The following is a 113565-nucleotide window of genomic DNA, read 5'->3' as shown; positions in this document are numbered from 1 at the left end:
CGACGATGGTCGCGGGCTTGCGCTCCTTCACCACGTCGCGGGCGGCGGGCGTATAGTCGTTGACCGGCAGCAGCGAGGCGAAGACGACGGCGATCCCGTGTGCGTCGGCGAGATCGGCCATCGCCTCCCAGTTCGCCTCGATCTGTTCGGGCGTTTCCTGTTGCAGAAATCCCTGAATGTCGTTGATGCCGGCGAGGATCACGACGGCCGCAGGCTTCAGCCCGACCACGTCCTGATGGAAACGCAGCAGCATCTGCGCGGTGACCTGGCTGCCGATGCCGCGATTGACATAGGACCGGCCCGGAAAGCTGGCCGCGAGGTTCCACTTGTCGGTGATCGAGTCGCCGAGGAAGACGACGCGGCGCTCCCCGCGTCTGGGAGCGGCCAGTGCTGCATTGGCGGGCGCGTAGAGATAGCGTTCGCCGAAATCCTGCATCAGGCTGGGGACCAGCCTGGCGCGAAACGGGCCGAGCCACGGGCCCCAGTCCCGTTCCGCCACGATGCGGCGTTCGGGCGAGCTTTGATAGCCTTGCGCGGCGGCGGGCGCCGCCGACAGGGCGGCCAGCAGGGCAATCGCGGCGCGTATCATGCCGGGAAGATGCCCTGACCCGCGGCAAAGGTGGCAAAGAGCGACGGCCATGCGCTGGCCGAGCGCGTCGCGGGCAGGCGCACCCCGAAGCCGTGTCCGCCATCCTCGAAGATGTGCAGCGCAGCCGGACGGCCGGCGGCGCGCACCGCCTGATACAGGGCGATGCTGTTGTCGGGCGGGACCAGCCCGTCGTCGCTGGCATGGACCAGCAGGATCGGCGGGGTGGCCGCATCGACGTGCGTTTCGATCGACCAGTCGAGGCGCTGAGCGGGCGTCTGTTCGGGGCCGAGCAGCATGTCGCGCGAGCCGGCATGGGTGAAGGACGCGGAGAAGCTGATGACCGGATAGACGAGGCCGGCGAGATCGGGCCGCGCGCTGAGCCGGTCGGCGGCGTCGACCGGCGCATAGGTGGCAAGCGCGTGGCGGGTGGCGAGCGAGCCGGCCAGATGCCCGCCGGCGGAGAAGCCCAGCACCGCGACGCGGTTGGCCGCGATGCCGAAGCCTGCGGCACGCGCGCGAATGACACGCATCGCCCGCTGCGCATCCTGAAGCGGGACAAGCGCGCGGCTTGCCCAGCCTTCGTTCGGCAGGCGGTAGAGCAGGATAAAGGCGGTCACCCCCGCGCGTTCAGCCACGCCGCCTGCGACGTGCCTTCATTGTCGTAGGACAGGAAGCCATAGCCGCCGCCGGGACACAGCAGCACCGCCGCGCCATTGGGGCGCGCCGGGCGGCGGACGACGAGGATGGGGCGGGCGATACCCGTCACCCAGCGATCGGGCGTAGCGGCCCCGCGCGATTGATCCGCGATCTTGCGCACGATGCGCGCACCGGTGTCGCCGGGCGGCGGCCCGGGCCAAAGCTCGACGATCTCGTCTCCGGGGCCGGTCTGCGCCGCGGCGGGCATCGCAGACAGGGCGGCGGCGCCGCCGATCAGGGTGCGACGGGACAGGATGGGCAGGGTCATGCCGGTAACTCGCATGTCGGAAGGGCGTGGACATCGGCGGGGTTCTGATTCGCCAGCCGCCGGAAAACAGCTTTGACCGACCGCTGCGCGACCGGCCGGATAATGTCGGACATAGGGGCCAATGGCAGGGTGACATTCGATGCACAGGACGCCGGCTTCATCCTGCCTGGCGTCGGCACCTGATACCCTAGCGGCTGTGTCATCGCTCTCCCCGAACCGCGTGGTATCGTTCCCTTTGCGGTGACCGACAAAGTGACGCCGATCACCGACGAAATCAAATTTTATCTTCATAGTGGCTATTCCTCAACACCTTATCTGCCGCTATGCAGGCCTAGCGTTAGCGCTCTCACAGAGAAGTGCTGCAAGGTTTTAGGAGGGATACTCGATGGACGCCTGCGAACCCGCGCGCCGGAATGATCGGATGCGCTTGTACTCGACCGCTTCGATGGCCGCATTGTTGATGGCATGGACCGTGCCGGCGGCGGCGCAATCATCCGACAATAGCCAGACCCCTGCCGAGCAGAGCGGTACCGTACCCCCCAGCGGCGATGCCGGAACGGCGAGCCCGCAGGGCAGCGGTGCGGCCACCGATACCGAGGCAGCGGACATCGTGGTGACCGGCGTGCGCGCCAGCCTGTCGACCGCACAGGGCATCAAGCGTAACGCGTCGCAGATCGTCGATTCGATCGTGGCGGAGGACATCGGCAAGCTGCCCGACCGCAACGTGGCGGAGGCATTGCAGCGCATCACCGGCGTGCAGATCCAGCGCAGCTTCGGCGAAGGCAGCTCGGTGGCGATCCGCGGCCTGAGCCAGGTGCGGACCGAGGTGAACGGGCGCGACGTGTTCACCGCCAGCGGCGGGCGCACGCTGAGCCTGGAGGATGTGCCCTCCGAACTGCTCGCCGGGATCGACGTCTACAAGAACCCTTCGGCCGACCTGATCGAGGGCGGCATCGGCGGCCTGATCAACCTCAGGACGCGCAAGCCCTTCGACTTCAACGGGCTGAAGATGTCGGCGAGCGCGACCGCCAACTATTACGACCTGCGCGACACCACGACGCCGCAAGCCAACCTGCTCATCTCCAACCGCTGGAACACGGGCATCGGCGAGATCGGCCTGCTGGTCGACCTGGCCTATCAGAAGACGGCGTTCCGCCAGGACCAGATTTCGAGCCAGCCCTTCTTCCGCCTGGACCCGGCGACCGAGGTGGGTGCAGCGACGCTGGCCGGACTGGGGCGGTCCGGGCAGGAGACGTTCCTGCCGCACGGCGTGGGCATCGGCCAGTATCTGGGCGACCGGCGGCGCATCGGCGTGGACGTGGCCCTGCAATGGAAGCCGACCGACACGCTGTTGCTGACCGGCGAATATGTGCGGTCGGACTACAAGTTCCAGTATGGCGATTACAGCTTCTTCGCCTTTACCGGCGATACGCCGATCACGCCGGACTTCACCGCGCCCTTCACCTATGATGCGGACGGCAATTTCCGCAGCGGCACCTTCGTCAACGTGCCGATCAATTCGAACACCAGCCTGGAGCGGCGCAAGTCGGTGACCAGCGACTATTCGCTGAACGCCCGCTGGACGCCGACCGACCGCCTGACGATCAATGGCGACTTCCAGTATATCCGCGGCACGACCGACGGACAGCGCTCGATCGTCATCCTCAATTCCAATGCGGAGCGGCTGTTCCAGCAGGTCGGCAGCGGCGTGCCGACGATGATCATCACCCCCGACAACGATCCCACCAATGGCGATGGCCTGTTGCTGAACCCGGCGAACTATGCGGTGCCGGGCGGCTATCTGGACAATGTCAGCCGGTCGGTCGGCAAGCAATATACCGGGCGGCTCGACGTCAATTACGAGTTCGACACCGGCTTCCTGAAGTCGATCGCGGCGGGCGTGCGCTACACCGACCGGTCGGCGGTGAGCGACAACAGCATCTATGCCTATTACGGGCTGACCGAGACGCCCTATGCGCTGCTGGAGCCGCGCATCTTCGGCGGCGACCTGTACCGCGGCTATCGCGGCATTCCCGAGGGCGTGATCGCCTTCAACCGCAACATCGTTCTGGACTATGACGCGACCCGCAACGCGCTGGCGCCGTTCGTCGGGGCGGAACAGCGGCAGGCTTTGCTCAACGGCGTCACCTATGCGCCCAACGACCGCAACACGCAGGGCGAGAATACCTACACCGCCTACGGCCTCGTCAAGTTCGGTGCGGACGACCTGTCCATTCCGATCGACGGCAATGTCGGCGTGCGCGTCGTGAAGACCAAGGTGAGCACCGCGGGCTTCTCCGCACAAACGCCGCAGGCGCAGACCGGGGTCGATCCCGCGACCGGGCTGCCCATCTTCGGCAACGGCCCGATCAGCTTCGTGCCGCTCGGGGCGGATTCCGATTATACCAAGGCGCTGCCCAGCCTGAACCTGCGCTTCCGCTTCACGCCGCAGCTGCAACTGCGTCTGGCGGCGTCCAAGGCCCTGACGCGGCCGGACTTCACCGCGCTCAACCCGAACATCAACATCGTCGAGAACAATCCGGGCGGTGGCCTGCGTACGGCGACGACCGGCAATGCGAACCTGCGGCCGCTGACCGCGGACCAGCTCGACGCGTCGCTGGAATATTATTTCGCGCGCACGGGTTCGGTATATGGTGCGGTGTTCTACAAGAAGGTGGACGGCTTCATCGCCAACATCACCTCGACCGAGACCTTCAACTTCGGCAACGGTCCGTTCACCGTCGACGTCACGCGGCCGCTGAACGGCGACAACGGCAAGATCAAGGGCTTCGAAGTGGGCGGCAACACCTTCTTCGACTTCCTGCCGGGGGTGCTGTCGGGCTTCGGCGTGCAGGCCAACTTCACCTATGTCGACAGCAAGGCCCCGAGCCCGGATGCGCAGGACACGACCGGCGCGCAGCTGACGGTGCCGCTGGAGCAGCTGTCCAAGTACAGCTACAATCTGGTCGGCATCTACGACAAGGGACCGTTGTCGGCGCGCGTCGCCTATAACTGGCGCTCGAAATATGTGGTCACCACGCGCGGGAACGGCAGCGGCAACCTGCCGATCTTCAACGATGCGCGCGGACAGGTGGACGCATCGATCACCTATACGGTCACGCCCAATTTCGGCTTGACGGTGGACGGGATCAACCTGACCAATACCGAGAACCGCACCTATTACGGGATCGCCAGCCGCCCGCAATCCGCGGTACTGAACGACCGGCGTGTCAGCATCACGGCGCGCTTCACCTATTGACGATCGTGCAGGGCCGGCGGTGCCGGCCCTGCCACCTATCATCCGGGGCCATCATGACCAGCCAGCCACTTCCCATGATCGGCCGAACCCTGGCCACCCTGTTGGCCACGATGACGATCGCGAGCGGAGCCGTTCGCACGGCCGAGGCACAGGCGCCGGTTCGCACCATCGACATCGATCTGGCACGGGCGGGTGAACCGCTGAACCGCTCGTTCGACCTGTCGGTCGGGTCGGATTACCCAGGCACGCTGATCCGGCCGGACAGCCTCGCGCAACTCGACACGGCGGTGAAGGAACTGGGGTTCCGCTACGTCCGGTTCCACGACATCTTCACCGATGCGCTGGGCACCGTGCGGAACCGCGACGGCAAAATCGTCTATGACTGGACGAAGATCGACCAATTGTACGATGCGCTGCTGGCGCGGGGGATCAAGCCGTTCGTGGAACTGGGCTTCACCCCCGGCCTGTTGAAGACATCGCCGCAGACGATCTTCTACTGGAAGGGCAACACGTCGCATCCGCGGATCGACGAATGGGGCAGGCTGGTCGACGCCTTTGTGCGGCACCTCCGCGACCGCTACGGTGCGGAGGCGGTGCGCGGCTGGTTCTTCGAGGTGTGGAACGAGCCCAATCTCGCCGGCTTCTGGGAGAAGGCCGACAAGGCGGCCTATCTGGAGCTGTATGAAACCAGCGCGCGGACGATAAAGGCGATAGACCCTGCACTCAGGGTCGGTGGACCGGCGACGGCGGGCGCGGCCTGGGTGCCGGACCTGCTGGACCATGCCGCGGCCAGAAACATCCCGATCGATTTCGTCACCACCCATACTTACGGCGTGGACGGCGGTTTTCTCGACGAGAAGGGCGAGGACGACAACAAGCTGTCGACCAACCCGGATGCGGTGGTGGGCGACGTACGGCGGGTACGCGAAGAGATCGCGGCGTCCAGATTTCCGAAGCTCCCGCTCTATTTCACCGAGTGGAGCGCAAGCTACAATCCGCGCGACCCGGTACACGACAGCTATATCAGCGCGCCCTATATCCTGACCAAGCTGCGCGCGACGCGCCCCTATGCGCAGGGCATGAGCTATTGGACCTATAGCGACCTGTTCGAGGAAGCGGGGCCGCCGCCGACGCCCTTCCACGGCGGCTTCGGCCTGATGAACCGCGAGGGCATTCGCAAGCCGGCATGGTTCGCGTACAAATATCTCCACATGCTGCAAGGCCGCGAGGTGCCGAGCGCGGACGACCAGGTATTGGCGACGACCGACAAGGGGCGGACGGGCGTGCTGCTGTGGAACTGGCAGCAACCGGCGCAGACGATCAGCAACCGGCCGTTCTTCACCAAGCGGCTGCCCGCCACGCCCTCGGCCGATGCGGAGATCCGGTTGTCGCACCTGACGCCGGGACGCTACCGGTTGGCGGTACGGCGTACCGGCTATCAGGCGAACGACGCGCATTCCCGCTATCTGCAGATGGGATCGCCCCGGTCGCTGACCGCCGCGCAGATCGCCGAGTTGCAGGCGCTGACCAGCGATACGCCGGAGTTGCAGCGGACGGTGCAGGTCGGACGCGACGGTCGCCATGTCCTGCGCGTGAAGATGCGCAGCAACGATGTCGTGCTGGCGACGCTGGAGCCCGAGAACGCTCAGCAGAAATAAACGGGAATTACCATGCAGCTTCGATCACGCCTGTCGTGCCTGCTCGCGCTGGCGCTTGTCGGTGCGGCACCGGGCGTGCTGGCCGAACCGCCAGCGGCGACGCCATATCAGTGGAGCAACGTCACGGTGGGGGCGGGAGGCTACGCACCCAACATCGTCTTCAGCCCCGCCGAGCGCGGCCTGGCCTATCTGCGCACCGACATGGGCGGGGCGTATCGCTGGGACGCGAAGGACCGGCATTGGGTGCCGTTGCAGGACGACAATGCGGTATCGAGCCATATGGGGATCGAGAGCATCGCCCCCGACCCGCGCGATCCGAACGTCGTCTATATGGCCGCAGGGATGAACGCGCGCGAGCCGGCCGCTATCCTGCGCTCCGCGGACCGCGGTGCGACCTGGCGGGTGGTGCCGGTGCCGTTCGCGATGGGCGGGAACGAGCCCGGTCGCGGCCTGGGCGAGCGGCTGGCGGTGGACCCGGGCGATCCGCGCACCTTGTTCTTCGGGTCGCGGCATGACGGCTTGTGGCGCAGCGACGATGCGGGCGCACGCTGGCGCAGGGTGCCGGGCTTTCCGGTCAAGGGTCTTGGTCTGCCCAAGGGACGCGAGGGGCATGGCGGCGTCTCCTTCGTGGCGATCGATCCGACGGGCGCGCAGCCCGGCAAGCGGTCGCAGCGGATTTGGGCCGGCGTGGCGCAGACGGGCGCCGGCGCCTTGTGGCGGTCCGACGACGGTGGGGAAAGCTGGACGGCGGCCGACGCACCGCCCTTGTTCGCGGCCAAGGGCGTGGTGGACAGCCGCGGCGTGCTGTGGGTCGGATATTCCGATGGCATCGGGCCGAGCGACGCCAAGACGGGCGCGGTATGGCGCTATGGCCGTGACGGTAGCGGGCGTGACGTCACGCCGCCGGACTGGCGCGCTACCGGCGCCGAGGGCGGCTTCCTGGGCGTCGCGGTGGCCCGGTCAGCGCCCGGCACTGCCGCGGTGTCAACGATCGACCGGCGCGGGGCGGGGGACTCGCTATGGGTGACGCGCGATGATGGGGCGCATTGGGAGGATATGGGCCCGCGCAGCCGGCGTGACGTGTCCGCCTCGCCCTTCCTGTCGCATGAAGGGAAGGGGGCCGATTTCGGGCACTGGATCTCTGGCTTGGCGATCGATCCGTTCGATGCGGGGCATGTCGCCTATACGACCGGGGCGACGGTCTATGCGACGGCGGGGATGAGCGGGAAGGGGGCGATCGACTGGGCACCGTGGGTGCGCGGGATCGAGCAGACCGCGATCATCACGCTGATCTCGCCCAATGGCGGCGCACCGCTGGTGTCTGGGTTCGGCGACCTGGCCGGGTTCGTCCACCGCGACTTGGCCAGCTCGCCCGAACCCAGCTTCATCAACCCCTATCTGTCGAACACCAACACGCTGGATTATGCCGGGCGGGCGCCGAATGTGATCGTGCGGAGTGGCAGCCTGTATGTCGACCGGGCGCGGGATGCGTCGTTGGGGCGGTCGGAGGATGGCGGGGCGACCTGGGTGCCGGTCCGGGTGCCGCCGCAAGGGTCGCCGCCGGCGCGCGACGACCTGATGGGGGAGGCAGCGATCAGCGTGTCGGCGGACGGCGCCACCATGCTGGTTTCGACCAGGATCCCGCAGATGACGCGCGACGGCGGCCGATCATGGCAGGCGGTGCGCGGCCTGCCCGGCCGGACGCGGACGGTGGCGGACAAGGTCGATCCGCGCGCCTTCTGGGCCGTAGACACACAGGGCGGACGTTTGCTGGCATCGCGCGACGGTGGCGCCAGCTTTGCGCCGGTCGCGGGGCGGGGACTGCCCAAGGACCTGATGCCGGCAGGACGACAGGGGCGCGAGGCGCAGAGCGCGCTGCTCGCGACGCCGGGGCGCAGCGGCGACCTGTGGTTGCAGGCGGGAACGCGGCTGTTTCACAGCAGCGACGGCGGGGCCGGTTTCGTGCCCGCCAGCGGCGCGCTGTCGGTCGAATTGTTCGGGCTGGGGCGCGAGCATCTGTTCGCGATCGGCACGCTGGGCGGCGTGCGCGGCATCTGGCGCTCGGCCGATCGCGGCACGTCGTGGACACGGATCGATAACGATGCGCATCGCTGGGGCGGGCGATACCGGGTGATCGCGGGCGATCCCCGGCGCGCCGGCCGGGTCTATGTCGGTACCGACGGCCGGGGGCTGTTCTATGGCGATCCGGTGTCCGGACGCTGAGGCGTCACGCCCCGTCCAGCGTGAAGATGCGGGTCATCGGCGCCCATTTGTCCGGCGATCCGGCGATACGCTGCTGGAAACGGTCCATCGCCGCCTGCCAGCGGTCGTCGGTGGCGCGCAGATGGTCGGGGATCGCGCGCGGCCAGTCCGCCGATACCTCCGCGACCATGAACAGGCGGGGACCGAAGCGCCAGATCTCCATCGCCTCGTAGCCGGCGGCGCGGATGCCCTCCACCACCTCCGGCCAGACGGCGCCGGGGGCGTGCGCGGCCTCATAGGCGGCGATAAGCTCGGCATCGTCGACCAGATCGAGCGCGAAGCAGATGCGTTGGGCCATGTGCAATCCTCATCCCGTTGACCGGGCGGCACTATGGACATGGCCCGGCGCCGTCAAACCAGCGTCGTTGCGGGGCATCGGCGGAACGCCTACCCGAGAAAACACATGGCAGGAGGATGCGCAACGATGGCGGAGCGAAAGGAACGCAAGGGCAGCTATGCCGCGCCGGCGCTGGACAAGGCGTTCCTCGTCATCGAACTGCTGGCGGACCATCCACAAGGATTGCTGGCCAGCGAGATGGCCACCGCGCTCGGGCGCTCGCTGGGCGAATTGTTCCGCATCGTGGTGGTGATGGAAGAGGCCGGCTATCTCCAGAAGTCGCCGGTGACCGACCGCTATACCATCACCTACAAATTCCTCGACATCGCGTACCGGGCGACGCCGACCCGGCAACTGACCGCGGCGGCGGTGCCCGAGATGCAAGCACTGGCACGCGCGACGGAGCAGTCCTGCCACCTGGTGGTCGCCAAGCATGCCGAGGGGCTGGTGATCGCGCGCGAGGAAAATCCCGGCGTACGCGGCTTCGCATTGCGGCTGGGCGCATCGATCGACCTGCTGCGCAGTTGTTCGGGACAGGTGATCCTGGCATTTTCAGCGCCGGCCGCAGCGGAGCGGTTGCTCGACAGGATCGAGGCGACGCGGGGTGCGGAGATCGACCGGGCGGCGCTGTCGAAGCGACTGGAAGAGGTGCGGGCCAAAGGCGGCGACATGCGGGAAAGCCCGGTCGCGCGCGGGGTAACGGATGTCAGCTATCCGGTCTTCGGCTTTGGCGGCGAGGTGATGGCCGCGCTGACCATTCCCTTCCTGGAACTGATCGACGGATCGCAGGCACTCGGCGTGGATGCGGCCCGCGAAATGCTGGCGGCGGCGACGCTGCGCATCTCGCGGCTGCTGGGACATGTGGCGGAAGAATGAACGCCGGCGGGTTGCGCCGGTTCGCACATCCCGCTAACTTTCACGCATAAAAGTGAAATATCATGGAGAGGCGCGATCATGGTTGGAGATAGTCGGCATCATCTATCCCGTGGCCCCTTCATGGCATCTGCACCGTACCTGACGGGAGTGCGTAGCTGATGGCGATGCCGGTCATGCCGGCGGCGGGTGCGCCGCAGGCGGGCGCCACGCCGTATCGCGGGCAGCGCTATCTGCCGGCGCTGATCATCACGGTCAGCCTGTTCTTCCTGTGGGGTGTCGCCAACAACCTGAACGACATCCTGATCGCGCAGTTTCGCAAGGCGTTCACGCTGTCCGACTTCGGCACGAGCTTCGTGCAGCAGGTGTTCTATTTCGGCTATTTCCTGCTGGCGGTGCCCGCATCGATGGTGATGCGCCGGTTCGGCTACAAGGCGGCGATCGTAACCGGCCTGATGCTCTATGCGGCGGGCGCACTGCTCTTCTACCCGGCGGCGCAGGCCAGCCTGTACCAGTTGTTCCTGCTCGCACTGTTCGTGATCGCCGCGGGCCTCGCCTTTCTGGAGACCTCCGCCAATCCGCTGATGACCGAACTGGGCGATCCGGCGACCGCGGCGCGGCGGCTGAACTGGGCACAGGCGGCCAACCCCCTGGGTGCGATCACCGGCATCCTGATCGGGCGCTTCTTCATCCTGTCGGGCATCGAGCATGACGAACAGGCGCTGGTGACGATGGACGCCGCGGCGCGCGAAGCCTTTTACCGCAGCGAGGTACAGGCGGTGGTCGGCCCCTATATGTGGATTGCCGCCATCGTGCTGGCGTTTGCGGTCGCCGCGCTGTTCGTCGCCTTTCCGAAGAACCCGCCGCGCGAGGCCGGTGACACGACGCAGGGCGGGCGCTTTGCCGATGTGCTGCGCCATCCGCGGCTGATCGGGGCGGTGGTCGCGCAATTCTTCTATGTCGGCGCGCAGGTCGGGCTGTGGAGCTATACGATCCGCTACGCACAGGCGAATGCCGGGTTTGGCGAGCGGGCGGGCGCGGACGCACTGTTCGTGTCGCTGGTGCTGTTCGCGGCCGGTCGGTTTGCCGGTGCGGCGTTGATGGCGCGGATGGCGCCGGTTCGGCTGCTGGCGCTGTTCGCGGGCATTTCGCTGGCGCTGGCGGCGGTGGCCGGGCTGATCGGCGGCACGATCGGGCTGTATGCGCTGGTCGCTTCCAGCTTCTTCATGTCGATCCAGTTTCCGACGATCTTTGCGATCGGCATCGATGGCCTGGGGCCGCTGCGCCGGATCGGGGCCTCGCTGATCGTGATGGCGATCATCGGCGGCGCCGGGCTGACCGCGCTGATGGGGCTGGTATCCGATCTGGCGGGGATCACCCATGCGGTGCTGGTGTCGGCGGCGAGCTTCGCGGTGGTGCTGGCCTTCGCGATCATCGTCGGCCGCGGGTCGGCCAAGGCCGGCTGAGAGACAAAGCAGGAGTAGCAGAGTGGACAGGTTGAAGGGCAAGCGTGCGATCGTCACCGGCGCCGGGCAGGGTATCGGCCGGGCGGCGGCGGAACGCTTCGCACAGGAAGGCGCCAGCGTCGTCGCGGTCGATCGCAATGCGGACGCGCTGGCGACCCTGACGGGGTGCGAGACGCGGCTGCTGGACCTGACCGATGCGGCGGCCATCGCCGCGTTCGGTGCCGAGGCGGGCGAGGTCGACGTGCTGTTCAATTGCGCGGGCTATGTCGATGCCGGCACGCTGCTGAACAGCCAGGATGCCGGTTATCGCCTGTCGTTCGACCTGAACGTCCATGCGATCACCCATATGCTGACGGCGCTGCTGCCCGGCATGATCGCGAGGGGCGGGGGGTCGATCATCAACATGGCCTCGGTCGCGGGGCCGGTGATCGGCGTGGCGAACCGCTTCGCCTATTGCGCGTCCAAGGCGGCGGTGGCGGGGATCACCCGGTCCGTGGCGGTCGATTATGTCGGCGACAAAATCCGCTGCAACGCGATCTGCCCGGGCACCGTGCAGTCGCCGTCGCTGGACGAGCGGTTGGCCGCGACCGGGGACGAGGCGGGGGCGCGGGCGGCGTTCATCGCCCGCCAGCCGCTCGGCCGGCTGGGCACCGCGGACGAGGTGGCGGCGCTGGCGCTGTACCTGGCGTCCGACGAAAGCGCGTACACCACCGGGCAGCTGCACGTCATCGACGGCGGCTGGTGCATGGCCTGATCTTTTTCTGAAGTTTTGAAGGTATTCGATATGAAGCTTTGTCGGTTTGGTGCTCCCGGTGCGGAGCGTCCCGGTGTGATCGATGCGGATGGCCGTATCCGCGACCTGTCCGCGCATGTCGGCGACATCGGCCCCGATGCGCTGGGCGCGGACACGCTCAAGCGGCTGGCCGCGATCGATCCGGCGAGCCTGCCGCTGGTCGAGGGTGAGCAGCGCTACGGCGCGTGCGTGACGGGCACCCGCCATTTCGTTGCGATCGGCCTGAACTACGCCGACCATGCCGCGGAGTCGAACCTGCCGATCCCGGAGGAGCCGGTGGTGTTCCAGAAATGGGTAAGCTGCATTCAGGGGCCGAACGATCCGATCGTGATCCCCAAGGATTCCAAGAAGACCGACTGGGAGGTCGAGCTGGGCGTGGTGATCGGCAAGCGCGCCAACCATGTCGCGGAGGCCGATGCCCTGGATCACGTCGCGGGATATTGCGTCATCAATGACGTGTCGGAGCGCCACTGGCAGATCGAGCGCGGCGCGACCTGGGACAAGGGCAAGGGCTTTCCGACCTTTGGCCCGATCGGCCCCTGGCTGGTGACCGCCGACGAGGTGGGCGACCCGCAGAACCTGTCGATGTGGCTGTCGGTGAACGGCACGCGCGTACAGGACGGCCACAGCCGCACCATGATCTTCGGCGTTGCGCAGATCATCGCCTATCTGTCGCAGTTCATGACGCTGGAGCCCGGTGACGTCATCACCACCGGCACGCCGCCCGGCGTCGGCCTGGGGCAGAAGCCGGAACCCTGGTATCTGAAGGCCGGCGACGTGGTGGAGCTAGGTATCGAGAAGCTGGGCGAGCAGCGGCAGGACGTTGTCGCCTGGACGGCGGCGGCCTGACGCGCATGACGGCGCGGCCGCCCTTCGTGGATGCACACCTGCACATGTGGGATCGGGGGCAACTGCGCTATCCGTGGCTGGACGAGGCGGACAAGGCGCCGATCGCGGACAGCTACCTGCCGGCCGACTACACCCACGAGGCGGCTGCGTGGAACGTCGTCGGGGCCGTGCATGTCGAGGCCGGGGCGCATCCGGGCGATGCGGCAGGCGAGACGCGGTGGCTGGACGAGCTTGCCGCCGATACCGGGCTGCCCACCGCCATGGTCGCCTATGTCGCGCTGGACGATCCGGAGGTGGAGGCGAAACTGGCCTTTCACGCGGGCCATGCGCAGGTTCGCGGCATCCGCCACATGGTGAACTGGCACCCGACCGACCCTGGGCGGGCGGCGCACCCTCGTGACCTGACGCGGGGCGATGCGTGGCGGCGGGGCTATGCGCTGCTGGCGCGCCATGGCCTCAGCTTCGACTATCATGGCTTTCCGCCGCAGCTGGCCGGCATGGCGGAGGTGGCTGCGCTCCACCCCGACACGCCGGTAATCGTCGACCACCTGGCCTTGCCGATCGTGGCGGATGGGCTGGAGGCGTGGCGCGACGGCATTACGCGGCTGGCGGCGATGCCGCATGTGGCGATCAAGCTGTCCGGCGCGGGGTTCGTCGGCGCGCCCTTTGCCGACATCGTGCGCGAGGTGATCGACCGCTTCGGCACGCGCCGGGTGATGGTGGCGAGCAATTTTCCCACCGACCGCCTGTTCGCGACGATGGACGAGACGCTGGGCGCCTATGAGGCGCTGCTCGCCGATTTTTCCGAGGATGAGCGGCGCGACCTGTGGGGTCGCAACGCCAATACCCTTTACCGATTGGGACTGACGCTGTGAACGATATCGCTCGCCGGACGGTGGGACGCACCGGCCTGACCGTGACCGAACTGGGGTTCGGCGCGGCCTCGCTCGGCAATCTGTATCAGCCGGTCGCCGACGTCGATGCGCGGGCCGCGATCGACGCGGCACTGGATGCCGGCATGACCTATGTCGATACCGCACCGCATTACGGGCGGGGCCTGTCGGAACGACGGGTGGGCGACGCGGTGCGCACCCGCGCGGACGTGGTGGTATCGACCAAGGTCGGGCGGCTGATGGACCCCGATGCCAGCATCACCGACGACCGGGAGCGTGACGGCTTCCGCTCGCCGATGCCCTTCCGCATGCGCTACGATTACAGTCATGACGGCGTCCTGCGCAGCCATGAGCACAGCCTGCAACGGCTCGGGCTGGGGCGGGTGGACCTGCTGTATGTTCACGATATCGGCGGCTACACGCATGGCGATGCCGCCGGGGAACATTGGGAGCAACTGACCCGTGGCGGCGGCCTCAAGGCGCTGGCGCGGTTGCGGGACGAGGGGGCGATCGCGGGCTTCGGCATCGGTGTCAACGAGATCGCGGTGTGCCTGGACGTGATGCGCGAAATGCCGCTGGACGCGATCCTGCTGGCCGGGCGCTACACGCTGCTGGAACAGGATGCGCTGGACACGCTGCTGCCCGCCTGCGCCACGGCCGGCACGTCGATCGTGATCGGCGGGCCCTATAACAGCGGCATCCTGGCCACGGGGACCAAGGGGGGCGGGGTGCTGCACCATGATTATGGCCCGGCGTCGGACGCAGTAGTCGCCAGAGTGCGCGGGATCGAGGCGGTGGCCGACCGCCACAACGTGCGGCTGCCTGCTGCTGCGTTGCAGTTCGTGCTGGCCCATCCGAGCGTCGCCAGCGTCATTCCGGGGCTCGGCAGCGCGGCGCGCGTCACTCAGACGATGGACCTGTACCGCGCGGTGATTCCGGCCGATTTCTGGGCCGAATTGCGCCATGAGGGATTGCTGCGCGCCGACGCGCCGATCCCCGCCACCACCAAGGAGACCACCGCATGATCCCGCCGGCCGCCATCCGCCTGTCGCCCAGCGACAATGTCGTCGTCTGTTGCCGGTCGATCGAGGCGGGGGAGAGCTTCGTCGTGGAGGGCCAGACGCTGAGCGTGACGCAAGCCGTGCCGATCGGCCACAAGCTGGCGCTGTTTGCGCTCAATCCGGGTGACAAGGTCTTGAAATACGGGATGCCGATCGGATCTATGACGGCAGCGGCCGATCCCGGCGGGTGGGTCCATATGCACAACATGAAAAGCGATTACATGCCGGCACATCTGCGTGACGCGGCGGGAGACCAAGCATGATCGAGGCATGGCTGCGTGCCGACGGGCGCAAGGGCATTCGCGACGCCATCGTCGTCGTCTATCTGGTGGAATGCGCGCACCATGTCGCGCGCCGCATCGTGGACAAGGTGGATGACCCACGGGTGCAGTTGATCGGCTTTCCCGGCTGCTACCCCAACGACTATGCGCTGGCGATGATGAAGGCGCTGATCGTCCATCCCAATGTCGGTGGCGTGGTGCTGATGTCGCTGGGGTGCGAGAGCTTCAACCGCGAGGCGCTGGCACGCCACGCACAGGAGAATGGCCGCCCGGTCGAGACGGTGGTGATCCAGCAATCGGGCGGCACGCGCGGCGCGATCGATGCCGGGCTGGCGGCGGTGGCACGCGTCGGCGCGATCGCCGACGCGCAGGCGGTACGGGTGCCAATGGCGATGTCCGAACTGGTCGTCGGCACGATCTGTGGCGGCTCCGACGGGACGAGCGGGATCACCGGCAATCCGGCGGTGGGCCGTGCCTTCGACACACTGGTCGATGCCGGTGCGACCTGCATCTTCGAGGAAACCGGCGAGATGATCGGTTGCGAGGGCCACATGGCCGAGCGCGCGGCCAGCCCGGCGGTGGCCGACGCGCTGATCGCGTCCGTCCAGCAGGCCGAGCGTTATTACCGCGCGATGGGCTATGGCAGCTTTGCGCCCGGCAATGCCGAGGGTGGCCTGTCCAGCCAGGAGGAGAAATCCGCCGGCGCCTATGCCAAGTCGGGCAGCCGCGCCATCGACGGGGTGATCCTGCCGGCCGAACAGGCGCCGGGGCCGGGGCTGTACCTGCTCGACGTGGTGCCGCCGGGCGATCCCAAGTTCGGCTTTCCCAACATCGTCGATAATGCCGAGATCGGCGAGCTGATCGCATGCGGGGCGCATATCAACCTGTTCGTCACCGGACGCGGATCCGTGGTCGGGTCCGCGATCTCGCCGGTGATCAAGGTGTGCGCGAACCCGGAAACCTATCGCCGGATGGAAGGGGACATGGACGTCGATGCCGGCCGTATCCTGGAAGGCCGGGCGACGCTGGACGAGGTGGGGGCCGAGATCGTGTCGCTGATCGCGGCGGTGTCCGCCGGCGCACAGACCAAGTCCGAAGCGCTGGGACATCAGGAGTTCGTGCTGACCTACAAGGCATCGGCGCCGGCCGGACCGGCCTGCATGCCGGTCGCGGCCTGAACGCCGCGCTCAGGAGGCGGGCACACCCTGTGCGGCGGGCAGGTCGACGATGTCGGACGACCCCGCCCACAGGTTGATGCCGCCATCCGCTGCGGCGTCGTCGATCGCCGACAGTTCCTCGGGTGTAAAATCGAGGCGGTCGGCGGCTCTCAGCGAGTCGTCGAGCTGATCGACGGTACGCGCGCCGATCAGCGCGGAGGTGACCCGGGGATCGCGCAGCACCCAGGCGATCGCCATCTGCGCCAGCGTCTGACCGCGGGCATGGGCGATGTCGTTCAGCTGGCGGATCGATGCCAGGTTCTGTTCGCTCAGCAACTGCGTGGACAGCGACCCACCACGGCTGGCGCGGGCGTCCTTGGGAACGCCACCCAGATATTTCGACGTGAGCATCCCCTGCGCCAGCGGCGAGAAGGCGATGCAGCCGGTGCCCAGATCGTCCAGCGTCGCCAGCAGGTCACGCTCGATCCAGCGATTGAGGATCGAATAGCTCGGCTGATGGATGAACAGTGGCACGCGCTCTTCCGCCAGGATCGCCGCGGCCCGCCGGGTCAGGCCGGGGTCGTAGGAGGATATGCCGACATACAGCGCCTTGCCCTGCCGGTGGAGCTGCGCCAGCGCGCCCATGGTTTCCTCTAGCGGCGTGTCCGGGTCGACCCGGTGCGAGTAGAAGATGTCGACGTAATCGAGGCCCATCCGCTTCAGGCTCTGGTCGCAGCTTGCGATCAGATATTTCCTGGACGAGCCGATATCGCCGTACGGGCCGGGCCACATGTCCCATCCCGCCTTGGACGAGATGACCAGTTCGTCGCGGTGAGTGCGGAAGTCGGAGGCGAATATGCGCCCGAAATTCTCTTCCGCCGAGCCATAGGGCGGACCGTAATTGTTCGCGAGATCGAAATGGGTGACGCCGCGATCGAATGCACGTCGCAGGATGGCGCGGCCGACTTCGTACACGTCGTCACCGCCGAAATTCTGCCACAGGCCCAGGCTGATCGCGGGCAGTTTCAGGCCGCTGCGCCCGGTCCGGCGATAGGGCATGCCCTGATCATAACGGGCGGCATCGGCGGTGTAGGGAACGGAATAGGGCATCGGCACCTCCACGGATAAGGCTGGACCATCGAACCCCATCTCAGGTTCCGACGGCAAATGGTTGAAACGTCGCTACAAAGCCCGGAGCGATGCGGCAGGCCGGGCACGCAGCACCGGCAGCGTTCCGGCAATACCGATGCCGATCGTCACCGCCGCGCCACCCGCCAGCGTCGCCAGGATCACGATCCAGTTGGGCATCCAGTCGAACCCGAACACCTGCGTCACCACGAACCAGCCGCCGCCGACGCCCAGCACGAGTGCCACCGCACCGACGATGCCGGCCAGCACCGCATATTCGATCGCCTGCGCCAGCAATATCTGGCGGCGCGTGGCCCCCAGCACCTTCAGCATGACCGCGTCATAGGTACGTGCCGCGCGCGCGGCGGCGATCGCACCGAGCAGCACCGCGATGCCCGCCAGCACGGCGATGCCGGCGGCAACAGTGATCGCGGTCGCCATCTGGCCGACCACGTCCTGCACCTGTTGCAACACGCCGCCCACCTCGACCACCGAGGTGGAGGGGAAGCGGGGGAGCAGCGCCCTGGTCACCGCCGGCGCCTTGGCCGCGGGCATGTCGATCGTCGCGGCCAGGTTGTGCGGCACATCGGCCAGCGCGCCGGGCGAGAACACCATCACGAAGTTGAAGCCCAGCGTGTCCCATGCAATCCGCCGGAACGACGCGATGCGCGCCGTGCGCTCCAGTCCCAGAACCGAAATGGTCAGCGGATCGCCGATCTTCAGCTTCAATGCCTCGGCAAGACGCGTGTCGATCGAGACGAGGCTTTGTCGTGCCTCCGCCGCGTTCCACCATCGTCCCGCCGTCAGCGTGCTGCCTGCGGGCAGGGTGGTCGCAAAGGTCAGGCCGCGCTCGCCGCGCAGCGCCCAGGCCCCCTCCGGAATCGTCGCCAGATCGGCGACGCGGGTCGTGCCATAGCCGGTGATCGTGCCGCGCATCAGCGGAACGGTGGCAATGACGGCTTTGGGGGCTACCGCGATGACGGTGCGTCGGAACTCGCCTTCGCGATCGGGTGGCACGTCGAGCGCGAACAGGGCAGGGGCGCGCTCCGGCACCGAGCGACGGATATTGCCGTCGATGCTGGTGCGGATGCTGGCGAGCAGCACGAACAAGGTCAGGCCAAGACCGAGCGCGACGACCAGCGACACGGTTCGCGATCCCGGCCGGTGGAGCGCGGCAAGCGCAAGCCGGGCGAGCGGCCTGCGGGGGCGGGGCAGGCGCGCCGCCGCCATCCGGATCACGGTGCCGATGCCGACCAGTGCGGCCAGTGTCGCTGCCGTCGCCCCGAGGAAGGCCGCGGCAAAGGCAGGGCGATCGGTGGTCAGCAGGGCCAGCACCGCGACCGGGATGCCCGCCGCCACCGCCCAGAGGCGGCCACGCCATCCACCGCCGGCTCGCGCGTCCAGCGCACCGCGCAGCAATGCCGCGGCCGGCACGCGCCCGGCGGCGACCAGCGGCGCTGCGCAGAAGGCGAGTGCGATCAACAGGCCATAGGCCGCCGCCAGCGCGAGCGCGGCGGGGGCAAAGGTCAGTCCTGGCGCGACCGGCAGCACCGCGCCCACCGCCATGCCGACCAGCGGCACCGCGACGATGCCGGCGGTCAGGCCCAGAAGGATGCCGACCCCGGCAACGGCAAGAACCTGCAGCAGATATATGCGCGCCACCATGCCCGATGTCGCGCCCAGCACCTTCAGCATCGCGATATTCTGGCGCCGCGCATCGAGATAGGAGGTGACGCCGTTGCCGACGCCGATCCCGGCGATGACCAGCGCCGCCAGCCCGACAAGTGTCAGGAACTCGCCCATGCGCGCAATGAAGCGGCTGGCGCCGGGTGAGGCACGGTCGCGGGTGCGGGTTTCCCAGCCCGCAGTGGGGAAACGATGCTCGAACCGCCGGACGGCGCTGGCCGGATCGCCGGCGGTGGCGATGCGGTATCGGGTGTCGTACAGGCTGCCCGGCTGGATCAGGCCGGTGCGATCCAGCCCTGCACGTGCGATGATCGCGACGGGGCCGAGCGTGAAGCCCTCGCCAAGCCGATCCGGCTCGTCGGCGATGATCCCCCCGACCCGAAAGCCCGCAGTGCCGAAACGCAGCGTATCGCCGGGGCGCACCAGCAGCCGCTCGGCCAGCGCCCGGCCGATCCAGACCTCGTCACCCGCCGGTGCCCGTACCGTGCGCCCATTCCGAAGGGTAAGCCTGCCGTAAAGCGGATAGGCGGCATCGACGGCCTTCAACTGAACGGGGGCGGTGGCACCAGCAGCGGTGACCGCCATCGACTGCATCCGGATGGTCTCCGACACCCGTCCGATCGCCCGCATCGCCGCCTGCTCCGACGGCTCGGCCAGACGCTGCGACAACGACAATTCCAGATCGCCGCCGAGCAGGACCCGGCCACGCGCGGCAAGCTCGCCGCCGATTGCCTCGCCCAGACTGCCGATCGCCGCCAGCGCGCCCACCCCCAGAAACAGGCACAGCAACAGCAGCCGCAGTCCCCGGAACCGCGCCGACACCTCACGCCGGGCGAGCCGCCAGGCCAGCGCCCAGCTGCTCACGCCGCGATCCGCCCATCAATCAGTTCGATCACCCGGTCGCAACGCCGGGCAAGGGCGGGATCATGGGTGATGATGACCAGGGTCGCTGACGTGGCGGCGCGACGGTCGAACAACAGGTCCATCACGCGGGCGCCGGTGGCGGCGTCGAGATTGCCGGTCGGCTCGTCGGCGAAGACGATGCGGGGACGGGGGCCGAGTGCGCGGGCGATGGCGACGCGCTGTTGCTCGCCACCCGAAAGCTGTGCGGGGTAATGGTCCAGCCGGTGGGACAATCCGACCGCGGCGAGTTCCGCCTCGGCACGGGCGAAGGCGTCGCGCTCGCCGGCCAGTTCCATCGGCACGGCGACATTCTCCAGCGCCGTCATCGTCGGCAAAAGATGAAAAGCCTGAAGCACGATGCCGATCCGGCCGCGGCGTGCGATCGCCAGACCATCCTCGTCCAGCGTGCCGAAGTCGGTGCCCGCCACCTCGACGCGGCCGGAGGTCGCGCGCTCCAGCCCGGCCAGAACCGCCATCAACGACGATTTGCCCGAACCCGATGCCCCGAGCAGCGCCAGGCTCTCGCCATCCGCGACCGCAAGGTCGATACCCTTCAGGATCTCGACCGGCGCTGCGCCGCCAAGCGTCAGCCTTACATCCGCGGCCCGGATGACCATATCGCGTGCGACCATGTTTTCGGGGAATCCAGAATAAAGATGACGAAGACGCCATATGTGGCAGGCGCCGCCCTTATCCAAGCCGCGCTGCTGTCGGCCTGCGATGCGCAGCGCGACGAGGCGCTGCCGGTCACCAATGTCGCGGCCCCGGCGCCGACGGCTGCGGCGGCCCTGCCGGTGTCCGGGCCGAAGCGCACGGTGCTCGCCTTTGGTGACAGCCTGTATGCGGGGTATGGCCTGAAGCGCGGCGAGAGCCTGCCCGATGCGGTTCAGGCGCGGCTGCGCGGGCAGGGGATCGATGCGACGGTGGTCAATGCCGGGGTGTCGGGTGACACCACCGCCGGCGGACGGCGTCGCCTGGCCTATACCCTCGATCGGCTGAAGACGCCGCCCGATCTGGTGCTGCTCGGTCTGGGCGGCAACGACGTGCTGCGTCAGGTCGACCCGGCCGAAACGCGCGCGAACATGGCGGCCATGCTGGAGGAACTGGCGCGGCGAGGCATCCCGGTCATCCTCACCGGCATGATGGCACCGCCCAACCTCGGACCGGATTTCGCTGGTCGCTTCAACCGCATCTGGCCCGACCTCGCGCGCGAACATGACGCCGTGCTGGACCCGTTCATCCTGCAAGGCGTGATCGGCAATCGCCAGCTGATGCTGCCCGACGGGGTGCATCCCAATGCGGTGGGCGTCGGTCGCATGGCGGATCGGGTGGCGCCGCTGGTGGCCAGGCGATTGGCGACCTTGCCGGCTGCGTGATCCACGGTGCTTCGCGATTGCAATGGCGTCCGGAATGGTGCGGCGTTGGGGGAATTAGGGGGTGCGTTCGCCCCCCGGCGCCTTCAATCCAAACGACCGATAATAGAAATTATGTAAAACTAGGACGCTTTTTCCGGGGTCAGTATTAGCTCACCCTTTTCCACCGACCACGATCCCAGCCGCGACAGGAAGTTCATGCCAAGCACATCCTGATCGCCGAATGCCGGCGATACGACGACGCTCAGGTCGTGCGTGGTGATGCTGCCCACCGTCATCGTTCCGACCGTCGCCTTTCGCGCCGCCACCGGGCCGTTCGCGGTCTGCAGCATGCGCGGAAACGGGCTTTCCTCCAGATCGAGCCCCGCGGCGCGCGCCGTAGCGTCTGACAAGGCGGTGATCGTAGCCCCGCTGTCGATCAGCATCGAGCGGGTCACGCCGTTGACCGACACATCGGCATGGAAATGACCATCGTCACCCATGCGGATGCGGGTCTGCATGCCCTCGACACGCTGATCGGTGAACAGGCCCGTCACATGGTGGCGCTGGCTGACCAGGATCAGGCCCAGCGCGAAGATACCGACCCACGCCGCCGCCATCTTCAGGGTCGGCCCCAATTTCGGACGCCGCACGATCAGCGCGGACAGCGGCAGGATCAACATGATCCCGTACAGCATGATCCCGTACAGGAGGATATTGGCGACCCGGTCGTCGCTCACGCGACCAGTTCCAGCCCGTCATAGCCCGGCTGCACCCCTGGCGGCAGTTCGGCGCACAGCGTCGCGTAATCCATCGTCTGGTCCATATGGATCAGCGCGGCCTCGCGCGGTCGCAATGTCTCGACCCAGCCCAGGACCGCGGACAGTTCGGGATGCGAGGGATGCGGCCAGCGGCGCAGCGCATCGACCACCCACACGTCCAGTCCGGTGTACAGCGCGGCCATCGCAGCCGTCAGTTCATGGAAATCGGTGGCATAGCCGATGCTCTTGCCATCCGCTTCGAAGCGAAGCCCGGCCGAGCGCGTCCCGCCATGCGGTTGATCGACGGTCCGCACGCTGATGTCGCCGATCGTGATCGCGTCCGGCAGTTCCTCGATCGTTGCGGTCGGCGGATAACCGCGCTTGCCATGAAAGACATAGGCGAAGCGCGCCTCCAGCGTCTGCCGCGTATCGGCGCGCGCCAGCCCGCGCACGGGATGACCCAGCTGGTGGAATATCTGGCGCAGATCGTCGATGCCGTGGCAGTGATCGGCATGGTCGTGCGTCCAGATGACCGCATCGACCCGGCCGACATTCGCGGCCAGCAACTGAGCCCGCATGTCGGGGCTGGTATCGATCAGGATGCGGGTGTCGCCATGTTCGACCAGCGCGGAGGCACGGGTCCGCCGATTGCGTGGTTCGGCCGGATCACAGTCGCCCCATTCGTTTCCGATCCGCGGCACGCCCGACGACGTGCCGGAGCCGAGGATGCGGATCTTCACGCGCGCGTCTTCGCGAACAGGCGGTGGAAATTCTCCGCCGTGGTCCGGGTCAGCGCCGCGACATCCTCGCCGCGCAGATCGGCCAGGAACGCCGCGGTATCGGCAACGAAGGCCGGCTCCCCCTGCTTGCCCCGATGCGGCACGGGCGCGAGGAACGGCGCATCCGTCTCGATCAGCAAGCGGTCCTTCGGCAGACGCTTTGCGGTGTCCTGCAGATCCCTGGCGTTCTTGAACGTCACGATGCCGGAGATCGATATGTAGAAGCCGAGCGCCATCGCCTTGTCGGCAAAGTCGCCGCTGGCGGTGAAGCAGTGGATGACGCCGGGATAGGCCCCCTTCCCCATCTCCTCGCCCAGAATCGCGATCGTATCCTCCTCGGCATCGCGGGTGTGGACGATCAGCGGCAACTGCGTCTCGCGACAGGCCGCGATGTGCGCCCGGAAACTCGCCTGCTGGCGCGCCCGGTCGCTATGGTCGTAGTGATAATCGAGCCCGCTTTCGCCGATCCCCACCACGCGGGGGTGCGCGGCGCGCGCGACCAGCCGGGCCGTATCGACATGGCCGTGCTGATCCGCCTCATGCGGGTGGATGCCCACCGACGCCCAGACATCCGGCTCGCGCTCGGCGGTCGCGATCACCGCATCCCACTCGCTTTCGCGGGTCGAGATGTTGAGCATCGCGGTGACGCCGCGCGCCCGGGCGCGGGCCAGCACCTCGCCCTGCTGCTCGGCGACGCCCTTGTAGTTCAGGTGGCAGTGGCTGTCGGCCAGCATCAGGCAGCCGCCTCGGCCGGCATCTCCAGCCGCGGAAAGGCCGGGGTCGGCGGCGCCAGGCGGAAACCGCTGGCGGCATGCGCATCGTACCAGCCGTCATCGTCGATCGCGGTGTGGTCGCGCGCCTCGGCACCCAACTGGTCCAGAACCTTGCCCGCCGCCACCGGCACCACCGGCAGGATCGCGATCGCCAGCATGCGGATCGCGCGGACCAGCGTGCGCAGCACCGCGTGCATCCGCTCCGGATCGGTCTTGCGCAACGCCCATGGCGCGGCGGTGTCGATATACTGGTTGCAGGCATAGACGCCGCGCATCCATGCCTCGATCCCCTGGCTCAGCATCAGGTCGTCGAACGCGGTGCGCAGGCCTGCACAGGCGACCACCACCTCCTCGATCAACGCGCCGTCCATGTCTTCCGCGCGCCCGGCCTCCGGCAAAGCACCGTCCAGGTTCTTGGCGATGAACGACAAGGTACGCTGCGCCAGATTGCCGAAGCTGTTGGCCAGTTCGGCGTTCACCCGCGTCACGATCGCCTCGGCCGAATAGGAGCCGTCCTGCCCGAAACTCACTTCGCGCAGGAAGAAGTAGCGCAATGCATCGACCCCGAACGCATCGGCCAGCTCGCCCGGATCGACGACGTTGCCGAGCGACTTCGACATCTTCTCGCCGCGGTGAAGCAGGAAGCCATGCCCGAACACCGACCGGGGCAGCGGAATGTCCGCCGACATCAGGAAGGCCGGCCAGTAGACGGTATGGAACCGCACGATATCCTTGCCGATCAGGTGCAGGTTCGCCGGCCAGAAACGCGAGCGTTCGCCGTTCCTGTCGGGATAGCCGGTGCCGGTCAGATAGTTGGTGAGCGCATCGACCCACACATACATGACATGGCCGGGGCTGCCGGGCACCGGCACGCCCCAGTCGAAGCTGGTCCGCGACACCGACAGGTCGGACAGGCCACCTTCCACGAAGCGCATAACCTCGTTGCGCCGGCTTTCCGGCCGGATGAAGTCGGGATTGGCGGCATAGAGCTCGAGCAGCGGCTGCTGATATTTGGACAGGCGGAAGAACCACGTTTCCTCCGCGGTCCACTCCACCGGGGTGCCCTGCGGCGACAGCTTGGTGCCATCCTCGCCCACGCTCAGTTCCGCCTCGTCGTAGAACGCCTCGTCGCGGACCGAATACCAGCCCTCGTAACGATCCAGATACAGGTCGCCCTTGTCCGCCATTGCCTGCCAGATCGCCTGGCTGGCGGCATAATGGTCGGTGTCGACCGTGCGGATGAACCGGTCGTAGGAGATGTTCAGGCGGTCGGCCATAACGTGGAAATGGCTCGACATTTCGTCAGCGAAGTCGCGCGTCGCCAGCCCGCGTGCACGCGCGGCCTGCGCCATCTTCAGGCCATGCTCGTCGGTGCCGGTCTGGAACAGCACATCGCGGCCCGCCTGCCGCTGGAAGCGCGCGATCGCGTCGGCGGCGATCATCTCATAGGCATGGCCGATATGCGGCTTCCCGTTGGGATAATGGATCGCGGTGGTGATATAGAATGGGTCGGCCATGGCACGGGTCCCTAGACCATCGCCGTGGGCCTCTCAACTACCCCGATCAGCCGCGCACGCTCCACGCCAGCCACAGCCATCCGACGATCAACGCCGCCCCGCCAATCGGAGTGACCGCACCCAGCCAGCGCGTGCCCCCGATCGCCATCAGGTAGAGCGTGCCGGCAAAGATCGCGCCGCCCACCACGAAGGTCACTGCCGGTCCTCGAGCATCCAGCCGGAGTGCGATCAGCGCCGCCACGGCATGGACGAGTTGATAATGCGATCCGGTTTTCAGCCACTCGACCGCCTTGCCCTCGGCACCATGCGCACCGAATGCTCCCGCGGCCACCGCAACGGCACCGGACAATGCCGCCAGTATCGCAATCCAGCCCATCACGCCCCTTCCCGTTCGCCTTGCACGATGATCCGGTCGCTCGCCGCGCGCAGGTCGCCGCTGGCATATTGCGCGGCCAGCCGCTCCTTGTCGCGGGCCCGGTACATCGCCTCGGTCCGGTCGATCTCGCCGATATCGACCTTCAGGCTGGTCAGCGCCAGCCGCGCCATCTTGACGGCCGATTCCAGCACTTCGCGAACGACATAGGCCGCCGGACTACCCTTCAGCTTCAGCAAGGCTCGGCGGTCATAGGCGCGAACAAGGATGGTCGCGTTCGGAAAGGCGGCATGGACGTTTTCCAACAGGTCTGCGGTGATCTGGTCGTCGTCCAGGCAGAACAGGATCAGCTCCGCCTCCGCCGCACCCGCCTGCCGCAACAGGTCCAGCCGCGTGCCATCGCCATAATAGACCTTGGCGCCGAAATCGGCGGCGATGTCGATCATCTGGGTATCGCGGTCGATCAGCGTGACGGGAATGTCCTGCGCGATCAGCATCTGCGCCACCGTCTGGCCGAAACGGCCATAGCCGACGACCAGCGCATTGGCGCCATCGGTCACGGGGCCGTCGCGCTCGCCGCCGGCGATCACCGGCTCCTCACGGATGCGCCGGGTGGCGGCCATCAGGAACGGCGTGGTTGCCATCGACAGCGTGATGATCGCGCCGAACAGACTGGCCGCCTCGGGTGCGATCAGGAACCCGTTCTGCGCCTGCGCGAACAGCACGAAGCCGAATTCGCCGCCCTGGCTCATCAACAGGCCCAGCGCGAACGCCTGCCGCCACTTCATACGGAACGCCAGCCCGATCAGGAAGATGACGCCCGCCTTGGTCACGATCAGCGCCGCCGCCATCGCCGCTACGAACAGCGGGCGCTCCGCGATTGCGGGCAGGTCCAGCATCATCCCCACCGCCAAGAAGAACAGGCCGAGCAGGATCGAGCGGAACGGCTCGACATCGGCCTCCAGCTCGTGCCGATACGGGCTGTCGGCGAGCATCACCCCGGCGATAAAGGCGCCGAGCGCCGTGGAAAGCCCGAGCAGCTCCATCACCGCGGCACTGGCGATCACGGTGAACAGCCCGGCGAACACGAACATCTCGCGTTCGTTCCAGTTGCCGATCAGGCGGAACAGCGGGCGCAGCAGGAAGCGCCCGGCCAGGATCAGCCCGACGATCGCCGCTACCGTTTGCAGCGCCAATATCCATCCCGGCGGCCCGGCATGATCCGCCGGGTTGCGCGACATCGCCGCCACGATGGTGATGAGCGGCACGATCGACAGGTCCTGGAACAACAGGATCGAGAAGGCCCGCTCGCCAAAGGGGGTGCGCAGTCGCCCCGAAGATTGCAGCATCGGCAGCACCTGCGCGGTGGAGGACAGTGCCAGCGGCAGGCCAAGGGCCAGCGCCGCCTCCGGCGAGAATTTGGCGAGCAGCACGATGCCGGTGATCGCCAGCCCGCAGGCGACGACCTGGATCAGCCCCAGGCCGAAAATCTCCTCCTTCATCCGCCACAAGCGGCTGGGCTTCAACTCCAGCCCGACGATGAACAGCAGCAGGACGATGCCGATTTCGGCGATGCCCATCTTGGTCTCGGCATCGCCGACCAGCCCCAGCAGGTGCGGCCCGACCACGGCACCCGCCACCAGATAACCCAGCGTCGCACCCAGCCCCAGTCGCCGGAACAGCAGCACGAAGCCCAGGCCGAACCCGAGCAGGATCGCGCCGTCGCGCAGCAGCGAAACCTCTGCGTGCATCAGCGCACGGGCAGCCGGGCGGCGGCATCGGCCGCGGCATCCGCCGCCGCCTCGAAGGCCAGCCGGATCGAGGCATGCCGCGCGGTATAGCCGAGCGCCGGCTCGAACACCGCAAGCCCCGGCCATTCCGGCGGCGCACCCTCTCCCGCCGCCAGCCATGCGCCCAGCGCATCGCGCGCCGTCGCCAGTTCGGCAGGCGTCCGGCCCAGTATCTGCGCGGCGAGCAGCGACGAGGACGCCTGGCCCAGCGCGCAGGCGCGGACCAGCATCCCCAGCTCAGTCACCCGGCCATCGTCGTCGACATTCACGTCCACCGTCACCCGGCTGCCACAGATGGGGGAGCGCTTCTCGGCCGTGCCCATCGGGTCGGTCAGGCGCTCGTGATGGGGAATGCTGGTCGCCAGCCGCAGGATCTCGGCATTGTAGAGGGGCGCGTTCATGGGGCAGGATCGCCTATGTTGGACGGGGCCGGCGCGGTCGCCGCCCCAAAGACCGGCAGCCCGCGGCGGCGCCGGTCGACGAAATCCGCGATCCCCGCACTGGTGGCGTTGAGCAGCGGATAGGTGCGGCTCGTCACCATCCATTCGGGCCGCCGCGCCGGGCCGCCGCCGACGGTATCGACCAGCAGGGCGACGACCAGGAACAGCAGGCTCGCCAGGATCAGCCCCTTGAGCGCGCCGAAGCCGAAGCCCAGCGCCCGGTCCACCGGCCCCAGTACCGAGGTTCGCGTCCGCTCGCCGATCATCCGCGCGACGAGCTTGCCCCCGAAATAGGTGGTGCCTGCCAGGATCGCAAAGGCCAGCACCGCCGCGCCCGATACGGTGCCGACCATGCCGGTCAGCGCCTGGGCCAGCGGGATATGGAACAGCTTGAGCGCGGCCACGATCGCCACCCAGGCGAACAGCGACAGCACCTCGGTCACGAACCCGCGGGAAAAGCCCAGCACCGCCGATCCGATCACGGCGAGCAGGACGATGATATCGAGCGCGGTCAAGGTCGTGGCCGTCCGTTCCTGTGGTCAGGCCCTCTCGCTACCCGCGCCCCAGCATATGGTCAACGAAGCCGGCCAGCGTCTGGAAACCGGACAGCGTCAGCCCGCCCTTCTCCCCGGTCATCGCCGCGGGCACCAGCGCCCGTTCGAACCCCAGCTTGCCCGCCTCCTTCAACCGCAGCGGGCCGTGCGCGACCGAGCGGATCTCGCCCGACAGCGCGATTTCGCCAAAGGCCACCGCATCGGCCGCCACGGGGCGCTCGGACAATGCCGAGACCAATGCGGCGGCGACGGCGAGGTCCGCCGCCGGGTCCTGCACCCGGTAACCGCCGGCGATATTCAGATACACCTCCGCCGACGAGAAGCTGAGCCCGCAACGCGCCTCCAGCACCGCCAGGATCATCGCCAGCCGCCCGGAATCCCAGCCGACCACCGCGCGCCGCGGGGTCGCGCCCGACGCCAGCCGCACGGTCAGCGCCTGGATCTCGACCAGAACCGGCCGCGTGCCCTCAAGTGCCGGAAAGACGGTCGCCCCCGTCACCCCCTCGTCCCGATTGGTCAGAAAAAGCGACGACGGGTTGGCGACCTCGCTCAGGCCTTCGGTCTGCATCGAGAAGACGCCGATCTCGTCCGTCCCGCCGAACCGGTTCTTGATCGCGCGCAGGATGCGATACTGATGGCTGCGCTCGCCCTCGAACGCCAGCACGGTGTCGACCATATGCTCCAGCACGCGCGGGCCGGCAATCGATCCGTCCTTGGTGACATGGCCGACCAGCACCAGTGCGGTGCCGCGGTCCTTGGCGAAACGGATCAGCTCCTGCGACGACGCGCGCACCTGGCTGACCGTGCCCGGCGCCCCTTCGATCAGGTCGGAATGCATCGTCTGGATCGAATCGATCACCAGCAGCGCGGGCGGCGGTCCGCTCGACAGCGTGGTCAGGATGTCGCGGACCGAGGTCGCCGCCGCCAGCTGCACCGGCGCCTGCCCCAGCCCCAGCCGCCTCGCCCGCAGCCGCACTTGGTCCGCCGCCTCCTCCCCCGACACATAGGCGACACTGCGCCCCGCCATCGCCAGCTTCGCCGCCGCCTGCAACAGCAGCGTCGATTTCCCGATCCCCGGATCGCCCCCGATCAGCGTCGCCGACGCCTCGACGAACCCGCCCCCCAGCGCCCGGTCCAACTCGGCGATCCCCGTCGTCATCCGCTCGGGCAGCGCGATATCGGTATCCAGCCCGACCAGCTGGAAGGCCCGCCCCCGCCTTGCAGATTGTGCTTGGCCGCGAACGGGGTCACGACCTTGGGTGCTTCCTCGACCAGCGTGTTCCATTCGGAACAGTCGACGCATTGCCCCTGCCACCGGGACGCGACCGATCCGCAAGCCTGACAGACGTAGCGCTTCTGAACCTTTGCCATGCCGCCGATATAGCAGGGCAAGAACGATTGGGGAACATCTACACGGCGGTGGTCTTGTCCGCCGTGTCAAGCTATGGCGCGCGCTCCATGGCCCCGAATGCACTCCGCGTCGCCTTGTTCAGCGGCAACTACAACTATACCCGCGACGGCGCGAACCAGTCGCTGAACCTGCTCGTCGGCTATCTGCTTGCCCGCGGCGTCAACGTCCGCGTCTATTCGCCCACCCTGCCCCGTCCGGCCTTCGCGCCTACCGGCGATCTGGTCGATGTGCCTGCTTTGCCAGTACCTTTCGGCCGCGCGGAATATCGCATCGCCCGCGGCCTGCCCGCCGCCGTCCGCCGCGATCTGGAAGCGTTCGCCCCCAACATCGTCCATGTCTCCGCCCCCGAACTGCTCGGCCACGCCGCACTGCGCTGGGCGCGGCGCGCCGGTGTGCGAACCGTTGCCTCGTTCCACACGCGATTCGAGACCTATCCCCGCTATTACGGCCTCGGCATGCTGGAGCCGGTCTTTATCCGCATCATGAAACGCTTCTACGATCGCTTCGACCGGGTACTGGTGCCCAGTCCCAGCATGGTCACCCTGCTACGCGAATGGGGGGTGTCCGCGCCGATCTCCATCTGGTCGCGTGGCATCGACCATGACCGCTTCAGGCCGGCACGGCGCGACCTCCAGTGGCGCCGCAGCCTCGGCATCGCCGATGAAGACGTGGCGATCGGCTTTCTCGGCCGGCTGGTGAAGGAAAAAGGTCTGGACGTCTTTGCCGCCGTGCTGAAGCAGCTTCGCGCTCGCGGCGTGCCGCACAAGGTGCTCGTCGTCGGCAAGGGGCCCGCGCAGGGCTGGTTCGCCGAACAGGCGCCGGGCGCGATCTTTGCCGGCTATCAGACGGGCGACGACCTTGGCCGCGCCGTCGCCTCGATGGACATATTCTTCAACCCCAGCGTCACCGAGACCTTCGGCAACGTCACGACCGAGGCGATGGCGGCCGGCGTGCCCGTCGTCGCCGCGCGTGCCACGGGGGCGGTCGATCTGGTGGCGGACGGGGCGACCGGCTATCTGGTCGACCCTTGCGACATCGCCGGCTATGCGGACGCCATCGCCCGCATCGTCGCCGACCCCGATCTGCGCCGCCGTTTCAGCGAGGCGAGCCGCGCGCGCGTCGATGGCTATCGATGGGACACCGCCAATCAGGCGGTGCTGGACGCTTATCAGGAATTGATGGCCTGACGGTGCCTACCCGCTTGGCAGCGCCATGATGTCGTCATGCAGCGCGCGCGGGATGACCACGCCGTCGCGCAGGCTCTCCGCCCGCGCGGCATAGCGCCTCGCGGAGGGCAGACGCGCCCCCTGCCCCTCGATCGCCGCGAACATCGCCTCGGCGCGCGCCAGATGGTCCGCCACCGCATCGCCCAGGAAACCCGCCGGGTCGATCGCGATCACCAGTTCGCCGCCGATCGGCGAACCGCCGCGGCCGCCATCGGCCCTGATCGACTCCGCGCTGGTCATGTCGCCGATCAGCGGTCCGGCGATCAACTCCACCATTGCCGCCAGCGCCGATCCCTTGTGCCCGCCAAAGGTGCGCATCGCGCCGTTCAACACCGCCGCCGCATCGGTGGTTGACCGGCCTTGCGCGTCATATCCCCAGTCCTCCGGCACCGGGCGGTCCGCACGTCGGTGAAGTTCGATCTCGCCGCGCGCGACCGCACTTGTCGCGAAATCGAACACGAACGGATCGCGCCCCGGCCGCGGCCAGCCAAAGGCGATCGGGTTCGTGCCGAACACCGGCTTCGTGCCGCCTGCGGGGGCGACCCAGGCATGGCTGGGGGTAAAGGCCAGCGCAACCAGCCCCTCCTGCGCCAGCGCCTCCACCTCCGGCCACAGCGCGGCGAAGTGCACGACATGGTTGATCGCCATCGCAGCGATGCCGCAGGCGCGCGCCCGCTCGATCAACAGCGGCTTGCCGCGCTCGAAGGCCAGTTGCGCAAACCCGCCGCCGCCATCCACCTTGACCAGCGCCGTAGCGGGCGATCGAACGACCGGCACCGCATCCGGCACCACCACGCCGCGCGCAATCGAATTGGCCGCGATCAGCAGGCGGTAGATGCCGTGGCTGGCGCACCCGTCGCGCTCGCCCGCCACCATCGTCTCGGCCACCGCATCGGCGTGGTCGGGCGCCAACCCCGCGCCACGCAGCTTTTCGCGAGCCAGATCGCGCAGCGCGTCCAGCGTCATCGCCACGCCGTCCGCCACTGGCGTCATGCCACCGCGCCGGGCTTGGCCGTGTACATCCGCACCCCAAACACCGGGCCTGCCGAATTCCGATCATGCGGCACGAAGCGGACGCGGACCGACTTCTTCCCCTTGGTCAGCGCCTCCGGCAGCGGATAGTCCACATCGAAGAACTTGCCCGGCCGGTCATTGTCCAGCCGCTGCGTCGCGACCTTCACATTGTCGATCAGGATGTCGAAGTCGCGCGACCGCTCGCTGCCCCAATAGGTCGCCTGCAGGACCAGCGGTCCCGGTCGCACCGCCATCGAAAACTCGATAAACCCGCCCGAGCGCGCATCGCGGCCCTGCCGCCCGCGATAGGTGACCGGATAGGATATCTCGGAGACGAGATTGTGGTCGCGCTCCGGCTGCATCTCACCCAGGTGCATGACGTCGACCGAGCGCGCGGTGATGTCGCGCAGCCGCGCCTGCTCGGCGGTGAAGGCGGCTTCCTCCGCCGTCCAGGCGGCATCGCTGAACGTCTTGAAATACACCGCACTGCGCCGCTGATACTGGCGATAGAAGGGCACAAAGCTCATGTCCGCCGGCCGGACGATGCCGCGCGTGGCATAGTGCGCCGCCGCCGCATCGGTCGGAGTGAAGGCGGCCAGCAGGTCGCTGCCGACCAGCGCCGGGTCCGCCTGGTCCCACTTCTGGTCGACCGGCCCGAGATCGGCCGCCAGCACCAGCGGGCCGCGTACCACCGCCACCGTCTGCGCATCGCCGGGCGTCGCCTCGATCCGCAGGTCGAGCGGCAAGGTGATCGCCACCGCGTCCCCGCTCTTCCACCGCCTGTCGATGATCGCATAGCCACGCTCGATCCGCGGCGTCGTCGCCTCGCCATTGACCGTAACGGTCGCCTTGCCGTTCGCCCATCCGGGGATGCGCAACGCCACCGGGAAGCGGCCGCCCTTCACCCGGTTGAAGGTCAGGGTCGATACCGGCTCGAACGGATAGCGGGTGTCCAACGTCACCGCCGCCTTGCGCGCATCCCACCGCGCATCGGCGGGAATATACAGATTGACGAAGAAGGTGCCGTCATCCCCCTCCCAGAAAATCGACTCGCCGTGCTTGGCATGGCTTTCCATCCCCGACCCGACGCAGCACCAGAAGGCATCGTCATCGACCGTGGAAAACCCGCGCTCCACCCCGGTCATCAGCGGCGTCATATAAGTGAAGCCGCCCGTAGCCGGGTCCTGCGCCGACATCACATGGTTCAGGTGCGCGCGCTCGTAAAAGTCGAACAGCGCGCCCTCGGGCTGCCAGGACCAGAGCTGCCGCGTCAGCTTGAGCATGTTGTAGGTGTTGCAATGCTCGCACGTCTGTTCGGTGATGTGCTGCGCGATCGTGTCGGGTTCGGAGAAATATTCCCGGTCCGCGTTTCCGCCGATCACATAGCTGTGATGCTGCGTCACCCGGTCCCAGAAGAAGCGCGCCGCCTGCGCCCGCGGCTGATCGCCGCCCGTCACCTCGTGGATGCGCGCCAGGCCGATCAGCTTGGGCACCTGCGTGTTGGCGTGGAAATTGGCCAGCCGGTCCTCGCCCTTCATCAGCGGATCGAGCACGCGATTGTCGTAGATCAGCCGCGCCATCTTCAGCCAGCGCGGATTGCCCGTCCGCGCGTACATTTCGGCATAGCTTTCGTTCAGTCCGCCATATTCGCAGTTCAGCACATCCTGCACCTGCTCGGGCGTCAGCGCGGCGAACATACGCTCGAAATAGCCGCCCAGCCCCTCGACGACGGCCAGCGCCCTGGCGTTGCCCCAGCCATCATGCACGTCCAGCAGCCCGGCGAACAGCTTGTGAACGGTATAGAGCGGCGACCATGATCCGTTCAGGTCGAACCCGCCCGACTTGATCTCCCCCTTCATCACCTCACGGAAGATCTCCTCGCCATCGACGACGGTGCCATCCTTCCGCTTGCGTTGCAGCGCCCCGACATAACCGGTGCCGCGCTTGGCCTGCGCTTCCGCCAGTTCGTCGACGATGTAATCGGCGCGGCGCTTCATTTCCGCGTCGCCGGTCTGCTGCCAGGTCAGCACCAGTGCGGTCAGGTAATGGCCCAGCGTATGGCCCGCGATCGTGTCGCTTTCCCACCCGCCGTAAATCTCTGCCTTGGGCTCCAGCCCGGCATATTTGCGGAAGTTGTGCAACAGCCGGTCGGGTTGCAGGCGGTGAAGATAGGCCCGGTTCCGCTCCACGGCGGTCGCATAATCCGACGGACGCAGTCGGGTCGCCGCCAGCGGAAGCGGCCTGGCACGCTTCGTCTTCATCTCCGACGTGGCGGCAAGGGCGCCGGCGGCCGGCAGGAGGGCGCACGACGCCGCCCCGATCATCAGCATACGGCGGTTCGGGGCCAGAGTCGTCATCTGCGGCATCTCCTAAATACCGTATACGGTTATGCCGCGTCGTTGGTCACGTCAATGGTGTGCGAGGTTGCATAAGGATCCCGCGTTAACCGAAATTCGTCCCGACCCGGCCACGTTTCATCGACTGGCCTTTGACCCGCCGCCGCGTTTCAAGAATGAAAGCCTCGGTCCAGCCGAAGCGACCTTCCTCCGCCGCAGGGACGCAGGATGCCGCGAATGGCGAGACGTAGGGGGACCTCGACCGCTATTTGTTCCGGATTGCCTCGGCGGGCGACGAACACCCTTGCGCATGTGCAGTGAGCGGGAATGACCAAGCGGCGTTCGATCGTGATGCGCGTCCTTATCGTCGCAGCCGGTGTCTTCGGAGCCCAGACAGCGACCGCCGCCGTACCGGCAGCCGACACGCCGCCCATCACCACCGCCGCCGCGACCGACCCGCAGGAAGTGGAATGCATGGCCAAGGCCATCGTGCGCGAGGCGGGCAACCAGCCCGAACGTGGTCAGGTTGCCATCGCCCAGGTCATTCGCACCCGCATGAAAAGTGGCCGCTTCGCCCCCAGCGCCTGCGGCGTCGTCAAGCAGCGCGGCCAGTTCTTCGATCCGGATGCGTATAATCCTTCCCGCACCACCAGCCGCTGGACCAATGCGATCCGCATCGCCACCGAAACGCTGAACGGCCTCGGCGAAGAGGTGGCGCCCGGCGCACTCTTCTTCCGTTCGGCCCGCGCCACGTTGAAGCAGCGCATCCGCATCGTGCAGATCGCCGATCACATCTTCTACCGTTAAGGGCCGGCTCAGCCCTCGCGCCAGTCGAAGGTCAGCGGCGCCTCGCGAAAGGCGAACCGGTCCAGATGGCTGGACACCACCTCGCGCATCCGGTCCCGATCCTCACCCTCCGGCACGCTCAGCATCACGTCCAGCGTCTCGCTGTCGGCGCGCATCTCCAGCCGCGATCCGTTGGGGAACTCGATCGTCCCTTCCTCCGCGGTGAACGCCACCGTCATCTTGTGCGCCCAGTGCTTGGCCAGTTGCTGCAGATAGCGGCTGGCGGAGTTGGTGGGTACGCGGGCGACGGATATGCTCATCACTTCATCCTCTCGATCTTGCGGGCCGCCTCGTCGATCAGCGCCGCCACCTCGTGCAACGTGTCCTCGCTGACGTCGTCGCGCATCAGGCGATGCTGCAACACCTGACGCAGATTGCCCATTGCGCGGCGAATCGGCGCACCATCGGTCCGCTCGCGATGATCCGCCAGTTTGCGCAGCCGGGCGAACAGTTCATCGACCTGCGCCGCCGCCTCGGCCAGATGGCCACGCCCCGCCTCGGTCGCCGCAAAGCGCTTCTTCGTTCCCTCCGACCGATGTTCCTCGATCAGCCCCATCTCGTCGAGCAGGGTCAGCGTCGGATAGACGACGCCGGGACTGGGGGCATAGCTACCGCCCGACAATCCTTCGATCTCCCGGATCAGGTCATAGCCGTGCCGCGGTGCATCCGCGATCAGCTTCAACAGCACCAGCTTCAGTTCGCCGCCATCGAACACGCGCCGCCGCCCGCGTCCGCCCTCATGCTCGCCGCGCCCCGGCCTACCATGCCGACCGCCGCCGCCGAACGGGCCGTCCGTCCATGCGCCATATCCCATTCCAAATCGCATCGCGACCTACTCCGATATATCTTGATGCGTCAGATATATCTTGAGCCAATCTGATTTCAAGAGGCATGACGTGCCCCGCGGTCACGCCTATCTTTGCCGCATGGCCGATCTGTTCGCGGGGCTGGACCCCGCTCCTCCTCCCGCGCCCGATGCGCCGCTCGCCGATCGTCTTCGTCCCCGGGACCTCGGCGCGGTCGTCGGCCAGGAACATCTGACCGGCCCGGACGGCGCGATCGGGCGGATGGTCGCGGCCGGCCGCCTGTCCTCGATGATCCTGTGGGGCCCGCCCGGCACCGGCAAGACCACGATCGCCCGCCTGCTCGCCGACGCGGTCGACCTGCGCTTCGTGGCCATCTCCGCCGTCTTTTCCGGGGTGGCCGATCTGAAAAAGGCGTTCGCGGAAGCGCGCGACCATGCCCGCACCGGCCGCCGAACCCTGTTGTTCGTGGACGAGATCCATCGCTTCAACCGCGCGCAGCAGGATGGCTTCCTGCCCTATGTCGAAAACGGCACGGTCACGCTGGTCGGTGCCACCACCGAGAACCCGTCCTTCGAACTGAACGCCGCACTGCTCAGCCGTGCGCAGGTGCTGATCCTTCACCGTCTGGACCGGGAGGCGCTCGGTCGACTGCTCGATCGTGCCGAGGTCGAGATGGGCCGCCCCCTGCCCCTGCAACCCCAGGCGCGCGAGGCGCTGGTGGCAAGCGCGGATGGCGATGGCCGCTTCCTGCTCAATCAGGCGGAGACCCTGTTTTCGGTCGGCCTTGCCGAACCGCTGGACGCCGCCGGCCTGTCCGCTTTTCTGCAGCGTCGCGTCGCGGTGTACGACAAGGATCGCGAGGGGCATTACAACCTCATCTCCGCGCTCCACAAATCGATCCGTGGTTCCGATCCGCAGGCCGCGCTTTATTATCTTGCGCGCATGCTCACCGCCGGCGAGGAACCGCTGTTCCTGCTCCGCCGCCTCACCCGTGCCGCGGTCGAGGATATCGGTCTCGCCGATCCACAGGCGCTGCAACAATGCCTTGCCGCCAAGGAAGCCTATGATTTTCTCGGCAGCCCGGAGGGCGAACTGGCGATCGTGCAGGCATGCCTTTATCTGGCCACCGCACCCAAATCGAACGCCGCCTATATGGCACAGAAAGCCGCCTGGCGCTCGGCGAAGGAAACCGGCTCGCTGATGCCGCCGGACAATATCCTGAACGCCCCCACCAAGCTCATGAAGCAGATCGGCTACGGCGCCGGCTACCAATATGACCATGATGCGGAGGACGGCTTTTCGGGCGCGAACTACTGGCCGGACGCGATGACGCCGCAACGCTTCTACGAGCCGACCGGGCGCGGGCTGGAAAAGCGCATCGCCGAGCGCATGGCGTGGTGGGACGCACGACGCCATGAACGCGAGGGCTGACCCGCCCGTCCATTTCCGCCGCTTCGCCGCGATCGACTGGTCCGGCGCGCGCGGTCATTGCCACCGCGGCATCGCGGTCGCCGTGGCGGAGGCGGGCGTGGCCGCGCCGAGCCTCGTGCCGCCGCCCGGTGGCTGCTGGTCGCGTCAGGCGGTTCTCGACTGGGTTGCCGCCCATGCCGATACGGCGACGCTGATCGGCTTCGACTTCAGCTTCTCCGCGCCGTTCCTCGACCGCGGCGCCCATCTTCCCGGCGAGCCGGCAACCGAAGACGCGCCCGCGCTATGGCAACGGGTCGACGCGAGCAGTACCGACGCCGATCTCGGGGCCGCCACCTTTGTCGACGCCCGTCGCGGCATCCATGTCTATGGCCGTGCGGCCGACGGTGCGAAGGCCGGGTATCTCCGCTACCGCCGCTGCGAAACCGCCATCGCCGCCATCGGCGGCCGCCCGTCCAGCATCTTCGACGCGATGGGGGCCGCACAGGTGTCGAAGGCCAGCTTCGCCGGCATGCGCCTCCTCCACCGGCTGCACGGCACAGTGCCCGTCTGGCCGATCGATGCCCTTCCCGTCACTGGCGCACTGGTCGTGGAAATCTACCCGGCCCTGGCCGCCCGGGCCGCCGGAATGGGTCGCGGCAAGCTGCGCAGCGCCGCCATGCTCGATCAGGCCCTCGCGGCCATGGGAAGCGCGCCCCACGCCGCCCTTGTCCGCTATGACGACCACAGCACCGATGCCCTGCTGACCGCCGCATGGCTGCGCGCCAATGCGGCCAAGCCATCGCTCTGGAACCCGGCCGGGCTCACCCGCGAGATTGCCCGAACCGAAGGCTGGATTTTCGGCGTGGAGTAAGGCAAGAGCCCGCGCGACCAGGACGTGCCGGTTTAGCTCAGATGGTAGAGCAGCGGTTTTGTAAACCGAAGGTCGCGGGTTCGATCCCTGCAACCGGCACCATATTCCGGCGTTACCCACCCGGAATGATAAAAGTCGCCAGCTACAATATGCGCAAGGGGATCGGCACAGACCGACGGCGCAATCCGGAGCGGATCCTGGAAGTCCTGCGCGAGGTGGACGCCGATGTGATCGCGCTGCAGGAGGCCGATCGCCGCTTCGGCACGCGCGAAGGCGTCCTCCCGCTCCATCTTCTGGCCGAACATAGCGACTGGAAGCCGGTCCAGTTCGGCATGCGTGCCCTGTCGATGGGCTGGCATGGCAACGCCATCCTCGTGCGCAAACAGGCCGAGATCCGTCATCACGAGGCGATCCACCTGCCCGCGCTCGAACCGCGCGGCGCGGTGGTGGCGGAGATCCGGTGCCGGGACACCCATCTGCGCGTCATCGGCATGCATCTCGACCTGTCCGGTCTGTGGCGCCGTCGTCAGGCCGCGGCGATCCTGAACCATGTCGATGCCTATCCGGACCGGTTGCCGACCGTCATGATGGGCGACCTGAACGAATGGACCGCCGCGGCCGGCTGCCTGCGCGATTTCGGGCGCGACTTCGCCTTTGCCGGCACCGGCCCCAGCTTCCACGCGCGGCGGCCGATCGGGCGGCTCGACCGGATCATGGTGTCGGCCGATCTGCGCATCGCGGAGTGCGGCGTGCATCTCAGCCCGGCCTCGCGCAAGGCATCCGATCACCTGCCCATCTGGGCCAATCTGGTGCCCGCATGATGCGTCGCGGGTGATGCGCGAAAAGGAGCTTCGCCTCGCACTCGTCTGCTATGGCGGCATCAGTCTTGCCGTCTACATGCACGGCATCACCAAGGAGATCTGGCACCTCGCCCGCGCCAGCCGCGGCTTCCATGACGGCGATCCGCCCCCACCGGCAGCGCCGCCGTTTATCGCACGCTGCTGGAGGAAATCGCCGAACAGGGCGGCTGGCGTATCCGTATCCTGCCCGACATCATCGCCGGCGCCAGTGCGGGCGGCATCAACGGCATTTTCCTGGGCCAGGCCATCGCCACCGGCCAGTCGCTCGATCCGCTCACCGATCTCTGGCTGACCGCCGCCGATGTGGAGGCATTGATCGATCCCGCCGCCGCACCCGCGTCACGCTTCTCCAAGGTCTGGGCGCTGCCGCTCGCCTGGATGGCCGCCGGTCGCAGCGCGGATTCAGTGGAGGCGCTGGACGACACCACGCGCGAGGAGGTCCGCGCCAAGCTGTCGCATTTCGTTCGCTCGCGCTGGTTCGAGCCCCCCTTTGGCGGCACCATCTTCACCGGCCTGCTGCTCGATGCCTTCGACGCCATGGCGGCGGCGCCGCGTGGCCCCCGATTGCTGCCCGATGGGCAACCACTCGATCTCTACGTCACCGTCACCGACTTCACCGGCCACCCCGAACGCCTGCAACTCCATTCGCCGGCGGAAGTCGTCGAAACCGAACACCGCATCGTCATCGACTTCAGCGATGGTGGCGAACAGGTCCACACGCTCGCCCCCGCCGCCGAACTCGCCTTCGCGGCGCGGGCCACTTCCAGCTTTCCCGGCGCCTTCCCTCCATTCAGCGCAGGCGAGATGGACCGGGTGCTGGAGACGCGCGGGAGCCGCTGGCCGACCCGCCGCGCCTTTCTGCGCCGTGTGCTGCCCCGCCATCATGCCGCCAACGCCGCCGACCGCGCGGTGCTGATCGACGGGTCGGTGCTCGCCAACGCACCCTTCCGCCCCGCGATCGATGCCTTGAAGCAGCGTCCGGCCCGGCGCGAGGTCGACCGCCGCTTCGTGTATATCGATCCCTCGCCGGGCACGAAGTTCCGTCTGGGCGGCAGCGGCGCCGAGCCCGGTTTCCTCCAGACCATTCTCGGTGCGATCAGCGAGCTTCCCCGCCAGCAGCCGATCCGCGACAATCTGGAGGCCATTGCCGCCCGGTCGGAGCGGATCGACCGCATGCAGGGCATCGTCGCGGCGATCCGCGGCGAGGTGGAGGCGGAGGTGGAGCAGCTGTTCGGCCGCACCTTCTTTCTCGATCGCCCGACGCCGGCCCGCCTCGCCGCCTGGCGTCAGCGTGCCCATGCCGGCGCTGTCGCCAAGTCGGGCTTCGGTTTCGCCGCCTATGCCCATCTGAAGCGTGCGGGTGTCCTGGATCACCTTGCCGCCATGGCGGCGGAGGCGGCAGGCGACACCGGCGCGCCACGCCGCGCGCGCATCCGCGGGGCGCTTGCCGCCGCGCTGGACGAGCGGCTGGCGGACGACGACACCGCGATCGTCGATTTCCTGCGCAGCTTCGACCTCGGCTTTCGTATCCGCCGCCTGCGCCTGCTCGCCCGGCGGCTGGCGGAGGTCGAGGCGGATCCCCCCGATCCCGCGATCACTGCGATGCGGCGCGCCATTTATGAAACGCTGGCCGCGCATCTCGATCGGCAGCGCGGCACCGCCCATCCGGCGCTGCGCCCCGCAGTGCGCTCGTGGCGCGGCGAGGCGGAACCGCTGCTGGGTGCGCTGGCCACCGCGCTCGACTGCCGCCGCCTTGATGATGAAACCGACGCCCGGCTGGCCGAGGCGCTGGCCGCCCTCCCGCGCGAGCCGCGTCGCACGCTGCTGCTCAGCTATCTCGGCTTTCCCTATTTCGACGTCGCCACGCTCCCCTTGTTGCAGGGCGAGGGACTGGATGAGTTCGATCCGGTCAAGGTCGATCGCATCTCGCCCGACGACGCCGTCGCGATCCGCGCCGGTGGTGCCGAGGCGACGTTGAAGGGCATCCAGTTCAACAGCTTCGGCGCCTTCTTCAGCCGGGCCTACCGCGAGAACGATTACCTGTGGGGGCGCCTCCACGGCGCGGAGCGGATGATCGACATCGCCGTGTCCACCCTGCCCCCCACCATCCGCATGCGCCCGGGCCGCGTCGCCGCCATAAAGCGCGCCGCCTTTCTCGCCATCCTCGACGAGGAAGAGCCGCGGCTGACCGCAATCACGGCGCTTATCGCCTCGCTTCGTCGCGAGATCGGCTGAAGGCTGGCCTTGCCCCCCGATCGCGGCTAGACCTCGGCATGAGTATCGTTACCCGAGGACCCGCATGCAGTTCCTGAAGATCCTGTTCTGGTGTCTGCTGGCGTTTCTCGCCGCGGCGTTCACCATGGGCAACTGGACCACCGTGCCGATCCGGCTGGTCGGCGGGCTGATCGCCGACGTGAACCTGCCGGTCCTCCTCTTTGTCACCTTTCTGCTCGGCCTCGTGCCCACCCTCATCTGGCAACATGCCGTCCGCTGGCGCCTGCGCCAGCGCCTCGCGACGGCCGAGCGCAACCTGACCGACTTGCGCAGCAGCGTCGTCGCCGCGACCGAACCGGTGGCCGAACCCGCCACCCCGCTGGCGATGTCGATCGACAAGCCCGGCACGGCGATCTGACTAGGATGAGCAACCGCATCTATGTCGCGATCGACACCCCCGATCTGTCCCGCGCCCTCGCCTTGGCCAAACGGGTCCGCCATCATGTCGGCGGCATCAAGCTGGGCTTGGAATTCTTCTGCGCGCATGGCGCTGCCGGCGTGCGCGAAATGGCGCATCTCGACCTGCCCGTCTTCCTCGACCTCAAACTCCACGACATCCCCAACACCGTCGCCAAGGCGATACAGGCCCTCGGCCCCATCGCACCCGCGATCCTCACCGTCCACGCCAGCGGCGGCCGCGCCATGCTGGAGGATGCCAAGGCCGCCGCACCTACCGGCACGAAGGTCGTCGCCGTCACCATGCTGACCAGCCTCGACGCCACCGACCTGTCCGACACCGGCGTCACCGGCGCCCCCCACGACCATGTCCTGCGTCTCGCTGAACTCGCCCATGATGCTGGCGTCGACGGCATCGTCTGTTCGGGCGCGGAGGTGGCCGCGGCGAAGGCTGCATGGCCAAAAGGCTTCTTCGTCGTCCCCGGCGTCCGCCCCGCCGACGGGCCGGTCGGCGACCAGAAGCGCGTCGTCACGCCGCGACAGGCGATCGACGCCGGCGCCTCCATCCTGGTCATCGGACGCCCGATCACCCAGGCCGACGATCCCGATGCCGCCGCCCGCGCCATCGCGGCCACCCTCTGACGTGCCCGTCACCGCCAAGATCTGCGGCCTGACCACGCCGGACACGCTGGACGCTGCCCTGTCGGGCGGTGCATCGCATGTCGGCTTCGTCTTCTTTCCCGCCTCGCCCCGCCATCTGACGCTGGAGGCTGCGACCGGGCTCGCCGGCCGGGTACCCGCGCATGTCCAGCGGGTCGGTGTCTTCGTCGATCCGGAGGACGCGCTGGTCGAGGCCGCGGTAAAGGCCGGCCGCCTCGACGCCATTCAGCTTCACAAGACCTCGCCTGCCCGTGTCGCCGCGATCCGCGCCACCTTCGGCCGCGACGTGTGGGCCGCGGTCGCGGTCAAGACCGGCGCCGATCTGGCGCAGGCCGCACACTATGCCGGTGCCGCCACACGCCTGCTCTACGACGCGAAGACGCCGGAGACCGCGGAGCTGCCCGGCGGCATGGGCCTGCGCTTCGACTGGCGGCTGCTGGAAGGCTTCCGCCATCCGCTGCCCTGGGCGCTGTCCGGCGGTCTGGATGCCGGCAACGTGACAGAGGCCGTTCGCCGCACGTCGGCGACGCTGGTCGATGTGTCGTCCGGCGTCGAAAGCGCCCCCGGTGTCAAGGAAAAGGGGCGCGTGCTCGCCTTCCTGAAGGCGGTGCAATCGCTCTGATCCCGCCGGCGCGGCGCAGGATGCAATCTCGACACCGGCCGCCATGGTGCTAAAGCGCGGCCCCATGACCGCGCCAAACTCCTTCCGCGCCCAGCCCGACGATCGCGGGCATTTCGGCGACTATGGTGGCCGCTACGTCGCCGAGACGTTGATGCCGCTGATCCTGGATCTCGACCGCGAATATCGCGCAGCCAAGGCCGATCCGGCGTTTCAGGCGCAGTTCGACGACCTGCTCGAACATTATGTCGGCCGCCCCAGCCCGCTTTATTATGCCGAGCGCCTGACCGAGGCGCTGCGCACCGGCGCGGCCGAGGGGATGGGCGCACAGGTCTGGTTCAAGCGCGACGAGCTGAACCATACCGGCGCGCACAAGATCAACAACTGCATCGGCCAGATCCTGCTCGCCATCCGCATGGGCAAGACCCGGATCATCGCCGAGACGGGCGCGGGCCAGCACGGCGTCGCCACCGCCACCGTCTGCGCGCGCTTCGGCCTCCCTTGCGTCATCTACATGGGCGCCAAGGACGTCGAGCGGCAGCAGCCCAACGTCTTCCGCATGAAGCTGCTCGGCGCCGAGGTGAAACCCGTGCAGTCCGGCGCGCACACGCTGAAGGACGCGATGAACGAGGCGATGCGTGACTGGGTCGCCAACGTCCACGACACATTCTACATCATCGGCACCGCCGCCGGCCCGCATCCCTATCCGGAACTCGTTCGCGATTTTCAAAGCGTGATCGGCCGCGAGGCGCGCGAACAGATGCTGGCACGCACCGGCCGCCTGCCCGACCTGCTGGTCGCCGCGATTGGTGGCGGGTCGAACGCGATCGGCCTGTTCCACCCCTTCCTCGACGACAGCGATGTGAAGATGCTCGGCGTCGAGGCGGCGGGCGAGGGGCTGGAGGCCAAGCACGCCGCCAGCCTCGCCGGCGGCTTCCCCGGCGTCCTTCACGGCAACAAGACCTATCTGTTGCAGGACGAGGACGGCCAGATCGCCGAGGCGCATTCGATCTCCGCCGGGCTCGATTACCCCGGCATCGGCCCGGAACATGCCTGGCTGAAGGATATCGGCCGCGTCGACTATACCGCGATCACCGACAAGGAGGCGCTGGACGCCTTCCAGCTTCTCTGCCGGACCGAGGGCATCATTCCCGCGCTGGAACCCAGCCACGCCATCGCCGCCGTCGCCAAGGCGGCGCGCAGCATGCCGCGCGACAAGGTGATCCTCGCCAATCTGTGCGGTCGCGGCGACAAGGACATCTTCACCGTCGCCGACGCGCTCGGGGTGGCAATATGACCCGGCTGGCCGACACCTTCGCGAGGGCCGCTGCCGAGAACCGCGCCGCGCTCGTCGCCTTCGTCACCGCGGGCGATCCGACGCCCGCCGCCACGCCCGCGATCCTCGACGCGCTGGTGGCCGGGGGCGCCGACGTCATCGAACTCGGCATGCCCTTCACCGATCCGATGGCCGACGGCCCGGCGATCCAGGCCGCCAACATCCGCAGCCTCGCCGCGGGCACGCGCACCGCGCATATCCTCGCCATCGCGACCGCGTTTCGCGCGCGTCACCCGCATGTGCCGCTCGTGTTGATGGGCTATGCCAATCCCATGCTGCGCCGCGGGTCCGACTGGTTCGGCCAGGCCTGCGCCGCTGCCGGCGTCGACGGGGTGATCTGCGTCGACATTCCGGCCGAGGAGGACGAGGCGCTCGGCTCCTCGCTGCGTGCGCACGGCGTCGCCCCCATCCGCCTCGCAACGCCGACCACCGACGCACGGCGCCTGCCTGCGGTGCTGGAGGGGGCCGGCGGGTTCCTCTATTATGTCTCGGTCGCCGGGATCACCGGGCTGCAACAGGCGGCACAGGCCTCGATCGAGGACGCAGTCGCGCGGCTGAAGGGGCAGACCGACCTGCCCGTCGCGGTCGGCTTCGGCATCCGCACCCCCGATCAGGCGGCGGCGGTCGCGCGCGTCGCCGACGGCGTCGTCGTCGGCTCCGCGATCGTCGATCTGGTGGCGCAGCACGGTGCCGATGCGCCCGCGCCCGTCACCGCCTATATCACGTCTCTGGCCGACGCCCTGGCGTCCGCTCGAAAGGTTTCCGCATGAGCTGGCTCAACAGCGTACGCAACGTCATCCCCTTCGTCGCCAAGCGGGAAACGCCCGACAATCTCTGGCACAAGTGCAAGGGGTGCGGGCAGATGATCTTCACCAAGGAGCTGGAGGACAATCTCCACGTCTGCCCCAAATGCGATCACCATGAGCGCATCGGTCCCAAGGCGCGTTTCCAGCACATTTTCGACGAGGGAAGCTGCAACGAGCTTCCCGCGCCCAAGGTGCCCGAGGACCCGCTCAAGTTCCGCGACACCAAGCGCTATACCGATCGCCTGAAGACCGCACGTACCGGCGCGCAGGAGGCCGATGCGCTGGTCAATGCCCGGGGTACCATCGACGGCCACAAGGCCGTGGTCGGCGTACAGGACTTCGCCTTCATGGGCGGATCGATGGGCCTGGCCGTGGGCGAGGCATTCGTCCGCGGGGTCGAGGCGGCGATCGCCGATGCCTGCCCCTATGTCATCTTCACCGCCTCGGGCGGTGCGCGCATGCAGGAGGGCATTCTCAGCCTGATGCAGATGCCGCGCACCACCGTCGCCATCCAGATGCTGCACGATGCCGGCCTGCCCTATATCGTCGTGCTGACCGATCCCACCTCGGGCGGCGTGATGGCGGCCTATGCGATGCTGGGCGACATCCAGATCGCCGAGCCCAAGGCGACGCTCGCCTTTACCGGCCGCCGCGTCATCGAAAACACGATCCGCGAGAAGCTGCCCGATGATTTCCAGACCTCGGAATATTATCTCGACCACGGCCTGATCGACATGGTCGTCCACCGCCGCGACCTGCGCCAGCAGCTCGCAACCGTGATCGGCTATCTCGCGCCCGCCGCCCGGGCCGCCTGACCCAGAGGGCCTCATGGCCGACCATGCCCGCTCCACCGATCCCGCCGTGCAGGAACAGCTCGACCGCCTCTGGTCGCTGTCGCCCGGCGGGGACATATTGGGGCTGGACCGGATCACCCGGCTGCTCTCGCGGCTGGGCGATCCGCACCACCACATGCCGCCCGTTTTCCATGTGGCGGGCACCAACGGCAAGGGGTCGACCTGCGCCTTCCTGCGCTCGGCGATCGAGGCGGCGGGGTATAGCGTCCATGTCTATGCCAGCCCGCACCTCGTCCGCTTCAACGAACGCATCCGCCTCGCCGGCCGCCTGATCGAGGACGAGGCGCTCGCGGCCCTGCTTGCCGAGGTTCTGGATCACGCCGACGGCATCGGCGCCAGCTTCTTCGAGGTGACGACGGCCGCCGCCTTCCTCGCCTTTGCGCGCACCCCGGCCGCCGCGACGATTGTCGAGGTCGGGCTCGGCGGCCGGCTCGACGCGACCAACGTCATTCCCGCACCTGCCGTCTGCGGCATCGCCGCGCTCGGCCTCGACCACCAGGCGTTTCTGGGCGACCGCCTCGAACAGATCGCCGCCGAAAAGGCCGGCATCGCCAAGGCGGGCGTTCCCCTTGTCACTATGGACTATCCCGCCCCCATCCGCCGCATCGTCGCCGATGTCGCCACGTCCGTCGGCGCCCCCGTCGCCGCCCGCCGCCGCGCCTGGACCAGCCAGTCTGCCCGCACCACCGTGCGCTACACCGAACCCGGCTTCTCGCTCGTCGCCAACAGACCCCGTCTCGCCGGCCCCCACCAATCCCGCAACTACGCCCTCGCCCTCGCCATGCTGCGCCACCAGGGCGCCCTCAACATTCCCGAGGCCGCCATGCGCGCCGCCGCCGACTGGGCGCATTGGCCGGCGCGCATGCAGCGGCTGGAGCATGGGCCGCTGACCGCCCGCCTGCCGCTCGGCTCCGCCTGCTGGCTGGACGGCGCGCATAACCCTTCCGCCGCGCTTCCCGTCGCCCGTGCGCTGCGCCAGCGTCGGGAAGGTCGCCCGACCGCGCTCGTCATCGGCATGCTCGCCAACAAGGATGCAGGCCCGGTTCTCGCCACCCTGGGTGCCGAGGTGCAGCATGTCGTGGCCATCCCGGTGCCCGACCATGACCATCATGCACCGGCCGATCTGGTCGCGCAGGCCCAGATACTGGGGCTGAGCGCAGAGGCAGCCCCCAATCCGGCGATAGCCCTCGACCGGATCGCCATTCATTTCGGAACGCCGGTGACCACGCTTATCGCCGGCTCCCTCTATCTAGCCGGTGAAGTGCTCGCCGCGAACGATCAACCGCCCGACTGACAAACAGTTGCTATTGACTTGCAATAACGCACGCGCGACGGTGTCCTCCACACCACGGAGTCGTGCCATGACCGAAGCCACCGCCACCGTCGCCACCGTCCTGCCGCACGCCTTGCCCGGCTGCCCCAATGCGCGGATCGCGCTGTTCGCCATGCGGCGAATGGGCGCACATGGCCTGGCCGATGCCCGTGCCGCCCACACGCTGTTCACCGCCTTCGGACAGGGTTTTCGTCGCCCGCTCGTCCTGACCCGCACGCTGATGGCCGATCTGGCCGGCAGCGCCACCGGCCAGATCGCCATTGCACCATGCTGCTGCGCCCGCATGACGCCGGCCGAATCCGCCCTCCTGACCGTTCTCGCCCGTGTCGAGATTGAGCCGGAAAAGGCGCATTATCTGATGAGCGACCTGCTCGGCATCCGGCGGGTCGATGCCGTCCTCGCCAGCGCCGCCGCGGTCGCCGCCGCCTTTGCCGACGACGGCCGACCGATCGTCATGTAAGCGGCGCGGCACCCTCGCGGGCATCGCCCTCGCCGGCGGTGCCCGCACTGCCGATCGACCGGTCCACCAGCCCCGACCGGCTCATCCACCAGAACAGCGCCACGCCCGGCAGCGCCAGCACGGTGGTCAGCAGGTAGAAGTCGACATAGCCGAACCGCTCGACCAGCGCGCCGGCGGTCGTGCCGGTTGCCACCCGCCCGACGACGCTCGCCGCCGCCGAGATCAACGCGAACTGCGCCGCGGTGAAACGCAGATCGCACAATGCGGAGAAATAGGCGATCACGACGACGCCGCCATAGCCGCTCGCGATGTTCTCGAACCCGATCGCCGATGCCATGCCGAGGTTGGAATGCCCCGCCGCAGCCAGTGCCGCAAAGCTCAGGTTCGAAACCGCCATCAGCACCAGCGCCAGCAGGACGGACCGCTTCAACCCCAGCCGCGCATACAGAATGCCGCCGATGAAGATGCCGATCAGATATGCCCAGAAGCCGACGAACACGTCGTAGAACGCGATCTCGTCACCGGTGAACCCCAGATCGTCGAACAACAGCCTCAGCGTCAGATTGGCCAGCGTGTCGCCGACCTTGTGCACCAGGATGAACACCAGCACGACGATCGCGCCGGGCCGCGCGAAGAACTGCACGAACGGCCCCCAGACGGCCCGGATCGCCTCCCCCATGCCGCGCCGCTCGACGGGCGTGCGATAGCGTTGCGGTTCGCGCAGCCAGAGGCCGGTGATCATCGCCGGCAGGGCGAAGATGGCACAGGCCAGATAGGCCGACGACCATCCGGCCCGCTCCGCCACCACCAGGGCCAGCGCGCCGGCGCCTGCGGAGCCGATCCGCCAGCCATATTGGCTCATCCCCGATCCGACGCCCAGTTGCCGGGGCTCCAGTATCTCGATCCGATAGGCGTCGATCACGATGTCGAACGTCGCCCCGGCCAGCCCCACGAAGATCGCCGCGACCGCCGTTGCCTGAATATCGGCCCGGGGATCGACCAGGGCGAGATTGATCACCGCGGCAATCACCAGCACCCCCGCGACGATCAGCCAGGATACACGCTGCCCCAACCGGCTCAGGATCGGCAGGCGCACGCCGTCAACGATCCACGCCCACAGGAACTTCAGGTTATAGACCAGAAACGCCAGGCTGAACGCCGTGACCGTCTTCTTGTTGATCCCGTCCTGTGCCAGCCGCGTGGTCAGCGTCGCGCCGATCATCGCATAGGGAAAGCCGGAGGACATACCCAGCAGGAACGCCGCGATCGGCTGCCGCTCCGTATAGGGGCGCACGCCGTCCCACCAGGTCCTGCTTTCCATCCGTCCACATACTCCGCCGCTGGTCCGGGCGGACCCTAGCGGGATTTGCGCGAATTCAAAGCGACGTGTTGGTGGGTGCCGGCACCGCCACGGCGAACAACTGGAAACCCGCCGGCAGGCGCCCCGGCCTTTCACCACTCAGCGACGAGTCGATCGCCGCAATCGCGTTGAGCAGATCGCGCTGCGCATAGGGCTTTGCCAGATAGCCGGCGGCAAAGGCGATCGCCTCCTCCGGGAAACTACCCGTCACGAACAGCACCGGCACACCCCGCGCATGGGCGGCGCGCGCCACGTCCAGCCCGGACCCATCGGCCAGCCTGACGTCGGCCAGTACGAGGTCGATCGCCTCTTCGGCGTGCAGCACGTCCACCGCACCGGCGACCGTATCCACCGTTTTCACGATTTCATATGCGGCATCCGACAGCAGATGCTCGGTGTCGAACGCCACCAATGGCTCGTCCTCCACCACGAGAAGCCGCACGATCTTTCGCTTTTTCCGCCCGAACACCATATCCTGCCCGACGACTCGCTTCTCGTTTCGTTCCTGTTTCTAACGCGTGGGTCTGGCGAAACGACGCAAATATTTTCCATGCAGGCGCGGACTTCTGTATCAGCCGCCGCATGAGTGCCACCGAACATCGTATCGCCAAGCTGCTGGCCCGCGCCGGCGTCGCCTCCCGCCGAGAGGTGGAGCGCATGATCGCGGAAGGACGCGTCGCGTTGAACGGCACCGTGATCGACACGCCGGCCACGCTGCTGCGCAATCTGTTCGGCGTCACGGTGGACGGCAATCCCGTCGATGCGCCCACGGCGACCCGCCTGTTTCTCTTCCACAAGCCGACCGGCCTGCTGGTCACCGAACGCGATCCCGCCGGGCGCCCGACCATCTATGACGCGCTGGCCCCCGACCTGCCCCGCCTCGTCCCCGTTGGCCGCCTCGACCTCAATACCGAAGGGCTCCTCCTCCTCACCACCGACGGCAGCTTCAAACGCCAGCTCGAACTGCCCGCAACCGGCGTAGAGCGCACATACCGCGCACGCGCCTATGGCGACATCACCCAGGCCCAGCTTGAGGAATTGAGCGAGGGGATCGAGATCGACGGCATTCGCTACGGGTCGATCGACGCCAATCTCGAACGCCGCACCGGCGCCAATGTCTGGATCGAGATGACCCTGACCGAAGGCAAGAACCGCGAGGTCCGCCGCGTTCTTGAACATCTGGGGCTTCAGGTCAGCCGCCTTATCCGCACCCGTTACGGTCCGTTCCTGCTCGGCGATCTGCCGATCAAGGGTATAGGCGAGGTTTTGCAGCATGATCTGGTCGCCTTCCGCAAGACCCTGAAGGGCGGCGTTCCCGAGGACGAGGAAGCACGCGCGCCCACGCCCGGCCGCCGTGAGGATGCGCGCCCTGTCCGGACCCGCGAAGCGCCGCGACAGGATCGCCCCTCCCGTCCCACCGCCCGCCCCGCGCCTCGTGACGATGCGCGTCCCCCGCGCCGCCCGGAGGGTGCGCCCACCGAGCGTTCCGCACGCCCCGAACGCGGGCAGGACACCCGTCCCCAACGCCGCTCGGAAAGCGCGCGAACCGAATATGGCGCGCGCGACGGTGCCCGCCCCTCCTACCGTCCGGAGGGTCCGCGAACCGAGCGATCGGCGCGCCCCGATCGGCGTGACGAAGCTCGCCCGTCGCGCCGGCCGGAAGGTCAGCGGTCGGACCGATCAGCGCGTCCCGAACGCCGCGAGGACGCACGCCCTTTCCGCCAGCCGGGTGGAAGCCGACAGGATCGCCCGCACCGCGCGCCCCGCGACGATGCCCGTCCGCCCCGACGGGACGACGCCCGTCCGCTCCGTCGGGACGATGCCGCGGCGCGCCCCGATCGCTCCCCCCGGCGTGACGATGCACGCGGACCCCGGTCCGGCGGATCCCGGCCCGAAGGCCCCGCCCGCACCGGGCGCCATCCCTCGGCCGGCGGCCGCAGCGATCGTCCGCAGCATGGGCCCGGCCGCCCGACGCGTCCCGGCGCACCGCGGGGGCGCCGCTGATGCGCGTCATCGCCGGACAATGGCGCGGTCGCCCGCTCGTCGCGCCCAAGGGCGATGCCACCCGCCCGACCGCCGACCGTACGCGTGAAGCGCTATTCTCGATGCTCACCGCACGGCTGGGCAGCTTCGAAGGACTGGCAGTCGCCGATCTTTTCGCGGGCTCTGGCGCGCTGGGGATCGAGGCGCTGTCGCGCGGCGCTGCATCCTGCCTGTTCGTCGAACAGGATCGCGCCGCGCTCGATGCGCTGCGCGGCAATCTGGCGAAGCTGGAGGTCCGCGCCGATGTGCGCGCCACCTCCGTGCTGGCGCTCGGCCAGGCGCCAGCACCGCTCGATCTGGTGCTGATGGACCCGCCTTACGGCACCGGTGGGGGCCACGTCGCGCTGGACAAGCTGGCGCGGCTCGGCTGGATCGGTCCCGCCACCTGGGTCAGCCTGGAAACCGCCAAGCAGGAAGAGGTCACCGCCGCGGGCTACACCGTCGACGCCACCCGCGTCCACGGCAAGGCCCGGCTGACGCTGTTACGCCTGAACGGGTGAGCGGCGCAGCAGCGCCAGCCCGGTGAGGCTCAGCACACCTGCCGCGACCAGATACAGCCCGACCATGTTCAGCCCGCCGCGCTCGCTCAACGCCTGCGCGGCGACGGGTGCGAGTGCGCCGCCGATGATCCCGCCCAGGTTGAACGTCATCGACACGCCGGTATAGCGCACACCCGCCGGAAACAGCGCCGGCAACCATCCACCCAGCGGGCCATAGGCGAAGCCCATCACGAACAGCGCCGCCGCCAGCCACACGAAGACGACCGCCAGCGACGCCGCCCCGAGCATCGGCCCCATCGCCAGCCCGACCACGATACATCCGCAAAAACCCAGCGCCAGCATCATCGGCGGCCCGCGCCGGTCCGCCATCACGCTGGACACGATCACGCCTACCGCCAGGAACAGGATCGCGACCAGTTGCACGCCCAGAAACGCCTCGCGTCCATGCCCCAGTACGGTCGTGCCGTAGCCGAGCGCAAAGGCCGTCGCGAGATAGAAGATCGCAAAGCAAGCCACCACCGCCGCAGTGCCGGCAAGGACCGGACGCAGGTGATGTGCAAATAAGGTCGCGGCCGGCACCTTGGGCAGCGCTTCTGCCGCCTTGGCCTCGGCAAAGGCCGGCGTTTCGGTCAGTCGCAAGCGCACCCACAAGCCCAGCGCCACCAGCACCGAACTTGCCAGAAACGGCAGGCGCCATCCCCAGGCGCGGAACTGCTCGTCGGTCAGCAGCAGGCCCAGGATCAGAAAGAAACCGTTGGCCGCGATGAAGCCCACCGGCGCTCCGAGCGGCGGAAACATGCCCCAGGTGTTGCGCCGATGCGGCGGCGCATTCTCCACCGCCAGCAGCGCCGCCCCGCCCCACTCCCCGCCGAGCCCCAGCCCCTGCCCCAGCCGCAACAGGCAGAGCAGCAACGGCGCGACCCACCCGGCTTGCGCATGGGTCGGCAGAAACGCGATCGCGACGGTCGACCCTCCCATCAGCATCAGGCTCGCCACCAGCGTCGACTTGCGCCCGACCCGATCCCCGAAATGCCCGAAAGCCACCGCCCCCACCGGCCGCGCCACAAACGCCAAACCGAAACTGGCATAGGACAGCATCAACTGTGCCGCCGGGGATGATGCCGGGAAGAACAACGGCCCGAACACCAGCGCCGCCGCCGTCGCATAGATATAGAAGTCGTAGAATTCGACAGCGGTCCCGGTCAGACTGGCGAGCAGGATGCGGCGGTGGGAGGCAGGACTATCCATGCCCCCGGCCTAGCCCAGTCCCGTGCCGATGCAAACGTTCACGCGGCGCCGACAATCCTCACGAAACCCAGCAACAGCCAGTAGAGCAAGCCGGAAAGCAGCATGGCCGCGGGCAGCGTCATCAGCCAAGCCAATGCCATGTTACGGATCGTCCGCCGCTGCAGCCCGGCGCCGTTCGCCACCGATGCACCCGCCACGCCGGACGACAGGATATGGGTCGTCGATACCGGCGCGCCGAAGCGTTCCGCGAGCAGGATGGTGGAAGCCGCCATCAGCTCGGCCGCCGCACCCATGCCATAGGTCAGGTGCGTCTTCCCGATCTTCTCGCCGACCGTCACCACGATCCGCCGCCAGCCGACCATCGTGCCCAGCCCCAGGGCAAGCGCGACCGTCACCTTTACCCAGAATGGAATATAGCGCGTGCCACGCTCCAGACCCTCGTCATAGGATTTCAGCGTCGCGACTTCCGCTGCGGTGAACCGTGCCTGCGCGGCGGGATCGGCTATCACCAGCTTGGTCGCATCGAACACCAGATACATGTCGTTGCGCAGGTTCGGCACTGCCGCCGCGGGCACCTTGCTCAATGCGCCGTAATCGTCGATCCGGGCGGCGACATCGCGGGACAGCGTTGCCAGCCCGGCATAGACCGCTGGTTTCGCCACGTGTTTCAGGCGCAGGGCCTCGGTGATCGTTCCCCTTGCCGCGTCGACGGTCGGCAGCGTCGTGCCCGCCTTGTCGGCATAGGCGCGCGCCGCGGCCTCGGCCGTCGCCACAAAGGCAGAGGTGGCGCTTTCCGGCATTGTTCGGTTGAGCGCATAGGCGGTTGGTGCACAGCCGATCAGGATCAGCATGATAAGCCCCATGCCTTTCTGCCCGTCATTGCCGCCATGCGCGAAGCTGACCGCGCTGCAGGTAAAGATCAGCAGCGCACGAATGCCCTTTGGCGGCGGCGTCTGCCCCACGGGTTCGCGGTACAGCACCGGGTTCTTCAGGAAGCGCTTCATCACCAGCAGCAACAACATCGCGCCGACGAAACCGACCACCGGGCTGAACAACAAGGCAGACAGCACCTTGCGCACCTGCGCGCCGTCCACGCCCGATCCTGGCGCCGCGGTCAGCCACTGATGCGCCAGTCCCACACCCAGGATCGACCCGATCAGGGCGTGACTGGAGGAGTTGGGCAATCCGACGAACCATGTCGCCAGGTTCCACAGCACGGCCGCGAGTAGCAGCGCGAAGATCATGGCGAAGCCGCCGAGAGAGCCGACGTGCAGGATCAGGTCGATGGGGAGCAAGGTGATGATGGAATAGGCGACCGCCCCGCTCGAGGCCATGACGCCCAGGAAGTTGAACACCCCCGACCACACCACCGCCACGGGGGCGGGCAATGCATGCGTGTAGATCACGGTCGCCACCGCGTTGGCGGTATCGTGGAAGCCGTTCACGAATTCGAAGCCGAGCGCGATCAGCAGCGCCAGCCCTAGAAACAGGAACACGCCGCCCGCCAGGGGCGCGCCCACCTCGGCCGTGTCGGCGGCCACGCTCACCCCGGCATAGGCCAGCCCGCCGATCAGCAATGCCAGAAAAGCCCAGCGTCCCCCCGGATGCCATCCGCCATCCAGCCGGGGCCCCCTGTGAGTGGACGCAGGCGCGTCCCCACGATCCAGCGCAATGCTTGTCATGGAATGCGGCCTGCGCCCCTTGGGTGACAGAATGATGACATGGATTAGCGGTACGTCCCAATTCGATACGGGATGTCAGCGACCGGCCAGCGCAACGGGCGCCCGTGCCACCAGAGTAGCGATCTGAACCGACCCATCGCGCCGCATCTCCGCTTCGCACCGGCGGATGTCCGCGATCACCTTCAACTCGCGTCCCTGCTGACCGCAGGCGGCGTGCGCGGCACGGCGCACCCGCGCATCCAGCATGGCACGGTGATCGGCACGGGAAAGATCAAGATCGCCGTGACGCACCTGGGCGCGCACGGGCTGACGATCCTGCGCGACGGCGGCGGACGGCAGGCACGCGAACAACGCCGCCGCAAGGGCGGTCGGAATAAGGCTATTCATGATGGTGGCTCCTGTGGATGGTGCCTGTTCTGCCGGCCTTCACGCCCGGTCATCGGCACACCGCGACGCCATTAGATGCGATTCGTTGCGCGCCCGCTACGATCATGCGTCAGCGCCGTGACGTGTCGGTCGCGCTTGCTCCTTGGCGCGTCGTTCCCTACCTGTTCGCCGATGAGTCTCCCGCAGCCGACGCCCGCCGATCCGCCCTATCTGCGCAACCTGAACGATCAGCAGCGCGAGGCGGTGTTGACCACCGATGGTCCGGTGCTGATGCTGGCCGGCGCGGGCACCGGCAAGACCGCGGCGCTGACCGCGCGGCTGGCGCACCTGCTCTACACGCGCAAGGCGTGGCCGTCGGAAATCCTGGCCGTCACCTTCACCAACCGTGCGGCGCGAGAGATGCGCGAGCGGGTCGGCCGTCTTGTCGGTGAAGCCGTGGAAGGAATGCCGTGGCTGGGCACCTTTCACGCCATCGGCGCGAAGATGCTGCGTCGCCATGCCGAACTGGTCGGGCTTCAGTCAAACTTCACCATCCTCGACACCGACGATCAATTGCGCTTGCTGAAACAGCTCATCATCGCGGCCGATATCGACGAAAAGCGGTTCCCCGCGCGCAGTCTCGCCGGCCTGATCGACGAATGGAAGAACAAGGGCCTCACGTCCGGCGACGTCGATGCCGGGGAGAGCGAGCGCTACGCCAATGGCCGCGGCGGCGAACTGTACGAACAATATCAGACGCGGCTTCGCGCGGTGAATGCCTGCGACTTCGGCGATCTGCTGCTCCACATGCTGACCGTCCTGCGCACCAACCGCGAGGTGCTGGAAGCCTATCAGCAGCGCTTCCGCTATATCATGGTGGACGAGTATCAGGACACCAACAGCGTCCAGTATCTGTGGCTGCGCCTGCTGGCCCAGGCCCGGCGCAACATCGCCTGCGTCGGGGACGATGACCAATCCATCTACTCGTGGCGGGGTGCCCAGGTCGAGAACATCCTGAAGTTCGAAAAGGACTTTCCGGGCGCAAAGGTCATCCGCCTCGAACAGAATTACCGCTCGACCCCCCACATACTGGGCGCCGCGTCCGGCGTGATCGCCAACAATGGTGGGCGCCTCGGCAAGACGCTGTGGACCGAACTCGATGTCGGCGAGAAGGTTCGGGTGCTGGGTGTCTGGGACGGGCCGGAGGAGGCGCGCCGGGTCGGCGAGGAGATCGAGGCGGCACGCCGGGACGGCACCTCGCTCGACAATATCGCCATCCTCGTCCGCGCACAGCATCAGACCCGCGAGTTCGAGGACCGGTTCATCGCGATCGGCCTGCCCTATCGGATCGTCGGGGGCCTGCGCTTCTACGAACGTGCCGAAATCCGCGATGCGCTCGCTTATCTGCGCGTCGTCAACCAACCGGCCGACGACCTGGCTTTCGAGCGCATCGTCAATGTCCCCAAGCGAGGGCTGGGCGACAAGGCGCTGGCCAAGATCCATCAGCTTGCCCGCGCCGAACGCGTGCCGCTTACCATCGCCTCCGCGCGGATCCTCGATACCGACGAACTGACGCCGCAGGCGCGTCGCTCGCTCGGCAATCTGGTCGGCGATATCGCCCGCTGGCGCGACATGGCACGCGATCTGCCCCATGCCGAACTGGCCCGCCAGCTGCTCGATGAAAGCGGCTACACCGCGATGTGGCAGGCCGAGAAGTCGGCCGAAGCCGCCGGCCGGCTGGAGAACCTGTCCGAACTCGTCCGTGCGATGGAGGATTACGAATCGCTTGGCGCGTTCCTCGACCATGTCAGTCTGGTCATGGATACCGAGGGCGCCGCGCGCGAGCCGCAGATCACGATCATGACGATGCACGCGGCCAAGGGTCTCGAATTCGACACCGTGTTCCTCGCGGGCTGGGAGGAAGGCCTGTTTCCGTCACAGCGCGCGCTGGACGAGGGTGGCACGCGCAGCCTGGAGGAGGAACGCCGCCTCGCCTATGTCGGGATCACCCGCGCGCGGCGCCGGGCGACGATCCTCCATGCGGCCAATCGGCGGATCTATGGGCAATGGACATCCAGCCTGCCCAGCCGCTTCGTCGCCGAACTGCCGCCCGAGCATATCGATGCGGAGACGACGATGTCGGGTGGCGAGAGCCTGTGGCGTGCCAACTGGACCGAACATGCCGATCCCTTTGCCGACGTTTCGCGCGGCACCGGTCGCGGACCCGGCTGGCAGCGCGCCGCCGCCACCAACTCGACCTTCTCCACCAAGCCGCAGCGGATCGTGGAGGCCCGCGCCAGCGCGGTCAGCCTGGGCAACAAGGGGCGTAGCGACGTTTCTTTGGGCCAGCGCGTCTTCCACCAGAAGTTCGGCTATGGGGTGATCGCCGCGATCGAGGGCAACAAGCTGGAGATCGATTTCGAGCAGGCCGGTCGCAAGCGGGTGATGGACAGCTTCGTCACACCTGGCTGAGCGTCGTTCAGGAACCGTATCGATGGCAGTCCGTATCGCTCTGGTCGCCCGGCCGTCGGGCGCCAGAGGACCGCACCCATGAAGACCTCGCTCCTGCTCGCCATCACCCTGGTCGCTGCCGTGACGCCAGCCGCCGCCCAAAGCGCGTCGGATGAAGCCCGCTTCCGCGCCGCGCAGGAGCGTTTCGACCGCGAATATCAGCGCTACCGGCAAGAGGTGGATCTGTATCAGTCGCGCCGCACGGGTGACGATTACCGGGAGTTCCCCGGTGCGCGGGACGATGGGCGATACCAGTCGCAGGCCGGGCCCGGCGGCTACCGCGCGGCGCCGGCCATTCCAGCCGATGGCTATGACGGGGACGAACCCTTTTACGATCCGGCGCCCGACTATCGCAGCGGCAATTACCGGGAGCGTACCCTGTCATCGGACGAGCGCGTCTATGCCGGTACCGACGGGCGTTATTATTGCCGCCGTTCCGACGGCACCACCGGACTGATCGTCGGTGGTGCCGCCGGCGGCATCCTCGGCAATGTCATTGATGGCGGGCGCAGTCGGGTGGTGGGAACGTTACTGGGCGGCGCTGCGGGTGCATTGGCGGGGCGGTCTATCGACCAGAACCGGCAGATCCGCTGCCGCTGAGCGCCGTCAATGCGGCCACGATCACCCGGTCCGCACAGGGCCGGATGATCGTCGGTGTCGCCTTATCGCCCGGCACCTGATCGACGCGATCGGTGAGAACAAGAACGCGTATCGCCGGCCATTGCCGGGCAATCACGGCGGCCAGTTCGGCGCCACGCGCCCTGCCCGGCCGGTCCAGATCGGCAAGCACGATGCCGATATCGCTCCGCTCGCCGAGCCGCGCGACGGCATCCTGCGCATCGCGAGCCGTCACCACCATGAACCCCGCCTGTTCCGCCAGATCCACCGCAGCAAGGGTCAGCAGGGGCTGATCTGCCACGACGAGGATCACAGGAGGGATGGCGGACATGGTCATGGCTATTCGGTAGCGGTGTAGGGTCCGCCCGCTACCCGCCTCAAGCTTTACGTCTGCTGTACCTGTACCAAAGGGGCACGGAAATGTGCCGCAAAACCCGTGGGATGGAAGTGGCGCTCGACATGCCCGGTGCCCACCAGCCCCATGCCGATCAGGCGGGAGCCGAAGCCGCCGCGCGCCGGCGCGACCACCGCTGGTCCGTCGCGCTCGATCCAGTCCAGGCACAGATCCTCGCCATCCACCCGCCAACTCAGGTCGACATGGCCGCCCGCCACGGACAGCGCGCCATGCTTCACCGCATTTGTCGCCAGCTCATGAAGCAGCAGCGACAGCGACAATACCGCGCGCGATCCCAGTTGCACCGGCGCGCCCGTAACGGCGAAGCGCTCGCTGTCGTCATGCAGCTTCAACGCCGTGTCGACCACCGTCTCGATCGGCGCCTCCGCCCAATTCTCCTGCAACAATACGTCATGGGCATGGCCCAAGGCCACGATGCGCGCCTGGAAGATTTCCACGGCCTCGCGCTCGACCACGCCTTTCAAGGATTGCGACGCGATCGCCCCGACCATCGCCATCGTGTTCTTCAGCCGATGCCCCAGTTCGCGGTTGAGCACGACCATTTCGGCCCGTGCCCGCATGGCTTCGGATGTTTCGATCAGGATGTCGATGAAGCCGGCCACCTGCCCCTTCGCATCGCGAACCGGGCTGCACGCATAGGAGCAGGACGCCACCTCGTCCGCATCGTCCCGGTGCAAGGCGATCGGGCGATCATCTCCCTTCACCGTCTCGCCGCGCCGCACCCGCTCCACAACGGCGGCACAGCCAGGCCAGTGCCCGGCCCATATGGCGTCGAAAGCCTGCCCGTTCGCATCGAGGCCGATCAGTTGCGCAAAAGCTGGATTGTGGATCGTGACCAACCCGGCGCCCCACACCAGCGCCGCCGGCACACCCATGGTCAGCACCATGCCAGCCGCGCTCTGCAATTCGGGCGGCCACGCAGAAAATGGCCCCAGGACGGTTTCGACGGGCCGGATATGGGCGATCGTGGCCCTGTCCGGCCATGCGGTTACAGCTTGGCGTGTGTCACCACTCAACGGCCCTTGCCCCCGTGCTCCCCCGCACCGACAAGAGGCATAGGACCGAAAGGGCCTTGCGGCAATGGTTTACGTCCGAATTGAAACTATTGCCGCCGTGTGATCAGCTGGCTTCGACCGCCATCAGCAGCACGCCGGCATATTTGGAATCATGCGCCAGAAACAGCGAACTGGTGGTGAAGCGGCGCGGCGTCAGGCGCAACGCCCCCAGCCCGGCCAGCTTGAACGTACCCAGCTTCTCCTCCTTGGGCGGCCGCCCGTCGCGCTCCAGCGTGGTCGCGTCGACGTAAAGCTCGCCGTGCCGCGTATAGATGGCGTGCGGCGCCAGCGTCACGTCCCCGCGATTATAGGTCGCAGCTACCGCGCGCAGCTTCACGATCGCCTCGAAGATGATCGCAGGAGCGCCCGCCGCCGGCTCTGCCGGACTGCGCTCGATCGTCGTCATGTCGGTCATGCCCTCGCTTCTGCCCGCATCGCTGCAATGCAGCAAGACCAATGCGTAACATTTGCCGCATCAAGGCGGCGGAACGCACGAGTGTCGTGCGGGTTCAATCCGCCATGACCGACACCGCCGAGCGCACCGACCCGGATCTGTGGGAAACCGTCAAGGCCGAGATCACCGCCGGCGCCAAGGGCGGCCGGAAAGGCGAATGGTCCGCCCGCAAGGCGCAGATGGCGGTTGCCGCGTACAAGAAGCGCGGCGGCACCTACAAGGGCAAGCCCGACGCGGACAACAGCCTGCACCAATGGACCCAGGAAGACTGGGGAACGAAGTCGGGCAACAAGAGCGGCGACACGGGTGAGCGCTATCTGCCCAAGGCTGCACGCGACTCGCTATCGGACGAGGAATATCGCCGCACCACCGCGCGCAAAAAGGCCGATCGCGCCAAGGGCAAGCAATTCTCCGCCCAACCCGAGGACATCGCCGCAAAGACCGCGCCGTTCCGCGATCATCACAGCAAGGCAGAACTGTATCAGGAGGCCCGGCGCCGGAACGTGCCCGGCCGATCGAGGATGACCAAGGCGCAACTGGCGGCGGCACTCCACGCCTGATGCCACAGAAATGGTGGGCGGGGTCGCTCTGGCTGTCCGGCATCCACCGACATGCGCCCCGCTCCTTTATCAGGGGAACTGCACCTTGCGGCGCTGTTCCCCTGTTCCTCTTATCCCGGCCATACCCGGGGCCATAAAGGCTTTCGCAAACAGGCTACCGGGCTGCGGTGGCCGCCCCGGCAGTTGCCGGCCCCATCAGCTTTTGGGCGAAATAGGTGGTCTGCAGCGCCTGCAACCGGGCGCCCTGCCCAATGTCGGCATCGCCCGAATGTCCACCCGCCGTGTCCTCGTAGAACAGATAGGGAAGACCATATTCTCCCAGCCGCGCCGCAAACTTACGGGCATGCTGCGGGCCGACGCGGTCGTCCTTGGTCGTGGTCCAGATATAGGGCTCGGGATAGGCGACCCCTCTGCGGATATTTGCATAGGGCGAGATCTTCTCCAGGAACGCCTTCTCTGCCGGATTGGCTACCGATCCATATTCATCGACCCAGGAGGAGCCAGCGGCAATCTGTTCATAGCGCACCATGTCGAGCAGCGGCACCTGGATCGTCACCGCCTTCCATAGATCGGGCCGCTGGGTGAACTCGACCCCCATCAGCAGGCCGCCATTGGAGCCACCATAGATGCCCAGCTTTTGCGGGCTGGTAATCTTGCGCGCGGTCAGGTCGTTCGCCACCGCGACGAAATCGTCATAGATGATCTGGCGCTTGGTCTTGCGGCCTGCGTCATGCCATTTCGGCCCGAACTCGCCGCCGCCGCGGATATTGGCGAGTACGAACGCACCGCCCCGCTCCGTCCACATCTTGCCGGTCGACCCCAGATAGGTCGGCAGACGCGCGATCTCGAAACCGCCATAGGCGGTCATCAGCGTCGGCGTCGTGCCGTCGAGCTTCACACCCTTGGGCAGAACGACGAAGTAGGGCACCTTGGTGCCATCGCTCGACGTCGCCTGATATTGGTGAACGGCAACGCCCTGCGCGTCGAAGCGCGGCGGCAGGCTCTTGATCGTGCGCGGCGCGGCATTGCCCGCAGCGTCGAAGGTGGACAGCGTGGTGGGCGTGGTAAAGCCGTTCACCGCCAGGAAGACATGGTCGCTGCGATCGGTCGTGGACGCCACGCTGATGCTGACATTCTCGGGCACCGCCACCGCACGCGACGTCCAGCCCGTACCGCTGGGCGCAAAGACGCTCGCGCGGCCCTGTACGTTGTCGATATAGGTCACGATGACGCGGTTCTGCGTCGTGCTGACACCCTGCACCGCCTGCGTCGCGCTTGGCGCGAACAACACCTGCGGACGCACGGTTCCGCGCTGTACCTCGGCCAGCGGCGCCCAGGCGACCGTACCAGGCGCGATCGATCCCCAAGGGTCGCTCGTTTCGAAGATCACGCGGCCATCGATCATGCCGACGACATGGGCCCGGGCCGGAATGTCCAGCTTTTTCGTGCCCCCTTCCGGGGTCCATACCGAGGTGTCGCCGCCGAAAAATGCCTGGCGCCGCTGCATCAGCACCAGCTTGTTGCCCTTGGCATCGGTCATCACCCCGGCATAGGTGCCCAACTGGTCACCCGGCGCGCCGCGGTACAGTTCGGTCGCGGCGGATAGCGGCTGGCCGCGCTTCACCATCTTGACGACGAACGGGTAACTGGACTGGGTCATGCTGCCGGCGCCCCAGTCGCGGCTGACCAGCAGCGTGTCCTTGTCCAGCCATGCCGCACCTTGTTTGGAGGTCGGCAAGGCAAAGCCGTTCTCGACGAACCGTCCCGCCTCAAGGTCGAATTCGCGGTAGCTGATCGCGTCTTCGCCACCCTCGGACAGGGCGATCAGGCACAGCCGCTCCTCCGGCTGGAGGCAGCTCGCCCCCTTCCAGACCCACTTCTTGCCTTCCGCCTGGCTCAGCTTGTCCAGGTCGATCAACGTCGTCCAGCGCGGCGTGGCCGAGGCATAGTCCGCCTCGCTCGTCCAGCGCCACAGCCCCTGCGGATGATCCGCATCGCGCCAGAAGTTCAGGATTTTGCCCGCCAGTTGCTCGGGCATCGGGATACGGTCCTTGGCCGACGCGATCGCCAGCGCCTCGGCGTAGAAGGTCTGGTAACGCGGATCGTTCTGCAACCGGGGCAGCGTCTTGGCATTCTCTGCTTCCACCCAGGCCAGGGCCTTGGCGCCGTCCTTGTCTTCCAGCCAGATATACGGATCGTTCGCCGCTGCCGTCTGGGCCGCACCGGCGTTGCCCGCCACCATGCCCGTCATTAGGCTCGCCGCTGCCAGAAATCGCCAACCACGCATCAAAATCTCCTTACCGGCACAATGGGTCAGTTGTGGCGCCGTATTTCCGTCGATGCAATGCACCCGGTTGCCCGGCAATGGGTTAAGGGCGTCATGATGCACGATGGCCTGCCCACTCCCCGCCGCTTCGTTGCGATCGCCGCGATCTCTGCCGGTACGGCACTGGTCGTGATCGACGGCGCGATCGCCACTGTGGCGCTACCCACCATCGCCCGCGATCTGGGCGTCGGGTCCAGCGCGGCGGTGTCGGTCGTCACCGTCTATCAATTGACCCTGGTCATGCTGCTCCTGCCCTTTTCGGGCCTGGGCAACCGGATCGGGCTGAAGCGGATGTATCAGACCGGGCAACTCGTCTTCACCGTCGCCACCGTGCTGTGCTTCTTTGCCAAGAGCCTGCCATTCCTGCTGGTGGTGCGCGTCGCGCAGGCAGCGGGGGCGGCGGCGGCGCTCAGCGTGTCCTCCGCGCTTGTCCGGTCGATCTATCCGGCCCGCCAGCTTGGCCGCGGGCTGGGCGTCAATTCGGTCGTGGTGTCCAGTTCCGCGGCACTGGCGCCGACGCTCGGCGGCCTGATCCTCGGCGTCGCGCCGTGGCCCTGGGTGTTCGCCAGCGCGGTGCCGTTCGCCATCCTGTCGCTGGTGCTCGGCCGCGCCTTGCCCGAGCCGCCTCGCGGGGAAGAACCGTTCGACGTTCTGGGCGGCGTGCTGTGCGCCGCGATGTTCGGGCTCATCATCGGCGGCCTGGAAACGGCCGTGCACGGCGACAGTCCGATCGTGTCCGCCGCGATCGTCGCGCTCGGCATCTTCACCGGCGTCATCTTCATCCGCCGCGAGCGGGGCGAGATCGCGCCGATCCTGCCGGTCGATCTGCTCGGCCGACCGGTGCTGGCGCTGTCCACGCTTGGCGCCTTCACCGCGTTCGTCGCATCGATGACGCTGCTCCTGTCGCTGCCCTTCCGCCTCCAGCACGCCTATGGCCTGTCTCCGTCGGAGGTCGGGGCGATGATCGCGCCGTGGCCGCTGACCACCATGATCGTGGCACCGCTGGCCGGGTGGCTCTCGGACCGCTATCCCGCCGGGCTGCTCGGTGGCATCGGCATGACCATCGCCATCGGCGCGCTCTGCCTGCTCGCCTTCCTGCCCGCCCAGCCGGATTATGGTGATGTCGCATGGCGAATGGCACTGTGCGGCGCGGGGTTCGGCATGTTTCTGTCCCCCAACGCCCGCCTCATCATCGGCTCTACCCCGCGGGAGCGGGCAGCGGCGGCGGGAGGACTCATCTCCACCACACGCATGGTGGGGCAGACGACGGGCGCCACGCTGGTCGCGGCCCTTCTGGCGATGGGCATCGGCAGCGGCGGCGGCCCCGCGCTGATCGCCGCCGGACTGGCGCTAGTCGCCGGGCTGTGCAGCCTCGCCCGCCTGCGCCCTTCGATCCGCAACCCGCAAGGGCTGGAAGCCGACGACGTCCAGCCGGGCGCACAGGTCCGCTAAAGGACCAAGCCCGGCCCGACCGGAACGGGGCATCGTTCGATCCGTTGGCGCTGCGAACTTTTGGAGCCAGGAGACGATCATGCCCTATGTGAAAACCCGCGACGGGACAGACATCTACGTCAAGGACTGGGGATCGGGCCGCCCGGTTGTCCTGCTGCATGGCTGGCCGCTGTCGTCGGATATGTGGGACCCGCAGATGATGGCGCTGGCCGATGCCGGTTTCCGCGCCATCGCCTATGACCGGCGCGGCTTCGGACGGTCCGGCCAGCCCTGGTCCGGCTATGACTACGACACGCTGGCCGACGATCTGGCCGACGTGCTGGAAGCGACGGGTGCGACGCAGGACGTGACGCTGGTCGGCTTCTCGATGGGTGGCGGCGAGGTCGCCCGCTACATGAGCCGCCATCAGGGCAAGGGTGTCGTGGCCGCCGCACTGGTCGCCTCGGTCGTGCCCTATATGCTCAAGACGGACGACAATCCCGACGGCGTGCCGGAATCGACACTGCAGCAGATCGCGCAGGGCATCCAGGACGACCGCCCGCACTTCTTCCGCGACACCTTCTTCAAGCAGTTCTTTGGCGTCGGATACCTGACCAGCCCGGTCAGCGACGACGCGCTGGACTGGGCCACGGCGGTGGCGATGCAGGGCGGGTTGAAGCCGACCCTGGCCTGTGCCGAAGCGTTCGGTCACACCGATTTCCGCCCCGATCTGGCGTCGTTCCGCGTGCCGACCCTCATCATCCACGGCACCAGCGACCAGACGGTGCCGATCGATCCGTCGGGGCGTGCCGCGGCGGCCGGCATTCCGGGCGCGCAGCTGGTGGAATATGACGGCGCCCCGCACGGCCTGAACGTCACGCATGGCGAGCGGCTGACGCAGGACCTGCTGACCTTCCTGGGTCGCTGACGATAAAAGGGCCGGCATCGCTGCCGGCCCTTTGTCATTTCAGCGGAACGATCACCTCGTCAGGGTGCGTGACGTTCAGTTCCTTGCGGACCATCTCGTCCACCATGTCCGGATTGGCGTGATCGGGGTCGAGCAGCGCCACCCGGTTCTTCAGCACGGTGCGCTTCTGGTCCAGCGTCGCATAATAGCGTTCGCGCTTCGCCAGTTGCTGCTGATAGTCGCCATAGGCGAGCAGACCGTTGCGCCCCAGCACCGCATAGGCGCCGAAAAACGCGATCAACGTCAGCCCGAGCGCCGGCCACGCGGCCCGGCGCATCGTCTTGCGGAAAGGGGACGGCTTCTTCACGCCTGCCATTTTCGTGCGCCCGCCGCCCCGGATCAAGTGGCTTATTGCGTGAACAGGACGTCACGGCCCGCGTAGCGCGCCGAGTCGCCCAGTTCCTCCTCGATACGGATCAGCTGGTTGTACTTGGCGAGCCGGTCCGAGCGCGCCAGGCTGCCCGTCTTGATCTGTCCGCAGTTGGTGGCGACCGCCAGATCGGCGATCGTCGCGTCCTCGGTCTCGCCCGAACGGTGCGACATGACCGCGGTGTAGCGCGCGCGGTGCGCCATCGACACCGCTTCCATCGTCTCGGTCAGCGTGCCGATCTGGTTGACCTTCACGAGCAGCGAGTTGGCGAGGCCGTCCTCGATGCCCTGCTTCAGGCGCTTCGGGTTGGTGACGAACAGATCGTCGCCGACCAGCTGCACCTTGTCGCCGATCAGGTCGGTCAGCGCCTTCCAGCCCTCGAAATCATCCTCGGCCATGCCGTCCTCGATCGACAGGATCGGATAGCGCCGGGTCAGGTCGGCCAGATATTCGGCCATCTCATGGCTCGACAGGATCTTGTTCTCGCCGGAAATGTCGTACTTGCCGTTCTTGAAGAACTCGGTCGCGGCACAGTCCAGCGCCAGCATCACGTCGTCACCCGGCTTGTACCCGGCCTTTTCGACCGCCGACATGATGAAGTCGAGCGCGTCGGTCGTCGATGCGATATTGGGGGCGAAACCGCCCTCGTCGCCCACGCCCGTCGCCAGACCCTTGTCGTGCAGCGCCTTCTTCAGCGTGTGAAAGATTTCCGACCCGCAGCGCACCGCTTCCAGGATGTTGGAAGCGCCGACCGGCATGATCATGAATTCCTGGAAGTCGATCGGATTGTCGGCATGTTCGCCGCCGTTGATGATGTTCATCATCGGCACCGGCAACAGATGGGCGGAGACGCCGCCGACATATTTATAAAGCGGCAGGCCACGGGCCTCGGCCGCCGCCTTGGCCACCGCCAGGCTGACGCCCAGGATCGCGTTCGCGCCCAGCCGGCCCTTGTTCTCGGTGCCGTCCAGCTCGATCATCACGCGGTCCAGATCGGCCTGGTCCTCGGCGTCCAGACCGATCACCGCCTGCGCGATCTCGTCGTTCACCGCATCGATCGCCTGATCGACACCCTTGCCCATCCACCGGCTCTTGTCCCCATCCCGCTTTTCAACGGCTTCGTGCGCACCGGTCGAGGCGCCCGAGGGTACGGCGGCGCGTCCGAAGCTGCCGTCTTCCAGCAACACGTCGACCTCGACGGTGGGGTTGCCGCGGCTGTCCAGGATCTGGCGCCCGTGGATGTCGATGATTGCGGTCACGTAACGAAGCTCCTAAAAATGCCCGTGTGGTCGCGGGCGGCTGTATCTCGCACACGCGTTCAGGGCAATTGCGACCACGATGGAACCTCGTTTCCACTGACGGGGTTAAGCTGCGAACCGCAAAAGAAAGGGTTCCGTCATGGCCGACAACGACACCACACCGCCGGCAGCGACCGGGTTCGAACCGGCAGCGCCGCTGAAGACCGCGGGCGTGAATTTCAACCCGGAATCAAACGCTTCCGCCGAAAGCGGGACGAGCAGCGATGCCACGGATGGCGCTACCCCGACCAGCCCGAAGCAGGCGATCAAGGATGGTGCCGCCAAGGTGCAGCAGCAGGCGACCGACAAGATCTATGCACTCGCCGACGACGGCAAGGCCCGCGCCGGCAATGCGCTCGATCAGTTCGCGCAGTTGCTGACCGATGCCGCCGCCCAGGTCGATGAGAAGCTTGGCGAGCAATATGGCCAATATGCCCGTTCGGCCGCCGATACCGTCACCGGCTTCTCCGGCCAGATCAAGGACAAGCAGATCGACGATCTTCTGGACGATGCCCGCGCCTTTGTGCGGAACAGTCCGGCGGTCGCCATCGGTGTGGCTGCGGCGCTCGGCTTCGTCGCCGCGCGCGTCGTTCAGTCGGGTCTGGACCCGCGCGACGCGTGATGCAGGCGTCGTCGCCTATCCGGCCCCCCGCCCCCGCGGATGAGGGCGAGACGCTGACCACGCTGGTCGGGCGGCTCGTCGACGACAGTCGCAACCTGGTCGGCGCGGAGATCGCGCTGTACAAGGCACGCGGTCTGGAACGGGTATCGCGGTACAAGTCTGCCGCCATATTCTTCGTCGCGACGGGCGTTCTCGCCCTGGCGGGGCTGATCGCGCTGCTTGTCGGGTTGATATTGTCGCTCGCGACGCTGATCGGGCCGCTCGGTGCCACTGCCGTTGTCGTCGTCGTGGTGCTGGTCGTTGCCGGCATCCTGGCCATGATCGGCAAGTCGCGCATGAAGCAACCCATCCTGCCGGAGCATGGCGCATGAGCGACGAGCCCGTACGTCACCTCGCAGATGCAGAGGCGCAGGCCGCTGCCGCACGCGAACGGCTGTCGAACACCGTCGGCCAGTTGCAGGCCCGGCTCGACCCCAAGCTGCTCGCGCGCGAGGCCAAGGAGGCCGGCCTGCAGGCGGTACACACCGGGGTCGACAACGCCCGGCGCAATCCGGGCGTGGTCGCCGGGGCCACCGGCCTGCTCGGCCTGTTCCTTATCCGCAAGCCGCTTTGCCGCATGATCCGCCGCCGCCCCAAAAACAATGACATTCCAGCGAAACACCCCGCCTTGCGGGGCCGGTCCGCTGCCGAGAAGGAGTGATCCATGACCGACACCTCTAACGCCGATACGTCGCACACCGACCGCACGCAGGCAGCCAAGGACAAGGCGGCCGATGTCGCCCATCAGGCGGCGACGCGTATCGAAACCAACCCACTCGGCATCCTAGTGGGTGGTCTTGCCGTGGGCGCGCTGGTCGGCGCGTTGATCCCGCGCTCCACCCGCGAAAAGGCGCTGCTCGCCCCGCTGGGCCGCAAGCTCACGGAAACGGTGAAGACCGCCACCCAGGCCGCCCGCGAAGCCGGCATGCAGGAGCTGGATCAGCGCGGATTGACCAAGGACGCGGCCAAGGACCGCGCAAAGTCGATCCTGTCGGACGTCGCGAAGGCGGCCGGTTCGGCCGGCACCGCCGCCGCACAATCGGCACGCCAGCACTGAGGGCACGCACCGGGAACGTGTTCCACCACGTTCCCGGTCCAACCGTGGCGTGAGGACAAACGGTTCACGCGAATTGCGCCGATCCGGTAGCCGCCGTCCCATCCGCCGGCGTAGCCCCGACCTTGCGGAAAACCGATCCGCTCCACTAGGCTGTCTCCTCTTCCAGGAGACATCATCCCTTGCTTCTCAGATCCTGTTTCGCGCTTCTGCTCGCCGGCACTGCCGCACCCGTATTGGCGCAGGCCGTGCCGCCCCCTGCTCCGGTCGCCGGCGACAGTCGCGCCGATGTGAAGCTCAAGCGCCTCTTCCACGACAGTGACGAGGCCTCGCTGCGCCGCAACCCCTTGTCGGGCGTCTATCGCGGGGATCTGCGCTATGTCTCCGGCCTCGCCGATATCTTCTCCGACGCGTACATGGCCGCCGAGCGCAAGGCGGCGGCGGACGATCTTGCCGCCCTCGACCGGATCGATCGTTCGCGCCTCAGCCGTGTCGACCAACTGGCCTATAACGTATTTCGCCATCAGGCGAACCTGACGCTGCGGGGCTGGGCACCCGATCTCGTCGCGATATCCAGGCTGCTGCCACTCGATCACTTTGGCGGCATCCAGGCCTATTACCCGGATGTCGCATCGGCCGAGGGTGCGTCGCCCTTCCGCACCGTGGTCGATTACGAAAACAATCTGCGCCGCAATGCGGACTATGCCCGGCTGCTCGACGCCGCGATCGTCCGCTTCCGGCAAGGCATGGCCGCAGGTGTCGTGCAGCCGAAGCTGGTGGTGCAGAACATGATCGGCCAGTTCGACAATCTGATCGGCCAGGGCGTCGAGGGATCGTCCTTCTATGGCCCGGTGAAAACTTTCCCGGCCGCAATTCCCGCGGCCGAACAGGCGCGCCTGCGAACCGCCTATGCCGCGCAGGTCCGCGATGTGATCCTGCCGGCCGAACGGCGGATGCGTACGTTTCTGGCCGATACCTATCTGCCCGCGGCGCGGCCGACCATCGGCCTGTCGGCGCTACCCGGCGGCGACCGGCTCTATGCCTATCTGATCGAGTCGAACACCACCCTGCCCCTCAAGGCCGAGGAGGTACACCAGCTCGGTCTTTCCGAGGTCGCACGCATTCTGAAGGAGATGGATGCACAGCGGCAGGCCGCGGGCTTCAAGGGCACGCTCCCGGCCTTCTTCACCTATCTTCGCAGCGACCCGCGCTTTGCGCCGAAGACACCGGACGAACTCCGCCGGGCCTATGAGGCGATTGCCGCGCGGGTGAACGCCCGTATCGGCACGCAATTTTCGCTGGTGCCGAAAACCCGGCTGGAAATCCGCCCGGTGCCGGCGTTCCGCGAGAAGACCGACGCCGGTGGTTCCTACCAGGGTGGCACGCCCGACGGATCGCGGCCGGGTGTCTTCTACTACAACACCTATGACCTGCCTTCGCGCTACACCTGGGGTACCGAGACGCTGTACCTGCACGAAGCGGTGCCGGGTCACCACTTCCAGATCAGCCTCGCCCAGGAAAATACCGCGCTACCCGCCTTCATGCGGTTCGGGGGCAATACCGCCTATGTCGAAGGCTGGGCGCTATATGCCGAGACGCTGTGGCCGGAGCTTGGCCTCGAAACCGATCCCTATCAGCGCATGGGCGGGTTGAGCGACGAGATGCTGCGCGCGATGCGCCTTGTCGTCGACACCGGCATCCATGCCAAGGGTTGGACCCGGCAACAGGCGATCGACTATATGCTGGCCAACTCGCCGATGTCGCCGACCGATGCTACGGCGGAGGTCGAACGCTACATCGCCATTCCGGGTCAGGCGCTGGCCTACAAGGTGGGTCAGTTGACGATCCTGCGGACCAAGGCGAAGGCCAGGGCTGCGCTGGGCGACCGCTTCGATCCGCGTGGCTTCCATGCCGCGGTGCTCGACAGCGGATCGCTGCCGATGCCGGTTCTGGAACGCAAGATCGACGAATGGGTGGCAGCGCAGCGCCCGACGGGCTGACGTCATGCTCGTAGGCCCGGGCCTTTCCCCTAGCGGACGGGTCCGGCGCCCTACGGCACGTGTCGCTTCTCCAGTTTGCGCGCCAGGGTACGGCGATGCATTCCCAGGCGGCGTGCGGTTTCGGATATGTTGAAACCGGTGTCGGCGAGCGTTTCGTTGATCCGCTCCCATTCCAGCGTCTTGATCGAACTGGGCCGGTCGGTGATCGCGGTGGTGGCGTCGCCGCTCGCCTTGTGGAATGCGGCCTCGATATCGTCGGTGTTCGACGGCTTGGCGAGATAATGGCACGCTCCCAGCTTGATCGCCTCCACCGCGGTGGCAATGCTGGCAAAGCCGGTCAGCACGACGATCAGCATCTCGGGATCATGCGCATGCAGCGTCTTGACGCAGGTCAGCCCAGAGGCCTGCCCCAGTTTCAGGTCCACCACCGCATAGCCCGGCGTCTCGCGCGTCAGCACATCCGCCAGTTGATCCGGCGACCCGGCGACGGTGACATGATAACCGCGTCGCTCGAACGATCGCTGCAGCGTGCGTGCGAAGGTTTCGTCATCCTCGACGATGATCAGCGACCGGTCGTCCGCCATGTCTGTCCTCTCGCTTCGTGTTCCTGGTCTCGCTCGTTGATGCCTATGGTAGATAAGGGAAGCGTCAACGTCACCTCCGCACCGCCATCGGGGCCGCTTCTGTTGCGCGCCTCCGCCGAACCGCCAAGCTTGCGCATCACCATGGCGGCCAGAAACAAGCCGACGCCATGCCCTTCGCCCTTGGTCGACTGCGTCGGTTTTCCGAACTGCTCCAGGGTCTTCGGCGTAAAGCCCGGTCCACGGTCGCTCACCACCAGCCGTACGGCATCGTCCTCCCGCCGAACCCGCAACCCAACCCACGCCGGAGACGCCTCCCCAGCATTGTCCAAAACATTAACCACCGCCTGTTTTATCGCGGGGTCGGACACGATGCTGGCATCCTGCGCATCGCATTCATATTCCAGGGTTATCGCGGAATGGCTTGCCCGCCACCCTTCGACGATCGCGCCGATGAAGTCGCCGACATTCGACGCCATGGCCGCCTCTCCCCTCGGCTCCCCTGCCGACTGCAGGATGCGCGTCACGATCGCCTTGCAACGCTGCACCTCCCCCTGCATCTCGGCGATCTCCCCCATCAACACCGGATCATCCCGCAACCCCGGCATCCTCCGCCAATCGCCCAGAATGACGGACAGGCTGGCCAAGGGGGTGCCAAGCTCGTGCGCCGCGCCTGATGCGAGCAGGCCCATACGAACGATATGCTCCTCCTCGGACGCCTGCTGGCGCAGATCGGCCAGCCGCCCGGCGCTATTGCGTTGATTACGGCTGATCCGGGTGACGAACAGGATCAGCAGCGTCGCGACCAACGCGAACCCAAGCCAGTTTCCCCAGGTATGAAGCCCGGCAATATCTCCGAACAGCCAAGGCGGGTATGCCAGCGGACGGTTATGAAGCGACAACAATCCGAAGCACAGGATGGTGAGCGCCGCCAGAGCCCATGCCGACCAGCGCTCCAGCAGAACCGCGCCCAGGACTACCTGCACGAGATAGAGGGAGATGAACGGGTTGGTGGCGCCGCCGGAGAGGAAGAGTTGCAGGGTGAGCGTTCCGACGTCGAACATCAGGGCGAAGAGGAGTTCGGTGTTCGTGACTTTGTCGAAGCGCAGTCTGATGTGATTGGCGAGGTTGACGATCGCCGCCATGGCAACGACGCCGAGCATCGGCGCGAGCGGCAGGGGGACGGCCATCACCTGGCTGACGACGATGATGGTCAGCAATTGCCCCGCGACCGCAAGCCAGCGCAAATGGATGAGCTGGCGCATATTGGCGGTGCCGGCGGCGACATCGGGGTCGCGGGGCCGTATCGTGAAGGGTAGGATCGGGCGGTCGCTCATCGACGGCCGCGGCGGATCGCGATAACCGTCCCCACGACCGACATCAGTGCCAGCGTGTACCAGGTCAGCGCATAGCTGAGATGCGAATTGGGAAAGGTCGTCTGCGTCAGGCCAGAAATGGGACCGCCGGGCGCCGCAGGTCCCGAGGCGTCAATGAAGTAGGGCGCCACCGCCCCCAGTTCCTTTGCCGCAGCGATCGCGGCGACATCGCGCGAGTACCAGCGATCGGCGACGGGATCGTTGTTGCGCAGGAAGCCCCCCTTGGGTTCGGACATGCGGATCAGACCGGTGATGCGGACGATCCCGGTGGGGCGTGAAAAGCCGGTACGGCTGGGCACGAAGCCGCGATTGACCAGCAGGATGAAGTTGGAGGTTTGCAGCGGCGTCACGACCCAGAAACCGGGTCCGTGGACGGTTACCGCCTGGGTCAGCACGGTGCGCTCGTGCAGAAAACGCCCGGTGGCATAGACGCGGGTATAGATATCGTCGGCGCCGGCGCTTCGCGGTGCAGGAATGGGAGCTGAGCGCTGCCTGGCCTCCACCTTTGCGATCAGGTCCAGCTTCCATGCGCGGCGCTGCACCTGCCAGGTGCCCAGCGCGAGGAACAGCGCGACGAGCGCCACCCCGAGCGCGGCCAGGACGAACCGGCCGGAACCCCGCGCCGGTTCGCCCTTGTCGGTCACATGGCGCCCATGGCTTCGGCGGCCATCTGCGGCATCATGTTGGTGTTCATGTGATACATGACCCAGATCGATCCGCTGAGCGTGATGACGACCAGTACGACGGTGAAGGCAAGCGCCATGATCGTCCAGCCCCCTTCCGAACTGGTGTTCATGTGAAGGAAGTAGATCATGTGGACGATGATCTGCACGAAGGCGAAGGCCATGATCGTCAGGGCGGTCGCCTGTGTGTCGCCCAGGGCACCAGTCATGACGAGCCAGAAGGGGATCGCCGTCAGGATGACCGACAGGACGAAGCCGATCATATAGCCCTTCATCGAGCCATGGCCGTGCGTGTCGCCGTGCGAGTGCAGGTCGGCGTCGTGATTGGCGTGGTTGTCGAGGCTCACCGGAGGACTCCGAGCAGATAGACGAAGGTGAAGACGCCGATCCAGACGACGTCGAGGAAGTGCCAGAACATCGACAGGCACATCAAGCGGCGCTTGTTGTCCGCGGTCAGACCGAGGCGGCCGACCTGCACCATCAGCGTCACCAGCCAGATGATGCCGAAGGTGACGTGCAGGCCATGCGTGCCGACCAGCGTGAAGAAGGACGACAGGAAGGCCGAGCGCTGCGGCGTCGCGCCCTCATGGATGAGGTTCGCGAACTCGTAGAGCTCGATCGAAAGGAACGCCGCGCCGAACAGACCGGTGATCGCCAGCCAGGTCTGAACCTGCCCCTTCAGCCCCTTCTCCATCGCGATCATGGCGAAGCCATAGGTGATCGACGACAGCAGCAGCATCGAGGTGTTGAGCGCGACCAGCGGAAGCTCGAAGATCTCCCGCGGGGTCGGCCCGCCCGCATAGCTCGTCCCCAGCACGCCGTACGTGGCGAACAGGATGGCGAAGATGAGGCAGTCGCTCATCAGGTACATCCAGAAACCGATGGCGGTGCTGCCGCCGGTTTCGTGATGATGGTCATCGTCCTCGACCACGTAGAAGGTCGGGTTCTTGGTGGGGTCCTGGCTCAGGACGTCGGTGGACATGCTCAGGCTCCCTGGGCGAGCAGCTTGGTGCGCTCGTCCTCTTCATGGGCGACTTCGTCGACGGGGATGTAATAGTCGCGGTCGTAGTTGAAGGTATGACCGATCGCGACGCCGAGGATGGCGACAAGGCTGAGTGCGGCGAGCCACCACATGTACCAGATCATCGCAAAGCCGAAGGCCACGCTGAGCCCGGCAATGATGACGCCGGTGCCCGTGTTCCGGGGCATGTGGATCGGGCGATAGCCCTTCACCGGACGCTCATACTTCTTGTCCTTCATGTCGTGCCAGGCATCCAGGTCGTGGATGATCGGCGTGAACGCGAAGTTGTAGTGCGGCGGCGGCGACGAGGTCGACCATTCCAGCGTGCGGCCACCCCAGGGATCGCCCGTCAGGTCGCGCAGCTTATCACGGTTCAGGATCGACACGCCGATCTGGATCAGGAAGGCAGCGATGCCCACCGCGATGATCGCAGCACCGATTGCGGCAATGATGAACCAGATCTGGAGTGAGGGGTCCTCGAAGTGGCGCAGACGACGGGTGACGCCCATCAGGCCCAGCACGTAGAGCGGCGCGAACGCGACCCAGAAGCCGATGACCCAGCACCAGAAGGACAGCTTGCCCCACTTCTCGTCCAGCTTGAAGCCGAACGCCTTCGGCCACCAGTAGTTGATGCCCGCAAACATGCCGAACAGCACGCCGCCGATGATCACGTTATGGAAATGCGCGATCAGGAACAGCGAGTTGTGCAGCACGAAGTCCGCCGGCGGCACTGCCAGCAGCACGCCCGTCATGCCGCCGATCACGAACGTCAGCATGAACGCCACCGTCCACATCATCGGCAGCTCGAACCGGATGCGCCCCTTGTACATGGTGAACAGCCAGTTGAAGATCTTGGCGCCCGTCGGGATCGAGATCACCATGGTGGTGATGCCGAAGAACGAGTTGACGCTGGCGCCGGAGCCCATGGTGAAGAAGTGGTGCAGCCAGACGAGGTACGACAGGATCGTGATGACGATTGTGGCGTAGACCATCGAGGTGTAGCCGAACAGGCGCTTGCCCGAGAAGGTCGAGGTGACTTCCGAGAAGATGCCGAACGCCGGCAGGATGAGGATGTAGACCTCCGGATGGCCCCAGATCCAGATGAGGTTGAAATACATCATCGGATTGCCGCCGGCATCGTTGGTGAAGAAGTTCGTACCGACATAGCGGTCGAGCGTCAGCAGGGTCAGCGTGGCGGTGAGGACGGGGAAGCTCGCGACGATCAGCACGTTGGTGCACAGAGCGGTCCAGGTGAAGACCGGCAGCTTCATCATGGTCATGCCGGGCGCGCGCATCTTGATGATCGTCGCGACCAGGTTGATGCCGGACAGCGTCGTGCCGACACCGGCCACCTGCAAGGCCCATAGATAGTAATCGACGCCGACATCCGGGCTGTAATCGAGCCCCGACAGCGGCGGGAAGGCCAGCCAGCCAGTCCGCGCGAATTCGCCAATGAACAGCGACATCATGATGAGGACAGCGCCGCCGACCGTCATCCAGAAGCTGAGATTGTTCAGGTACGGGAACGACACGTCCCGCGCGCCGATCTGGAGCGGCAGGACGTAGTTCATCAGGCCGGTCACCATCGGCATGGCGACGAAGAAGATCATGATGACGCCGTGGGCGGTGAACACCTGATCATAGTGATGAGCGTTCAGGTAGCCCTCGTTTGCGCCGAACGAGATGGCCTGCTGGCCGCGCATCATCAGTGCGTCGGCAAAGCCGCGCAGCAGCATGATGACGCCCAGCACCATGTACATGATGCCGATCTTCTTGTGGTCGACGCTGGTGAACCACTCCTTCCAGAGATAGCCCCACAGCTTGTACTTGGTCAGCAGGCCGAGCACGGCAAGGCCGCCCACCAGCACGCCGGCAAAGGTCGCCACGAGGATCGGCTCATGGATGGGAAAGGATTCGAACGATAGCCGCCCGAAGATGGTCTTGATGAGTGTTTGATCCATGATCGAATACCTCAACCGCGATCCACACCGGCAGTGCCGGGGATGCGCGGGGTGGTGGTGAAGCTCATGCGGCGGTTCTTTGCATTACCGGGATCGGTGTTGCCCGGCGCCGGCAGGGGTTCCTTGCTCTGGTGCGGCGCCGTCTCGATCTCGTCAGGCGACTTCTGGAGCGCGCCCTTGGTGGCGTCGCCATGCATCGGCCCGGTGTTGTTGACGGGCGGATTGCCCTCCCCGGCCTCGATCTTGTGCGGGTCGCCGCCGGCCTTGCGATCGTGCATCATGACGTCGCTCATGCACGGCTTGCCCGGCTCGACGCAGCGATTGACGATCAGATCGAACAGTCCGGGCGCGACCGCCGAGAAGCGCATCGGCGGCACTTTCTCGCTGGGCTTTTCAAGCTGCACGAAGGTCGCGCGGCTGAGGCTGCCCTGCCCGCCCTTCACGCCCGCGACCCACTGGTCGAAGGCGCCGTCCTGCATGGCATAGACCTTGAAGTTCATGTCGGAGAAGCCGGCGCCGCTATAGTGCGACGAGAAGCCGTCAAACGTACCCGGCTTGTTGATCACCGCATGCAGCGCGGTTTCCATGCCCGGCATGGTGTAGATCATGCCGGCCATAGTGGGCACGTAGAAGGCGTTCATCACGCTGGTGCCGGTCAGGCGGAAACGGACCGGGCGATCAACGGGCAGCGCAAGCTGGTTGACGGTCGCGATGCCCTGTTCCGGGTAGATGAACAGCCACTTCCAGTCCATCGAGACGACCTGCACCTCCAGCGGGCGGACGTCCTGCGCCACCTTCTTGCCCGGCGCAGTGCGCTCGATCGGGCGATAGGGATCGAGCAGGTGGGTGCTGGTCCAGGTGACGGCGCCCAGGCAGATGATGATCAGCAGCGGGGCGGCCCAGATGACGAGTTCGAGCGGGGTCGAATGGTCGAAATGCGGATCATAATCCGCCTCCTTGTTCGCGGCCCGGTACTTCCACGCGAACAGGCAGGTCAGGATCATGACGGGGATGATGATGAGCAGCATCAGCCCGGTCGAGATCAGCACGAGATCGCGCTGCTGCACGGCAACATCGCCGGCCGGGTTCATCACAACCGCGTCGCATCCACCCAGCATGGCCAGGATCGGCAAGGCAAGGAGGGGCGGGGCGGCCCGGCGAAGGGAGCGCACGCGCGCAAGGCTCGAGGAATGAAGCATATCGACCGCGCCGCTACGCCTTTGCTGCACCTGCGCACATTGGACAGTTTGTCCAATCCCCCCAGGTAGCGGAAAGGCGCATAGGGCCATGCAATCAGAGGGTTTGCGCGCGTTGCACCGCGGGAACCCGGAACGTGATATGCAGTCAGGACCGGCAGCCATGAGCGCAGAACTAACCGCGTCGAGCTCGACGCCCCTCGAGCGGGACGCCCGCCTCGTCAACGCGCGCGAGCATCGCATCGCACCGGGCGAGATCGCAATCGGCGTCATCATCGGCCGTACCTCCGAATTCTTCGACTTCTTCGTTTATGCGATCGCATCGGTGCTGGTCTTCCCGTCGCTGATCTTTCCGTATGTCGATGCGCTGACGGGTACGATGTATTCCTTTGCGCTGTTCGCGCTGGCGTTCATCGCGCGGCCGATCGGCACCTTCGGCTTCATGGCGATCGATCGCCGGCATGGCCGCGGTGTAAAGCTGACCATCGCTTTGTTCCTGCTTGGCGGATCGACGATGGCGATCGCCTTCCTGCCCGGTTATGCCCAGATCGGCACGGCCGCTGCCGTGTTGCTGGCGATCTTCCGCGCGGCGCAGGGTATCGCGCTTGGCGGCGCATGGGACGGCCTGCCCTCGCTCCTGTCGCTGAACGCGCCGGAGAACAAGCGCGGCTGGTATGCGATGGTCCCGCAACTGGGGGCGCCGCTGGGCCTGCTGGTCGCCAGCGGTCTGTTCGCCTTTTTCATGGCAACGCTGAGCCGCGCCGACTTCCTTGACTGGGGATGGCGCTACCCCTTCTTCGTCGCCTTCGCGATCAACGTGGTGGCGCTGTTCGCACGGCTGCGCATCGTGGCGACGCCGGAATTCCAGCGACTGTTCGAAACCCGCGATCTGCAGCCGGCACCGGTGGGCGAGACGCTGCGCGAAGAGGGCCGCACCGTGGTGCTGGGCGCGTTCGCACCGCTTGCCAGCTTTGCGCTGTTCCACCTCGTCACCGTGTTTCCGCTGTCCTGGGTCGTGCTGTTCAACCGGGAGCAGCCGACCGACTTCCTGTTGATCGAGATGCTGGGCGCCGTGTTCGGCGTGCTCGCCATCCTCGCCTCGGGCATGATCGCCGACCGCGTCGGGCGGCGCACGCTGCTCGGCACCTCCGCCGCGCTGATCGCGGCCTATAGCGGCTTTGCGCCGCAGCTGCTCGACAATGGCGGCTGGGGCGAGCTGTCATACATGATCCTGGGTTTCGTGCTGCTGGGCCTGGCGTTCGGCCAGTCCTCGGGCGCGGTGAATTCGGGCTTCTCGGCCATGCGCCGTTATACCGGTGCGGCGATCACGTCGGATCTGGCATGGCTGATCGGCGCAGGCTTCGCGCCGCTGGCCGCGCTGTTGCTGGCGGCGCATTTCGGGTTGCTGTCGGTCGGTTTCTACCTGCTGTCGGGTGCGATCTGCACGCTGGCGGCGCTGGGCATCAACAAGGAGCTGGCCAAGCGGATCGAATGATCGATCCGGTTTTTCGCCGGCCTCTCGGAAAGCCGGGCAGTTCATGCTGCCCGGCTTTTTTCGTGCGCGTTCAGCGGGGCAGCATGGAACCCTTTGCGGCGATGTTGCGTCCCCTCCCCCACATGCCACTGGAAGGGACGAGAGTGACAATGGCCGATGACGCGCTGACCATCGTGAAGGGCACGCTGGAGGACAATGCCGGGGACCGGCAGGTCGAGTTCGTGGGCGAGATCGACGGCGAGGAATATCAGTTCGCCGTCCAATACGACCTGCTGGAAGCGCTTGGCGGCGACGCGCCGGATGGCGACGCCATCGAGATTTTCGAACGGTACAGCGACGACATCCTGGAGGCGGCCCTGACCGCGCTGGGCCGTGACATGGAGCAGCCGGTGGTGATCGTCAGCGAGAATGATCTGGAGTGATCAAGGCCGCCAACCCCTTGTATCCATTGCGCTGAGGGAGAATATGACGCTTTTGTAACAACTCGCCTGAAAATGGCCTTATTCCACGAACATGGCTGAAGATGTTCATGCCGTGTGCGGCCAGCGAAGGATAAAGTGGTCGATGCCGATCAGGATGCCGATCGACGGAAGTGATGGGTTGATCGGCCGGATCGACGGCGGGCTGGCGCGGCTGACCTCGGCGGAGTTCCGCGTCCGGCGCCCGGCCCAGACCGTGCGTCTGGACGGGCGGCGACTGGGCGGGGTGCAGCGGATCGGCGTGATCTGCAACGCCCGCGCGCACCGCAACCTGACCCGTGAATTCTCGCCGTTCACCAGTGCGTCGGGCATCGACTTTGCCGCACCGCGCACGCAGGAGGAATTGCACGCGGTTCTTGCCCGTTTCGCGTTGCGTGGGATCGACGCGCTGCTGATCGACGGCGGTGATGGTACGATCCGCGATGTCATTACCGCCGCGGCCCAGCATTTTGGCGACGCGATGCCGGATATCGCGGTCGTGCCGGCGGGCAAGACCAATGCTCTGGCCATCGACCTTGGCGTCCCCACCAACTGGACGATCAAGGCGGCGATCGAGGCGATCCATGGCCCGTCGCGCACGCAGCGTTCGCCCGTGGAAATCCGCCGGGTGGACGGTCGTGAGCCGATGCGGGTCGGCTTTCTGTTCGGCGCCGGCGCGTTCGTGCGTGCCACGGCGCTGGCCCAGGAAACCCACCGGATCGGCGCCTTCAACGGCCTGGCGGTCGGACTGTCGCTGGCAGGCGGGATCGCGCAGACGTTGTTCGGCGGTCGCGACAATGTCTGGCGGCGCGGCGATCCGATCCGGGTCGAACTGGATGACGGGCGCAGCGTGGAGCGGCCCTTCTACCTGCTGCTGGCATCGACGCTGGAGCGCCTGCCGCTCGGATTGAAGCCGTTCGGTCGGCCGCGTCCCGGCATGAAGCTGCTGGGGGTTGACGCCCCTCCGAAGGCGCTGTTCGTCTCCGCACCGATCCTGGTGGCGGGGTCGGAGGCGGGATGGCTGGCGCGCGCCGGCTATCACCGGCTGGATGCGAACCGCGTCGGCCTGACGCTGGACACCGGCTTCGTGCTGGATGGTGAGACCTATGCCGGTGGCGAGTTGATCGTTGCCCAGGGCCGCGCGCTCAACTTCGTGGTGCCCTGAGCCGTACGATGACGCTGGACGACTTCGTCGCCGCGGAGCTGGCGACGCCCCTGCCCCCGCCCATCGCGATGATGGCGGAACGCCTGGCGGGCGATGCGGATGTCGCCGCCGTCCTGTTCTATGGATCGGTGCTGCGGACCGGCGATCTGGACGGCGTGCTGGATTTCTACGTCCTGACCGATGCGCGTCGTGGCGACGTGCTGCACCGGACGGCGACCCGGTGGCTGTGGCCCGATGTGAGCTTTCACGAAATGGCGATCGGTGATGCCGTGCTGCGGGCGAAGGTCGCGACGATGCCGCTGCAGACCTTTGAGGATGCCGCATCGGGGCGGATGCTGGATACGACGATCTGGACGCGGTTCGTGCAGCCGGCGGCGCTGGCCTGGGTTCGGGATGCGGACACCGCGGCCCAGGTTCGCGCGAGTGTGGCGGCAGCGGCGGTGACGGCGGCGGGATATGCCGCGGCGCTGGGCCCTGAGAACGGCACCGCCGAAAGTTATTGGCGGGCGCTGTTCCGTCAGACCTACCGGGCCGAACTGCGCGTGGAGAAGCCCGGTCGCGAGGACCAGATCCTGCGCTACGATCCGGCGCGGTGGCAGCGTCTGTTGCCGCTGGCCTGGAACGCAGGCGGCATCGGGTACGACACCCACGGCGAGTTGCTGACGCCCTCGGTCGACCGCGCATACCGGCTACGGCGGTGGCAGGCGCGGCGGCGTGCGGGCAGGCCGTTGAACGTGGCGCGGCTGGTGAAGGCGGCCTTCACCTTCGACGGGGCGGCCCGATACGGCCTGTGGAAGATCGAGCGGCATACCGGCATCCACATCCCCCTGACCCCATGGCGCGAACGGCACCCCGTGCTGGCGGCACCGGCGGTGTTGTGGCGGGTGATGCGCGCGCGGTCGGCAGAGGCGGCACGATGAGCTTCCACGCGCTGATCCTGGCCGGCTCCCGCGGCGGCCCAGACCCGGTCGCGCTGCATGCCGGGGTGAGCGACAAGGCGCTGGCCTTGGTCGGTGGTCGCACGATGCTGGCCAGGGTCGTGGAGGCGGTGCGCGCGGCCGGCGCGGATCGCATCATGGTGGCGGCATCCTCCACCGCTGTAGCCCAGGCGGCGACAGCATTGGGCGCCGAAGTGCTGCAGGCAGCGGCGGGCCCGAGCGTGAGTACGGCCGCAGGATTGGAACAGCTTGGCGCGCCGTTGCTCGTGACGACCGCGGACCATGCCCTGCTGGAGGCCGGATGGATCTCCCGGTTCATCGCCGACGTGCCGACGGACGCCGATGTCGCGGTGCTGTTGGCACGGCGTGACGTGATCGAGCGTGACGTGCCCGGTACGCAGCGTACCTATCTGCGCTTTGCCGATGGCGCCTGGTCGGGTTGCAACCTGTTCCTGTTGCAGACTGCCGCGGCAGCCGACGCGGTGGCGCTCTGGCAGCGGGTGGAGCGGGATCGCAAGCGGCCCTGGCGGATCGTGCGTCGGCTGGGGCCGGGGCTGCTGCTGCACTACCTGGCGGGGCGGCTGACGCTGGACATGGCATTGCAGCGGATCGGGGAGACTGCGCGGGTGCGCGCCGCGATGGTCGCCAGCCCGTTCGGACGCGCGGCGGTGGATGTCGACAAGCCGGAAGATCTGGCGCTGGTGCGGACACTGGATGCCGGTTGATGCAGCGCATCGCCATCTACGATCTGGACCGCACGATCACACGCGCGCCGACCTGGACCCCCTTCCTGCTCCATGCCGCGCGCGGGAGTTGGCGCATGGCGATGGCGCCGGTGGCCGCGGGTGCCGCATTGCTGCACGCGCTGAAGCTGTACGACCGTGACCGGTTGAAGCCGATCATGCACCGGCTGATGCTGGGTGCGGCGCTGGACGAAGCCAGATCGACCGCGCTGGCGGAGGCATTCGCCGCCATGACGGACGACGGCAACATCCGGGCAGGCGCAAGGGAACGGATGGCGGCGGACCGGGCGGCGGGCTACCGCATCGTCATCGCGACGGCCGCGCATCGCTTTTATGCACAGGCGATTGCCGGTCGGCTGGGCGTCGAGGACCTGATCGCGACGGAGGTGATGCGGGATACCACCGGGCGGATCGTGCCGGCGCTGTCGGGCGCGAACTGTTACGGCCCGGCCAAGCTGGCGATGATCCGGGATTGGCTGGCTGGTCAGGGTGTTGACCGCGCGGAGTCGCATGTGCGCTTTTATTCGGATCACGCGTCCGATGCGCCGACCTTTGCCTGGGCAGACGAGCCGGTGGTGGTCAGCCCGGGTAAAAGGATGACCGCACTGGCGGTGGAGCGCGGGTGGCCGATCGAGCGGTGGTGAAAAGGATATGCGCAATTTCGGAGTGATGCCGCAGCTTAGAACATTTCATCCAGCATGAGGTGAAATTGCAGTTTGCGATCGTCCACGTCCGCAACTCCGTAGCGCCTCAGGAAGTGTGAACGAAGCGCATCGTCGAACTCACCCAGACAGTTCCACAGGATCGCAATATCCTGGTAGCGGTCGGCGATGCCGACCCGTCCGGCATCGATCAGCCCAACGACCTGGCCATCTTCCAGCAAGATGTTGTCGAGCGAGAAGTCGCCATGGGTCACGACGCGTTCGGGGGTGAACGGCATCAGGGCCTGCATGGCTTGCCATACCTCCTCGGCCGACCGGCCTTCGCGTTCCTCATCGAATTCATCTTCGGCGACGAGACCCTGGTCGATGCGCGCTCTGGCTTGCATCAGGCGATGATGATGGTCGCTGATGAAGGGGCATGTGTCGACCGGAATGGCGTGAAGCTGCCGGAGGAACGTGGCCAATGCATCTACCACGGCAAGGCGATCGCGCGGACGAGCCGTCAGATGCTGATATGCCGTCTGGCCGGGTATGGCCGTCATCAACAACCAAGCCTCGTCCCCCGTATGGACGAAATGCCGAATGGTCGGCACGGCTATGTGATTGCTCAGCCAGCGCAGGCGGACCATTTCGTCGGCGATGTCTTCGGCCACCATGCCCCGACCATGCTTCAGGAAGAGATCGGGTGCATCCTGTCTGCCGTGCAGGCGATACACGCCGCCGCCGGATTCGCCGATCATGTTGCGCATCCACCGGTAGCCCATCGTTGCGGTCGCGAGTCCCGGCGGCATTGCTATAGCCGCACACGCTTCTTCGCGACCGTCGGTTATGGTTTCCCCCCGTCCTTGGCGTCTTTGCCGAACCGCTCCACGATCGCGCGCGCGGCGCGCAGGGCGGCGGGTTCGGCGCCTTGATCGAAGGTATGGCGGAAGGCCGCTTCTTGGGCCGCTCGGTAGCCGGCGAACTCCGCCTGCGCGCTGTCGATGGCGGGGCCGAGGGCGGAGATATCATCCACCACGCGCCCCAGATGCCAATGGGCAAAGTTGGGGTCGGATGTCCATTCGACCTTGGCCGGGTTGAGGAAGACGGCGGGGCGTGGGCGGGCGATCCATTCGTAGATCTGGCTGCTGACGTCGCCGAGGTAGATGTCGGCGGCGCGGGTGTAGGTCATGTCGACGGAGGCGGTGCTGCCGGGGTCGAAGCGGATGTTCGGGCAAGCGCGGTAGCGATGGGCGAGGTCGCGGCGCCAGCGCAGGCGAGCATGCTCGACGGAGGCATGGATGCGCCTGCGGAACAGCATGACGTGGGGCGCGACCATCAGGTTGAAGCGGTCCTGTCCGGCAAACCAGTCCATCACCCCCTCCCCCATGCCGTACCAGGACGACAGACGAGGATCGAAATGCGGATTGTAGAGGACGGTCGGGCGGTCATTGTCGAACAACGGCTTGGGCGGCGTGGTGAAATCGATCGTGTCGAACTTGGGATAGCCGATGATCCGCGCCTGGCCCGGCGCGATCAGGCCCATCGCCTGCATCCGGTCATGCACCTTCTGCCCGGACAGCAATACGAGGTCGAAGCCACGCATGACGCCCCGGTACCCCACCGATCGGTCGCCGGCGCCGTGGGGAAGCCAAACATAGCGGAGATCGCGCAGGCCGAAGCGGTCGCGCAGCAGCAGCGAGGTCGTCTCGGGCACCACCAGAACATCGAGCGCCGCAAAGGCGAGCAGGTTTTCGCGCAATATCGCGACCCGGCGAAAGGGCGCGATCCAGCGCAGCCCGGCATCGAGCGCACGGGCAAGCGCGCCGATATCGAGGGAGACGAAGGTTACGCGGGCGGCCATCTCCGTGCCGATCACGTCGCACACCCGCGCCTGCTGCTCGGGCGAGCTGGTCAGGACGTGGACTTGAACATCCGGGAAAGTCGCGATCTGCGCGATGATCGGCGCGGTATGGCCGATCTGATGAAGCGCATCGTGGTTGAAGAGGAAGCCGACCTTCACCGCGCCAGCACCGCCGCGACGGCCTGTGCCGCCCGGGCAGCGGCACCGGGCGACCGGTCGCCGAGCGAGGCATCGGCCATCGCTTCCTGCCGGGCGCGGTAGAGGGCGTGACGCGCGGGCGCGGCGTGGATCGCCGCCATCAGGTCGGCAGGGTCGTCGACGACGTCGCCGAGGTGCCAGTGGGCGAAGCTGGGGTCGTCGCGCCAGTCGATGCGGTGGGCGTTCAGGAAGACGCAGGGGCGCGGGCGCATCAGGAATTCGTACACCTGGCTGCTGACGTCGCCGACATAGATGTCGGAGGCGACGGCGTAGGTCATGTCGACGGAGCGGTCGGAGCCGGGGTCGATGAGGACGTTGGGGGTACTGCGCGCGCGCCAATTTGTGTGGTGTCGTTCGGGGTGTCGGCGGAAGAGTTTGACGTGGGGGGCGACGATCAGGTTGAGGGAGGGATCGGCCGCGAAGCCGGCGAGCATCGGTTCGATGAAGCGATGCCAGGAGGTCAGGCGCGGTTCCTTGTGGGCGTTGTAGAAGACGGTGGGCGCGGCTTGCGAAAAGAGCGGCGCTGCGACCTCCCCGACGCGGAAGCCGGTTTCCAGCTTCACCGACCCGGTGAGCGTATAGGCGTCGGGGCGGATCAGCCCCTCGCGCAGCATGCGCTCGGCAGTCTTGGGCCCGGCGAGCAGGACATGGTCGAAGACCGCGATGTCGCGCACGAAGCCGCGCGCCCGGTCGCCGACGCCGTGCGGATGGTAGATCAGCCGGGGGCGCCGGACGCCGAGGCGGCGTAGCGCCGCCGCCGTATCCTCCACCGCGAAGATCGCGTCATAGCCGTCCAGTTCGGCGGCATTGTCGCGCATCACCAGATCCTTGAACATGCCCAGCCGCTTCAGCCGCTGAAGCGCGACGGTGAGCGGCGACCGGTGCAGGCGGCGGGTTTCGATCGGCGGCACGCCGTAGGCGGCACGTATCCGCTCCAGGTGATGCGGCGTTTCGGGATCGTTATGGTAGTTGACCACCGACCAGCCGGGACGGCGCGCCAATTCGAACGCGATGGCCGCGCCATGGTAGCACTGATAGGCTTCGGCGATATAGAGGAAGGCGATGCGCATGATCCGTCACCCCCTTAGCCTCTGATCGCCCTCGGAAGAAAGCCGTTGAACGTGTCCAAGTCCGCGCCGACCCCATTCGGCCGTGCGCTGCGCAATGTCGGCTGGCTGCTGACCGGCAAAGGCGTCGGCGCGGTGCTCAGCCTCGTCTATCTGGCCCTCGCCACGCGCTCGCTGGGCGTCGTGCGGTTCGGCGAGTTCACGCTGATCCTGTCGACGGGCCAGGCGGTCGCCGCGCTGGTCGGTTTCCAGACATGGCAGGTGGTGGTGCGCTACGGCATGGCGCCGCTGAAGGCGGGTGACGGGGCGATGCTGGGGCGCCTGGTGCGCTGGTGCACCGCGCTCGATCTGGGCGCGGCGCTGTTCGGATGCCTGGTGGCGAGCGTCGCGGTCGCCGTGTTGCGGGTGCGGCTGGGATGGGATGCGACCTTCGCGACCGAGGCCCTGCTGTTCTGCTTCGTGCTGCTGCTGACCTTTCGATCGACCGCGGTCGGCATCCTGAGGCTGCACGACCGGTTCGCGGTGGGCGCGATGGCGGATGCGGTGACCCCCTTCGCGCGCTGTGGCGGCGCGATCACGGCGGTGCTGATGCATGCGACGGTGCAGGGCTTCCTGCTCGCCTGGGCGGGGGCCGAGGTGCTGACCGCCATCGTCTACTGGACGGCGGCCCACCGGGCGGCGCCGGGCCTGCTGGGATGGTGGCGCGGGGCACAGGCCGCGCCACACGAAAATGCGGGGCTGTGGCATTTCGCGGTGGTGACCAACATGAACGCGTCGCTGAACGCCGCGAGCAAGCAGGTGGTGGTGGTGCTGGTCGGCTTTGCGACGGGACCGGCGGCGGCGGGCGCGTACCGGCTGGCCTATCAATTGAGCCAGGCACTGACGCGGGTGTCCGACATGTTTTCGCGCGGGGTGCTGCCGGAGTTCACGCGGGCGGGGGCCGAAGGGGACAAGCGGGACATGACGACCCTGTTCCGGCAATCGACGCGGCTGGCACTGGTGGCGGGTGGGTCGATCTGTCTGCTGGTGCCCCTGCTGGGAGAGCCGGCGCTGCGGCTGATCGCGGGCAAGACCTATCTGGGGGCGTATCCGGTGCTGGTGCTGCTGGGGCTTGCGGCCGGGCTGGAGGTCATGGGCGTGGCGTTCGAGCCGGTGCTGCTGGCGATCGGGCGGGCTGCGACCGCGCTGCGCATCCGCGTCGCATCGGTCGTCGCGCTGTTCGCGGCGATGGCGGTGCTGATGCCCGCCTACGGTGCGACGGGCGCGGCGGGGGCGACCCTGGTCGGGTCGGCCGTCGCACTGATCCTGTTCGGGCGGGTGGGATACCGGCTGGCGCGGGTGGGATAGCGTATCAGAGTTCGGCCCCGCACAAGGTCGCGGCGGCCTGGATCAGGGCGAGATGGGTCAGCCCCTGCGGCATGTTGCCGAGATAGGCGCCGGTATCGGGATCGATCATCTCGGCATAGACGCCGACGCCGCTGTCCAGCTTTTCGATGGCGGCCTCAAAGGCGGCCTCCGCTTCTGCCTTCTGGCCGAGCATCGCGCGCGCCTCGATCATCCAGAAGGTGCAGGCGAGGAAACACCCCTCCTCCCGGTCGACATCGGTGTAGCGATAATGGAACGCGCCCTTGCCGAGTTCGCGGTCGATCGCGTCCAGGGTACGGCGCAACCGGTCCTGTCCGTCGAAGCGGAAGCGGACGGCGAGCGCCAGGCTGGCGTCGAGCATGTCGCTGCCCGGATAGAAGAGATAGGCGCCGCGTTCCTCCGACCAGCAATGCTCGTCGATCCAGGCGGCGATCCGGTCGCGCTCGCGCAGCCAGCGGTCGCGGCAGGTGGTCGGGATCTGCCCGTCATCGGCCAGTTCGACCGCGCGGGCCAGCGCCTGCCAGCAACTGATCTTGGACATGGTGTAATGCCGGCTTTCGGGCAGTTCCCACAGCCCGGCGTCGGGCAGGCGCCAGCGGTCCGCGCAGTCGTCGGCGAGATGCGACAGGGTTTCCGCGCTGGCGGCATCGAGGATGTTGCCACAGGCGACGAAGCGGCTCGCCGTCTCGAAGATGTCGCCGTAGATGCCATGCTGATGCTGCGACCCGGCAAGGTTGCCGGTGCGGACCGGTCCCGAGCCGCGATAGCCGGGCACGTCGACGATCTTTTCCGCCGGCACCATGTCGCCCTGCAGCGTGTAGCAGACCTGCGGCTCGCTCTCGCCCAACCGCTTGAGCAGCCAGGTAAAGGCCGCCTTGGCCTCGGCCAGCGCGCCGATGCGCAGGAACGCCTTGATCGTGTAGCCCGCGTCCCGGATCCAGGCATAGCGATAATCGTAATTCTTCTCGCCACCGATTCCCTCGGGCAGCGAGGTCGTCGCGGCAGCGGCGATCGCGCCAGTGGGCGAGTAGAGGAGCAGCTTCAGCGCCAGGGCGCTGCGCATGATCAGCGCGCGAAAGCGATCGTGGCAGCGCAGCCGCTCCGTCCATTGCCGCCATTCGGCATCGGACAGGTCGATACGGGCATCGATTTCCTCGATCGCGGGGCAGACGAGCGGTTCGTCCTCCCCCGCGACGATCGCCACCACCGCACGCTCGCCCGGCCCGACCGCGACGGTGCCGGTGATCTGCCCGTCGATCAGCGGATCGAGCTGCACATTGTCGGAGTGGCGGAAGAGGCCGAGGACGTGGCCGACATGGAACACGTCATGCCCGCCGGCCTTGGCGAAATACGGGCTGACTGTGTCGGCGCGGCGGCCGAAGCGCAGCGACACGGCGAAGCGGACATGGCCGTCCAGCCCGTCGAGCCGGCGCGCGAACTCCGCCCAGGGCAGGCGACCGGCGGTGCCGCTGTTCATCGACTCGGTCAGCTTGGCCCGGCCGGTGTCGGTGGTGAAGATCGTCTCCAGCACGTTGCTGTCGGCGCGGTAGCGCCGCTCGACGGTAAAGGGCGCATCGGGGCTGAGCGCGAAATAGCCCCCCTGCTCCGCATCGAGCAGACGGTCGAACAGGGGCGGCGAATCCATGTTGGGGACGCACCACCAGTCGACCGCCCCGTCCGCGCCGCTGAACACCACGCTGCGCCCGTCGCCGAGCGTGCCATAGCGTTCGAGCGGCAGATGGCCGTCGGCATGGCGAAGGCCCTGTTGCGACAGGGCGGTGGCGGGTTCGGCGCCGTCGCCCAGCGTCGGGCCATCCCCCTCGCCCCGCCGGAACGGGTTCAACATGCGCGCGTGCGGTTAACGTATGTCATCCCGCGTTAACTCGCCAGCGGGGGTTACGCTCCGCGCTCGGGAGTGGGCGCAATCGAAGTGCACGCATCCGCACCGAGATGATCGGGCATTTCGGCGATCAACGCGGCGAGCAGCTTCTGGAGCAGCGTATCGAGCTGCGCGCGGTCATCGTCGTCGAAGGCGACAAACAGCCTTTGGGTCAAGGCGACGCGCATCGGCTCGCTGGCATCGATGGCGCGCTGGCCGGCGGGCGTGATGTGCAGGCGCTTGACCCGGCGATCCTGCGGGTCGGGTTCGCGCCGGACCAAGCCGTCCCGCTCCAGCGCGTCGACCGCGTCGGTGACGCTGCGCGGCGCCATGGTGAACACCTCCGCAATGTCGGCGGCGCGCGCGCGCCCGTTCCCGGCCTGGATGAGCAGGAGCAGACGGGTGCGGGCAAAGGACGCGCCCTGAGCGGTCATCGCCCGGTCGGTCAGGCGATGGGCCATCAGATAGACGCGGGCCAGGTCGCGGAGCAGAACCTCACTGGACTTCATGAGGAACCTCACTAAATGGCCTTGCCTAGTTCGGCAAGCCGGCGCAGAAGGCATGCTGCAGATGCGAGGAAGATGATGGCCGACCTGTCCGATCAGCAAAATGGTGGCACGGATACGCCCGGGGACGAGCATGACGAGACGCCCGCCAAGGCGGCGTCCCCGGCCAAGAAGCGCCGTATCCGCGCGATCCTGCTGGTGGTCGTGGTCGTGCTGCTGGTGGTCGGTGCGATCTGGTTCACGCGGTATCAGAGCTTCGGCAAGTTCCAGCAATCGACCAACGATGCCTATGTCCAGGCGGACAGCGTGATCGTGTCGCCCAAGGTCGGCGGCTATGTCGATAAGGTGTTCGTGCGCGACAACCAGTATGTCCGCGCCGGCACGCCCCTCGCCCAGATCGACTCGCGCGATTATACCGCGCGCGCCGCCCAGTCGCAGGCACAGATCGGCGTCGCCGCCGCCACCGCCCAGGGTGTGGAGGCGCAGATTCGCGAGCAGCAGGCGGCGATCACGCGTGCCGCCGCCGACCTCGCCTCCGCGCGGGCGGATGCGGCGTTCGCCCGGTCCGAGGTGGCACGCTATGTGCCGCTGGCGGCATCGGGGGCCGAGCCGCGCGAGCGCCTGTCGCAGTTGCGCAACCAGGCGACGCAGGCCGACGCCCGCGTCACCGCGGCGCAGGCGGCGTTGACCAGTGCGCAGCGCCGCGTCGGCACGCTGCGCGCGCAGATCCGGCAGGCCGAGGCGCAGGCCGAGGGCGCACAGGCGCAGCTTGCCGCGGCGCAAAGCGATGTCGGCGCAACCTTGCTGCGCGCGGCGATCGACGGCCGGATCGGCGACAAGACGGTGCGCGTCGGCCAATATGTGCAGGCCGCGACCCGGCTGATGACCGTGGTGCCGGTCGACCAGCTTTATATCGAGGCGAATTTCAAGGAAACGCAGCTCGGCCTGATGCGCATCGGCCAGCCGGTCACGATCGAGGTGGATGCCCTGCCGGGCGTCGATATCCCCGGCCGGATCGAGAGCATCTCACCGGGTACCGGTGCGCAATTCTCGGTGCTGCCGCCGCAGAATGCGACGGGCAACTTCACCAAGATCGTGCAGCGCGTGCCGGTGCGCATCGCGATCCATGCCGATCCGGAAACGCGCAAGCTGATGGTGCCGGGCATGTCGGTCGAGGTCAGCGTCGACACCCGGTCGGCCAAGGGCGCCAGGGACCGCATCGCCCGCGAACAGGAAAAGCATAACGAGAGCATCCGCCGGTGAGCGCGGCCACCGCGGACGGTGTTCGCGCATCCTCCGGCAAGGCATCCGCCGGTACGCCCGAGCGCGCTGATGCCGCCGCCTGGCTGGCGGTGGCGGCGGGCAGCCTGGGCGCGCTGATGGCGACGCTGGACATCTCCATCGTCAATTCGTCGCTGCCCACCATCCAGGGCGAGATCGGTGCGAGCGGCACCGAGGGGACATGGATCGCCACCGCCTATCTGGTGGCGGAGATCATCATCATCCCGCTGGCGGCGTGGCTGGAGCGGTTGTTCGGCCTGCGCACCTTTCTGCTGATCGCGACGACGCTGTTTACGCTCTTCTCGATGCTGTGTGGCATATCGACCAACCTGACGATGATGATCATCGGGCGCGTCGGCCAGGGCTTTACCGGCGGCGCGCTGATCCCCACCGCGATGACGATCATCGCGACGCGATTGCCGCGCTCGCAACAGCCGATCGGCAATGCGCTGTTCGGCGTGACCGCGATCCTGGGGCCGCTGGTCGGGCCGCTGATCGGCGGCTGGCTGACCGAGAATATCTCCTGGCATTATGCCTTCTTCATCAACCTGCCGATCGGCATCCTGCTGATCGTGCTGCTGCTGGTCGGCCTGCCGCACCGCAAGGCGCACCCGGAGGAGCTGTTCCGCGCCGACTGGCTGGGCATTGCCGGGCTGATCCTGGGGCTGGGCGGGCTGACCGTGGTGCTGGAGGAGGGTCAGCGCGAGCAGTGGTTCGAAAGCGAGACGATCATCATCCTGTCGCTGATCGCGGCGCTCGGCTTCGTGCTGTTGCTGGCCGGGCAGTTCCTGGCGAAGCGGCCGGTGATCAAGCTGTCGCTGGTGCTCGACCGGCAGTTCGGGTCGGTGGTGGTGATGGGTATATTGGTGGGTGCGGTGCTGTACGGCACCTCCTACGTCATCCCCCAGTTCCTGGCGACGATCGCCGATTACAACGCGCTGCAATCGGGCAAGGTGGTGCTGCTGTCGGGTATTCCCAGCATCATCCTGATGGGGTTCACCCCGCTCATGATCCGGCACCTCGACATCCGGTTCGCGGTCGGCGCGGGCCTGCTGATCATGGCGTCGAGCTGCTGGATCGATACCACGCTGACCGCGCAGTCGGCGGGCGGCGACTTCGTCGACTCGCAATTGCTGCGCGGCGTCGGCACGATCCTGAGCTTCCTGTTTCTGAACCAGGCGGCGATCTCGTCCGTCCCGCCGTCCGATGCGGGCGACGCGGCCGGGCTGTTCAACGCGGCGCGCAACCTGGGCGGGTCGTTCGCGCTGGCGGGGATCTCGACGGTGCAGGACCAGCGCATGTGGTTCCACAGCCGCCGGATCGAGGAAACGCTGAACGCCAATTCGGTGCGCGTGCAGGACTATCTGGGCGGGCTCACTGCGCAGTTCGGGCAGGAGGGCGCGTTCCGCACGCTGGCCGGCCAGATCCAGCGCGATGCGCTGGTCATGACCTTCAACGACATTTTCTGGCTGCTGGCGATCGGGATCACGCTCGTCACGCCGCTCGTTCTGTTCCTCCGGCCGTTGCCGCAGGGGCAGGCGATCGCCATGCATTGAGGAACGCAGTTCGATGCGCACGCTGATCCTTCCCTCCCTCGTCCTTGTTTCCGCCTGCACGGTGGGGCCGAACTATCAGGGGCCCGAAAGCGCCGGTGCGGTGGCGCCGCCCGCCAAATTCGTCCGCGCGCAGCCGGAAACGGTAGCGGCGCAGCCGGTGGTGGCGTCATGGTGGACCGGCTTGGGCGATCCGATGCTCGACCATCTGGAGGCGCGCGCGCTGGCGGGCAATCCCAACATCGCGGTGGCCGAGGCGCGGCTGCGTCAGGCGCGGGCGGGGCTGCGGCTGGAGCGGGCGAACCAGTTGCCGAACGCGAACGCGCAGGCGATGGGCGTCTTTGCGCGCCTGCCCGGCATCGACCTGGGCGGTGCGGAAGCGGGGGCGCAAGGTGGCGGCGGCGACAGCGAGTCGCTGCAATTCTACAATCTCGGCTTCGATGCGAGCTGGGAGGTCGATCTGTTCGGCCTGCGCCGCCGCGGGGTGGAGGCGGCGCGCGCCTCGCTGGGCCGGGCCGAGGCCGGCGTGGCGGACGTGCAGGTGTCGCTGACCGCGGAGGTGGCGCAGGCCTATGTCGCGTTGCGCGACCGGCAGCAGCGGCTCGCACTCGGACAGGCGACGGCGGAGCGCCAGCGGCGGATGCTGGCGCTGACGCAGGAACGCTACGGCGCGGGCACCACCTCTGCGCTGGAGGTGGAGCGGCTGCGCACACAACTGGAGCAGACCGATGCCACGCTGGTGCCGCTGACCGCGGAGCGCGATGCCTATCTGAACGCGCTGGCGGTCCTGGTCGGCGAGGCGCCGGGCGCGCTGGACACGATGCTGGCGACACCGGGTCGCGTTCCCCTGCCCCCGGCCCAGGTCGCGGTGGGCGACCCCGCCGCCCTGCTCCAGCGTCGGCCCGACATCCGCGCGGCCGAGCGGCAACTGGCGCAGAGCAATGCGCGGATCGGCGTGGCGGAGGCACAGCGTTTTCCGCAGATCAGCCTGATGGGCATGCTGGGGCTTGGCGGCACCGATCCCGGCGACGTGTTCGACACCGGCAACCTGTTCACGCTGGGCATGCCCCGGTTGAGCTGGAACTTCCTGGACTTCGGTCGCAACGCGGCGCGCGTGGAACAGGCCAAGGGCGTGCGCGACGAGGCGGCGGCGCAGTACCGCGCGTCCGTGCTGACCGCGCTGCGCGATGCCGAGGATGCCTTGTCGCGCTACGGCGCGCGCAGGCGTACGGTGGCCAGTGCGGCGCGAACCAAGGCGTCGGCGGACCGCGCCGCCGCGCTCCAGCAGCAGCGCTATGCCGCAGGGACCGCGACGCTGATCGACACGCTGGATGCCGAACGGCAGCGGCTGTCGGCGGAACAGTCGCTGGCGCAGGCGACGGCGGCGATGACCAGCGACTTCATCGCGCTGCAAAAGGCGCTGGGTCTCGGCTGGGGGCCGGCACCGGCGTCCTGAGGTTCAGGCCTCCGCCCAGCGGCGGAGCAGATTGTGGTAGACGCCGGTCAGGCGGATGGTGGTGGGATCGTCCTGCCCGTCGCGGCCGGCGATGTCCTGCACGCTCTGGTCGAGTTCGAACAGGATGCGGCGGGCACCGTCGTCGCGCACCATCGACTGGATCCAGAAAAAGGATGCGACACGCGTGCCCCGCGTCACCGGCATCACCCGGTGCAGGCTGGAGGCGGGATAGACGACCATGTGCCCGGCAGGCAGCTTGACCCGCTGCTCGCCGAACTGTTCCTCGATAACGAGTTCGCCGCCGTCATAGCTGTCCGGATCGGACAGGAAGAGCGTGGCGGACAGGTCGGAGCGGATGCGAAAGTCGCTGCCGCGCTGGATGCGGATGGCGTTGTCGACATGCAGTCCGAACGCGTCGCCCCCCGCATAGCGGTTGAACAGCGGCGGAAACACCTTGAGCGGCAATGCGGCGGCGATGAACAGCGGCGACCGGGCCAGCGCGTCGAGCACCATGCCCCCCGCCTCGCGCGCGGCGGGCGAGCCTTCGGGCAATTGCGCATTGCGCTTGGCCAGCGCGGATTGCGGGCCGGAGGTGGCATTGCCATCCACCCACTCCGCGACATCGATCAAGCCGCGCAGCCGGGCGACGCCCGCCCCGTCCAGCACATCGGGTATCGCGATCAACATGCCCTGCCCTCCCTCAGCGCTTCGGCATAGCGGCGGAAGGCGGGAATGTCGCTGGCGGCGCACCAATGGATGACGCGTGCGGCAAAGGCGGGCGTGCCCCCGGCCACCGCGCGGGCCAGCCATTTCAGTGCGCCCTCGACCTGCCCCCCGGCACCGAGCATCCGGGCGTGATTGAAGGCGGCGCGGAAATCGCCACCCTCGGCCGCCCGGGCGTAGCAGCGCGCGGCCTTTGCCAAGTCGCGCGGCCCCGCCCAGCCATCCTCGGCAAAGCTGCCGATGAAGTTCACCGCCTTCGCATAGCCAAGGTCGCCGGCCCGCTCCAGCCAGCGGAGCGCCTCCGCCCGGTCGGTCGCGACGCCGTGGCCGAGCGCCAGTTGCGTGGCATAGTTATACATCGCCTCCGCCAGTCCCTGCCCGGCGGCGATGCGGTAGCAGGCGACCGCGCGCCCGGCATCGACCGCGCAGCCCCAGCCCAGTTCGTAGCATCGCCCGACCATGTTGAGCGCCATCGGGTGATGCTGCGCGGCGGCGCGGGTGAACCAGTCGAGCGCCGCCCGCGGGTCACCCGGCGTTTCCGTGCCATCGAGGAGCATCTGGCCACAGACCAGTTGCGCCTCCGCCTCCCCCGCCTGCGCCGCGGCATGGACCAGTGCGGCCCGGGCCGCGCCGGGGGTCGCCAGCCGCGCGGCCAGTTCCTCGGGTGGCAATGCGGCGGGGTCAGGCCCGGCGGGATCGGAGATGGTCATCAGAAGCGGACGTTGACCGTGCCGAACACCGTGCGTCCGGCAGCGACATTGGCGTTGTGGGTCGTGAAGGCCTGGCTGAAATACGCCTTGTCCGTCAGGTTCTGGGCGTTGACGCTGAGTTCGATCATGTCGGTCAGCTTCAGCGCGGCGCGGGCATCGAAGCGCCAATAGCCGGGGATCTCACGCAGCAGCACCTTGGTGGCGGGATTGACGGTCACCACGCCGGCCGCCGTCTGCACCGCGCTGCGATTGTCCTGATAGCCGCCATACATGCGATCCATGTAGATGGCGGTGCCGCCGATGCTGAAGCGGCCGAACAGTTCGACATTGGTGCTGGCCGAGACACTGTTCCGCACCGTCTGCGGCATCTGTCGGCCGGTGTTGACGGAGGGCACGGAGACGATCTGCGCGGGCCGTCCGCCGATGGCCGGTGCGGTCAGCGCGGTGAAACCGCCGTCGAGGATCTTCGGGTCGAGATGGCTGTAGCCACCGAACACCGTCCAGCCGGGCAGGATCATGCCCGACACCGAAAGCTCGATGCCGCGCACCCGGCTGCGCCCGATGAAATCGACCGTATTCGCATCGGTCAGCACGCGCGCGTTGCTGATGTCGGTCTGGAACGCGGCGATGCCCAGTTGCAACCGCTCGCCCATCAGGCTGGCCTTTGCGCCGACCTCGTACGACTTGGTCTTTTGCGGCTCCAGAGCGTCAAAGATCGCGCGATTGGCCTCGGTGGTCAGGTTGGTGGGCAGCGCATTGTCCTCACGCCCCTCCCCGATCAGGCTGTTGGGCGGCGTGGCGGACGTGGCGTAGCTGGCATAAACGCTCGTCTCCGGCGTCGGCTTGAAGACGAGACCCGCCTGCCAGTTGAACAGTTCGTCGGTGCGCCGGATGCGGGTCTGGAGTGCGCCCGGCGGGGTCAGCACCGATTTGAACCGGTCGAAGCGCGCGCCCAAATTCAGGATCAGTTGCGGCACAAGGGTGATCGAGTCGAAGGCATATATCGCCTGCGTCGTCGCATCCTGCTGCGTTTCGGTCGTAGGCGCGCCCTTCACGATCGGGGTGGCGACCGTCGAGATGTCGCTGGCATAGTTCACCCACGGATCGCCGGGCGTCGGGGCGAACAGATCGGTACAATTGTAGCGCGCGATGGAAGTGGTGTTGCACCGCGGGCTGACCGTGCTGCCATTGGCAAGGACGAAGGTGCCCCGGCGGGCCTTCTCCCAGGCGAATTCCGCGCCCATCGCAAAGCTGTGCTCGATGCCGCCGGTGTCCAGCGTGCCGTACAGATCGGTCTGGTTGACGATGCTGTCCACCACGCTGTGGCGCGTGTTGCTGCGCCGCCAGACATAGCCGCCGTTCAGCCGGTCGCCTCGCGCACCCGCCGCGCCGGTGGTCGGGTTCGTCGCGGCGGTGCCGAAGACATTGCCCTGGCTGTCGTCGGGCTGGGTGAAGATGAACGCCTGCGTCGTATGGGCATAGCGTGCGGTGTTGCGCAGCGTGACCGTGCCGGTCAGGTCGTGTTCGATGCGGACCATCGCCTGATCCGTGGTGGTGTCGCGGAAATCGCGGTCGATTAGGCCATAGAAATTTGCCCGGTCGACTATGCCGGTGCGCCCGCCGATCGTGGTGAAGCGGCCGAGTGCGGGCGTGCTGACGATGGTGCCGGTGCCCGGTGCATTGGCCAGCGTGTAGCGATAGGGCAGCCCGCCATCGGGCAGTTCGTGGGTTTCCAGACGGTAGTAGCTGGCGGTCAGCCGCGTCGGCGTGCCCAGCCCGACCGTCAGCGAAGGCGCAAAGCCCCAGCGGCGATTGTAGATCGCGTCGCGCCCGGCAAAGTCCTGATCGTGCCACAGGCCCTGGACGCGGAAGGCGACCGTGTCGGCCAGCTTGACGTTCATGTCGCCGGTGATGCGCTTGAAATCGGCATTGCCGTAGCTGCCGGAAATGGACCCGAAGGTGTCGAGTTGCGGCAGCTTCGACACGATGTTGATCGTGCCGCCCGCGCCGCCGCGTCCGCCCAGCGTCGAATCCGATCCGCGCACCAGTTGCACCCGGTCCACGGCGAAGACCTCGCGGCTCTGCGAACCGATGTCGCGCACGCCGTCGAGATAGATCGACCCTTGCGCATCGAAACCGCGGATGAACGGGCGGTCGCCCATCGGATTGCCACCCTCGGCCGCGCCGAACGTGATGCCGGGGATGGTGCGCAGCGCCTCCTGCAGGGTCGTCGACCCGGTCTGCTGGATCACGTCCGATGTCAGCACCATGACCGACCGCGGCGTATCGACCATCGGGGCGACCTGCTTGGGATCGGCGTCCGGCTTGGCGCGGTGACCGTTGACGACGATCTCCGGCCGATCCTGGTCCGGCGCGGCGGCGGGCGGGGTCTTCGCCTCGTCCGCACCGGCCGGCGCGGTCGCGAACGCACCGATGCAGGACAAGGCCAGAAATGCGCCGGTTGAGCGCGTGGCAGCAGCAGTCATAGGGTCCCCCTCAGATTTTGAGGGCCTGCTATTGCGAATCTATCGCAGCGTCAATGCAAGTGCGAGGCGGTCGCAGAAATAATTCAGCAATCATTCCTCGTCGGGATAAGGACCCTTGCCGCCCTCCGCGATCAGGCGGTCGACCCGCGCATCGATGACGCTGAGCGGCACCGAGCCGAGCTGCAAAATGGCATCGTGAAAGGCGCGAATGCTAAAGCGTTGACCCAGCGCCTTTTCGGCACGGGCGCGGGCCGCCTGGATCGCCAACTGCCCCATATAATAGCTGAGCGCCTGACCCGGCCACGCGATGTAGCGGTCGACCTCGGTCGTTATTTCGTGATCGGACAGCGCCGTATTGTCCCGCAGATAGGTTTGCGCCTGTTCGCGCGTCCAGCCCTTGGCATGGATGCCGGTATCGACCACCAGCCGCGCCGCGCGCCACGCCTGGTAGGACAGCATGCCGAACAGGTCATAGGGCGTTTCGTACATTCCCATTTCCTCGCCCAGCGCCTCGGCATAGAGCGCCCAGCCCTCGCCATAGGCGGACAGGTAGGAGTCGCGGCGGAACTTGGGCAGCCCGTCATTCTCCATCGCCAGCGGCATCTGGAAGGCATGGCCGGGTGCGCTTTCGTGAAGCGTCAGCGCCACCTGCGCATAAAAGGGCCGTGCGGGCAGATTATAGGTGTTGACCAGGTAGATGCCCGGCCCGCCGCGCCCGCCGGTGTAGAAGGGGGCGAGGTCGGCCGGCACCGGCTTGATCGCGAAGCGGCTGCGCGGCAGGCGGCCGAACCACTCAGACGCCTTGCCGTCAAAGGTCTTGGCGATCCACGCCGCGCGGTAGAGCAGTTGCTCGGGCGTCTTGGGGTAGAATTTGGGATCGGTTCGCAGATAGGTGAGGAAGGCGGGCAGATCGCCCTCGAACTTCACCTGTTGCATCACCTGCTGCATCCGCGCGCGGATCTTGGCCATTTCGGCAAGGCCGGTGGCGTGGACCGCATCGGCGGTCATGTCGCGCGTCACATATTCGCGGATCTTGGAGCGGTAATAAGCGGCACCGTCGGGCAGGTCGGCCGCGGCGGTGGTTGGGCGCGCCCCGGGAATATAGTCATTGCGCAGGAAGGTCAGCAGTCGGACATGCGCCGGCACCACGGCGGTGGTGATCGCCGCGCGTGCCTCGTCGCGCAGCGTCTTCTGGGTGGCGGCGGGGATCGAGGCGGGCATCGTCCGCATCGGCTCCCAGAAGGGCGAGTCCTCGACCGACTTGGCCTCGGCCACCTGCGCGACACCGATGTCGCGGCCGGTCAGCGTCACTCGCGGAATGGTGAAGCCGCGCTGCAACCCGGCGCGCATATTGGCGATCTGCTGGTCGAAATAGCGCGGCACGTCGCGCAGCGTCGCGATGTAGCGACGATAATCACGCTCGGTCACGAAGCGGCCGCGGGCCGCGCTGGCGATGTCGCTCCAGAAGCTGGTGTCCGCGGTCAACGGCATCTCGTAATCGCGGAAGCGTTGCGCGGCGAGCAGCGCGTCGATCTGCCCCTTGTAGACCGCATAATCCACCTGCGCGGCCGGCGACAGGGTGGCGGGGCGGATCGCCTGCAGCGCCTTTGCGGTCGCCTCCCAGCGGTCGAGCCGTGCCGCCTGTGCTGCCGGGCCGACATCGGGCAGGCCCCTCGCGGTGGCGTCGGGCTTGTCCTCGCCGGGACCCTGCTGCCGCTCGCGCCAGGCATATTCCTCGGTGTAGAGCGTCTTCAGCCGGGCATCGGCGCTCGCCTGTGCCGTGGCGATGGCCGGCACCGCGCTGGCCAACAGCAGCGCGGCCAGCGCGCCTGCCATGCGACCCGTCCGCGTGCTGATCCTGCAGACATGATAGGGCATGGCTTCCTCCGGTGGTGATGGTGACGGCCTCAGGAAGAGGCAGGCAAGCTCCTTATATACAGTATAATATAATCGCCAAGCGGTTTAGGCGGAATCGCGCTCGATCAACAGCGGCGGCATGACGACGCCCGGCGCGTCCTCGCCCCCGATGCGCGCGAACAGCGCCTGCACCATCGCGCGCGCACCCGCCGCGATCTCCTGACGGACGGTGGTGATGCGCGGTACCGTCTGCATCGCCAGTGGCAGGTCGTCATAGCCGACGACGGGGATCTGGTCCGGCACCCGGATATTGCGGTCGGCAAGGACGCGCATCGCCGTCATCGCAATCACGTCGGATGCGGCGGCGATGCCGTCGATCCGGTCGCCCACTGCGGACAGATGCTGCGCGATCTCCTGCTCCATGATGTCGGAGGCGAGATGCGTGGTCAGTTGCAGCGGACCGTCCGCCAGCCCGGCCGCCGCCATCGCTGCCGCCACGCCCTCGTAACGCTGGCGGATTTCAGGGGCACGCACATCGCCCAGGAACGCGATCCGCTTCGCCCCGCGCGCGATCAGGCGTTCGCCGGCCAATCGCCCGCCCGCGATATTGTCGCTGCCCACCGCACAATGAACCTGATCCGGCATGGTGCTGCCCCAGGCGACGAGCGGGCGGTAGCGACGCGCGACCCGCTCGATCACCTCGAACTGGTCGGACTGGCCGATCAGCAGGACCCCGTCCATCATGCCCGAATTGACGATCTGTTCCAGCCAGTCGTCCGCGTCCGGAATGATCCGCGACAGCATGACGTCATAGCCGTTTTCGGTCAGCGCATCGGCAAGGTGGCCGAGCATCGTCATGAAGAAGGGGTCCGACAGGTGCTGGCGCCGTTCATGGCCGAGCGGCACCACCACGCCGATCACGCCGGTGCGCTTGGTACGCAAGCGGCTGGCCATCTGGTTGGGGCGGAAGTCGTGCGCAGTGGCCAGCGCCTGGATGCGCAGGCGGGTTTCCTCGTTCACGAGCGACTTGCCCGCCAGCGCGCGCGATACCGTTCCCGCAGAAACGCCGGCCAAGCGCGCGAGATCGGCAATGGTACGAACGCGCGACTGCGCAGGATCGATCAGATTGTCACTCATCCCATTGTGTTTAGACGAAGAATTGCACGCGTAACAATCGGTTATGATAGCGTTCACGGCGATTTCCCCCGCCGCGTCACGGGACAGCGGCGGAGGGTGGTCTTTACATCTTTTGGGTGAGTTCGGGGACCAGCTTGAAGAGGTCGCCGACCAGGCCGATGTCGGCGACCTGGAAGATGGGGGCATCCTCGTCCTTGTTGATCGCGACGATCACCTTGGAGTCCTTCATGCCGGCCAGATGCTGGATGGCGCCCGAGATGCCGACCGCGACATAGACCTGGGGGGCGACGATCTTGCCGGTCTGGCCGACCTGATAGTCGTTGGGGGCATAACCGGCATCGACCGCGGCGCGGGATGCGCCGACGGCGGCGCCCAGCTTGTCGGCAAGCGGATCGATCAGCGCGTGGAACTGCTCCTCGGAGCCCAGCGCCCGGCCGCCCGACACGATGATCTTGGCCGAGGTCAGCTCGGGACGTGCATTCTCCGCGATCTCCGCGCCGGTGAAGCTGGACAGGCCCTTGTCACCGGTGGCGGCGACCGCCTCGATCGTGCCCGTGCCGCCCTGTGCCTCCGCCTTGTCGAAGGCGGTGCCGCGCACGGTGACGACCAGTTTCTTGTCGCTGGTCCTGACGGTGGCGATGGCGTTGCCCGCGTAGATCGGCCGGGTAAAGCTGTCCGGCCCCTCGACCGAGAGGATGTCGGAGACCTGCATCACGTCGAGAAGCGCCGCGACCCGCGGCGCGATGTTCTTGCCCGTGGTGGTGGCCGGCGCGACAAAGGCGTCGTGGTGCCCCATCAGTTCCACCACCAGCGGCGCGACATTCTCGGCCAGCGCATGCGCATAGGCCGCGTCGTCGGCGACATGCACCTTGCCGACCCCGGCGATCGCGGCCGCCGCCTGGGCGACCGCATCCACGCCCTGCCCCGCGACCAGCAGGTGGACCTCGCCCAGCTTTGCCGCCGCGGTCACCGCGGACAGCGTGGCATCCTTGACGGCCCCGCCGTCATGTTCGACCCAGACCAGCGTCTTCACGTGGCAATCCCCATCGCTTGCAGCTTCATCACCAGTTCGTCGACATCGGCGACCTTGACGCCGGCCTGACGCTTGCCCGGTTCGGCGACATGGGTGATCGTGTGACGGGCTGCGATGTCGACGCCGAAATCGGCCGCGGCACGCGTCGCCATCGGCTTGGACTTGGCCTTCATGATGTTGGGCAGCGAGGCATAGCGCGGCTCGTTCAGCCGCAGGTCGGTGGTGACGATCGCGGGCAGCGTCAGCGTGTCGGTCTCCAGCCCGCCATCGACCTCGCGGGTGACCACCGCCTGCCCCTCGGCCAGCACGACCTTCGACGCGAACGTCCCTTGCGCCCAGCCGAGCAGCCCGGCGAGCATCTGGCCGGTCTGGTTGTTGTCGTCGTCGATCGCCTGCTTGCCCAGGATCACGAGGTCGGGGCTTTCCTCCTCGACGATTTTGGTGAGCAGCTTGGCGACGCCCAGCGGCTCCACCCGGCCCTCGGCGGTGACCAGGATCGCCCGGTCGGCGCCCATCGCCAGCGCGGTGCGCAGCGTGTCCGCCGCCTTGGGCTCGCCGATCGAGACCACCACCACCTCGGTGACGCCGGCCTTCTCCTTCAGCCGGATCGCCTCCTCGACCGCGATCTCGTCGAACGGGTTCATGCTCATCTTGACGTTCGCCAGGTCGACGCCCGACCCGTCCGCCTTCACCCGCGGCTTCACATTATAGTCAAGCACGCGCTTGACCGGCACCAGCACCTTCATCGCCTGTCCCCTCCTCAGAAGCTCAACCGGCCACCGAGCGTTAGCACGATCGCACGCGCGTTGCGCAATTCGCCATTGGTCTGGATGGTCGTGGCGGCGGCCGTTCCCGGATAGAAGCTGCCCGGACGATCGATCGTCGTATCCTCGAAGTCGACATAGTTGGCGCCGGCATCGATCGCGAAGCCCGGCGTCACCTGGAAAGTGCCGCCGGCGCCATAGTTCCAGCGGTTGGCATCGGGCACACGGGCGTCACGCTGCGTATCCTGCGTCGGGGTCGTCGCATGCTGTACGCCGGCGCGCAGCGTGACGCGCGGCGACAGGGCGTAATCGAAACCGCCCGCCAGGCTCCAGCTGTTGCGATAATTTTCCGGGATCGCGGTGTTCAGCGGCGGCCCCAGCCGGATCGCATCGAACTGGCCCCAGGTATAGCGGATCGCCTGCGCGTTCAGCGTCAGCGCATCCGTCGCCCGGAAGCGACCGCCGACGATGATCTGCGCGGGCGTGTAGAAGCTGGCGGTGGCCCCGTCGACCACGCGGTTCTGCGCGGCGAGCGGCCCGAGCAGGCCGCTGATCTCCAGCGATCCCTTCAACTTGTGCTGGATCGCCGACTTGTAGCTGATGCCGACCGTCGCCCAGTCGTTGTGCAACTGCACGCCGGCCGTCCAGCCCAGATCCCAGCCGTCGCCGGACAGGCGCTGCAACCCGTCGGGCAGCGCCGCGGACAGGTTCGGCAACGCGTTCGACAGGGTGGCGTCGGAATATTCCACGTTCACCGCGCCGCCGACGCGCAGCCAGGGCAGCAGCGACACCGCGATCGACGGCTGGATGTCGATGGTACGCAGGCGGGTGCGATCCGCGCTGTACCGCGCCCAGCTGTCCCCGTCATAATTGGTGGTGAAGCTGTACGGCGAGGTGACGGCGACGCCCACCGCGATCCGGTCGGTCAGCGGATAGGCCACGGCGCCCGACGGCACCACGCCCTTGCGGATCGGGTCGGACGAGGTGCTCTGCCCGCTGATGGCGGTCGGCACGCCTGCCACGGTGCGCCGAATGCGCGACCCCGTGTCGACCACATCGCCCTTGGGCAGGATGGCGGACGCGCTGATCGCGGCCTCGCCGCTGCGGATATCGGCGATCGCGGCCGGGTTCCACCACAGCGACGCGGCGCCGGTATCGGCGACCTCGCCCGAAAAGGCACGGCCCGCGGCACGCGCCGACTGTTCCTGAAGATAGAAGGCCTGCGCGTGCGCGGCCCCGGCAAAGGCGAAGGAGGAGGCGACGACCGAAGCGAGCAGCACGCCCTTGATACGCAGAGACATAACGAAAAATTCCTGAAGCAGAAGAAGGCTCGGGGTGCGCGCGATCAGCGCACGCGCGTCCAGGTCTGGGTCTTGCACAGCGGCACGAACACACAGCCGCGCACCTTGAGCTGGTTGGCGCCCACCGGCGTCACCTTCGCGCTATAGGTCTTGCCATCCTCGGCATTGTAGATCTTGCCGCCGGTCCATGCATCGCCGTCCGCGGTAAAGCCGCTCAGCATCAGCATGCCCTTGATCGGGCGACCGCGCAGCGCGGCATTGCTGTTGTTCGCATCCTTCAGGTCGGGCTGCGTACGCAGATTGTCGGAAGTGACGATACGGCCGCAGATCGACGCGCCGCAACGCTGGATCTCGACGACGCCACCACGGGTCTCGGTCTTCCACCGCCCGATGGCGGCGTCGGCGGACGGCGACGCTGCGACCAGGGCCATTCCGATTATGCTGAAGAACATGGTCATTCCTCTCCTATCGCCCCATGCGGGGCACGGGTCTGCCTGCCCTTTTACCGGCACGGCGCCGCATGCGTACGGTCGCCGACACCTCGTCGTCCAGACACCGGACCTAAAGGGCCGGCAACTGACGCATAGGGAAACGTCACCCCGATCGACTACGTCTTTGGGCGAAGCTGTCAACCGGTTTGTGGTACCCGTCCGCCGTCATCGATCCCGTTCGTGCGGCATCAGGCTGGTTTGGCGAGCATCTTTTCCGCACTGGTTTTGACGAACTCGGCGATCGGGCCGCCCATCATCGCCAGCATCATCGGCACCTGCACCGTACCGGCCACGCGGGCATCCTCGACCGCCATGTCGACGGCGACCTTCTGCCCCATCGCGGTGATCGCCAGCGTCAGCCGGTCGGCGTCGATCCAGTCCGCATCGACCGTGCCGCCGCCCGGAATATGCTGCGCCAGCTTGGGCAGGCCCGCCTCGATCCGGCGCCGTGCCTCCACGCGGCCAAGGCTGTGGGAAATGTCGAACGGAATGGTCGCCATTGGGTCGAGTCCTTTGAAATTGGGAGGTGGGGATAGGCTGGCTGGCCACGATCGCAAGGGTGGGGAGCCCCTCACCCGCGCTGCTGCGTCACCGCCGCGATGAAATTGGCGAGTTCGCGCCGTCGTCCGTCTTCCTCGGCAAACTCGGCATCGACGCCCAGCTCCCAGCGCGCGGCGCTGTCCGCTGGATCATGCTGCAACCGGTCGAGCAGCGCGGCGCGCCGTTCCACCGCCGCGACATCGGTCGCCAGCCCGGATTCGATCAGCGAGTCCGCCTGATGACGAATGGCGACCGCGATCTCGCCGGGCGCCAGTTCGGGGTGATATTGCACGCCCCAGAAGACGCCGCGATCATGCCGGATCTCCGCGGCCTGCACGCGCGTGACGCCGTTGCCGGCGAGCAGCACGGCACCGTCGGGCAGTTGCTCCACCTCGTCGGTATGGATCGCCGCGGCGTCCCAGGCGCCGGGCCGGCCGGCGAGCAGCGGATGCCCGCGCCCCGCCTCGGTCGCGGTGATGCCGCGCGCCACCGCCGCCTCGATCCGGCCGGTCATCGCGCGCACCTTGCCGCCCGCCGCGAACACCGCCAGCTGCAATCCGGCGCATGAGCCAAAGGAGCGCACACCGCTGGCGAACACCGCGCGCATGAAGGCGACCTGCCGGCGCACCTCCGGCTTGTCGTCATAGACGTGCAGCGGCGATCCCGTGACGAACACCGCATCAAAGGAGGCGATGTCCTCCAGACCCATGTGCGGCGCGTCGGCATCGGCGGGCGCGATGCGCGTCACCTCCGCCCCTGGCACCATGCCGGTCAGCGTGGCGGCATAGGTTTCGCCCGAGCTCTTGCCCGCCCGCTGCCGACGCGCCTCGCGCTCCTCCGCGGTTTCACTCTCAAGTACCAGAAATTTCACGCCTTGCTCCCGTCATCCTCTCGACAGGGGCCAAACGCATGGTGGTGCGTTCGGCCCCGTATGCGAGCGGGTGCGGCGATCAGAAGGCGTCGGCGGGCAGCGCCATGGTCGATCGCTTGCCCGACTTGATGACCAGAAAGCCGGTCGTCGCCTGCGGCAGGATGCGGTCGAAGAAGAAGCCCGCGGTCGCCAGCTTCGCGCGGTAGAAGGCGGCATCGTCATGCCCCTCGTCCAGCCGCGCCTGCGCGATCACCGCCGCCTTCAGGAAGGTGTAGCCGATGCCGACCAGACCCAGCATGCGCAGGTAATCGGTTGCCGCCGCGCCCGCTTCCTCCGGGTCCTTCATGCCCTTTTGCGCGATCATGCCCGTGGTGAGCTGAAGCGCGCCGAAGCTCTGGTGCAGCGCCGCGGTCCATCCTGCGATCGCCTTGTCGCCGTGCCCCGTCGTTTCCTCGCAAAAGGCCGAGACGGCGTGGAAGAAGGGCCGCAGCGCCCGGCCCATATGCGCGGGCATCTTGCGACCGACCAGATCGAGCGCCTGGACGCCGTTGGTGCCCTCGTAGATCTGGGCGATCCGCGCATCGCGAACGAACTGCTCGACGCCGTGTTCGCGGATATAGCCGTGGCCGCCATGCACCTGCACGCCCAGGTTTGCGGCATCGAAGGCCAAGTCGGTGAACAGTGCCTTCACCACCGGCGTCATCAGCGCGACGAAATCGCCGGCACGCTGCTTCACCGCCGGATCGGCGCTGTGCTTCTCGGCATCGAGCGCGCGCGAGGTCCATTGGCCGAGCGCCCGGCACCCTTGCGCATAGACGCGCATCGTCATCAGCATGCGGCGGACGTCGGGGTGGACGATGATCGGGTCGGCGGGCAGGTCCGGCCGCTGCGCCCCCGCCAGCGAGCGCCCCTGCAGGCGTTCGCGGGCATAGGCGACCGCGGACTGATACGCGATCTCGTTGATGCCGAGGCCCTGGATGCCCACCGAGACGCGCTCGGTGTTCATCATCGTGAACATCGCGGCCAGGCCCTTGTTCGCCTCGCCGACCAGCCAACCGGTGGAGCCGTCGAACGCGATCTGGCAGGTGGCGGATGCCTTCAGGCCCATCTTGTGCTCGATGCCGGTCACCGACACGCCGTTCGCCGCGCCGACCGCACCATCGGCACCCGGCAGATATTTGGGCACCAGGAACAGGCTGATCCCCTTCACCCCCGCCGGCGCATCGGGCAGGCGGGCGAGGACCAGATGGATGATGTTGTCGGTCAGGTCGTGGTCGCCCGACGAGATGAAGATCTTGCCACCGGTGATCGCAAAGCTGCCATCCTCGCGCGGTTCGGCCCTGGTACGGAGCAGGCCGAGATCAGTGCCGCAATGCGCCTCGGTCAGGCACATGGTGCCCGCCCATTCGCCACTGACCATCTTGGGCAGATAGGCCGCCTTCAACGCCTCCGAACCATGCCCCTCGATCGCGGTGGTCGCGCCGTGGGTCAGGCCGGGATACAGGCTGAACGACAGATTGGCCGCGCAGATCATCTCCTCAACCAGCTTGTTCACCGTCTCCGGCAGACCCTGTCCGCCATATTCGGGTGGCGAGGCGAGTGCCGCCCAGCCGCCGTCCCGGAAGGTGGCATAGGCGCGCGCAAAGCCTTCCGGCGTGCGAACGACGCCGTTTTCCAGCCGGCATCCTTCGATGTCGCCGCTGGCGTTGAGCGGCAACAGCACCTCCTGCGCCATCCGTGCCGCCTCTTCGAGAACGGCATCGTACAGGTCGGGAGAAAATTCCTCGAAGCCGGGCAGATCGCCGAAACCGTCATCGGCGAACAGTTCGTGAAGGACGAAGCGCATGTCGCGCAACGGAGCTTGATAGACTTGCATGGGTTTTCGTATCCCGATCAGTTGCGGAGCGGCTTGCCGGTTTCGAGCATGTGCTCGATCCTTGCCTGCGTCCGCGCATCCTTGACGCTTGCCATGAATTGCTGGCGCTCCAGCTTCAGGAGCTGGTCCTCGGTCACGGTGTCGACCAGATCGGCCTCCCCGCCGGTCAGCACCTGCGCCAGCCGACCCGCCACGACCTGGTCGTACGGCGTCGCCACGCCCTTCTTCACGAAGTCGCGCACCACACCCGCGATACCCACCCGGCCGCTTTCGCCGGCCAGGCGGAAGGTCGGCTTTTCCGGCGGCACATAGCCCTCGACAAGGGCGAGCGCCTTGTTCTTGGCATCGGCGAGCAGGCGGTCGCGGTTCATGGTGATGCCGTCGCCGCGGCGCAGGATCATCATCTCGCGCGCCTCCGCCGCCGACTTGGCGACCTTGGCAGTGGAGATCATTTCGAACGCCTTGGCGGTGGCGGGCATCGGCCCCTTGGGGAAGCCCGGCGTCTTCTGGAACCGGTCCAGCATCTCGCCATGCCCACCCCAGCCGGGGACGAGGCCGACACCCGCCTCGACCAGTCCCGTATAGGTTTCGGCATGCGCCTGGATCGCATCGGCATGGAGCAGGATTTCGCACCCGCCGCCCAGCGCCAGTCCGGCGGGCGCGGCCACGACGGGGAAGGGCGCGTATTTCAGCGCCTTGAACGCGGCCTGCCCGCCCGTGATCAGCTTGTCCACCTCGCTCCACGCCGCAATGTTCACGGCGAACATGGCAAGGCCGAGATTGGCGCCGGCCGAGAAATTCGACCCCTCGTTATAGATCACCAGCGCCTTGTATCCGCCCTTCACCAGCGGAATCGCCTTCTGGATGAGCTGGATGACCTGCTCGTCGAACGCGTTCATCTTGGCGGTGAATTCCAGGCAGACGACGCCGTCGCCGATATCCCACAGCGCCGCCGATCCGTTCCGGGCGAGCGGCTCGGCGCGCAGCTTTATATCCTCCAGCAGCAGCACGCCCTCGCCGCGCACGACATCGGCATAATCGCCGCCCAGCGTCAGATATTGCCGCTTGCCGCCCTCGACCCGGTAGAAGGGCCGGTCGCCTGCGGTTTCCAGGATTGCCGGCACCGCCCGCCCCTCCGCGCGCAGCCGCTCGGCCAGCTTGCCCGGCCCCAGCCGGTCGATCAGTTCGAACGGCCCGAACTTCCAGTTATAGCCGAGCTTCATCGCGTCATCGATCGCGACGATGTCGTCGGCAACCTTGCCCGCCAGCCCCGCGGCATAGGCGAGAACCGGCCCCAGCACGGCCCAGGCATAGGCACCGGCCTTGCCCGGCGCGGCGACCAGCGCGGCCAGATCCTTTTCGGCCTTGCCGGGCAGGCGTTCCGGCTTCTTCTCGGGCCGGTATTCGCCCGTCGCGAGATCGATCGCCAGCTTCTGCCGGCTGCCATCGGGGCGCTTGTCGAGGCGGTAGAAGCCGCCCTTGCCCTTACGGCCCGTAAAGCCGTCCGCGATCATCCGCTCGATCAGCGGCATCGGGCGCACCGTATCGAAATAGGCGTCGCCCTGCGGCAGCGTCGCCGACAGGCTTTTTGACAGCAGTGGCATCAGGTCGATGCCGACCAGATCGACCAGCCCGAAGATGCCCGTCTTCGGCACGCCCATCGGACGGCCGCCGATCTGGTCCGCCTCCTCGACGGTCAGCCCCTGGTCCATCGCCGCGTTGATCGCCACCGACAGCCAATAGGTGCCGATGCGGTTCGCGATAAAGCCGGGCGTGTCCTTTGCCCGCACGATGCGCTTGCCCATCATCCGGTCGACGAAGTCCGAAACGCGCGCCGCCACGCCCGCATCGGTCGCCGGGCTCGTCACGATCTCGATCAATCGCATGTAACGCGGCGGATTGAAGAAATGGGTGATCAGGAAATCGCGCCGGAACTGGTCGGAGCGTCCCTCGGTCAGGTTCGCCAACGGGATAGTGGAGGTGTTGGACGACACAGCGGTGCCCAGCCGCTTGGCTTCCTCCAGCCGGGCATAAAGCGCCTGCTTGATGTCCAGCCGCTCGACCACCGCCTCGACGATCCAGTCGCATTCGGCGACCCGGCCGAGATGATCCTCGATATTGCCGGTCTCAACCAGCTTGGCCGCCGCCTTCGACATGAAGGGCGCCGGATCGGTCTTCAGCATCCGCGCGACCGCGCCCTTAGCGACGGCGTCACGATCCGCCCCATCCTTGGGCACGATGTCGAGCAGCAGTACGGGCACGCCGGCATTGGCCACCTGTGCGGCAATGCCGGCGCCCATTACGCCAGCCCCGATCACGCAGACTTTCTTGATCGCGTCCGTCATTTATGCACGCTCCAGCACGGTTGCGATGCCCTGCCCGCCGCCGATGCACTGGGTGGCCAGCGCATAGGTGCCGCCTTCGCGCTCCAGCAGGGCGGCCGCCTTGCCGACGATGCGCGCGCCCGTCGCGCCCAGCGGGTGGCCGATCGCAATGGCGCCGCCGTCCAGGTTGATCGTCTCGTCCTTCAGTCCCAGGTCGCGGATGCAGGCGATCGCCTGGCTCGCAAACGCCTCGTTGATCTCGACGATATCGAGGTCGCCGGGCGTGATGCCCGCCCGCTCCAGCGCCTTCTCCGACGCGCCGATCGGCCCCAGCCCCATCGTCTCGGGCGCACACCCCGAAATCCCCACCGACTTGATCCGTGCCAGGATCTTCAGGCCATGCCGCTTGGCAAAGTCCTCGGAGGTGACCAGCACCGCCGATGCGCCATCGGTGAGCGGCGAGGCGGTGCCCGCGGTCACCGTGCCGTCCTGGCTGAAGGCGGGCTTCAGGCCGGCAAGGACCTCCTCGGTGGTGTCGGGGCGGATGATGCCGTCTTCGCTCACCACGCCGCCCTTGGTCTGGATCGGCACGATCTCGTCTGCCAGACGACCGGCGTCGCGCGCGGCGGCCGCCTTCTTCTGGCTCCGGACCGCAAAGCCTTCCTGCTCGGCGCGGGTGATCTGGTATTTGGTCGCGACGTTCTCGGCCGTTTCCCCCATGCCCATATAGGCGCCCGCGCTCTTGGCGGCGAGTTGCGGGTTGGGCAGCGGGTTGTAGCCGCCCATGGGCACGCGGCTCATCGATTCGATGCCGGCGCAGATGAACGCCTCGCCCGCGCCGATCTGGATCTGGCCCATCGCGATATGGATCGAACTCATCGACGACCCGCAAAAGCGGTTCACCGTCATGCCGCCGACCGACAGCGGCAGGTCCGCCAGCAGGCCGATCATGCGCGCGACGTTCAGGCCCTGCTCGCCCTCCGGAAAGGCGCAGCCCAGGATGATATCCTCGATCGCCGACGCGTCGACCCCGGTCCGCTCGATCAGCCCGCGGATCGTCTGCGCGGCGAGGTCGTCCGGCCGTACCCGCGCCAGCGCGCCCTTGCCGGCCAGGTGGAAGGGGGAGCGGGCGTAACCGGCGATCACGACGTTGGTCATGAGATCCTCTCGTTGAAAGGCCCTTGCGGGCTCACGTTAAGGTGCGATAGCTAACCTATACGTCAATGCTATACGAGATGGTGCAACCGGCTACAACCGGGGCCGCCGGAAAAAACGAAAAGGAGAGGCGCCAGATGGAAGTGAACGACACGCGCGAACCGGCCGCAAAAGGGGCTGCGCTGGTCTTCGAGCCGCGGTTGCTGACCGACATGTTCGATGCCACGGTGGCCGCGCATGGCGGCCGGCCGGCGATCGACTTCATGGGCGGCATCACCCGCTATGGCGAGCTGGGCGAACAGGTGGCGCGCGCCGCCGCCGGGTTGCAGGCGCTGGGCGTCACGACCGGCACCCGCGTCGCCTTGTGCCTGCCCAACATGCCGGCCTACCCCATCCTGTTCTTTGCGGTGCTGAAGGCAGGCGGCGTGGTGGTGAACGTCAACCCGCTCTATGTCGAACGCGAGATATGCCATCTGCTGCAGGACTCGGGCGCGGAGATCATCGCGACCTGCGACCTGCCGGACATCCATGCCCGCGTGACCAAGGTCGCCGCGCAACTCGGCCTGCGCCGCGTCATCACCTGTCCGATCGCCGACGGTCTACCCGCGGTGAAGCGCATCGCCTATCGCCTGGTCAAGCGCGCCGACATCGCGGCCGTGCCGGCGGGGCCCCTGCACATCACCTTGCGCGCGCTGATGCGCGGCGGTGCCACGCCGGCCCCGGTTTCGGTCGCGCCCGATGACGTGGCGGTGCTGCAATATACCGGCGGCACCACCGGCCTGCCCAAGGCGGCGATGCTCAGCCACGCCAATCTGGTGTCCAACGCCGATGCGATGGTGCTGCATGTCGGCGACCAGGGTCCAGAGCAGCAGCGCGTGCTGGGCGTGTTGCCGATGTTCCACGTCTTTGCGCTGACAACGGTGCTCAGCTATTCGGTGCGGGTGGGCGCGGAGATGATCCTGCTGCCGCGCTTCGATCTCGAACAGCTGCTCAAGACCATCGCGCGGACGCGCCCCACCTCCTTTCCCGCGGTGCCGACCATCTACAACGCCATCGCCAAGGTGGCGGAAAGCCGCACCGTCGACCTGTCGCAGATCAACGCCTGCATCTCGGGCGGCGCGCCGCTGCCTGCGGAGGTGCGCGTCGCCTTCGAACGGACGACCGGCGCCACGCTGGTTGAGGGATATGGGCTGTCCGAGGCATCGCCGATCATCACCTGCAACCCGATCGGCGGGCTGAACAAGGCGGGCTCCGCCGGCCCCCCCTTCCCCGGCACGGTGATCGAGATCCGCGACCGGAGCGGCACCGATCGCGTGCTGCCCCCCGGTGAGGTCGGCGAGATCTGCGCGCGCGGGCCACAGATCATGCAGGGTTACTGGCACAAGCCCGAGGACAGCGCGGCGGTGTTCGTGGACGGCGCGCTGCGCACCGGCGATGTCGGCTATCTGGACGAGGACGGCTATCTGTTCATCGTCGACCGGATCAAGGACGTCATCATCTGCGGCGGCTACAATGTCTATCCGCGAATGATCGAGGAAGCGCTGTACGAGCATCCCGCGGTCGCTGAGGCGGTGGTGATCGGCGTGCCCGACGAGTATCGCGGCCAGGCGCCCAAGGCGTTCGTCACGCTGCGCCCCGAACAGCCGGCCACCCCGGCCGAGTTGCGCGCGTTCCTGGTCGACAAGATCAGCAAGATCGAGCTTCCCCGCGAAGTGGAAATCCGCGAGACATTGCCCAAGACGTTGATCGGCAAGCTTTCCAAGAAGGAACTGGTCGAGGAGGAAATGGCCCGGCTGGCAGCGACGGCGCCGGCGGTGACGGAGCAGAGACGGTGACGGCAGACGACCCGCAGGAATTGCGCGGAATACAGGAGGTGGCCGCCAGCCTGGGGGTCACCGCCCGCACGCTGCGCTTCTACGAGGATCGCGGCCTGAT

Annotated in this window: 103 protein-coding genes, 1 tRNA gene and 3 pseudogenes (2 of these 107 only partly in view); 51 read left to right on the top strand and 56 right to left on the bottom strand. The window is 67.3% G+C overall.

Annotated features, from left to right (window positions below):
* On the bottom strand, positions 1–589 hold the 5' portion of the coding sequence (locus NPJ82_RS08765) for a GDSL-type esterase/lipase family protein (protein WP_342657046.1). Its footprint begins 212 nt before the window's first position; only the first 589 of its 801 coding nucleotides appear in the window; it begins with the start codon at positions 587–589; its stop codon lies off the left edge, out of view.
* Positions 586–1553, bottom strand: a pseudogene (locus NPJ82_RS08760) (alpha/beta hydrolase). The gene NPJ82_RS08765 and the pseudogene NPJ82_RS08760 overlap by 4 nt, the downstream one beginning before the upstream one ends.
* A 445-nt stretch (positions 1554–1998) precedes the next feature.
* Here NPJ82_RS08760 and NPJ82_RS08755 point away from each other — a divergent pair.
* The 3 genes from NPJ82_RS08755 (at position 1999) to NPJ82_RS08745 (ending at position 8693) form a co-directional block, all read left to right on the top strand.
* The gene (locus NPJ82_RS08755) at positions 1999–4812 is read left to right on the top strand and encodes a TonB-dependent receptor (protein WP_342657045.1); all 2814 of its coding nucleotides are present in this window, start codon (positions 1999–2001) and stop codon (positions 4810–4812) included.
* A 74-nt stretch (positions 4813–4886) separates the two neighbouring features.
* Entirely contained in the window at positions 4887–6470 is a 1584-nt protein-coding gene (locus NPJ82_RS08750) for a beta-xylosidase (RefSeq protein ID WP_342657044.1), read from the top strand.
* A 12-nt stretch (positions 6471–6482) separates the two neighbouring features.
* Positions 6483–8693: a hypothetical protein gene (locus NPJ82_RS08745; protein ID WP_342657043.1), complete on the top strand. Its 2211-nt coding sequence runs from the start codon at positions 6483–6485 to the stop codon at positions 8691–8693.
* A 4-nt stretch (positions 8694–8697) separates the two neighbouring features.
* Here NPJ82_RS08745 and NPJ82_RS08740 read toward each other — a convergent pair whose 3' ends face one another.
* Complete coding sequence (locus NPJ82_RS08740; RefSeq protein ID WP_342657042.1) at positions 8698–9030, bottom strand: L-rhamnose mutarotase; 333 nt, start codon at positions 9028–9030, stop codon at positions 8698–8700.
* A gap of 126 nt (positions 9031–9156) precedes the next feature.
* Between NPJ82_RS08740 and NPJ82_RS08735 the strand changes: the two genes are divergently transcribed.
* The 8 genes from NPJ82_RS08735 to NPJ82_RS08700 all read left to right on the top strand — a co-directional run bounded on the left by NPJ82_RS08735 (position 9157) and on the right by NPJ82_RS08700 (position 16463).
* Entirely contained in the window at positions 9157–9945 is a 789-nt protein-coding gene (locus NPJ82_RS08735) for an IclR family transcriptional regulator (protein ID WP_342657041.1), read from the top strand.
* 158 nt (positions 9946–10103) lie between these two features.
* Positions 10104–11408 (top strand): L-fucose:H+ symporter permease, encoded by a 1305-nt coding sequence (fucP, locus tag NPJ82_RS08730; protein WP_342657040.1) that lies wholly within the window; start codon positions 10104–10106, stop codon positions 11406–11408.
* 22 nt (positions 11409–11430) lie between these two features.
* Entirely contained in the window at positions 11431–12162 is a 732-nt protein-coding gene (locus tag NPJ82_RS08725) for an SDR family oxidoreductase (RefSeq protein ID WP_235904097.1), read from the top strand.
* 30 nt (positions 12163–12192) lie between these two features.
* Positions 12193–13050, top strand: a complete 858-nt coding sequence (locus NPJ82_RS08720) for a fumarylacetoacetate hydrolase family protein (protein ID WP_342657039.1) — start codon at positions 12193–12195, stop codon at positions 13048–13050.
* Positions 13051–13055: 5 nt separating this feature from the next.
* Positions 13056–13925 carry an amidohydrolase family protein gene (locus tag NPJ82_RS08715; RefSeq protein WP_342657038.1) on the top strand — a complete coding sequence of 290 codons (870 nt, stop codon included), beginning with the start codon at positions 13056–13058 and terminating at the stop codon, positions 13923–13925.
* Positions 13922–14968, top strand: coding sequence for an aldo/keto reductase (locus tag NPJ82_RS08710; RefSeq protein ID WP_342657037.1), 1047 nt, complete (start codon positions 13922–13924; stop codon positions 14966–14968). The genes NPJ82_RS08715 and NPJ82_RS08710 overlap by 4 nt, the downstream gene beginning before the upstream one ends.
* Complete coding sequence (locus NPJ82_RS08705; protein WP_267348600.1) at positions 14965–15267, top strand: UxaA family hydrolase; 303 nt, start codon at positions 14965–14967, stop codon at positions 15265–15267. Before NPJ82_RS08710 ends, NPJ82_RS08705 begins: the two co-directional genes overlap by 4 nt.
* Positions 15264–16463, top strand: coding sequence for a UxaA family hydrolase (locus tag NPJ82_RS08700; protein ID WP_342657036.1), 1200 nt, complete (start codon positions 15264–15266; stop codon positions 16461–16463). Before NPJ82_RS08705 ends, NPJ82_RS08700 begins: the two co-directional genes overlap by 4 nt.
* A 9-nt stretch (positions 16464–16472) precedes the next feature.
* Here NPJ82_RS08700 and mgrA read toward each other — a convergent pair whose 3' ends face one another.
* The 3 genes from mgrA to NPJ82_RS08685 form a co-directional block, all read right to left on the bottom strand.
* Positions 16473–17552, bottom strand: coding sequence for an L-glyceraldehyde 3-phosphate reductase (gene mgrA / locus NPJ82_RS08695; RefSeq protein WP_342657035.1), 1080 nt, complete (start codon positions 17550–17552; stop codon positions 16473–16475).
* A 72-nt stretch (positions 17553–17624) separates the two neighbouring features.
* Positions 17625–20120, bottom strand: a complete 2496-nt coding sequence (locus tag NPJ82_RS08690) for an FtsX-like permease family protein (RefSeq protein WP_342657034.1) — start codon at positions 20118–20120, stop codon at positions 17625–17627.
* On the bottom strand, positions 20117–20791 hold the full coding sequence (locus NPJ82_RS08685; RefSeq protein WP_342657033.1) for an ATP-binding cassette domain-containing protein: 675 nt from the start codon (positions 20789–20791) through the stop codon (positions 20117–20119). Before NPJ82_RS08685 ends, NPJ82_RS08690 begins: the two co-directional genes overlap by 4 nt.
* Positions 20792–20815: 24 nt before the next feature.
* Between NPJ82_RS08685 and NPJ82_RS08680 the strand changes: the two genes are divergently transcribed.
* A complete protein-coding gene (locus tag NPJ82_RS08680) occupies positions 20816–21535 on the top strand; it encodes an arylesterase (RefSeq protein WP_342657032.1) in 720 nt (239 codons plus the stop codon).
* Between the two features lie 119 nt (positions 21536–21654).
* Here NPJ82_RS08680 and NPJ82_RS08675 read toward each other — a convergent pair whose 3' ends face one another.
* The 9 genes and pseudogenes from NPJ82_RS08675 to radA all read right to left on the bottom strand — a co-directional run bounded on the left by NPJ82_RS08675 (position 21655) and on the right by radA (position 29869).
* Positions 21655–22251, bottom strand: coding sequence for a retropepsin-like aspartic protease (locus NPJ82_RS08675; protein ID WP_342657031.1), 597 nt, complete (start codon positions 22249–22251; stop codon positions 21655–21657).
* Positions 22248–23012 carry an MBL fold metallo-hydrolase gene (locus NPJ82_RS08670; protein WP_342657030.1) on the bottom strand — a complete coding sequence of 255 codons (765 nt, stop codon included), beginning with the start codon at positions 23010–23012 and terminating at the stop codon, positions 22248–22250. The genes NPJ82_RS08675 and NPJ82_RS08670 overlap by 4 nt, the downstream gene beginning before the upstream one ends.
* Entirely contained in the window at positions 23009–23785 is a 777-nt protein-coding gene (locus tag NPJ82_RS08665) for a TatD family hydrolase (RefSeq protein WP_342657029.1), read from the bottom strand. The genes NPJ82_RS08670 and NPJ82_RS08665 overlap by 4 nt, the downstream gene beginning before the upstream one ends.
* Positions 23785–25341, bottom strand: coding sequence for a methionine--tRNA ligase (gene metG / locus NPJ82_RS08660; protein WP_342657028.1), 1557 nt, complete (start codon positions 25339–25341; stop codon positions 23785–23787). The genes NPJ82_RS08665 and metG overlap by 1 nt, the downstream gene beginning before the upstream one ends.
* 46 nt (positions 25342–25387) lie before the next feature.
* A complete protein-coding gene (locus NPJ82_RS08655) occupies positions 25388–25717 on the bottom strand; it encodes a DUF423 domain-containing protein (RefSeq protein ID WP_149682933.1) in 330 nt (109 codons plus the stop codon).
* The gene (locus tag NPJ82_RS08650) at positions 25717–27465 is read right to left on the bottom strand and encodes a cation:proton antiporter (RefSeq protein WP_267348620.1); all 1749 of its coding nucleotides are present in this window, start codon (positions 27463–27465) and stop codon (positions 25717–25719) included. The genes NPJ82_RS08655 and NPJ82_RS08650 overlap by 1 nt, the downstream gene beginning before the upstream one ends.
* Positions 27465–27905, bottom strand: coding sequence for an iron-sulfur cluster assembly scaffold protein (locus NPJ82_RS08645; protein ID WP_342657027.1), 441 nt, complete (start codon positions 27903–27905; stop codon positions 27465–27467). The genes NPJ82_RS08650 and NPJ82_RS08645 overlap by 1 nt, the downstream gene beginning before the upstream one ends.
* Positions 27902–28459: a CvpA family protein gene (locus tag NPJ82_RS08640; RefSeq protein WP_112383240.1), complete on the bottom strand. Its 558-nt coding sequence runs from the start codon at positions 28457–28459 to the stop codon at positions 27902–27904. Before NPJ82_RS08640 ends, NPJ82_RS08645 begins: the two co-directional genes overlap by 4 nt.
* Positions 28460–28496: 37 nt before the next feature.
* Positions 28497–29869: pseudogene (gene radA, locus NPJ82_RS08635) on the bottom strand (DNA repair protein RadA).
* Between the two features lie 87 nt (positions 29870–29956).
* On the opposite strand from radA, the gene NPJ82_RS08630 reads away from it, so the two are divergent.
* Entirely contained in the window at positions 29957–31096 is a 1140-nt protein-coding gene (locus tag NPJ82_RS08630) for a glycosyltransferase family 1 protein (protein ID WP_342657026.1), read from the top strand.
* Positions 31097–31102: 6 nt separating this feature from the next.
* Here the strand turns inward: NPJ82_RS08630 and NPJ82_RS08625 are convergent, their stop codons facing one another.
* Together NPJ82_RS08625 and NPJ82_RS08620 are read right to left on the bottom strand one after the other, a co-directional pair.
* A complete protein-coding gene (locus tag NPJ82_RS08625) occupies positions 31103–32128 on the bottom strand; it encodes an Ldh family oxidoreductase (RefSeq protein ID WP_342657025.1) in 1026 nt (341 codons plus the stop codon).
* A complete protein-coding gene (locus NPJ82_RS08620; RefSeq protein ID WP_342657024.1) occupies positions 32125–34506 on the bottom strand; it encodes a glycoside hydrolase family 127 protein in 2382 nt (793 codons plus the stop codon). The genes NPJ82_RS08625 and NPJ82_RS08620 overlap by 4 nt, the downstream gene beginning before the upstream one ends.
* Before the next feature lie 306 nt (positions 34507–34812).
* Here NPJ82_RS08620 and NPJ82_RS08615 point away from each other — a divergent pair, with 306 nt between their 5' ends.
* The gene (locus tag NPJ82_RS08615) at positions 34813–35292 is read left to right on the top strand and encodes a cell wall hydrolase (protein WP_342657023.1); all 480 of its coding nucleotides are present in this window, start codon (positions 34813–34815) and stop codon (positions 35290–35292) included.
* A gap of 8 nt (positions 35293–35300) precedes the next feature.
* On the opposite strand, the gene NPJ82_RS08610 is transcribed toward NPJ82_RS08615, so the two are convergent.
* Positions 35301–35591, bottom strand: a complete 291-nt coding sequence (locus tag NPJ82_RS08610; RefSeq protein ID WP_342657022.1) for a DUF2218 domain-containing protein — start codon at positions 35589–35591, stop codon at positions 35301–35303.
* Positions 35591–36157, bottom strand: a complete 567-nt coding sequence (locus NPJ82_RS08605; RefSeq protein ID WP_342657021.1) for a PadR family transcriptional regulator — start codon at positions 36155–36157, stop codon at positions 35591–35593. The genes NPJ82_RS08610 and NPJ82_RS08605 overlap by 1 nt, the downstream gene beginning before the upstream one ends.
* Positions 36158–36257: 100 nt before the next feature.
* Between NPJ82_RS08605 and NPJ82_RS08600 the strand changes: the two genes are divergently transcribed.
* From NPJ82_RS08600 to NPJ82_RS08540, 13 genes and pseudogenes are all read left to right on the top strand, one after another.
* Positions 36258–37568: a replication-associated recombination protein A gene (locus NPJ82_RS08600; protein WP_149683003.1), complete on the top strand. Its 1311-nt coding sequence runs from the start codon at positions 36258–36260 to the stop codon at positions 37566–37568.
* On the top strand, positions 37552–38418 hold the full coding sequence (locus NPJ82_RS08595) for a hypothetical protein (protein ID WP_342657020.1): 867 nt from the start codon (positions 37552–37554) through the stop codon (positions 38416–38418). Before NPJ82_RS08600 ends, NPJ82_RS08595 begins: the two co-directional genes overlap by 17 nt.
* 26 nt (positions 38419–38444) lie before the next feature.
* A tRNA-Thr gene (locus NPJ82_RS08590) sits at positions 38445–38520 on the top strand.
* A gap of 23 nt (positions 38521–38543) precedes the next feature.
* Positions 38544–39239 carry an endonuclease/exonuclease/phosphatase family protein gene (locus NPJ82_RS08585; RefSeq protein WP_112383232.1) on the top strand — a complete coding sequence of 232 codons (696 nt, stop codon included), beginning with the start codon at positions 38544–38546 and terminating at the stop codon, positions 39237–39239.
* Between the two features lie 13 nt (positions 39240–39252).
* Positions 39253–41513 (top strand): annotated as a pseudogene (locus NPJ82_RS08580) (patatin-like protein).
* Between the two features lie 64 nt (positions 41514–41577).
* Positions 41578–41910, top strand: coding sequence for a hypothetical protein (locus NPJ82_RS08575; protein ID WP_112383231.1), 333 nt, complete (start codon positions 41578–41580; stop codon positions 41908–41910).
* A gap of 5 nt (positions 41911–41915) precedes the next feature.
* Positions 41916–42590 carry an orotidine-5'-phosphate decarboxylase gene (gene pyrF / locus NPJ82_RS08570; protein WP_342657019.1) on the top strand — a complete coding sequence of 225 codons (675 nt, stop codon included), beginning with the start codon at positions 41916–41918 and terminating at the stop codon, positions 42588–42590.
* 1 nt (position 42591) lies between these two features.
* A complete protein-coding gene (locus tag NPJ82_RS08565) occupies positions 42592–43230 on the top strand; it encodes a phosphoribosylanthranilate isomerase (RefSeq protein WP_342657018.1) in 639 nt (212 codons plus the stop codon).
* Positions 43231–43294: 64 nt separating this feature from the next.
* Positions 43295–44524: a tryptophan synthase subunit beta gene (gene trpB / locus NPJ82_RS08560; RefSeq protein ID WP_112383228.1), complete on the top strand. Its 1230-nt coding sequence runs from the start codon at positions 43295–43297 to the stop codon at positions 44522–44524.
* Positions 44521–45333 carry a tryptophan synthase subunit alpha gene (trpA, locus tag NPJ82_RS08555; RefSeq protein ID WP_342657017.1) on the top strand — a complete coding sequence of 271 codons (813 nt, stop codon included), beginning with the start codon at positions 44521–44523 and terminating at the stop codon, positions 45331–45333. The genes trpB and trpA overlap by 4 nt, the downstream gene beginning before the upstream one ends.
* On the top strand, positions 45330–46184 hold the full coding sequence (gene accD / locus NPJ82_RS08550) for an acetyl-CoA carboxylase, carboxyltransferase subunit beta (protein ID WP_149682945.1): 855 nt from the start codon (positions 45330–45332) through the stop codon (positions 46182–46184). The genes trpA and accD overlap by 4 nt, the downstream gene beginning before the upstream one ends.
* A 13-nt stretch (positions 46185–46197) precedes the next feature.
* A complete protein-coding gene (locus tag NPJ82_RS08545) occupies positions 46198–47517 on the top strand; it encodes a bifunctional folylpolyglutamate synthase/dihydrofolate synthase (protein ID WP_342657016.1) in 1320 nt (439 codons plus the stop codon).
* Between the two features lie 67 nt (positions 47518–47584).
* Positions 47585–48016 (top strand): DUF6628 family protein, encoded by a 432-nt coding sequence (locus NPJ82_RS08540; protein ID WP_342657015.1) that lies wholly within the window; start codon positions 47585–47587, stop codon positions 48014–48016.
* Here the strand turns inward: NPJ82_RS08540 and NPJ82_RS08535 are convergent.
* Both NPJ82_RS08535 and NPJ82_RS08530 read right to left on the bottom strand, forming a co-directional pair.
* Positions 48009–49337 (bottom strand): MFS transporter, encoded by a 1329-nt coding sequence (locus NPJ82_RS08535; protein WP_342657014.1) that lies wholly within the window; start codon positions 49335–49337, stop codon positions 48009–48011. The genes NPJ82_RS08540 and NPJ82_RS08535 overlap by 8 nt on opposite strands.
* Positions 49338–49392: 55 nt before the next feature.
* A complete protein-coding gene (locus tag NPJ82_RS08530) occupies positions 49393–49848 on the bottom strand; it encodes a response regulator (protein WP_267348758.1) in 456 nt (151 codons plus the stop codon).
* A 185-nt stretch (positions 49849–50033) separates the two neighbouring features.
* Here NPJ82_RS08530 and NPJ82_RS08525 point away from each other — a divergent pair, with 185 nt between their 5' ends.
* On the top strand, positions 50034–51380 hold the full coding sequence (locus NPJ82_RS08525) for a pseudouridine synthase (protein WP_342658993.1): 1347 nt from the start codon (positions 50034–50036) through the stop codon (positions 51378–51380).
* Positions 51380–51919 (top strand): 16S rRNA (guanine(966)-N(2))-methyltransferase RsmD, encoded by a 540-nt coding sequence (gene rsmD / locus NPJ82_RS08520; RefSeq protein WP_342657013.1) that lies wholly within the window; start codon positions 51380–51382, stop codon positions 51917–51919. The genes NPJ82_RS08525 and rsmD overlap by 1 nt, the downstream gene beginning before the upstream one ends.
* On the opposite strand, the gene NPJ82_RS08515 is transcribed toward rsmD, so the two are convergent.
* From NPJ82_RS08515 to NPJ82_RS08505, 3 genes are all read right to left on the bottom strand, one after another.
* Positions 51902–53167 (bottom strand): MFS transporter, encoded by a 1266-nt coding sequence (locus NPJ82_RS08515; protein WP_342657012.1) that lies wholly within the window; start codon positions 53165–53167, stop codon positions 51902–51904. The genes rsmD and NPJ82_RS08515 overlap by 18 nt on opposite strands.
* Positions 53168–53205: 38 nt before the next feature.
* A complete protein-coding gene (locus NPJ82_RS08510; RefSeq protein ID WP_342657011.1) occupies positions 53206–54849 on the bottom strand; it encodes an inorganic phosphate transporter in 1644 nt (547 codons plus the stop codon).
* Positions 54850–54924: 75 nt separating this feature from the next.
* Positions 54925–55236, bottom strand: a complete 312-nt coding sequence (locus NPJ82_RS08505; protein ID WP_342657010.1) for a UrcA family protein — start codon at positions 55234–55236, stop codon at positions 54925–54927.
* 171 nt (positions 55237–55407) lie between these two features.
* On the opposite strand from NPJ82_RS08505, the gene NPJ82_RS08500 reads away from it, so the two are divergent.
* A complete protein-coding gene (locus NPJ82_RS08500) occupies positions 55408–57687 on the top strand; it encodes a UvrD-helicase domain-containing protein (RefSeq protein WP_342657009.1) in 2280 nt (759 codons plus the stop codon).
* Between the two features lie 78 nt (positions 57688–57765).
* Entirely contained in the window at positions 57766–58326 is a 561-nt protein-coding gene (locus NPJ82_RS08495) for a glycine zipper 2TM domain-containing protein (RefSeq protein WP_342657008.1), read from the top strand.
* On the opposite strand, the gene NPJ82_RS08490 is transcribed toward NPJ82_RS08495, so the two are convergent.
* The 3 genes from NPJ82_RS08490 to NPJ82_RS08480 all read right to left on the bottom strand — a co-directional run bounded on the left by NPJ82_RS08490 (position 58292) and on the right by NPJ82_RS08480 (position 60220).
* Complete coding sequence (locus tag NPJ82_RS08490) at positions 58292–58681, bottom strand: response regulator (RefSeq protein WP_342657007.1); 390 nt, start codon at positions 58679–58681, stop codon at positions 58292–58294. The two genes, NPJ82_RS08495 and NPJ82_RS08490, sit on opposite strands and share 35 nt — an antisense overlap.
* Before the next feature lie 47 nt (positions 58682–58728).
* The gene (locus NPJ82_RS08485; RefSeq protein WP_342657006.1) at positions 58729–59646 is read right to left on the bottom strand and encodes a sensor histidine kinase; all 918 of its coding nucleotides are present in this window, start codon (positions 59644–59646) and stop codon (positions 58729–58731) included.
* Between the two features lie 232 nt (positions 59647–59878).
* Positions 59879–60220: a hypothetical protein gene (locus NPJ82_RS08480; protein ID WP_342658992.1), complete on the bottom strand. Its 342-nt coding sequence runs from the start codon at positions 60218–60220 to the stop codon at positions 59879–59881.
* Positions 60221–60333: 113 nt separating this feature from the next.
* On the opposite strand from NPJ82_RS08480, the gene NPJ82_RS08475 reads away from it, so the two are divergent.
* Complete coding sequence (locus tag NPJ82_RS08475) at positions 60334–60828, top strand: hypothetical protein (protein ID WP_342657005.1); 495 nt, start codon at positions 60334–60336, stop codon at positions 60826–60828.
* Positions 60829–60982: 154 nt separating this feature from the next.
* On the opposite strand, the gene NPJ82_RS08470 is transcribed toward NPJ82_RS08475, so the two are convergent.
* Complete coding sequence (locus tag NPJ82_RS08470; protein WP_342657004.1) at positions 60983–63115, bottom strand: prolyl oligopeptidase family serine peptidase; 2133 nt, start codon at positions 63113–63115, stop codon at positions 60983–60985.
* A gap of 96 nt (positions 63116–63211) precedes the next feature.
* Between NPJ82_RS08470 and NPJ82_RS08465 the strand changes: the two genes are divergently transcribed.
* A complete protein-coding gene (locus NPJ82_RS08465) occupies positions 63212–64606 on the top strand; it encodes an MFS transporter (RefSeq protein WP_342658991.1) in 1395 nt (464 codons plus the stop codon).
* A gap of 79 nt (positions 64607–64685) precedes the next feature.
* Positions 64686–65513 carry an alpha/beta hydrolase gene (locus tag NPJ82_RS08460; RefSeq protein WP_342657003.1) on the top strand — a complete coding sequence of 276 codons (828 nt, stop codon included), beginning with the start codon at positions 64686–64688 and terminating at the stop codon, positions 65511–65513.
* Between the two features lie 34 nt (positions 65514–65547).
* Here NPJ82_RS08460 and NPJ82_RS08455 read toward each other — a convergent pair whose 3' ends face one another.
* Both NPJ82_RS08455 and eno read right to left on the bottom strand, forming a co-directional pair.
* Positions 65548–65829: a septum formation initiator family protein gene (locus tag NPJ82_RS08455; protein ID WP_235904105.1), complete on the bottom strand. Its 282-nt coding sequence runs from the start codon at positions 65827–65829 to the stop codon at positions 65548–65550.
* Between the two features lie 71 nt (positions 65830–65900).
* On the bottom strand, positions 65901–67181 hold the full coding sequence (eno, locus tag NPJ82_RS08450) for a phosphopyruvate hydratase (protein ID WP_342657002.1): 1281 nt from the start codon (positions 67179–67181) through the stop codon (positions 65901–65903).
* A gap of 139 nt (positions 67182–67320) precedes the next feature.
* Here eno and NPJ82_RS08445 point away from each other — a divergent pair, with 139 nt between their 5' ends.
* The 5 genes from NPJ82_RS08445 to NPJ82_RS08425 all read left to right on the top strand — a co-directional run bounded on the left by NPJ82_RS08445 (position 67321) and on the right by NPJ82_RS08425 (position 70935).
* A complete protein-coding gene (locus tag NPJ82_RS08445; RefSeq protein WP_342657001.1) occupies positions 67321–67842 on the top strand; it encodes a hypothetical protein in 522 nt (173 codons plus the stop codon).
* The gene (locus NPJ82_RS08440) at positions 67842–68213 is read left to right on the top strand and encodes a phage holin family protein (protein WP_342658990.1); all 372 of its coding nucleotides are present in this window, start codon (positions 67842–67844) and stop codon (positions 68211–68213) included. Before NPJ82_RS08445 ends, NPJ82_RS08440 begins: the two co-directional genes overlap by 1 nt.
* Entirely contained in the window at positions 68210–68542 is a 333-nt protein-coding gene (locus NPJ82_RS08435) for a DUF3618 domain-containing protein (protein WP_112383207.1), read from the top strand. Before NPJ82_RS08440 ends, NPJ82_RS08435 begins: the two co-directional genes overlap by 4 nt.
* Positions 68543–68545: 3 nt before the next feature.
* Positions 68546–68938, top strand: a complete 393-nt coding sequence (locus tag NPJ82_RS08430; protein ID WP_175580850.1) for a hypothetical protein — start codon at positions 68546–68548, stop codon at positions 68936–68938.
* A gap of 179 nt (positions 68939–69117) precedes the next feature.
* Positions 69118–70935 (top strand): DUF885 domain-containing protein, encoded by a 1818-nt coding sequence (locus NPJ82_RS08425; protein WP_342657000.1) that lies wholly within the window; start codon positions 69118–69120, stop codon positions 70933–70935.
* A gap of 50 nt (positions 70936–70985) precedes the next feature.
* Here the strand turns inward: NPJ82_RS08425 and NPJ82_RS08420 are convergent, their stop codons facing one another.
* The 7 genes from NPJ82_RS08420 to cyoA all read right to left on the bottom strand — a co-directional run bounded on the left by NPJ82_RS08420 (position 70986) and on the right by cyoA (position 77675).
* A complete protein-coding gene (locus NPJ82_RS08420; protein ID WP_112383205.1) occupies positions 70986–71519 on the bottom strand; it encodes a response regulator transcription factor in 534 nt (177 codons plus the stop codon).
* The gene (locus tag NPJ82_RS08415; protein WP_342656999.1) at positions 71498–72853 is read right to left on the bottom strand and encodes an ATP-binding protein; all 1356 of its coding nucleotides are present in this window, start codon (positions 72851–72853) and stop codon (positions 71498–71500) included. Before NPJ82_RS08415 ends, NPJ82_RS08420 begins: the two co-directional genes overlap by 22 nt.
* Positions 72850–73536 carry an SURF1 family protein gene (locus NPJ82_RS08410; protein WP_342656998.1) on the bottom strand — a complete coding sequence of 229 codons (687 nt, stop codon included), beginning with the start codon at positions 73534–73536 and terminating at the stop codon, positions 72850–72852. Before NPJ82_RS08410 ends, NPJ82_RS08415 begins: the two co-directional genes overlap by 4 nt.
* Positions 73533–73850, bottom strand: a complete 318-nt coding sequence (gene cyoD / locus NPJ82_RS08405) for a cytochrome o ubiquinol oxidase subunit IV (protein ID WP_112383363.1) — start codon at positions 73848–73850, stop codon at positions 73533–73535. Before cyoD ends, NPJ82_RS08410 begins: the two co-directional genes overlap by 4 nt.
* 68 nt (positions 73851–73918) lie before the next feature.
* A complete protein-coding gene (gene cyoC, locus NPJ82_RS08400; RefSeq protein WP_112383202.1) occupies positions 73919–74557 on the bottom strand; it encodes a cytochrome o ubiquinol oxidase subunit III in 639 nt (212 codons plus the stop codon).
* A 2-nt stretch (positions 74558–74559) separates the two neighbouring features.
* Positions 74560–76557 (bottom strand): cytochrome o ubiquinol oxidase subunit I, encoded by a 1998-nt coding sequence (gene cyoB / locus NPJ82_RS08395; RefSeq protein WP_342656997.1) that lies wholly within the window; start codon positions 76555–76557, stop codon positions 74560–74562.
* 11 nt (positions 76558–76568) lie between these two features.
* Entirely contained in the window at positions 76569–77675 is a 1107-nt protein-coding gene (gene cyoA / locus NPJ82_RS08390; protein ID WP_342658989.1) for a ubiquinol oxidase subunit II, read from the bottom strand.
* Positions 77676–77916: 241 nt separating this feature from the next.
* Between cyoA and NPJ82_RS08385 the strand changes: the two genes are divergently transcribed.
* The 6 genes from NPJ82_RS08385 (at position 77917) to NPJ82_RS08360 (ending at position 83196) form a co-directional block, all read left to right on the top strand.
* On the top strand, positions 77917–79248 hold the full coding sequence (locus NPJ82_RS08385; protein WP_342656996.1) for an MFS transporter: 1332 nt from the start codon (positions 77917–77919) through the stop codon (positions 79246–79248).
* Between the two features lie 149 nt (positions 79249–79397).
* Positions 79398–79670 carry a DUF1488 family protein gene (locus tag NPJ82_RS08380; RefSeq protein WP_267349684.1) on the top strand — a complete coding sequence of 91 codons (273 nt, stop codon included), beginning with the start codon at positions 79398–79400 and terminating at the stop codon, positions 79668–79670.
* A gap of 142 nt (positions 79671–79812) precedes the next feature.
* Positions 79813–80871 carry a diacylglycerol kinase family protein gene (locus NPJ82_RS08375; protein ID WP_342656995.1) on the top strand — a complete coding sequence of 353 codons (1059 nt, stop codon included), beginning with the start codon at positions 79813–79815 and terminating at the stop codon, positions 80869–80871.
* 8 nt (positions 80872–80879) lie between these two features.
* On the top strand, positions 80880–81791 hold the full coding sequence (locus NPJ82_RS08370; protein WP_342656994.1) for a hypothetical protein: 912 nt from the start codon (positions 80880–80882) through the stop codon (positions 81789–81791).
* Positions 81788–82534 (top strand): nucleotidyltransferase family protein, encoded by a 747-nt coding sequence (locus tag NPJ82_RS08365; protein ID WP_342656993.1) that lies wholly within the window; start codon positions 81788–81790, stop codon positions 82532–82534. Before NPJ82_RS08370 ends, NPJ82_RS08365 begins: the two co-directional genes overlap by 4 nt.
* Positions 82534–83196 (top strand): HAD-IB family hydrolase, encoded by a 663-nt coding sequence (locus NPJ82_RS08360; protein ID WP_342656992.1) that lies wholly within the window; start codon positions 82534–82536, stop codon positions 83194–83196. The genes NPJ82_RS08365 and NPJ82_RS08360 overlap by 1 nt, the downstream gene beginning before the upstream one ends.
* Before the next feature lie 35 nt (positions 83197–83231).
* Here NPJ82_RS08360 and NPJ82_RS08355 read toward each other — a convergent pair whose 3' ends face one another.
* The 3 genes from NPJ82_RS08355 to NPJ82_RS08345 form a co-directional block, all read right to left on the bottom strand.
* A complete protein-coding gene (locus tag NPJ82_RS08355) occupies positions 83232–83978 on the bottom strand; it encodes an APH(3')-I family aminoglycoside O-phosphotransferase (RefSeq protein ID WP_342658988.1) in 747 nt (248 codons plus the stop codon).
* Positions 83979–84040: 62 nt separating this feature from the next.
* Complete coding sequence (locus NPJ82_RS08350; RefSeq protein ID WP_342656991.1) at positions 84041–85216, bottom strand: hypothetical protein; 1176 nt, start codon at positions 85214–85216, stop codon at positions 84041–84043.
* Positions 85213–86325 (bottom strand): CDP-glycerol glycerophosphotransferase family protein, encoded by a 1113-nt coding sequence (locus NPJ82_RS08345; protein ID WP_342656990.1) that lies wholly within the window; start codon positions 86323–86325, stop codon positions 85213–85215. Before NPJ82_RS08345 ends, NPJ82_RS08350 begins: the two co-directional genes overlap by 4 nt.
* 51 nt (positions 86326–86376) lie before the next feature.
* Here NPJ82_RS08345 and NPJ82_RS08340 point away from each other — a divergent pair, with 51 nt between their 5' ends.
* Positions 86377–87669: a lipopolysaccharide biosynthesis protein gene (locus tag NPJ82_RS08340; RefSeq protein ID WP_342656989.1), complete on the top strand. Its 1293-nt coding sequence runs from the start codon at positions 86377–86379 to the stop codon at positions 87667–87669.
* Between the two features lie 4 nt (positions 87670–87673).
* On the opposite strand, the gene NPJ82_RS08335 is transcribed toward NPJ82_RS08340, so the two are convergent.
* Both NPJ82_RS08335 and NPJ82_RS08330 read right to left on the bottom strand, forming a co-directional pair.
* Positions 87674–89533, bottom strand: a complete 1860-nt coding sequence (locus NPJ82_RS08335; protein ID WP_342656988.1) for a glycoside hydrolase family 15 protein — start codon at positions 89531–89533, stop codon at positions 87674–87676.
* A 50-nt stretch (positions 89534–89583) separates the two neighbouring features.
* Positions 89584–90075, bottom strand: coding sequence for a MarR family transcriptional regulator (locus NPJ82_RS08330; protein ID WP_342656987.1), 492 nt, complete (start codon positions 90073–90075; stop codon positions 89584–89586).
* A gap of 72 nt (positions 90076–90147) precedes the next feature.
* Between NPJ82_RS08330 and NPJ82_RS08325 the strand changes: the two genes are divergently transcribed.
* Genes NPJ82_RS08325 through NPJ82_RS08315 form a run of 3 tightly spaced genes read left to right on the top strand, consistent with a single transcriptional unit; the run spans position 90148 to position 94362 of the window.
* The gene (locus NPJ82_RS08325) at positions 90148–91335 is read left to right on the top strand and encodes an HlyD family secretion protein (protein WP_342656986.1); all 1188 of its coding nucleotides are present in this window, start codon (positions 90148–90150) and stop codon (positions 91333–91335) included.
* A complete protein-coding gene (locus NPJ82_RS08320) occupies positions 91332–92909 on the top strand; it encodes an MDR family MFS transporter (protein WP_149682979.1) in 1578 nt (525 codons plus the stop codon). Before NPJ82_RS08325 ends, NPJ82_RS08320 begins: the two co-directional genes overlap by 4 nt.
* 13 nt (positions 92910–92922) lie before the next feature.
* Entirely contained in the window at positions 92923–94362 is a 1440-nt protein-coding gene (locus NPJ82_RS08315; protein ID WP_342656985.1) for an efflux transporter outer membrane subunit, read from the top strand.
* 3 nt (positions 94363–94365) lie between these two features.
* Here the strand turns inward: NPJ82_RS08315 and NPJ82_RS08310 are convergent, their stop codons facing one another.
* The 14 genes from NPJ82_RS08310 to NPJ82_RS08245 all read right to left on the bottom strand — a co-directional run bounded on the left by NPJ82_RS08310 (position 94366) and on the right by NPJ82_RS08245 (position 111633).
* Positions 94366–95049 (bottom strand): Fe2+-dependent dioxygenase, encoded by a 684-nt coding sequence (locus NPJ82_RS08310; RefSeq protein ID WP_342656984.1) that lies wholly within the window; start codon positions 95047–95049, stop codon positions 94366–94368.
* Positions 95043–95795, bottom strand: a complete 753-nt coding sequence (locus NPJ82_RS08305) for a tetratricopeptide repeat protein (protein WP_342656983.1) — start codon at positions 95793–95795, stop codon at positions 95043–95045. Before NPJ82_RS08305 ends, NPJ82_RS08310 begins: the two co-directional genes overlap by 7 nt.
* Positions 95795–98281, bottom strand: coding sequence for a TonB-dependent receptor (locus tag NPJ82_RS08300; protein ID WP_342656982.1), 2487 nt, complete (start codon positions 98279–98281; stop codon positions 95795–95797). Before NPJ82_RS08300 ends, NPJ82_RS08305 begins: the two co-directional genes overlap by 1 nt.
* Positions 98282–98371: 90 nt before the next feature.
* Complete coding sequence (locus NPJ82_RS08295; RefSeq protein WP_342656981.1) at positions 98372–100117, bottom strand: DUF885 family protein; 1746 nt, start codon at positions 100115–100117, stop codon at positions 98372–98374.
* 126 nt (positions 100118–100243) lie between these two features.
* On the bottom strand, positions 100244–101275 hold the full coding sequence (locus NPJ82_RS08290) for a LacI family DNA-binding transcriptional regulator (RefSeq protein ID WP_112383184.1): 1032 nt from the start codon (positions 101273–101275) through the stop codon (positions 100244–100246).
* A 103-nt stretch (positions 101276–101378) separates the two neighbouring features.
* Positions 101379–102308, bottom strand: coding sequence for an electron transfer flavoprotein subunit alpha/FixB family protein (locus NPJ82_RS08285; RefSeq protein ID WP_342656980.1), 930 nt, complete (start codon positions 102306–102308; stop codon positions 101379–101381).
* Positions 102305–103054, bottom strand: coding sequence for an electron transfer flavoprotein subunit beta/FixA family protein (locus NPJ82_RS08280; RefSeq protein WP_342656979.1), 750 nt, complete (start codon positions 103052–103054; stop codon positions 102305–102307). Before NPJ82_RS08280 ends, NPJ82_RS08285 begins: the two co-directional genes overlap by 4 nt.
* A 14-nt stretch (positions 103055–103068) precedes the next feature.
* Positions 103069–104373: an outer membrane protein transport protein gene (locus tag NPJ82_RS08275; RefSeq protein ID WP_342656978.1), complete on the bottom strand. Its 1305-nt coding sequence runs from the start codon at positions 104371–104373 to the stop codon at positions 103069–103071.
* A gap of 44 nt (positions 104374–104417) precedes the next feature.
* Positions 104418–104825: a DUF2147 domain-containing protein gene (locus NPJ82_RS08270; protein WP_342658987.1), complete on the bottom strand. Its 408-nt coding sequence runs from the start codon at positions 104823–104825 to the stop codon at positions 104418–104420.
* A gap of 227 nt (positions 104826–105052) precedes the next feature.
* Complete coding sequence (locus NPJ82_RS08265) at positions 105053–105364, bottom strand: polyhydroxyalkanoic acid system family protein (RefSeq protein ID WP_342656977.1); 312 nt, start codon at positions 105362–105364, stop codon at positions 105053–105055.
* A gap of 71 nt (positions 105365–105435) precedes the next feature.
* Positions 105436–106275, bottom strand: coding sequence for a type 1 glutamine amidotransferase (locus NPJ82_RS08260; protein WP_342656976.1), 840 nt, complete (start codon positions 106273–106275; stop codon positions 105436–105438).
* Positions 106276–106354: 79 nt separating this feature from the next.
* On the bottom strand, positions 106355–108151 hold the full coding sequence (locus NPJ82_RS08255; protein ID WP_342656975.1) for an acyl-CoA dehydrogenase C-terminal domain-containing protein: 1797 nt from the start codon (positions 108149–108151) through the stop codon (positions 106355–106357).
* Positions 108152–108168: 17 nt separating this feature from the next.
* Complete coding sequence (locus NPJ82_RS08250; protein ID WP_342656974.1) at positions 108169–110496, bottom strand: 3-hydroxyacyl-CoA dehydrogenase NAD-binding domain-containing protein; 2328 nt, start codon at positions 110494–110496, stop codon at positions 108169–108171.
* Positions 110497–111633: a thiolase family protein gene (locus NPJ82_RS08245; RefSeq protein WP_342656973.1), complete on the bottom strand. Its 1137-nt coding sequence runs from the start codon at positions 111631–111633 to the stop codon at positions 110497–110499.
* 134 nt (positions 111634–111767) lie between these two features.
* On the opposite strand from NPJ82_RS08245, the gene NPJ82_RS08240 reads away from it, so the two are divergent.
* A complete protein-coding gene (locus NPJ82_RS08240) occupies positions 111768–113465 on the top strand; it encodes a long-chain fatty acid--CoA ligase (protein WP_342656972.1) in 1698 nt (565 codons plus the stop codon).
* On the top strand, positions 113462–113565 hold the 5' end (the start) of the coding sequence (locus NPJ82_RS08235; protein ID WP_267348387.1) for a MerR family DNA-binding transcriptional regulator. Its footprint extends 310 nt past the window's final position; 104 of the gene's 414 nt are visible here — the first part of the coding sequence; it begins with the start codon at positions 113462–113464; its stop codon lies off the right edge, out of view. Before NPJ82_RS08240 ends, NPJ82_RS08235 begins: the two co-directional genes overlap by 4 nt.

Source organism: Sphingomonas sp. NY01 (assembly GCF_038809135.1).
Taxonomy (GTDB): domain Bacteria; phylum Pseudomonadota; class Alphaproteobacteria; order Sphingomonadales; family Sphingomonadaceae; genus Sphingomonas; species Sphingomonas carotinifaciens.
Note: the sequence above shows the minus strand (reverse complement) of the source record. Positions and strands in the feature narration are given on the sequence as shown.

Excerpts from the sequence above, each read along its gene's own strand:
- NPJ82_RS08755 (WP_342657045.1), top strand. The coding sequence starts at position 1,999 with ATGGCCGCATTGTTGATGGCATGGACCGTGCCGGCGGCGGCGCAATCA.
- NPJ82_RS08750 (WP_342657044.1), top strand. The coding sequence starts at position 4,887 with ATGATCGGCCGAACCCTGGCCACCCTGTTGGCCACGATGACGATCGCG.
- NPJ82_RS08745 (WP_342657043.1), top strand. The coding sequence starts at position 6,483 with ATGCAGCTTCGATCACGCCTGTCGTGCCTGCTCGCGCTGGCGCTTGTC.
- NPJ82_RS08740 (WP_342657042.1), bottom strand. The coding sequence starts at position 9,030 with ATGGCCCAACGCATCTGCTTCGCGCTCGATCTGGTCGACGATGCCGAG.
- NPJ82_RS08735 (WP_342657041.1), top strand. The coding sequence starts at position 9,157 with ATGGCGGAGCGAAAGGAACGCAAGGGCAGCTATGCCGCGCCGGCGCTG.
- fucP (WP_342657040.1), top strand. The coding sequence starts at position 10,104 with ATGGCGATGCCGGTCATGCCGGCGGCGGGTGCGCCGCAGGCGGGCGCC.
- NPJ82_RS08720 (WP_342657039.1), top strand. The coding sequence starts at position 12,193 with ATGAAGCTTTGTCGGTTTGGTGCTCCCGGTGCGGAGCGTCCCGGTGTG.
- NPJ82_RS08715 (WP_342657038.1), top strand. The coding sequence starts at position 13,056 with ATGACGGCGCGGCCGCCCTTCGTGGATGCACACCTGCACATGTGGGAT.
- NPJ82_RS08705 (WP_267348600.1), top strand. The coding sequence starts at position 14,965 with ATGATCCCGCCGGCCGCCATCCGCCTGTCGCCCAGCGACAATGTCGTC.
- NPJ82_RS08700 (WP_342657036.1), top strand. The coding sequence starts at position 15,264 with ATGATCGAGGCATGGCTGCGTGCCGACGGGCGCAAGGGCATTCGCGAC.
- mgrA (WP_342657035.1), bottom strand. The coding sequence starts at position 17,552 with ATGCCCTATTCCGTTCCCTACACCGCCGATGCCGCCCGTTATGATCAG.
- NPJ82_RS08685 (WP_342657033.1), bottom strand. The coding sequence starts at position 20,791 with ATGGTCGCACGCGATATGGTCATCCGGGCCGCGGATGTAAGGCTGACG.
- NPJ82_RS08680 (WP_342657032.1), top strand. The coding sequence starts at position 20,816 with ATGACGAAGACGCCATATGTGGCAGGCGCCGCCCTTATCCAAGCCGCG.
- NPJ82_RS08665 (WP_342657029.1), bottom strand. The coding sequence starts at position 23,785 with ATGCTGGCCGACAGCCACTGCCACCTGAACTACAAGGGCGTCGCCGAG.
- metG (WP_342657028.1), bottom strand. The coding sequence starts at position 25,341 with ATGGCCGACCCATTCTATATCACCACCGCGATCCATTATCCCAACGGG.
- NPJ82_RS08655 (WP_149682933.1), bottom strand. The coding sequence starts at position 25,717 with ATGGGCTGGATTGCGATACTGGCGGCATTGTCCGGTGCCGTTGCGGTG.
- NPJ82_RS08650 (WP_267348620.1), bottom strand. The coding sequence starts at position 27,465 with ATGCACGCAGAGGTTTCGCTGCTGCGCGACGGCGCGATCCTGCTCGGG.
- NPJ82_RS08645 (WP_342657027.1), bottom strand. The coding sequence starts at position 27,905 with ATGAACGCGCCCCTCTACAATGCCGAGATCCTGCGGCTGGCGACCAGC.
- NPJ82_RS08630 (WP_342657026.1), top strand. The coding sequence starts at position 29,957 with ATGGCCCCGAATGCACTCCGCGTCGCCTTGTTCAGCGGCAACTACAAC.
- NPJ82_RS08625 (WP_342657025.1), bottom strand. The coding sequence starts at position 32,128 with ATGACGCCAGTGGCGGACGGCGTGGCGATGACGCTGGACGCGCTGCGC.
- NPJ82_RS08620 (WP_342657024.1), bottom strand. The coding sequence starts at position 34,506 with ATGACGACTCTGGCCCCGAACCGCCGTATGCTGATGATCGGGGCGGCG.
- NPJ82_RS08615 (WP_342657023.1), top strand. The coding sequence starts at position 34,813 with ATGACCAAGCGGCGTTCGATCGTGATGCGCGTCCTTATCGTCGCAGCC.
- NPJ82_RS08610 (WP_342657022.1), bottom strand. The coding sequence starts at position 35,591 with ATGAGCATATCCGTCGCCCGCGTACCCACCAACTCCGCCAGCCGCTAT.
- NPJ82_RS08605 (WP_342657021.1), bottom strand. The coding sequence starts at position 36,157 with ATGCGATTTGGAATGGGATATGGCGCATGGACGGACGGCCCGTTCGGC.
- NPJ82_RS08600 (WP_149683003.1), top strand. The coding sequence starts at position 36,258 with ATGGCCGATCTGTTCGCGGGGCTGGACCCCGCTCCTCCTCCCGCGCCC.
- NPJ82_RS08595 (WP_342657020.1), top strand. The coding sequence starts at position 37,552 with ATGAACGCGAGGGCTGACCCGCCCGTCCATTTCCGCCGCTTCGCCGCG.
- NPJ82_RS08585 (WP_112383232.1), top strand. The coding sequence starts at position 38,544 with ATGATAAAAGTCGCCAGCTACAATATGCGCAAGGGGATCGGCACAGAC.
- NPJ82_RS08575 (WP_112383231.1), top strand. The coding sequence starts at position 41,578 with ATGCAGTTCCTGAAGATCCTGTTCTGGTGTCTGCTGGCGTTTCTCGCC.
- pyrF (WP_342657019.1), top strand. The coding sequence starts at position 41,916 with ATGAGCAACCGCATCTATGTCGCGATCGACACCCCCGATCTGTCCCGC.
- trpB (WP_112383228.1), top strand. The coding sequence starts at position 43,295 with ATGACCGCGCCAAACTCCTTCCGCGCCCAGCCCGACGATCGCGGGCAT.
- trpA (WP_342657017.1), top strand. The coding sequence starts at position 44,521 with ATGACCCGGCTGGCCGACACCTTCGCGAGGGCCGCTGCCGAGAACCGC.
- accD (WP_149682945.1), top strand. The coding sequence starts at position 45,330 with ATGAGCTGGCTCAACAGCGTACGCAACGTCATCCCCTTCGTCGCCAAG.
- NPJ82_RS08545 (WP_342657016.1), top strand. The coding sequence starts at position 46,198 with ATGGCCGACCATGCCCGCTCCACCGATCCCGCCGTGCAGGAACAGCTC.
- NPJ82_RS08540 (WP_342657015.1), top strand. The coding sequence starts at position 47,585 with ATGACCGAAGCCACCGCCACCGTCGCCACCGTCCTGCCGCACGCCTTG.
- NPJ82_RS08535 (WP_342657014.1), bottom strand. The coding sequence starts at position 49,337 with ATGGAAAGCAGGACCTGGTGGGACGGCGTGCGCCCCTATACGGAGCGG.
- NPJ82_RS08530 (WP_267348758.1), bottom strand. The coding sequence starts at position 49,848 with ATGGTGTTCGGGCGGAAAAAGCGAAAGATCGTGCGGCTTCTCGTGGTG.
- NPJ82_RS08525 (WP_342658993.1), top strand. The coding sequence starts at position 50,034 with ATGATCGCGGAAGGACGCGTCGCGTTGAACGGCACCGTGATCGACACG.
- rsmD (WP_342657013.1), top strand. The coding sequence starts at position 51,380 with ATGCGCGTCATCGCCGGACAATGGCGCGGTCGCCCGCTCGTCGCGCCC.
- NPJ82_RS08515 (WP_342657012.1), bottom strand. The coding sequence starts at position 53,167 with ATGGATAGTCCTGCCTCCCACCGCCGCATCCTGCTCGCCAGTCTGACC.
- NPJ82_RS08510 (WP_342657011.1), bottom strand. The coding sequence starts at position 54,849 with ATGACAAGCATTGCGCTGGATCGTGGGGACGCGCCTGCGTCCACTCAC.
- NPJ82_RS08505 (WP_342657010.1), bottom strand. The coding sequence starts at position 55,236 with ATGAATAGCCTTATTCCGACCGCCCTTGCGGCGGCGTTGTTCGCGTGC.
- NPJ82_RS08500 (WP_342657009.1), top strand. The coding sequence starts at position 55,408 with ATGAGTCTCCCGCAGCCGACGCCCGCCGATCCGCCCTATCTGCGCAAC.
- NPJ82_RS08495 (WP_342657008.1), top strand. The coding sequence starts at position 57,766 with ATGAAGACCTCGCTCCTGCTCGCCATCACCCTGGTCGCTGCCGTGACG.
- NPJ82_RS08490 (WP_342657007.1), bottom strand. The coding sequence starts at position 58,681 with ATGACCATGTCCGCCATCCCTCCTGTGATCCTCGTCGTGGCAGATCAG.
- NPJ82_RS08485 (WP_342657006.1), bottom strand. The coding sequence starts at position 59,646 with ATGGTGCTGACCATGGGTGTGCCGGCGGCGCTGGTGTGGGGCGCCGGG.
- NPJ82_RS08480 (WP_342658992.1), bottom strand. The coding sequence starts at position 60,220 with ATGACGACGATCGAGCGCAGTCCGGCAGAGCCGGCGGCGGGCGCTCCT.
- NPJ82_RS08475 (WP_342657005.1), top strand. The coding sequence starts at position 60,334 with ATGACCGACACCGCCGAGCGCACCGACCCGGATCTGTGGGAAACCGTC.
- NPJ82_RS08470 (WP_342657004.1), bottom strand. The coding sequence starts at position 63,115 with ATGCGTGGTTGGCGATTTCTGGCAGCGGCGAGCCTAATGACGGGCATG.
- NPJ82_RS08465 (WP_342658991.1), top strand. The coding sequence starts at position 63,212 with ATGCACGATGGCCTGCCCACTCCCCGCCGCTTCGTTGCGATCGCCGCG.
- NPJ82_RS08460 (WP_342657003.1), top strand. The coding sequence starts at position 64,686 with ATGCCCTATGTGAAAACCCGCGACGGGACAGACATCTACGTCAAGGAC.
- NPJ82_RS08455 (WP_235904105.1), bottom strand. The coding sequence starts at position 65,829 with ATGCGCCGGGCCGCGTGGCCGGCGCTCGGGCTGACGTTGATCGCGTTT.
- NPJ82_RS08445 (WP_342657001.1), top strand. The coding sequence starts at position 67,321 with ATGGCCGACAACGACACCACACCGCCGGCAGCGACCGGGTTCGAACCG.
- NPJ82_RS08440 (WP_342658990.1), top strand. The coding sequence starts at position 67,842 with ATGCAGGCGTCGTCGCCTATCCGGCCCCCCGCCCCCGCGGATGAGGGC.
- NPJ82_RS08435 (WP_112383207.1), top strand. The coding sequence starts at position 68,210 with ATGAGCGACGAGCCCGTACGTCACCTCGCAGATGCAGAGGCGCAGGCC.
- NPJ82_RS08430 (WP_175580850.1), top strand. The coding sequence starts at position 68,546 with ATGACCGACACCTCTAACGCCGATACGTCGCACACCGACCGCACGCAG.
- NPJ82_RS08420 (WP_112383205.1), bottom strand. The coding sequence starts at position 71,519 with ATGGCGGACGACCGGTCGCTGATCATCGTCGAGGATGACGAAACCTTC.
- NPJ82_RS08415 (WP_342656999.1), bottom strand. The coding sequence starts at position 72,853 with ATGAGCGACCGCCCGATCCTACCCTTCACGATACGGCCCCGCGACCCC.
- cyoD (WP_112383363.1), bottom strand. The coding sequence starts at position 73,850 with ATGAAGGGCTATATGATCGGCTTCGTCCTGTCGGTCATCCTGACGGCG.
- cyoC (WP_112383202.1), bottom strand. The coding sequence starts at position 74,557 with ATGTCCACCGACGTCCTGAGCCAGGACCCCACCAAGAACCCGACCTTC.
- cyoB (WP_342656997.1), bottom strand. The coding sequence starts at position 76,557 with ATGGATCAAACACTCATCAAGACCATCTTCGGGCGGCTATCGTTCGAA.
- cyoA (WP_342658989.1), bottom strand. The coding sequence starts at position 77,675 with ATGCTGGGTGGATGCGACGCGGTTGTGATGAACCCGGCCGGCGATGTT.
- NPJ82_RS08385 (WP_342656996.1), top strand. The coding sequence starts at position 77,917 with ATGAGCGCAGAACTAACCGCGTCGAGCTCGACGCCCCTCGAGCGGGAC.
- NPJ82_RS08380 (WP_267349684.1), top strand. The coding sequence starts at position 79,398 with ATGGCCGATGACGCGCTGACCATCGTGAAGGGCACGCTGGAGGACAAT.
- NPJ82_RS08375 (WP_342656995.1), top strand. The coding sequence starts at position 79,813 with ATGCCGATCAGGATGCCGATCGACGGAAGTGATGGGTTGATCGGCCGG.
- NPJ82_RS08370 (WP_342656994.1), top strand. The coding sequence starts at position 80,880 with ATGACGCTGGACGACTTCGTCGCCGCGGAGCTGGCGACGCCCCTGCCC.
- NPJ82_RS08365 (WP_342656993.1), top strand. The coding sequence starts at position 81,788 with ATGAGCTTCCACGCGCTGATCCTGGCCGGCTCCCGCGGCGGCCCAGAC.
- NPJ82_RS08360 (WP_342656992.1), top strand. The coding sequence starts at position 82,534 with ATGCAGCGCATCGCCATCTACGATCTGGACCGCACGATCACACGCGCG.
- NPJ82_RS08355 (WP_342658988.1), bottom strand. The coding sequence starts at position 83,978 with ATGGGCTACCGGTGGATGCGCAACATGATCGGCGAATCCGGCGGCGGC.
- NPJ82_RS08345 (WP_342656990.1), bottom strand. The coding sequence starts at position 86,325 with ATGCGCATCGCCTTCCTCTATATCGCCGAAGCCTATCAGTGCTACCAT.
- NPJ82_RS08335 (WP_342656988.1), bottom strand. The coding sequence starts at position 89,533 with ATGTTGAACCCGTTCCGGCGGGGCGAGGGGGATGGCCCGACGCTGGGC.
- NPJ82_RS08330 (WP_342656987.1), bottom strand. The coding sequence starts at position 90,075 with ATGAAGTCCAGTGAGGTTCTGCTCCGCGACCTGGCCCGCGTCTATCTG.
- NPJ82_RS08325 (WP_342656986.1), top strand. The coding sequence starts at position 90,148 with ATGATGGCCGACCTGTCCGATCAGCAAAATGGTGGCACGGATACGCCC.
- NPJ82_RS08315 (WP_342656985.1), top strand. The coding sequence starts at position 92,923 with ATGCGCACGCTGATCCTTCCCTCCCTCGTCCTTGTTTCCGCCTGCACG.
- NPJ82_RS08310 (WP_342656984.1), bottom strand. The coding sequence starts at position 95,049 with ATGTTGATCGCGATACCCGATGTGCTGGACGGGGCGGGCGTCGCCCGG.
- NPJ82_RS08305 (WP_342656983.1), bottom strand. The coding sequence starts at position 95,795 with ATGACCATCTCCGATCCCGCCGGGCCTGACCCCGCCGCATTGCCACCC.
- NPJ82_RS08300 (WP_342656982.1), bottom strand. The coding sequence starts at position 98,281 with ATGACTGCTGCTGCCACGCGCTCAACCGGCGCATTTCTGGCCTTGTCC.
- NPJ82_RS08295 (WP_342656981.1), bottom strand. The coding sequence starts at position 100,117 with ATGGCAGGCGCGCTGGCCGCGCTGCTGTTGGCCAGCGCGGTGCCGGCC.
- NPJ82_RS08290 (WP_112383184.1), bottom strand. The coding sequence starts at position 101,275 with ATGAGTGACAATCTGATCGATCCTGCGCAGTCGCGCGTTCGTACCATT.
- NPJ82_RS08280 (WP_342656979.1), bottom strand. The coding sequence starts at position 103,054 with ATGAAGGTGCTGGTGCCGGTCAAGCGCGTGCTTGACTATAATGTGAAG.
- NPJ82_RS08275 (WP_342656978.1), bottom strand. The coding sequence starts at position 104,373 with ATGTCTCTGCGTATCAAGGGCGTGCTGCTCGCTTCGGTCGTCGCCTCC.
- NPJ82_RS08270 (WP_342658987.1), bottom strand. The coding sequence starts at position 104,825 with ATGTTCTTCAGCATAATCGGAATGGCCCTGGTCGCAGCGTCGCCGTCC.
- NPJ82_RS08265 (WP_342656977.1), bottom strand. The coding sequence starts at position 105,364 with ATGGCGACCATTCCGTTCGACATTTCCCACAGCCTTGGCCGCGTGGAG.
- NPJ82_RS08255 (WP_342656975.1), bottom strand. The coding sequence starts at position 108,151 with ATGCAAGTCTATCAAGCTCCGTTGCGCGACATGCGCTTCGTCCTTCAC.
- NPJ82_RS08250 (WP_342656974.1), bottom strand. The coding sequence starts at position 110,496 with ATGACGGACGCGATCAAGAAAGTCTGCGTGATCGGGGCTGGCGTAATG.
- NPJ82_RS08245 (WP_342656973.1), bottom strand. The coding sequence starts at position 111,633 with ATGACCAACGTCGTGATCGCCGGTTACGCCCGCTCCCCCTTCCACCTG.
- NPJ82_RS08240 (WP_342656972.1), top strand. The coding sequence starts at position 111,768 with ATGGAAGTGAACGACACGCGCGAACCGGCCGCAAAAGGGGCTGCGCTG.